General features: G+C 28.6%; 110 protein-coding genes and 1 other RNA gene (1 of these 111 running past the window's edge). 77 read left to right on the plus strand and 34 right to left on the minus strand.

Going from position 1 to position 115343, the window contains the following annotated elements:
- Positions 1 to 137, plus strand: a 137-nt coding sequence (locus CRV03_RS06565) for a sodium ion-translocating decarboxylase subunit beta (RefSeq protein WP_164968626.1), incomplete at its 5' end; no start/stop codon positions are given.
- 146 nt (positions 138 to 283) lie between these two features.
- Positions 284 to 712: a CoA-binding protein gene (locus CRV03_RS06570; protein WP_129084356.1), complete on the plus strand. Its 429-nt coding sequence runs from the start codon at positions 284 to 286 to the stop codon at positions 710 to 712.
- On the opposite strand, the gene CRV03_RS06575 is transcribed toward CRV03_RS06570, so the two are convergent.
- Together CRV03_RS06575 and hsrA are read right to left on the minus strand one after the other, a co-directional pair.
- Positions 713 to 2008 (minus strand): HAMP domain-containing sensor histidine kinase, encoded by a 1296-nt coding sequence (locus CRV03_RS06575; RefSeq protein WP_129084357.1) that lies wholly within the window; start codon positions 2006 to 2008, stop codon positions 713 to 715. It lies immediately after the preceding gene.
- 30 nt (positions 2009 to 2038) lie between these two features.
- Positions 2039 to 2719, minus strand: a complete 681-nt coding sequence (gene hsrA, locus CRV03_RS06580; protein ID WP_114839892.1) for a homeostatic response regulator transcription factor HsrA — start codon at positions 2717 to 2719, stop codon at positions 2039 to 2041.
- 191 nt (positions 2720 to 2910) lie between these two features.
- Here hsrA and CRV03_RS06585 point away from each other — a divergent pair, with 191 nt between their 5' ends.
- Complete coding sequence (locus tag CRV03_RS06585) at positions 2911 to 3738, plus strand: peptidyl-prolyl cis-trans isomerase (RefSeq protein ID WP_129084358.1); 828 nt, start codon at positions 2911 to 2913, stop codon at positions 3736 to 3738.
- Positions 3739 to 3749: 11 nt separating this feature from the next.
- On the plus strand, positions 3750 to 4817 hold the full coding sequence (gene fbaA / locus CRV03_RS06590) for a class II fructose-bisphosphate aldolase (RefSeq protein ID WP_129084359.1): 1068 nt from the start codon (positions 3750 to 3752) through the stop codon (positions 4815 to 4817).
- 37 nt (positions 4818 to 4854) lie between these two features.
- Here the strand turns inward: fbaA and CRV03_RS06595 are convergent, their stop codons facing one another.
- Both CRV03_RS06595 and CRV03_RS06600 read right to left on the minus strand, forming a co-directional pair.
- The gene (locus CRV03_RS06595; protein WP_129084360.1) at positions 4855 to 5514 is read right to left on the minus strand and encodes a response regulator transcription factor; all 660 of its coding nucleotides are present in this window, start codon (positions 5512 to 5514) and stop codon (positions 4855 to 4857) included.
- Positions 5495 to 7423, minus strand: a complete 1929-nt coding sequence (locus tag CRV03_RS06600; RefSeq protein ID WP_129084361.1) for an FIST N-terminal domain-containing protein — start codon at positions 7421 to 7423, stop codon at positions 5495 to 5497. Before CRV03_RS06600 ends, CRV03_RS06595 begins: the two co-directional genes overlap by 20 nt.
- Positions 7424 to 7698: 275 nt before the next feature.
- On the opposite strand from CRV03_RS06600, the gene CRV03_RS06605 reads away from it, so the two are divergent.
- Both CRV03_RS06605 and CRV03_RS06610 read left to right on the plus strand, forming a co-directional pair.
- Entirely contained in the window at positions 7699 to 9150 is a 1452-nt protein-coding gene (locus CRV03_RS06605; RefSeq protein WP_258239034.1) for an aldehyde dehydrogenase family protein, read from the plus strand.
- Between the two features lie 42 nt (positions 9151 to 9192).
- Positions 9193 to 9561 carry a DUF779 domain-containing protein gene (locus tag CRV03_RS06610; protein WP_129084362.1) on the plus strand — a complete coding sequence of 123 codons (369 nt, stop codon included), beginning with the start codon at positions 9193 to 9195 and terminating at the stop codon, positions 9559 to 9561.
- On the opposite strand, the gene CRV03_RS06615 is transcribed toward CRV03_RS06610, so the two are convergent.
- On the minus strand, positions 9558 to 9956 hold the full coding sequence (locus CRV03_RS06615) for a biopolymer transporter ExbD (RefSeq protein ID WP_129084363.1): 399 nt from the start codon (positions 9954 to 9956) through the stop codon (positions 9558 to 9560). The genes CRV03_RS06610 and CRV03_RS06615 overlap by 4 nt on opposite strands.
- Positions 9953 to 10432, minus strand: coding sequence for a MotA/TolQ/ExbB proton channel family protein (locus CRV03_RS06620; RefSeq protein WP_129084364.1), 480 nt, complete (start codon positions 10430 to 10432; stop codon positions 9953 to 9955). The genes CRV03_RS06615 and CRV03_RS06620 overlap by 4 nt, the downstream gene beginning before the upstream one ends.
- A 48-nt stretch (positions 10433 to 10480) precedes the next feature.
- On the opposite strand from CRV03_RS06620, the gene CRV03_RS06625 reads away from it, so the two are divergent.
- The 9 genes from CRV03_RS06625 to CRV03_RS06665 all read left to right on the plus strand — a co-directional run bounded on the left by CRV03_RS06625 (position 10481) and on the right by CRV03_RS06665 (position 19723).
- Positions 10481 to 11353 carry a 1-aminocyclopropane-1-carboxylate deaminase/D-cysteine desulfhydrase gene (locus CRV03_RS06625; RefSeq protein WP_129084365.1) on the plus strand — a complete coding sequence of 291 codons (873 nt, stop codon included), beginning with the start codon at positions 10481 to 10483 and terminating at the stop codon, positions 11351 to 11353.
- 129 nt (positions 11354 to 11482) lie between these two features.
- Positions 11483 to 11971, plus strand: coding sequence for a shikimate kinase (locus CRV03_RS06630; protein WP_375137087.1), 489 nt, complete (start codon positions 11483 to 11485; stop codon positions 11969 to 11971).
- On the plus strand, positions 11958 to 13253 hold the full coding sequence (gene hisD / locus CRV03_RS06635) for a histidinol dehydrogenase (RefSeq protein ID WP_129084367.1): 1296 nt from the start codon (positions 11958 to 11960) through the stop codon (positions 13251 to 13253). Before CRV03_RS06630 ends, hisD begins: the two co-directional genes overlap by 14 nt.
- Before the next feature lie 2 nt (positions 13254 to 13255).
- Positions 13256 to 13552 (plus strand): DUF2018 family protein, encoded by a 297-nt coding sequence (locus CRV03_RS06640; protein ID WP_228712676.1) that lies wholly within the window; start codon positions 13256 to 13258, stop codon positions 13550 to 13552.
- Positions 13553 to 13560: 8 nt separating this feature from the next.
- Positions 13561 to 14499 carry a polyprenyl synthetase family protein gene (locus CRV03_RS06645; protein ID WP_129084368.1) on the plus strand — a complete coding sequence of 313 codons (939 nt, stop codon included), beginning with the start codon at positions 13561 to 13563 and terminating at the stop codon, positions 14497 to 14499.
- A 3-nt stretch (positions 14500 to 14502) separates the two neighbouring features.
- On the plus strand, positions 14503 to 15795 hold the full coding sequence (gene hemA / locus CRV03_RS06650) for a glutamyl-tRNA reductase (protein ID WP_129084369.1): 1293 nt from the start codon (positions 14503 to 14505) through the stop codon (positions 15793 to 15795).
- Between the two features lie 10 nt (positions 15796 to 15805).
- Positions 15806 to 17527, plus strand: a complete 1722-nt coding sequence (locus tag CRV03_RS06655; RefSeq protein WP_129084370.1) for a proline--tRNA ligase — start codon at positions 15806 to 15808, stop codon at positions 17525 to 17527.
- Between the two features lie 11 nt (positions 17528 to 17538).
- Entirely contained in the window at positions 17539 to 18354 is an 816-nt protein-coding gene (locus CRV03_RS06660) for a mechanosensitive ion channel family protein (RefSeq protein ID WP_129084371.1), read from the plus strand.
- Positions 18332 to 19723 carry a CCA tRNA nucleotidyltransferase gene (locus tag CRV03_RS06665; protein ID WP_258239025.1) on the plus strand — a complete coding sequence of 464 codons (1392 nt, stop codon included), beginning with the start codon at positions 18332 to 18334 and terminating at the stop codon, positions 19721 to 19723. The genes CRV03_RS06660 and CRV03_RS06665 overlap by 23 nt, the downstream gene beginning before the upstream one ends.
- On the opposite strand, the gene CRV03_RS06670 is transcribed toward CRV03_RS06665, so the two are convergent.
- On the minus strand, positions 19713 to 20894 hold the full coding sequence (locus CRV03_RS06670) for an apolipoprotein N-acyltransferase (protein ID WP_258239026.1): 1182 nt from the start codon (positions 20892 to 20894) through the stop codon (positions 19713 to 19715). The two genes, CRV03_RS06665 and CRV03_RS06670, sit on opposite strands and share 11 nt — an antisense overlap.
- 79 nt (positions 20895 to 20973) lie before the next feature.
- Between CRV03_RS06670 and yajC the strand changes: the two genes are divergently transcribed.
- From yajC to CRV03_RS06735, 13 genes are all read left to right on the plus strand, one after another.
- Positions 20974 to 21246, plus strand: a complete 273-nt coding sequence (yajC, locus tag CRV03_RS06675; RefSeq protein ID WP_129084374.1) for a preprotein translocase subunit YajC — start codon at positions 20974 to 20976, stop codon at positions 21244 to 21246.
- A gap of 69 nt (positions 21247 to 21315) precedes the next feature.
- A complete protein-coding gene (gene secD / locus CRV03_RS06680; RefSeq protein ID WP_129084375.1) occupies positions 21316 to 22884 on the plus strand; it encodes a protein translocase subunit SecD in 1569 nt (522 codons plus the stop codon).
- The gene (gene secF, locus CRV03_RS06685) at positions 22884 to 23852 is read left to right on the plus strand and encodes a protein translocase subunit SecF (RefSeq protein ID WP_129084376.1); all 969 of its coding nucleotides are present in this window, start codon (positions 22884 to 22886) and stop codon (positions 23850 to 23852) included. The genes secD and secF overlap by 1 nt, the downstream gene beginning before the upstream one ends.
- A gap of 412 nt (positions 23853 to 24264) precedes the next feature.
- Entirely contained in the window at positions 24265 to 26109 is a 1845-nt protein-coding gene (locus tag CRV03_RS06690) for a pentapeptide repeat-containing protein (protein ID WP_129084377.1), read from the plus strand.
- An 84-nt stretch (positions 26110 to 26193) separates the two neighbouring features.
- Entirely contained in the window at positions 26194 to 26688 is a 495-nt protein-coding gene (locus CRV03_RS06695) for a hypothetical protein (RefSeq protein WP_129084378.1), read from the plus strand.
- A gap of 76 nt (positions 26689 to 26764) precedes the next feature.
- Entirely contained in the window at positions 26765 to 27109 is a 345-nt protein-coding gene (locus CRV03_RS06700) for a DUF6394 family protein (protein ID WP_129084379.1), read from the plus strand.
- Entirely contained in the window at positions 27109 to 29574 is a 2466-nt protein-coding gene (gene leuS / locus CRV03_RS06705; RefSeq protein WP_129084380.1) for a leucine--tRNA ligase, read from the plus strand. The genes CRV03_RS06700 and leuS overlap by 1 nt, the downstream gene beginning before the upstream one ends.
- Before the next feature lies 1 nt (position 29575).
- A complete protein-coding gene (gene lptE, locus CRV03_RS06710; protein WP_129084381.1) occupies positions 29576 to 30085 on the plus strand; it encodes an LPS assembly lipoprotein LptE in 510 nt (169 codons plus the stop codon).
- On the plus strand, positions 30086 to 31255 hold the full coding sequence (locus CRV03_RS06715; protein WP_129084382.1) for a folylpolyglutamate synthase/dihydrofolate synthase family protein: 1170 nt from the start codon (positions 30086 to 30088) through the stop codon (positions 31253 to 31255).
- The gene (locus CRV03_RS06720) at positions 31245 to 32186 is read left to right on the plus strand and encodes a M23 family metallopeptidase (RefSeq protein ID WP_129084383.1); all 942 of its coding nucleotides are present in this window, start codon (positions 31245 to 31247) and stop codon (positions 32184 to 32186) included. The genes CRV03_RS06715 and CRV03_RS06720 overlap by 11 nt, the downstream gene beginning before the upstream one ends.
- Positions 32132 to 32569: a polymer-forming cytoskeletal protein gene (locus CRV03_RS06725; RefSeq protein WP_129084384.1), complete on the plus strand. Its 438-nt coding sequence runs from the start codon at positions 32132 to 32134 to the stop codon at positions 32567 to 32569. The genes CRV03_RS06720 and CRV03_RS06725 overlap by 55 nt, the downstream gene beginning before the upstream one ends.
- Positions 32559 to 34673: a DEAD/DEAH box helicase gene (locus tag CRV03_RS06730; protein WP_129084385.1), complete on the plus strand. Its 2115-nt coding sequence runs from the start codon at positions 32559 to 32561 to the stop codon at positions 34671 to 34673. Before CRV03_RS06725 ends, CRV03_RS06730 begins: the two co-directional genes overlap by 11 nt.
- 12 nt (positions 34674 to 34685) lie before the next feature.
- Entirely contained in the window at positions 34686 to 36323 is a 1638-nt protein-coding gene (locus tag CRV03_RS06735) for a cation:proton antiporter (protein ID WP_129084386.1), read from the plus strand.
- A gap of 16 nt (positions 36324 to 36339) precedes the next feature.
- Here CRV03_RS06735 and CRV03_RS06740 read toward each other — a convergent pair whose 3' ends face one another.
- The 5 genes from CRV03_RS06740 to CRV03_RS06760 form a co-directional block, all read right to left on the minus strand.
- Positions 36340 to 37152, minus strand: a complete 813-nt coding sequence (locus CRV03_RS06740; protein WP_129084387.1) for a DUF4198 domain-containing protein — start codon at positions 37150 to 37152, stop codon at positions 36340 to 36342.
- Positions 37153 to 37163: 11 nt separating this feature from the next.
- Positions 37164 to 37484, minus strand: coding sequence for a DUF3325 domain-containing protein (locus CRV03_RS06745; RefSeq protein ID WP_129084388.1), 321 nt, complete (start codon positions 37482 to 37484; stop codon positions 37164 to 37166).
- Positions 37484 to 39205 carry a PepSY domain-containing protein gene (locus CRV03_RS06750; protein WP_129084389.1) on the minus strand — a complete coding sequence of 574 codons (1722 nt, stop codon included), beginning with the start codon at positions 39203 to 39205 and terminating at the stop codon, positions 37484 to 37486. The genes CRV03_RS06745 and CRV03_RS06750 overlap by 1 nt, the downstream gene beginning before the upstream one ends.
- 2 nt (positions 39206 to 39207) lie before the next feature.
- Positions 39208 to 39471, minus strand: coding sequence for a hypothetical protein (locus CRV03_RS06755; protein WP_129084390.1), 264 nt, complete (start codon positions 39469 to 39471; stop codon positions 39208 to 39210).
- Positions 39472 to 39549: 78 nt separating this feature from the next.
- Positions 39550 to 41748, minus strand: coding sequence for a TonB-dependent receptor domain-containing protein (locus tag CRV03_RS06760; protein ID WP_129084391.1), 2199 nt, complete (start codon positions 41746 to 41748; stop codon positions 39550 to 39552).
- Between the two features lie 168 nt (positions 41749 to 41916).
- Between CRV03_RS06760 and CRV03_RS06765 the strand changes: the two genes are divergently transcribed.
- Entirely contained in the window at positions 41917 to 42651 is a 735-nt protein-coding gene (locus tag CRV03_RS06765; RefSeq protein WP_129084392.1) for a response regulator, read from the plus strand.
- Positions 42635 to 44434 (plus strand): sensor histidine kinase, encoded by a 1800-nt coding sequence (locus CRV03_RS06770; RefSeq protein WP_258239027.1) that lies wholly within the window; start codon positions 42635 to 42637, stop codon positions 44432 to 44434. Before CRV03_RS06765 ends, CRV03_RS06770 begins: the two co-directional genes overlap by 17 nt.
- A 3-nt stretch (positions 44435 to 44437) precedes the next feature.
- On the opposite strand, the gene CRV03_RS06775 is transcribed toward CRV03_RS06770, so the two are convergent.
- Positions 44438 to 46144: a lysophospholipid acyltransferase family protein gene (locus CRV03_RS06775; RefSeq protein ID WP_129084394.1), complete on the minus strand. Its 1707-nt coding sequence runs from the start codon at positions 46142 to 46144 to the stop codon at positions 44438 to 44440.
- Between the two features lie 151 nt (positions 46145 to 46295).
- Between CRV03_RS06775 and CRV03_RS06780 the strand changes: the two genes are divergently transcribed.
- Together CRV03_RS06780 and CRV03_RS06785 are read left to right on the plus strand one after the other, a co-directional pair.
- Complete coding sequence (locus CRV03_RS06780) at positions 46296 to 47003, plus strand: DUF445 family protein (RefSeq protein WP_129084395.1); 708 nt, start codon at positions 46296 to 46298, stop codon at positions 47001 to 47003.
- Positions 47004 to 47084: 81 nt separating this feature from the next.
- Positions 47085 to 47399 (plus strand): hypothetical protein, encoded by a 315-nt coding sequence (locus CRV03_RS06785; protein ID WP_129084396.1) that lies wholly within the window; start codon positions 47085 to 47087, stop codon positions 47397 to 47399.
- A 51-nt stretch (positions 47400 to 47450) separates the two neighbouring features.
- On the opposite strand, the gene CRV03_RS06790 is transcribed toward CRV03_RS06785, so the two are convergent.
- Positions 47451 to 47657 carry an SHOCT domain-containing protein gene (locus tag CRV03_RS06790; RefSeq protein ID WP_129084397.1) on the minus strand — a complete coding sequence of 69 codons (207 nt, stop codon included), beginning with the start codon at positions 47655 to 47657 and terminating at the stop codon, positions 47451 to 47453.
- A 136-nt stretch (positions 47658 to 47793) separates the two neighbouring features.
- On the opposite strand from CRV03_RS06790, the gene CRV03_RS06795 reads away from it, so the two are divergent.
- Both CRV03_RS06795 and mfd read left to right on the plus strand, forming a co-directional pair.
- Complete coding sequence (locus CRV03_RS06795; RefSeq protein WP_129084398.1) at positions 47794 to 48099, plus strand: hypothetical protein; 306 nt, start codon at positions 47794 to 47796, stop codon at positions 48097 to 48099.
- The gene (gene mfd, locus CRV03_RS06800; RefSeq protein ID WP_129084399.1) at positions 48099 to 51092 is read left to right on the plus strand and encodes a transcription-repair coupling factor; all 2994 of its coding nucleotides are present in this window, start codon (positions 48099 to 48101) and stop codon (positions 51090 to 51092) included. The genes CRV03_RS06795 and mfd overlap by 1 nt, the downstream gene beginning before the upstream one ends.
- Before the next feature lie 8 nt (positions 51093 to 51100).
- On the opposite strand, the gene CRV03_RS06805 is transcribed toward mfd, so the two are convergent.
- The 3 genes from CRV03_RS06805 to CRV03_RS06815 form a co-directional block, all read right to left on the minus strand.
- Complete coding sequence (locus tag CRV03_RS06805) at positions 51101 to 51400, minus strand: hypothetical protein (protein WP_129084400.1); 300 nt, start codon at positions 51398 to 51400, stop codon at positions 51101 to 51103.
- Positions 51401 to 51453: 53 nt separating this feature from the next.
- Complete coding sequence (locus CRV03_RS06810; protein ID WP_164968627.1) at positions 51454 to 54114, minus strand: diguanylate cyclase domain-containing protein; 2661 nt, start codon at positions 54112 to 54114, stop codon at positions 51454 to 51456.
- Positions 54115 to 54191: 77 nt separating this feature from the next.
- Positions 54192 to 54608 (minus strand): hypothetical protein, encoded by a 417-nt coding sequence (locus CRV03_RS06815; RefSeq protein ID WP_164968628.1) that lies wholly within the window; start codon positions 54606 to 54608, stop codon positions 54192 to 54194.
- Positions 54609 to 54813: 205 nt separating this feature from the next.
- On the opposite strand from CRV03_RS06815, the gene CRV03_RS06820 reads away from it, so the two are divergent.
- The 6 genes from CRV03_RS06820 to CRV03_RS06845 are packed head-to-tail and all read left to right on the plus strand — an operon-like array spanning position 54814 to position 61867.
- Complete coding sequence (locus tag CRV03_RS06820) at positions 54814 to 55620, plus strand: mannosyl-3-phosphoglycerate phosphatase (protein WP_129084403.1); 807 nt, start codon at positions 54814 to 54816, stop codon at positions 55618 to 55620.
- A complete protein-coding gene (locus tag CRV03_RS06825) occupies positions 55602 to 56762 on the plus strand; it encodes a glycerate kinase (RefSeq protein ID WP_129084404.1) in 1161 nt (386 codons plus the stop codon). Before CRV03_RS06820 ends, CRV03_RS06825 begins: the two co-directional genes overlap by 19 nt.
- On the plus strand, positions 56762 to 57973 hold the full coding sequence (locus tag CRV03_RS06830; RefSeq protein WP_129084405.1) for a glycosyl transferase: 1212 nt from the start codon (positions 56762 to 56764) through the stop codon (positions 57971 to 57973). Before CRV03_RS06825 ends, CRV03_RS06830 begins: the two co-directional genes overlap by 1 nt.
- A complete protein-coding gene (locus tag CRV03_RS06835; RefSeq protein ID WP_129084406.1) occupies positions 57973 to 59697 on the plus strand; it encodes an alpha-amylase family glycosyl hydrolase in 1725 nt (574 codons plus the stop codon). The genes CRV03_RS06830 and CRV03_RS06835 overlap by 1 nt, the downstream gene beginning before the upstream one ends.
- A gap of 15 nt (positions 59698 to 59712) precedes the next feature.
- Entirely contained in the window at positions 59713 to 60546 is an 834-nt protein-coding gene (galU, locus tag CRV03_RS06840) for a UTP--glucose-1-phosphate uridylyltransferase GalU (protein WP_129084407.1), read from the plus strand.
- Positions 60547 to 60595: 49 nt separating this feature from the next.
- On the plus strand, positions 60596 to 61867 hold the full coding sequence (locus tag CRV03_RS06845) for a glucose-6-phosphate isomerase (protein ID WP_129084408.1): 1272 nt from the start codon (positions 60596 to 60598) through the stop codon (positions 61865 to 61867).
- Here the strand turns inward: CRV03_RS06845 and CRV03_RS06850 are convergent.
- The 3 genes from CRV03_RS06850 to CRV03_RS06860 form a co-directional block, all read right to left on the minus strand.
- Positions 61864 to 62763 (minus strand): DMT family transporter, encoded by a 900-nt coding sequence (locus CRV03_RS06850; protein ID WP_258239028.1) that lies wholly within the window; start codon positions 62761 to 62763, stop codon positions 61864 to 61866. The genes CRV03_RS06845 and CRV03_RS06850 overlap by 4 nt on opposite strands.
- The gene (locus tag CRV03_RS06855; protein WP_258239029.1) at positions 62756 to 63652 is read right to left on the minus strand and encodes a uroporphyrinogen-III synthase; all 897 of its coding nucleotides are present in this window, start codon (positions 63650 to 63652) and stop codon (positions 62756 to 62758) included. Before CRV03_RS06855 ends, CRV03_RS06850 begins: the two co-directional genes overlap by 8 nt.
- 74 nt (positions 63653 to 63726) lie before the next feature.
- Entirely contained in the window at positions 63727 to 64152 is a 426-nt protein-coding gene (locus tag CRV03_RS06860; RefSeq protein WP_129084409.1) for a MarR family winged helix-turn-helix transcriptional regulator, read from the minus strand.
- 65 nt (positions 64153 to 64217) lie between these two features.
- On the opposite strand from CRV03_RS06860, the gene CRV03_RS06865 reads away from it, so the two are divergent.
- Positions 64218 to 64526, plus strand: coding sequence for a monooxygenase (locus tag CRV03_RS06865; protein ID WP_129084410.1), 309 nt, complete (start codon positions 64218 to 64220; stop codon positions 64524 to 64526).
- Positions 64527 to 64554: 28 nt separating this feature from the next.
- On the opposite strand, the gene CRV03_RS14100 is transcribed toward CRV03_RS06865, so the two are convergent.
- Entirely contained in the window at positions 64555 to 64731 is a 177-nt protein-coding gene (locus CRV03_RS14100; protein ID WP_164968629.1) for a hypothetical protein, read from the minus strand.
- A 212-nt stretch (positions 64732 to 64943) separates the two neighbouring features.
- Between CRV03_RS14100 and CRV03_RS06870 the strand changes: the two genes are divergently transcribed.
- Positions 64944 to 65252 carry a hypothetical protein gene (locus tag CRV03_RS06870; protein ID WP_129084411.1) on the plus strand — a complete coding sequence of 103 codons (309 nt, stop codon included), beginning with the start codon at positions 64944 to 64946 and terminating at the stop codon, positions 65250 to 65252.
- Positions 65253 to 65270: 18 nt separating this feature from the next.
- Here CRV03_RS06870 and CRV03_RS06875 read toward each other — a convergent pair whose 3' ends face one another.
- Positions 65271 to 65525, minus strand: coding sequence for a helix-turn-helix domain-containing protein (locus CRV03_RS06875; RefSeq protein WP_129084412.1), 255 nt, complete (start codon positions 65523 to 65525; stop codon positions 65271 to 65273).
- Positions 65526 to 65620: 95 nt separating this feature from the next.
- Between CRV03_RS06875 and CRV03_RS06880 the strand changes: the two genes are divergently transcribed.
- From CRV03_RS06880 to CRV03_RS06900, 5 genes are all read left to right on the plus strand, one after another.
- The gene (locus CRV03_RS06880; protein ID WP_129084413.1) at positions 65621 to 65926 is read left to right on the plus strand and encodes a hypothetical protein; all 306 of its coding nucleotides are present in this window, start codon (positions 65621 to 65623) and stop codon (positions 65924 to 65926) included.
- 141 nt (positions 65927 to 66067) lie between these two features.
- Complete coding sequence (locus CRV03_RS06885) at positions 66068 to 66655, plus strand: site-specific integrase (protein ID WP_129084414.1); 588 nt, start codon at positions 66068 to 66070, stop codon at positions 66653 to 66655.
- Between the two features lie 96 nt (positions 66656 to 66751).
- Entirely contained in the window at positions 66752 to 70012 is a 3261-nt protein-coding gene (locus tag CRV03_RS06890) for a DEAD/DEAH box helicase (protein WP_129084415.1), read from the plus strand.
- Between the two features lie 5 nt (positions 70013 to 70017).
- A complete protein-coding gene (locus tag CRV03_RS06895; RefSeq protein WP_129084416.1) occupies positions 70018 to 70398 on the plus strand; it encodes a hypothetical protein in 381 nt (126 codons plus the stop codon).
- Complete coding sequence (locus CRV03_RS06900) at positions 70399 to 70893, plus strand: hypothetical protein (protein WP_129084417.1); 495 nt, start codon at positions 70399 to 70401, stop codon at positions 70891 to 70893.
- A gap of 279 nt (positions 70894 to 71172) precedes the next feature.
- Here CRV03_RS06900 and CRV03_RS06905 read toward each other — a convergent pair whose 3' ends face one another.
- The gene (locus CRV03_RS06905; RefSeq protein WP_129084418.1) at positions 71173 to 71943 is read right to left on the minus strand and encodes a hypothetical protein; all 771 of its coding nucleotides are present in this window, start codon (positions 71941 to 71943) and stop codon (positions 71173 to 71175) included.
- A 213-nt stretch (positions 71944 to 72156) separates the two neighbouring features.
- Here CRV03_RS06905 and CRV03_RS06910 point away from each other — a divergent pair, with 213 nt between their 5' ends.
- From CRV03_RS06910 to CRV03_RS06950, 9 genes are all read left to right on the plus strand, one after another.
- Positions 72157 to 72372, plus strand: coding sequence for an AlpA family transcriptional regulator (locus tag CRV03_RS06910; RefSeq protein WP_129084419.1), 216 nt, complete (start codon positions 72157 to 72159; stop codon positions 72370 to 72372).
- 135 nt (positions 72373 to 72507) lie between these two features.
- Entirely contained in the window at positions 72508 to 72843 is a 336-nt protein-coding gene (locus tag CRV03_RS06915) for a hypothetical protein (protein WP_129084420.1), read from the plus strand.
- 132 nt (positions 72844 to 72975) lie between these two features.
- Complete coding sequence (locus CRV03_RS06920; protein ID WP_129084421.1) at positions 72976 to 73323, plus strand: hypothetical protein; 348 nt, start codon at positions 72976 to 72978, stop codon at positions 73321 to 73323.
- A gap of 44 nt (positions 73324 to 73367) precedes the next feature.
- Positions 73368 to 73595: a hypothetical protein gene (locus tag CRV03_RS06925; protein ID WP_129084422.1), complete on the plus strand. Its 228-nt coding sequence runs from the start codon at positions 73368 to 73370 to the stop codon at positions 73593 to 73595.
- Positions 73588 to 73782, plus strand: coding sequence for a hypothetical protein (locus CRV03_RS06930; RefSeq protein WP_129084423.1), 195 nt, complete (start codon positions 73588 to 73590; stop codon positions 73780 to 73782). Before CRV03_RS06925 ends, CRV03_RS06930 begins: the two co-directional genes overlap by 8 nt.
- 11 nt (positions 73783 to 73793) lie before the next feature.
- On the plus strand, positions 73794 to 77579 hold the full coding sequence (locus CRV03_RS06935) for a conjugal transfer protein TraG N-terminal domain-containing protein (RefSeq protein ID WP_129084424.1): 3786 nt from the start codon (positions 73794 to 73796) through the stop codon (positions 77577 to 77579).
- A gap of 280 nt (positions 77580 to 77859) precedes the next feature.
- Positions 77860 to 78522 carry a hypothetical protein gene (locus tag CRV03_RS06940; protein WP_129084425.1) on the plus strand — a complete coding sequence of 221 codons (663 nt, stop codon included), beginning with the start codon at positions 77860 to 77862 and terminating at the stop codon, positions 78520 to 78522.
- 116 nt (positions 78523 to 78638) lie between these two features.
- Positions 78639 to 79886: an AAA family ATPase gene (locus tag CRV03_RS06945; protein WP_129084426.1), complete on the plus strand. Its 1248-nt coding sequence runs from the start codon at positions 78639 to 78641 to the stop codon at positions 79884 to 79886.
- Positions 79879 to 80460 (plus strand): HNH endonuclease, encoded by a 582-nt coding sequence (locus tag CRV03_RS06950; RefSeq protein WP_129084427.1) that lies wholly within the window; start codon positions 79879 to 79881, stop codon positions 80458 to 80460. The genes CRV03_RS06945 and CRV03_RS06950 overlap by 8 nt, the downstream gene beginning before the upstream one ends.
- A gap of 460 nt (positions 80461 to 80920) precedes the next feature.
- On the opposite strand, the gene CRV03_RS06955 is transcribed toward CRV03_RS06950, so the two are convergent.
- Entirely contained in the window at positions 80921 to 81559 is a 639-nt protein-coding gene (locus tag CRV03_RS06955) for a hypothetical protein (protein WP_129084428.1), read from the minus strand.
- Between the two features lie 380 nt (positions 81560 to 81939).
- On the opposite strand from CRV03_RS06955, the gene CRV03_RS06960 reads away from it, so the two are divergent.
- On the plus strand, positions 81940 to 82557 hold the full coding sequence (locus tag CRV03_RS06960; RefSeq protein WP_129084429.1) for a LysE family translocator: 618 nt from the start codon (positions 81940 to 81942) through the stop codon (positions 82555 to 82557).
- Between the two features lie 65 nt (positions 82558 to 82622).
- Here CRV03_RS06960 and CRV03_RS06965 read toward each other — a convergent pair whose 3' ends face one another.
- The 3 genes from CRV03_RS06965 to CRV03_RS14235 all read right to left on the minus strand — a co-directional run bounded on the left by CRV03_RS06965 (position 82623) and on the right by CRV03_RS14235 (position 85175).
- Positions 82623 to 83186, minus strand: a complete 564-nt coding sequence (locus tag CRV03_RS06965) for a recombinase family protein (protein WP_129084430.1) — start codon at positions 83184 to 83186, stop codon at positions 82623 to 82625.
- A 301-nt stretch (positions 83187 to 83487) separates the two neighbouring features.
- Positions 83488 to 84120 carry a hypothetical protein gene (locus CRV03_RS06970; protein WP_164968630.1) on the minus strand — a complete coding sequence of 211 codons (633 nt, stop codon included), beginning with the start codon at positions 84118 to 84120 and terminating at the stop codon, positions 83488 to 83490.
- Between the two features lie 17 nt (positions 84121 to 84137).
- Entirely contained in the window at positions 84138 to 85175 is a 1038-nt protein-coding gene (locus tag CRV03_RS14235) for a DUF262 domain-containing protein (protein ID WP_258239030.1), read from the minus strand.
- Between the two features lie 435 nt (positions 85176 to 85610).
- Between CRV03_RS14235 and CRV03_RS06985 the strand changes: the two genes are divergently transcribed.
- The 4 genes from CRV03_RS06985 to CRV03_RS07000 all read left to right on the plus strand — a co-directional run bounded on the left by CRV03_RS06985 (position 85611) and on the right by CRV03_RS07000 (position 88771).
- On the plus strand, positions 85611 to 86090 hold the full coding sequence (locus CRV03_RS06985; protein ID WP_129084433.1) for a GIY-YIG nuclease family protein: 480 nt from the start codon (positions 85611 to 85613) through the stop codon (positions 86088 to 86090).
- A gap of 69 nt (positions 86091 to 86159) precedes the next feature.
- Complete coding sequence (locus tag CRV03_RS06990) at positions 86160 to 87350, plus strand: hypothetical protein (RefSeq protein WP_129084434.1); 1191 nt, start codon at positions 86160 to 86162, stop codon at positions 87348 to 87350.
- 85 nt (positions 87351 to 87435) lie between these two features.
- Positions 87436 to 88356, plus strand: a complete 921-nt coding sequence (locus tag CRV03_RS06995) for a hypothetical protein (RefSeq protein WP_129084435.1) — start codon at positions 87436 to 87438, stop codon at positions 88354 to 88356.
- Complete coding sequence (locus CRV03_RS07000) at positions 88331 to 88771, plus strand: hypothetical protein (RefSeq protein ID WP_129084436.1); 441 nt, start codon at positions 88331 to 88333, stop codon at positions 88769 to 88771. Before CRV03_RS06995 ends, CRV03_RS07000 begins: the two co-directional genes overlap by 26 nt.
- 960 nt (positions 88772 to 89731) lie before the next feature.
- Here CRV03_RS07000 and CRV03_RS07005 read toward each other — a convergent pair.
- On the minus strand, positions 89732 to 90334 hold the full coding sequence (locus CRV03_RS07005; protein WP_129084437.1) for a site-specific integrase: 603 nt from the start codon (positions 90332 to 90334) through the stop codon (positions 89732 to 89734).
- 358 nt (positions 90335 to 90692) lie between these two features.
- Between CRV03_RS07005 and CRV03_RS07010 the strand changes: the two genes are divergently transcribed.
- Both CRV03_RS07010 and CRV03_RS07015 read left to right on the plus strand, forming a co-directional pair.
- Positions 90693 to 91289: a ParA family protein gene (locus tag CRV03_RS07010; protein WP_129084438.1), complete on the plus strand. Its 597-nt coding sequence runs from the start codon at positions 90693 to 90695 to the stop codon at positions 91287 to 91289.
- Position 91290: 1 nt separating this feature from the next.
- The gene (locus CRV03_RS07015; protein ID WP_129084439.1) at positions 91291 to 91569 is read left to right on the plus strand and encodes a hypothetical protein; all 279 of its coding nucleotides are present in this window, start codon (positions 91291 to 91293) and stop codon (positions 91567 to 91569) included.
- Between the two features lie 797 nt (positions 91570 to 92366).
- Here the strand turns inward: CRV03_RS07015 and CRV03_RS14240 are convergent.
- The 5 genes from CRV03_RS14240 to ssrA form a co-directional block, all read right to left on the minus strand.
- On the minus strand, positions 92367 to 92492 hold the full coding sequence (locus tag CRV03_RS14240) for a hypothetical protein (RefSeq protein WP_258239031.1): 126 nt from the start codon (positions 92490 to 92492) through the stop codon (positions 92367 to 92369).
- Positions 92493 to 94025: 1533 nt separating this feature from the next.
- The gene (locus CRV03_RS07020; protein ID WP_129084440.1) at positions 94026 to 95102 is read right to left on the minus strand and encodes a hypothetical protein; all 1077 of its coding nucleotides are present in this window, start codon (positions 95100 to 95102) and stop codon (positions 94026 to 94028) included.
- A 151-nt stretch (positions 95103 to 95253) separates the two neighbouring features.
- Entirely contained in the window at positions 95254 to 96444 is a 1191-nt protein-coding gene (locus CRV03_RS07025) for a Fic family protein (RefSeq protein ID WP_129084441.1), read from the minus strand.
- A gap of 181 nt (positions 96445 to 96625) precedes the next feature.
- On the minus strand, positions 96626 to 97852 hold the full coding sequence (locus CRV03_RS07030) for an integrase arm-type DNA-binding domain-containing protein (protein WP_129084442.1): 1227 nt from the start codon (positions 97850 to 97852) through the stop codon (positions 96626 to 96628).
- 164 nt (positions 97853 to 98016) lie between these two features.
- Positions 98017 to 98416: a transfer-messenger RNA gene (gene ssrA, locus CRV03_RS07035) on the minus strand.
- A 46-nt stretch (positions 98417 to 98462) separates the two neighbouring features.
- On the opposite strand from ssrA, the gene bioA reads away from it, so the two are divergent.
- The 5 genes from bioA (at position 98463) to ppk2 (CRV03_RS07060) (ending at position 104277) form a co-directional block, all read left to right on the plus strand.
- Positions 98463 to 99713: an adenosylmethionine--8-amino-7-oxononanoate transaminase gene (gene bioA / locus CRV03_RS07040; RefSeq protein ID WP_129084443.1), complete on the plus strand. Its 1251-nt coding sequence runs from the start codon at positions 98463 to 98465 to the stop codon at positions 99711 to 99713.
- A complete protein-coding gene (locus CRV03_RS07045; protein ID WP_129084444.1) occupies positions 99714 to 100907 on the plus strand; it encodes a saccharopine dehydrogenase family protein in 1194 nt (397 codons plus the stop codon).
- A 167-nt stretch (positions 100908 to 101074) separates the two neighbouring features.
- A complete protein-coding gene (gene nspC, locus CRV03_RS07050) occupies positions 101075 to 102214 on the plus strand; it encodes a carboxynorspermidine decarboxylase (protein WP_129084445.1) in 1140 nt (379 codons plus the stop codon).
- Positions 102215 to 102232: 18 nt separating this feature from the next.
- On the plus strand, positions 102233 to 103156 hold the full coding sequence (gene ppk2 / locus CRV03_RS07055) for a polyphosphate kinase 2 (protein ID WP_129084446.1): 924 nt from the start codon (positions 102233 to 102235) through the stop codon (positions 103154 to 103156).
- A gap of 5 nt (positions 103157 to 103161) precedes the next feature.
- A complete protein-coding gene (gene ppk2, locus CRV03_RS07060; RefSeq protein ID WP_129084447.1) occupies positions 103162 to 104277 on the plus strand; it encodes a polyphosphate kinase 2 in 1116 nt (371 codons plus the stop codon).
- A 21-nt stretch (positions 104278 to 104298) separates the two neighbouring features.
- Here ppk2 (CRV03_RS07060) and CRV03_RS07065 read toward each other — a convergent pair whose 3' ends face one another.
- Positions 104299 to 106032: a VWA domain-containing protein gene (locus CRV03_RS07065; RefSeq protein WP_129084448.1), complete on the minus strand. Its 1734-nt coding sequence runs from the start codon at positions 106030 to 106032 to the stop codon at positions 104299 to 104301.
- A gap of 100 nt (positions 106033 to 106132) precedes the next feature.
- Between CRV03_RS07065 and tig the strand changes: the two genes are divergently transcribed.
- The 9 genes from tig to CRV03_RS07110 form a co-directional block, all read left to right on the plus strand.
- Positions 106133 to 107434, plus strand: coding sequence for a trigger factor (gene tig / locus CRV03_RS07070; RefSeq protein WP_129084449.1), 1302 nt, complete (start codon positions 106133 to 106135; stop codon positions 107432 to 107434).
- A gap of 20 nt (positions 107435 to 107454) precedes the next feature.
- Positions 107455 to 108039 (plus strand): ATP-dependent Clp endopeptidase proteolytic subunit ClpP, encoded by a 585-nt coding sequence (gene clpP / locus CRV03_RS07075; protein ID WP_129084450.1) that lies wholly within the window; start codon positions 107455 to 107457, stop codon positions 108037 to 108039.
- Between the two features lie 5 nt (positions 108040 to 108044).
- Complete coding sequence (def, locus tag CRV03_RS07080; RefSeq protein WP_129084451.1) at positions 108045 to 108560, plus strand: peptide deformylase; 516 nt, start codon at positions 108045 to 108047, stop codon at positions 108558 to 108560.
- A gap of 46 nt (positions 108561 to 108606) precedes the next feature.
- The gene (locus CRV03_RS07085) at positions 108607 to 109110 is read left to right on the plus strand and encodes a PAS domain-containing protein (RefSeq protein WP_129084452.1); all 504 of its coding nucleotides are present in this window, start codon (positions 108607 to 108609) and stop codon (positions 109108 to 109110) included.
- A 63-nt stretch (positions 109111 to 109173) separates the two neighbouring features.
- Entirely contained in the window at positions 109174 to 110280 is a 1107-nt protein-coding gene (locus CRV03_RS07090; protein WP_129084453.1) for an ATP-binding protein, read from the plus strand.
- 109 nt (positions 110281 to 110389) lie between these two features.
- The gene (locus tag CRV03_RS07095) at positions 110390 to 110785 is read left to right on the plus strand and encodes a hypothetical protein (RefSeq protein ID WP_129084454.1); all 396 of its coding nucleotides are present in this window, start codon (positions 110390 to 110392) and stop codon (positions 110783 to 110785) included.
- 49 nt (positions 110786 to 110834) lie between these two features.
- Positions 110835 to 111605: a Hachiman antiphage defense system protein HamA gene (locus CRV03_RS07100; protein ID WP_129084455.1), complete on the plus strand. Its 771-nt coding sequence runs from the start codon at positions 110835 to 110837 to the stop codon at positions 111603 to 111605.
- The gene (locus CRV03_RS07105; protein WP_129084456.1) at positions 111592 to 115092 is read left to right on the plus strand and encodes a DEAD/DEAH box helicase; all 3501 of its coding nucleotides are present in this window, start codon (positions 111592 to 111594) and stop codon (positions 115090 to 115092) included. The genes CRV03_RS07100 and CRV03_RS07105 overlap by 14 nt, the downstream gene beginning before the upstream one ends.
- Before the next feature lie 219 nt (positions 115093 to 115311).
- Positions 115312 to 115343 carry the 5' portion of a hypothetical protein gene (locus tag CRV03_RS07110; protein WP_129084457.1) on the plus strand. 1735 nt of this gene lie beyond the right edge of the window, so 32 of the gene's 1767 nt are visible here — the first part of the coding sequence; its start codon is at positions 115312 to 115314; the stop codon falls past the right edge of the window.

The raw sequence follows: 115343 nt of genomic DNA on the forward strand, positions 1-115343 counted from the left end.
TGGCTGCTAGGGTTGTATCAAAAGTTGGACAAGAATATGACAAATCGAATGTATTATTAATGCATGCGATGGGTCCAAATGTTGCTGGTGTTATCGGTTCTGCCGTAGCTGCTGGTGTACTTTTATCGATTTTTTAATACAAACACTTAATAATCTAAAAGCTCAAAGTCTTCTATGGCTTTGGGCTTTTTTTATGTCTATAAATCTATTTTTTAATTCTATTTTATATTAGTTTTTTTAATATGTTTTTGGTACTATTTAAAGAAAAGTAAAAGGATATAAAATGGAGTGTGAATTCCCAACAGTTAATAGTAATACAGAAGAATTAAAAGAGATTTTTGAAAATACAAAAACTATTGCAGTAATAGGCTGTTCTCCAAATGAAGAAAAAGCAAGTAATAGAGTTGCAAACTATTTAAAGAATGCAGGTTTTAAAATGGTTCCTGTATATCCTAAAGAAGATGAAATTTTAGGAGAGAAAGTATATAGAAGTTTAAAAGAGATTCCTTTTAAAGTAGATATGGTTGATATCTTTAGAAAACCAGATGTAATTGCTCAAGTTGTTGATGAGTGTATTGAAAGAGGAGATATTGATACTGTATGGACTCAGCTAGGTTTAGTAAACAATGAAGCTGCAGCTAAAGCAAAAGAAAAAGGAATGAAAGTAGTACAAAATAAATGTACTAAGATTGAGCACAATAATATTTTTTAATTATTGTTTTTTTTGGGGTGTTTTGTTCTTTAAAACTAAAGTAGCAATACATCCTGATTTACCATCAGTTCTATTTTTTAAACTAATAGTAGCACCAAGTGCATCAGCAGCGTTTTTTGCTAAGAATAATCCAAGACCAGCTCCACTTTCTTCACCCATTCTTTTAAATGGTGCAAAAAGGTCAATAGCTTCATCAATACCACTTCCATCATCTGTAATAGAGATAGTTGTATTCTCTTTTGTCTTTTCAAGTCTTATGGCAATTGCTTTATTATCAGGAGTAAATTTAATTGCATTTTGTACAAAGTTTTGAATAATTTGGTTTAATAAAGTAGGTTGAAGTGTTACTTTATGGTGATTTACATTTGCAAAGAATGTAAGGATAATCTTCTTTTTAGAGCTTAACATTCTATAATCATTTGTTTTTCTTTGCATATATTGAACTAAATCAATCTCTTCTGGTTTTTCAAACTGTGCACCTTCTGCTCGTCCAATATCTAAAATAGAAGAAATCATTTTATTCATATCATTAATTTGTTCAACTGTTAATTTTAAAGTATCTTTGTACTTTTGAGCTTCTCTATCTTTCATTAATGTAACTTCATTTTTAAGTTTCATTACTGCTAATGGAGTCTTTAATTCATGGGCAACACCAATAAATAACTCTTTTTTAAACTTAATATTTGTTTCAATTCTTGTAGTTAAAGAGTTGATAGAATCAGCCAAAGGATGAAATTCAATAGGAAGATTAGCTTTATTAATCTGCGTTAAATAGTTTTCATCCATATTAGATAGTTTTTTTGTGATTTGAATAATTGGTCTTAAAAGTGTTTTTGAAACAGTAAAGGCATAAAGAACAACCATAATTAAACCACCAAAAGAGATTAATAAAATATTATTAAAAATCTTTGTAAGCATTTTAATTGATGAGTTAATATTTTTTACTATTTTTATGTATTGGTTTTTTTGATCATTAAATGGATATAAAATCTGCATAAAATGATTATTATTTAGTTCATATGTAGAGTAAGGAACTTCAGGTATATGTTTTAAAGTTACTAAATCTACATTGATTCCATTATGAGTAATAATATTAAAATTGTTTGAGCTTGTATCTGCGTTTTGACTAATTTTAAAAATTAGTTCAGCGTCAGAAAGAAGAGACTCTTTAAGCTCTTCATAGATAGTTGATTTCGTATAACCGTAAAAAATAAAAGATAGTATAATAATAAAAAGCGAAGTAGCAAGTATAAGTTTTTGATAAAACTGTTTATAAATGCTCTTCGCTTGTGTCATACGTTATTAACCTTTTAGGTGTGTAATTTCTTATGCTTCTTCGTCAGTATCAGGGTAACAGAATCTGTAACCTCTTCTTCTGATTGTTTCAATAGTAGAAATATTTAATGGTTTATCCATTTTTTGTCTAATTTGGTTAATTGCAACTTCAATTACGTTTGGAGTAACTAATTCTGGCTCTTCCCAGATAGCATCCAGTAATTGCTCTTTAGATACAATTTGATCTCTGTGTCTAGCAAGGTGAGTTAATACTTCAAAAGGTTTACCTTTTAATTCAATCTCTTCACCGTTGTATTCAATTTTCTCTTCATCAGGGTTAATTGAAAGGTCTTCAATTTCGATTACATTTGTTCCACCAAATCTTAATCTAGCTTCAATTCTTGCTAATAAGATATCGAAATCAAATGGTTTTTTGATATAGTCGTCAGCACCAGATTTTAAAGCTTCAATCTCAGAATCTTTGTCATCTCTTGCAGATAAAATAACAACTGCTGTTCTTGAACTTCTATTTTTTACAATTTTACACAGTTCAATACCGTCACCATCTGGTAACATCCAGTCAGTTAATACTAAATCATAATTTCTAATATCAATGAAGTACTCTGCATCTTTATAATTTTCTGCTGCATCTACTTGGTATCCAAAGTCTGTAAGACCTTCTTGCAGAGTTCTATTTAATGTAATTTCATCTTCAATAATTAATATTCTCATATAGATTTTCCTTAGTACGTTTGTAACTTAAATTTAAGTTAAGTTTAAATTTTGGCGTATTATATCATAAATATAGTAAAAATTAAAGGTTTTTTAAGGAAAATTTTGAAATTTATAAATAAGGTGCTAATTAACTTCATGTTAATATAATGTAGATAAAATATTCAAAACTAAAGTTATTAAGGAAAATAATGATTAAAATTACAAGTAAAAAATTAGTGACAAGCCTTATTGCAACAATAACATTAGCAACTAGTAGTGTAAGTGCTTCTGATGTTTTAGCAACAGTAAATGGTGATAAAATTACTAAGCAAGATGTAGCAATTTTATTAGGAAACCCAAATATTGATTTTAATTCTTTACCAAAAAAGAACAAAAATCAAATTTTAGACCAAATTATCAATAACAAACTTCTAACAGACAAAGCTGTAAGTAGTGGAGTTCAAAAAGATAAAGAGTATAAAGAGAGTTTAGAAAAATTAAAAAGAGATTTAGCTCTTAGAGTTTGGCTAAAAAAAGAGTCTGAAAATGTAAAAGTATCTGAAAAAGATATGAAAGATTACTACAATAAAAACAAGGCTCAATTTAAAGTACCAGCTACTTTAGAAGCTAGACATATTTTAACAAAAACAGAAAATGAAGCAAAAGATTTAATTAAAGCATTAGATAAATCTTCAAATAAAAAAGAAAAGTTTGTTGAATTAGCAAAAACAAAATCAGTTGGTCCAAGTGGTCCACAAGGTGGATATTTAGGTAAGTTCCCAGAAACTAAAATGGTTCCTGAATTCTCTAAAGCAGCAAAAGCTTTAAAGGTTGGAAGCTACTCTAAAAGCCCAGTTAAAACTCAATTTGGGTATCATGTGATTTATTTAGAAGACAAACAAGCTGAGAAACCTCTTGAGTTTGATAAAATCAAAAACAGAATTAAGCAAGTTTTATTACAAGAGAAATTTAAAAACTTCCTTGAGTCTGAAGCTAACAAGTTAAGAGACAAAGCAAAAATAGTTATAAAATTATAAGGAGAAAATTAGTGGCTGTATTAGATGTTGTTAAACCTGGTGTATTAAGTGGAAGTGAGGCAAAAAAACTTTTTGCCTATGCAAAGGAAAATAAATTTGCTATTCCTGCTGTAAATGTAGTAGGAACGGATTCTGTAAATGCGGTATTAGAAGCTGCAGCAAAAGTTAATTCACCAGTAATTATACAATTTTCAAATGGTGGAGCACAATATTTTGCAGGGAAAGGTCTTAAAACTGCTGACGCAGCAGTTTTAGGAGGAGTAAGTGGAGCTATTCATGTTCATACAATGGCAGAAGCTTATGGTATCCCTGTTATTTTACATACTGACCACGCTGCAAGAAAACTTTTACCATGGATTGATGGTTTACTTGAAGCTGGTAAAAAACACTTTGAAAAAACTGGTAAACCTTTATATACTTCTCATATGTTAGACCTTTCAGAAGAGTCTTTAGAAGATAATATTGGAACATGTGTTGAGTACTTCAAAACAATGAATGAACTTGATATGATGATTGAGATTGAGCTTGGAATTACTGGTGGGGAAGAAGATGGTGTAGACAACACAGATGTTGACAATGCATTACTTTATACTCAACCAGAAGAAGTATGTTATGCATATGAAGAGTTATCAAAAGTTTCTGAAAACTTCACAATTGCGGCATCATTCGGTAACGTTCATGGTGTTTATAAACCAGGGAATGTTGTATTAAGCCCAAAAATCTTAGAAAATTCTCAAAAATTTATTGAAGAAAAACACAGTACAGCTACTAAACCAGTTGACTTTGTTTTCCATGGTGGTTCAGGTTCTGAGCTTCATGAAATTAGAGAAGCTATTGAGTATGGTGTTATTAAAATGAATATTGATACTGATACACAATGGTCATTCTGGGATGGTGTAAGAGCTTACGAAGCTAAAAACCATGACTATTTACAAGGTCAAATTGGTAACCCTGATGGTGAAGATAAGCCAAATAAGTCTTACTATGACCCAAGAAAATGGTTAAGAGCAGGACAAGAGTCTATGATTTCTAGACTTGAAACAGCTTACTCTGACCTTTGTTCTATTAACAAAAACTAGTCTTTATAGAGTGATAGCCTAAAAGTAGGCTATCATTTTATTGTGGTATTTTTATCATATAACCACTACCTCTGATATTTATAATAAAATCCTCTTTTAAAACTTTTTTCACTCTATTTATTTCAGACCTAATTGTTGAAATATCAACTTCATCTCCAGCATATGCATACTCTTTAAACATATCATAATCAACTATCAGACTTCTATTTTTTGCTAATACTTCAATAATTTTTATTTGTCTTCTTGGTAAAATGTGTGGTTCATTGTTAAAGTATAAAGTTAAATTCTCACAATCAAAACTATATGATTTTGACAATCTTTTATGTTGAGTAGGTGTGATTTGATTTTTTAGTAATCTATTTATTCTAATAGTTAATTCTTTTAGGTGAAAAGGTTTTTTTAGATAATCATAACAGCCAATATCAAAAGCCCTTGAAATATCTTCTATATCAATAAGTGCAGAAATATAAATCGTAGGAATATCTCTTTTTTGATTATGAAGAGTTTCTAAAATAGTAAAGCCATTAATATCAGGAACATTAATATCCAATATTAATAAATCAAACTCTTGGTCTTCTAACAGCTTTAAACACTCATTTCCTGTGCTTGTACTTTTTATTAAGTGTCCTGTTGATGTTAAATATTCATCTATCATCTCATTAAGCATAAAATCATCTTCAAGTAGAAGTATTTTCATTTTTTGTATCCTTAAAAGTATAGATAAAAGATGCAAAATCTTTATTAGATTCAAGCTCAATTTTTACATCTTCTTCTTCACAAATTCTTTTTACTAAGTTTAATCCTAATCCAAAGCCATTTTGAGTGGTTTGTTCTCTATAATATTCTTCAAATATCTTTCTTTTATCTAGTATCTGTTTTGAGATACTAGTTATTTTTAAAACTGTTTTAGAATCAATTTTTTCTATTGAAATATCAATCTTATTTTTAGGTAAAGTATATTTAATTGCATTTGTTAAATTATTGTCAACTATTCTTTGAAGTTTTGTTTCATCAAAGAAAACATAAATCTCTTTTAAAGAAGTTTGAAAGTTAAAATCAAGTTTTGCTTTTCTTGCAATAAGAGAAAAAAACTCAATTCTACTTCTTAGAAAATCTACAAGATTTATTTGATGTTTTACTCTATGCACATGGTCTTTTTTTATTAAATAGCTTAAGTCATCATAGATATTATAAAGGGTTTTCATTGCTATTTCTATATTTGAAATATATTTATTTTTACCATGTTCCATCTTGTACATATCAATATTTCCCATGATAACAGATAAAGGAGTATTTGTTTCATGTACTGAGTGTTTTAAAAACTGTTTTTGTAAGTTTAAAAGTTGTTCTGAGTATAAAGTTTTCTCTTCAAGTTTTTTTGATTGCTCATTATAATCTTTTGTTGATTGTTGAATTAAGTGGGTTAATGCTTGTAAACTTCTTGCATGTTCACTTATTTGATTCTCTTCTTTAGGAGGGAAGGTTTTTGTTTTAACTGAGTCTTCTTTTTCACTTAAAGCTACAACTGTAAGTGTTTGATTTAAAAACTGATTTGAGTTTTTCTCTTTATTGTGATAAAACTCTCCATAGGTAAAAAAACCAGAAGTTGGGGCAATTTTTGAAAAAGGTTCAATCTCTAAATCAATAATATTGGGCATATATCTTCGTCTAGCCATACAAGAATAGATAAAAAAGCTTTGGGTATTATTTATATTATCTGTTTTAAATAATGACTTAAGTGGGTTGTTCATAATAAGCTCTATATTTCCAAACCCAAGTTTTACTTTATCACCTTTTAAAAGATTTCCTGCAAAACTCAAACTTCCATCATCATGTTTTTTTATTACAGCTCTTGCTAATGAAACACCATTTCTTTTCACTATTAATGGAAACTCAATTCCTGTTGCAGGCAAAGATTTTGCAACATATTCTCCTAGGTATTTTTCATAAAAATCTAAAGATTTAAGTCCTGATATTTTATAAACACGGTTATCTTTTACTTCATCTATTCTATGGGAAATCCCTATAGCAGACCAATTGAAGTTAAAAGCTGTTTTTACATCTAAGTTTTTAGAGTTAAGGGAAACTGCAACTGCTCCACTTGTATAGATTTGATTGTTTATTGCAATAAATGTTTGAGTAAAACTAGCATTATCTGCTGCCATTCCTCCACAAATAGGAACTTTATTATTAACTGTTTCAATACCTTTTAAAAACTCTTCTCCATTTGTTTTTTCTCCATCAGTAAAACAAATAAGAAGTTTAGTCTCTTCTTTAATTAAGCTTTTCGCTATTTTTGTGCCATTTTCAAAACTTGTTTTTTCATCAAAATAAGTAGCTTCAAAAGTAGTGTTTTCAAAAGTAGATATGCTAATTACGGTGTTTAAAGTAGAAACACTGTTTTCATAAATCTCTCCATCAGTTGATGAGGCTATGCATACACTTTGGGGTAATTCTTTTTTTAAAGTATTTAAAATCTCTTGTAAGTTTTTTCTATTTTGTCCACAAAAGACTTGAATAAGTATGTTTTCTTGGGTTTTAAATTTATTATAGTTGATTGAGTTATAAAGTTGATTATTTTTAATAATAAAATTAGATGTTTTCATAAATAAAATTGTAGCATAAAAAGAAGCTTCTTTTCACAAAATTTAATAATATTTTTCTCTTTGAAAAGTGCCATTTTATGGCTACTTAATTAAATAAATTGATAATGCTATTTCTATGCTATGTTTTTGCTAAATAAGGGCTATATTTCTTTTCTAAAATTTTCCCAAAGAAAATTTAATTTTTCATAAAAACAAAAAAGGATTAAAAGATGTCAACAGAAGAAAAAGTATTAGCATTTGCAAAGCCAGAGTTTAAAGCATAATATGAAAATTTCATAGGTGGGCAGTGGATTGCTCCAAAAAGTGGAGAGTACTTTGAAAATATTTCACCTGTAGATGGAGAAGTTCTTACAAAGATTCCAAGATCAAATGAGCAAGATGTTGAAGCTGCTGTTCAAGCTGCAAAAACTGCTTTTGAAACATTTAAGCACTCAACAGTAGTTGAAAGAAGTACTATGTTAAATAAAGTTGCAGATGCTATTGAAGCAAATCTTGAGAGATTAGCAATTGCTGAAACTTTAGATAATGGAAAAACTGTTAGAGAAACTTTAGCAGCTGATATTCCTCTTGTGGTTGATCACTTTAGATATTTTGCTTCAGTTATTAGAAGTGAATCAGGAAGTGTAGCTGATTTAGATGGAACAACAGTTTCTCAAGAGATTTATGAGCCATTTGGTGTTGTTGCACAGATTATTCCTTGGAACTTCCCACTTCTAATGGCTGCTTGGAAACTTGCACCTGCTTTAGCTGCTGGAAATTGTATTGTATTAAAACCAGCAAGTGCTACACCTATGTCAATTATTTTAATGATGGAAATTATTGCTGATGTATTACCAGCTGGAACTGTAAATGTAATCAATGGAGCAGGGGGAAGAATTGGTAAATACCTTTCAACTCATCCAGATGTTAAAAAAGTTGGGTTTACAGGTGAGACTACAACTGGTCAGTTAATCATGCAATATGCAACTGAAAATATCATTCCTTCAACATTAGAGCTTGGTGGAAAATCACCAAATGTATTCTTTGAGTCAATTATGGATGCGGATGATGAGTTTTTTGATAAAGCAATTGAAGGACTAGTTTTATTCGCATTTAATAGTGGTGAAGTTTGTACTTGTCCATCAAGAGCACTTATTCAAGAATCAATTTATGAACCGTTTATGAAAAGAGTATTAGAAAGAATTGAAGCTATTACTTTAGGTGACCCATTACATCCAAATAATATGATGGGAGCACAATGTTCACAAAATCAAAAAGAGAAGATTTTAGAGTATATTAAAATTGGTAAAGAAGAAGGTGCTGAGTGTCTAATTGGTGGTGAAGCTTTAGAGAATAGTAAATATCCAAATGGTTTTTATATCAAGCCAACAGTATTTAAGGGTAACAATAAAATGAGAATCTTCCAAGAAGAGATTTTTGGGCCAGTACTTGCTGTAACTACATTTAAAGATGAGCAAGAAGCAATAGAGATTGCAAATGATACTATGTATGGACTTGGTGCTGGTGTTTGGTCTAGAGATGCACACCAGTTACACAATATGAGTAGAGCAATTCAAGCAGGTAGAGTTTGGGTGAATTGTTACCACTTATATCCTTCTCATGCATCATTTGGTGGATATAAAAAATCTGGTATCGGAAGAGAGACTCATATGATGATGTTAAACTCTTATAGACATACAAAAAATATCTTAACTTCATATAGCAAAAATGCTTTAGGATTTTTCTAAAAATAAAAAAGAGGTGAAAACCTCTTTTTATAAAGGCTTAAAATGAGTGTAAAAAGAGTTGAGGCAACACAAGAAGCAAAAGAAGTAATAGAAATGCTTAAAAAAGAGTATGGGGAGCTTGTTTTTAATCAAAGTGGTGGTTGTTGCGATGGAACTGCACCTATGTGTTATGAAAAAAGTGATTTTTATGTTCCAAGTAGAAATGTAAAGCTTGGGGAGATTTGTGGTTGTGAATTTTTTATTGATAGTGAACAGTTTGAGTATTTTAGGCACTCTCAAATTATAGTTGATGTAAAAAAGGAGCAAGGAGCTTTTGGAAACTCTTTTTCTTTGGAGATAGACCACGGCTATCAGTTTATTACAAAATCAAGAATCTTTACAGATGAAGAGTACAAAAGCTTAGAAGATTAATCCTCTTTACTTTTATTCTCTTTTGTTACTAGAGCTAAGTTATTTAAATTGTACTTTTGAAGTAAGTCAAGAACTTTTACAACTCTTTCATACTCAACTTTTTTATCTATTTTTACTATTATTGGTTTTTTCTTATTTTTAATCTCTTTTAAATTGTCTTCTAAAGACTCAAAAGATACTTCAATACCTTTTATTGCTAACTTTGTTTTATTTAGTTCAATGAAGACTTGGTCTTCATCTATTTCCACTGCTTTTGCATCAGCTTCTGGTAAATCAAGCATAAGTGCTAGTTCATCTTTTTTGAAAACAGATGTAACAATAAAAAAGATTAAAAGAATAAATACAACATCAATAACAGGTGTTAAATCTATTCCTAAAGTTTCTCTTCTTTTCATAGCTTACCAATAATCTCTTTTTTTGCTTTAAGCTCAATTGAGTCTAAAAGTGAAATAAAATGGTTATATGCTATATGGTGAGGAATAGCAACAATAAGTCCAGTAATAGTTGTAATAAGAGCAACTGAAATTCCACTTGAAAAAACAGTAGGGTCACCTAAACCTTTTTGTGTAATTGCTTCAAAGGCTTTATATACTCCATAAACAGTTCCTAAAAGACCTAAAAGAGGAGCAACAGAAGCTATGTTTTTAATATAAGTTAAACCACTTTCTAATCTTTTTACTTCATACTCTATTTGAACTTCAATAGTTTTAAAATTTTCTTCATTTACTTTTCTTTTAATTTTTTCAACCATTGCTTTTTTTCTAGGTATTGTTAAAAATTTCCAAATAATAATAGTAAAACCAATAATATTTAAAAAGATAAGTATATAAACAATAATACCACCTTTGTCAATATATTCCATAATATTCATTTATATTTCCTATTTTTCTTTTTGTGTAATTCTAGTATAATATTCTTAATGAATTATATAAACTCTCCCATAGAAAAAATTAAATTTAGAAATAGACAAATCTATTTAAAAAGAGATGACCTTTTAGATAAGCATTTTAGTGGAAATAAAGCAAGAAAATTTTACTACTATTTGATAAATGACTTAAAAAATATAGATAAAATAATTAGTTTTGGTTCAGCTCAAGCAAACTCTTTATACTCACTTTCCGTATTAGGAAAGATAAGAAATACTAATATTGACTTTTATGTAAATCATATAAGTTCATATCTAAAAGAGAATCCTCATGGAAATTATAAAGCAGCTTTAGAAAATGGTGTAAATATAATTGAAGATGAAAATTTTGATTTTGAAAAATATAAAGTAAAGAAAAATGAAATCTTAATAGAAGAGGGTGCAAGGGTAAAAGAAGCCGAGTTTGGTATAAAAATCTTAGCCCATGAAATCAACTCTTGGGCAGAAGAGAATAAAATAAAAAATTTAAAAATATTTTTGCCAAGTGGTACAGGAACAACAGCACTTTTTTTACAAAAGCATTTAGAGTTTGAAGTTTTAACAGTAGCTTGTGTTGGTGGAAGTGAATATTTAAAAAAGCAGTTTTTTCATCTTGAAAGTAATGAAAAATTTCATCCAAAAATAATAGAAATGCCAAGAAAATATCACTTTGGAAAATTGTATAAAGAGTTTTATGAAGTTTATGAAGAGCTTTTAGAAACTACAAAGATTGAGTTTGATTTACTTTATGACCCTTTAGGATTTTTAAGTATGCAAAAGTACTTAAATGAAAATGAAAACAGTGATGAAATTTTGTATATTCATCAAGGTGGAATCTTAGGAAATGAGAGTATGAAACCAAGATATGAGAGAAAATTTAACAAGTAAAAAAGAATTTAACTTGAGTCATTTATTTTTTTACTTTATTTTGGGTATAATCTTTAGATTTTATAAAAAGTAAATGTTTATCAGGAAGAAGTGTTGAGTAAAAAAAATAATATTATTCTTATTGGTTTTATGGGAGTTGGTAAAGGAACGGTTGCAAGAGCCTTAGTTAAATCAAGTGACTATTTTGCAATTGATACTGATGACTTAATTGAGAGTGTTGAGAATAGAAGAGTAAAGAAAATATTTAAAGATGAAGGTGAGCCTTACTTTAGAAGCTTAGAAAAGAAGTGTGCTCTTTGGCTTGAAAAAAATGTTGATAATACGATTATCTCAACTGGTGGAGGTTTCTTTAAACAAGAAAATATCCATAAGATAGGAACAATAATCTATTTAGAATCAAGCTTTGATGGGATTTTAAATAGAATACATTCTGCCCCCAATGCAAAATCAAAACTTAAAAAAAGACCACTTTTAAGTAATCTGGATGAAGCTAAAAAGCTTTATAATCAAAGAGTTGAAGATTACAAAAGAGTTTCTGATATAACAGTAAATGTTGAAAATAAAGATTTGAACTTAATAGTAGAAGAAATTTTAGGAAAAGTAAATGAAAATAATTAATACTAATAATGCAGATTTTAAACAAGAGTTTGAAAATATTTTAGCAAGAGCTAAAACTGATATTAAAGAGGTGTCATCAATTGTAACTGGAATTATTGATGAAATCGTAGAAGATGGAAATAAAGCTTTAAAAAACCACATTGAAAAGTTTGATAAGTGGGAAGTTAAAAGTGACGAAGAGCTTCAAATTTCAAAAGATGATATGAAAAAAGCTTATGAAAACATTGATGAAAAACTAAAAGAAGCTTTACATATTGCATACGATAGAATCAAAACTTATCACGAAAAACAACTACCAAAATCTTGGATTGACTTTGAAAAAAATGGAACTATCTTAGGGCAAAAAGTAACTCCTGTTGATAGAGCTGGACTTTATATTCCTGGTGGAAAAGCTGCTTACCCAAGTAGTTTACTTATGAATGCAATTCCTGCAATCGTTGCTGGTGTTGAAGAGATTGTAGTATGTACTCCAACTCCAAATAATGAAGTAAATGAACTATTACTTGCAGCATGTCATATTTGTGGTATTGAAAAAGCTTTCAAAGTAGGTGGAGCATCTGCTGTTGCTGCTATGGCTTATGGAACTGAAACTATTCCAAAGGTTGATGTAATTACAGGGCCTGGAAATATCTTCGTTGCAACTGCTAAAAAGCTTGTATTTGGAGAAGTTCATATTGATATGATTGCAGGGCCTTCAGAAATTGGAATTTTAGCTGACAGTACAGCTAAACCAAAATACTTAGCAATTGACCTTTTATCTCAAGCAGAGCATGATGAAATGGCAAGTTCTATTATGATTACTATTGATGAAGAAGTTGCAAAACAAACAAGTATTGAAGTAGAAAACTACTTACAAACTCTAAGTAGAGAAGAGATTGCTAGAAAATCAATTGAAGATAGAGGAGCTATTATTGTTGCTTCTTCTATGGATGAAGCAATTGAACTTATGAATGAGATTGCACCAGAGCACTTAGAAGTTATGACTGCAAACTCTTTTGAGCTTTTACCAAAGATTAAACACGCAGGTGCAATTTTCTTAGGTGAAAATACTCCTGAACCAATTGGTGATTATATTGCTGGACCAAACCACACACTTCCTACTGGAAGTACAGCTAAGTTTTACAGTCCTTTAAATGTAGAAAACTTCTTAAAGAAAAGTTCAATTATCAACTTCTCTAAACAAGCAATTGATGAGTTAGGTGAAGCTTGTGCCTTACTAGCTGATACAGAAGGTTTAACAGCTCACGCAAAATCTGTTAGAGTAAGACTGGAAGATAAATAGTCATGGAAAAAAACTGGCTTTTAGAAGATGAAGATGATATCTTTACAGGAACACCAAAGTCTAAATATTTTGATGTAACAAGACAAGCAAGTAAAGAGGTTGTTGAAGATGAGTTTGACAAGCTTCTGGAAAAAGTTGCTGTTATGGAAAAGCTTTTAACAGAAGTTAAAGGTGAAGATTTCGATATTAACAATGAAGTTAGAACACAAGTTTTAACAAACAGCGAAGAGATTGAAAGAATGAAAAAAGGTCTGTACTTAGAGCTTACAGGCGATATTATTTGTAGATTAGATTCATAAGGTTAAAAGTGGAAGAGTTACAAGAAGTTAAAAACAAAATAAAAAGTTTCATTGAAGAGTGTAACGATGAAAAGAGTTTAGAGTTATTAGATAAATTAGCAACTGGAAAGATGTTAAGGTCTAAACTTATTTTGAAAATTGCAGGTGTAAATGAAGAATCAATCAAACTTTGTGCAGTAGTTGAGATGATTCATGCAGCATCACTTTTACATGATGATGTTATTGATGAAGCAGATACTAGAAGAGGTAAACCTTCAATCAACGCTTTATATGATAATAAGACTTCGATTATGTTTGGAGATGTTTTATATTCAAAAGCCTTTACTGAACTTTCTCAAATGAATAGAGATGTGGCATACAATGTTTCAAATGCGGTTACTCTTTTAAGTATTGGAGAGATGTTAGATGTAAATTTAACAAATGAGTTTAACTCTTCATATGATAAGTATCTTGATATGATTTATAAAAAGACAGCATCATTAATAGAAGCAAGTGCAAAATCTGCTGCTATTTTAGCTGGATTAGATAAAGAGAAATATGCACTTTATGGCAAAAACCTTGGTCTTGCTTTTCAAATGATTGATGATATTTTAGATATCACTCAAGATAGTGCTACTTTAGGAAAACCTGCAATGCTTGATTTTGTTGAAGGGAAAGTAACTATTCCTTACTTACTACTTCATGAAAGATTAGAAGATAAAACAAAATTAGAAAGCTTATACAAAAAAGAGTTATCTCAAGATGAAAGCTCTTGGATAAAAGAACAAATGATAAGTACAAATGCACTTGCTGATTCTATTGCAAAAGCAAAAGAGCTTGGAGTTGAAGCAATCGAAGCAGTTAAAGAAGAGATGGAATCTTCTGACTCAATGTCAGAAGAAGGTTCATCGAATAGGAATGAATCTTTAGTTCAAATTATGAGTGCAATGATTGAAAGAGAGTTTTAATTTATGAGTTATTTATGTATTAGTTTTTCACATAAAAATACTGATATTCAAACTAGAGAAAAACTAGCATTTCCCCATGAAGAAAGTAAAGATAGGTTTTTAAAACAAGTATTATCTGATACAAATATTGAAGAAGCTATCTTACTTTCTACATGTAATAGAGTAGAGATTATCTCTGCTGCAAACAACTCTAAACTTGCAGCAAAATCTATTATTGAAAGACTTGCTAACTATTCTGGAATTGAGTTTGAAAACCTTTTTGATAGAGCAGATATTTATGAAAATGATGGAGCAATTCATCATCTGTTTTCAGTAGCTTCTGCTTTAGATTCTTTAGTAATTGGTGAAACACAAATTGTAGGACAGCTAAAAGATGCTTTTAGATTCTCTTTGGCTAAAAAATATTGTGAACAAAATCTTCCAAGAGCACTTCACTACTCTTTTAAATGTGCAGCAGCAGTAAGAAATGCTACAAGCTTAGGAACAGGTTCTGTTTCTGTTGCTTCAACAGCAGTTGCAAAAGCAAAAGAGATTATTGGTGATACAAGTGGTGTAAAAGCACTTGTTATTGGAGCAGGGGAAATGAGTGAACTTACTATTAAGCACTTAATCTCTTCTGGATTTGATGTTATTTTAACAAGTAGAGATACTAAAAAAGCTCAAATGCTAGCAGATAGCTTTGAACAACATGTTCAAGTTGAAGAGTATTCTACTTTAGAAAAGATGTTAAATCATATTCCTATTATGATAACAGCAACAGCAGCACCATACCCCATTATCAAGCAAGAGATGGTAAATGAGTGTGCTTTTGATAGATTTTGGTTTGATATAGCAGTACCAAGAGATATTGATGATATAGAATCACCAAACTTAGATATATATTCTGTTGATGATTTACAAGATATTGTTGATGAAAATATGACTCTAAGAGCTAAGCAAGCAAAAACAGCATACTCAATCGTAAACAAAATGTCGATGGAGTTTTTTGAATGGCTTAAATCACTTGAAGTAGAACCTGTAATAAAACACATGTATCTAAAAGGTGATGAAGTAATAGATAAAAAACTTCAATACGCTATAAAAAAAGGTTTTATAAAAGAAGAAGACCAAGAAAATATTAAAAAACTTTGTCAAACAGTTTTAACAGAGTATTTACACGAACCTTCAACAAGATTAAAAAGCATCTCAAAAGATAGTCAATGTGATGTTGTTGTAGGAACAGTTCAATCAATTTTTGGACTAAAAGATACAAACTTTTTAAATAAATGCGAACACGCAACAAAAAATAATGAATAGGATTTATTAAATGAAATTTTCTCAAATGTTTATACCAACTACAAAAGAAACACCAAGTGATGCAACACTACCATCACACCAATATCTAATTAGAGGTGGATTTGTTTGTCAAACTGGAGCTGGTATTTATGATTATATGCCATTAGGAAAAATTGTTCTTGACAAAATTAGAGCAGTTGTAAAAGAAGAGATGGATAAAAGTGGAGCAAATGAAGTACAATTTGGTTTTGTAACTCCTTTATCACTTTGGGAACAATCTGGTCGAGCTACAACTATGGGACATGAGCTTCTAAGATTTAAAGATAGAAAAAATGCTGATTTTGTTTTAAGTCCTACAAATGAAGAAGCTGTAGTAAATATGGTAAAAAATAGAATTACTTCTTATAAAGACTTACCAATTAATCTTTATCAAATCTATACAAAATTTAGAGATGAAGCTAGACCAAGATTTGGACTTATGAGAGGGAGAGAATTTTTAATGAAAGATGCTTACTCTTTCCATAGTAGTGCAGAAGACTTAAAAAGAGAGTTTGACTTAATGGAGCAAACTTATAAGAATGTTTATACTAGATTAGGACTTGATTTTAGAGTTGTTGATGCAGACTCAGGAGCTATTGGTGGAAGTGGTTCTAAAGAGTTTATGGTACTTGCTGATAGTGGTGAAGATACAATTGTTGTATGTCCTGATTGTGAGTATGGTGCAAATATTGAAGCAGCAACTAGAGCTAAAAGAGTTGTTCCAAATTGGCAAGAAACAACAAATACTCCAATCTCACAAGAGAAAGTTTTAACAGAAGGTATGAAAACTATTGAAGAGGTTTCAAACTTCTTAAGTACATCTCAATCTCAATCAATTAAAGCAGTTATGAAAAAGGCTGTTTATGAAGAAAGCACTGAGATTGTTGTTTTCTTTGTAAGAGGAAATGATGAGTTAGAAGAGACAAAAGCTTGTAATGCTGTAAATGCTTTAGAGTTAGTAGATGCATCAGAAGAAGAAATCAAAGAAGCTGGTTTAGTAGCTGGTTATTGTGGACCATTTGGATTACCAGAAAATATCAACTTCGTTGTAGATGAAGAGATAAAAGATGAAGTTGGATTAGTTTGTGGTGCAAATGAAGAAAACTATCACTTTACAGGAACTGATCTTTCATCTTTAAAAGATGTAAAGTATTTTGACCTTGTAGCTGTTCAAGAAGGTGATACTTGTTCTTGTTGTGGTGGAAAACTACAATATACAAAAGGTATTGAAGCAGGTCACATCTTCCAATTAGGTTCAAAATATTCTGAAGCTATGGAAGCTACATTCTTAGATGAAAATGGAAAAGCAAAACCATTTGAAATGGGATGTTATGGTATTGGAGTTTCAAGACTTGTTGCAGCAGTAATTGAGCAAAACCATGATGAAAAAGGTGCAATCTGGACAAAAGAGACTGCACCATTCTTAGTAGATGTAATTGTTTCAAATGCTAAAAAAGATGAAGAGTTAGAAGCGGGTCTTAAAATCTATGAAGATTTAAAAGCTTTAGGAGTTGAGACAATTATTGATGATAGAAAAAAAGAGAGATTCGGTTTCAAAATGTCTGATTTTGAACTTATTGGTTTCCCTTATGCAGTAGTTGTTGGTAAAAAACTAAAAGATGGTTTTGTTGAAATTATTGATAGAAAAACATTAGAAAAAGAAGAAGTTGAAGTAGCAAGAGTTTCTCAAGTTCTTTTTGAAAAAATCAAATAAAAGGATAAATAATGGAAGAGAGTGTACAAGCTGTTTCTGATATGGTTGGATTATATGCATTAAATATTGCAACTGCAATAGTTATTTTTGTTATTGGTAAGTTTCTTGCTAGAAAACTTACTGACTTTTTAGTAAAAATGATGAACAAAAAAAAGAATGTAGATGAAACACTTCTTTCTTTTTTAGATGATATTGTTTATTATGTTTTAATGGTTGTTGTAATTCTGACTTCTTTAAAACAGTTAGGAATTGATACAACTTCATTCTTCGCAATCTTAGGTGCTGCTGGTCTTGCTATTGGTTTAGCCCTAAAAGACTCTTTAGGAAACTTTGCATCTGGTGTAATGATTATCTTCTTCAAACCTTTCAAAGTAGGAGACTTTGTAGAAGCTGGTGGAACTGCTGGTACTATTGTTGAAGTTGGTATTTTTAATACTGAATTTAAAACTCCTGATAACCAAAAAATCATTGTACCAAATGGAGCAATTACAGGTGGAAACATCAAAAATGTAAATGCTCACGATACAAGAAGAGTAGATTTACTTGTTGGTATTGGTTATGATGATGATATTAAAAAAGCAAAAGAGACTTTAACAAAAATTGTTGAAGCTGATGAAAGAGTTTTACAAGACAAAGGTGTTACTGTTGCGGTATCTGAATTAGCAGACTCTTCAGTTAACTTTGTAGTTAGAGCTTGGGTTAATACTCCTGATTACTGGGCTGTAAAATTTGACTTAACAGAAAATGTAAAACTTACATTTGATAAAGAGGGTATCTCTATTCCTTATCCTCAAACAGATGTACATGTATTCAAACATAAAAACTAATTTACCATCAATATTAATTGATATACTAAAAAACTTACAAGAAGTAGGTGTTAAACCTATTCTTGTAGGTGGCTGCGTAAGAGACTCCCTTTTAAATATTCCCAATAAAGATTTCGACATTGAACTGTTTAATATTGATACTTTAGATGAAGTTCAAACTGTCTTAGAAAAATATGGAACAGTAAAACAAGTTGGAAAATCTTTTGGTGTACTTATCTTAAATGTAGACGGCTATGACTTTGATTTTGCCCTTGCAAGATTGGAGAAAAAAGTAGGGCATGGACATAGAGATTTTGAAGTAACTACAAATGGAAACTTAAGCTTTCAAGAGGCAAGTCTAAGAAGAGACTTTACTATTAATTCTATTGGTTATGATTACTTTGAAGATGAATATTTAGACCCAAATGGTGGACTAAAAGATTTAGAAGAAAAAACCTTACGTCATATTAAAGATGAAACCTTTGTTGAAGACCCTTTAAGAGTTTATAGAGCGATACAATTTATAGCTAGATACGAGCTACAAATAGATGAGAAAACTTTTTCTTTATGTAAAGATATGGTAGAAGATGATGAGTTAAAGTATTTACCTAAAGAAAGAGTATATGAAGAGTTTAAAAAGCTATTTTTAAAAGCAGAAAAGCCATCACTTGGCTTTAATCTTTTAAAAGATTTAGGTATTTTAAAACACTTTCCTGAGCTTGAGGCTTTAGATGGCTGCATTCAAGACAAAGAGTATCATCCTGAAGGTGATGTTTGGGTTCATACTTTAATGACACTTGATGAGATGGCAAAGTATAAAACTGGTGATGAATATAGAGACCTATATCTATTTTATGCACTTCTTTGCCATGATTTAGGAAAACCCTTTTGTACTGAAACTACAGATGAAGGAAGAGTAACTTCTCATAAACATGAAGCTTTAGGAGTTGAACCTACTATTAGTTTTTTAAGTAGATTAACTGATGAAAAAAAGTTTATAGAAAAAGTAGTTCCCCTTGTGAAAAATCACCTTGCACCATTTCAGTTATACAAAGCAGAGTCTAGTTTAAAAGCAGTAAAAAGGCTATCTTTAAAATGTTCTATTGAAGACCTTTGTATAGTTTGTCTTGCAGATTGCAAAGGAAGAACAATCCCAGATAAAGACAAGTGTGATAAGGCTATTTCTTGGGTGCTAGAACAAGCAAGACAGATGAATATCTCCCAAGAAGGATTAAAGCCATTAGTTCAAGGAAGAGACTTAATCTCTCTTGGAATGAAACCAAGTAAAGAGTTTAAAGAGATTTTAGAGTTTGCATTAAATCTTCAAATAGATGAATCATTAGAAAAAGAAGAGATTTTAAAGGCCATAAAAGAAAAGTTTATGGCCTAAGAATATAGTTTTTACTTCCATTTATAGAGTGAAAAATTGTAATACCATACTTTTTAGCATAATATTTTAAAAGTATTTTTTGAAGTGTTGGTTCTATTGATGGAGTAAACCAAGCATTATTTGAAGTAACAATCATATATTTTGTATCACCTAAATTTTGATATAGCTTTTCGTTTGTTGCTTCATAACAAATAGCATTCCTAAAACTTATTCCATGGATATTAAAATCAGTTGGTTTAGAAGCTGTTTTATAGTCTTGTGCTCCATTGTATAACTTATCATTTATAAAATCAACTAAAAATTTTGGAAGGGGAATCTCTTCTCCAAAAGGAACTAAAACAACTTTTTTAGCAATATCAAGATTTCCTTTTTTGAAATGATATGTAGCATTGTAGTAGTTGTTATCTTCTAAATATATAGCCCCAGCAATAATATCTATTTGTTCTGATTTTTTTAGAAGACTATCCATTAAAAACTCTTCTGTATTTAAAACAACAGGAAAAACTGTTTCAGGAAGAATTATTAAATCACTCTCTTCTTTTATTGCATTATCAATTAAACTCAAGTTTTTATCAATAGTTTTAGCTAGATTTTCTTGTTGCCATTTTTGATTTTGTGAAGTCATTAGTTGAGGCATAGAAATTTTTAGCCCCGTTGAATCAATATAAATACCACTTGAATAAGTAATAAATAGTAATGGTACAACTGCAATAGCTTTTTTAAAGCCACCGAGTTTAACAAACATATAAACTAAAGCTAAAATTAGAGCAAAATAAGCCTTAGAAAAAGGAAGATAACTATCTACTAAAGCAAGTTCTGGCATAAACCAATTAAATCCCATAGGATGGACAAATGAAACTAAAAATATAGCTAAAGCTCTAAACCAAGTTTTGTTAAGAATAGTCATTAAATAGAATAATAAAGCATAGCCCAATCCAATACCTAAAATAACTGGATATTTTAAAAAGGCTAAATCATAATATTGAAAACTATTTCCTATCCAATAAAACCATAAAATTCCAGTAAAAAAACCTGCTATTACAAAACTTTTTCGATTTATTGTAAGTAGCAAATAAAAAGATAAAAGTGCTAAAAAAGTGTTTAAAAGTTTTGAGAATATTTCATAGTGTTCTAAGTAGATAAAAGAGCTCAAAGAAATGGCAGTTATCAAGCCTATTATTATATTAGTTTTGTTAGAATAAGCCCGTTTTATTAAAAACATAGAAAAATACTTTTTAAAAGGAAATTTGATGGAAGGTCAAAGTGCAGACTTAATAAGCTCATTGTTACCCCTAGTTGCATTATTTGCAATTTTTTACTTCTTAATTATTAGACCACAACAAAAACAAGCTAAACAGCATAAGGAAATGATTGCGGCTCTAAAGAAAGGCGATAAAATTGTAACAAATGGTGGCTTAATGGTAGAAATTACAAAAGTAGAAGAAGACTTCTTAATTGTAAAAAACCATGATGATAGTCAAATGAAATTAGCAAAAGAATTCGTTGCAAAACTTTCAGAATAATTATTTTAAAACATGTAATCTCTTACATGTTTTAAATTCTATGTTTACTTCTTATTTTAAGGGATTGATTTGAAAATCTTTAATTACAGACTCGTTATATTTATATTAAGTATAATTTTTGGAGTTGTATTCTCTGTACCATCTTTTTTACAAACTGAAACTGGTAAAAAAATCTCTTTAGGGCTTGACCTACAAGGTGGATTACATATGCTTCTTGGTGTTCAAACTGATGAAGCAGTTACTTCAAAAATAAAATCAATAGCTACAGCAGTTAAATACTTCGCAAATGATGAAGATATCTTAATTGACGGCTTAAGTATCAGAGACAATGATAGAATTGTTTTTACAGTATTAGACTCAGATGAGTTACCAAAAGTAGATAAAATGCTTGAACAAATTAGTGGTTTACAAATCACTAAAGATGAGCTTGATTACTCTTTAATTTTAACAGCAGATGAAGAAGTTAAAACTAAAGACCAAGCAGTAGCACAAGCAGTTGAAACTATTAGAAATAGACTTGACCAATTTGGTCTTGCTGAACCAAATGTTGTAAGACAAGGTGAAACTGATATTGTGGTTCAACTTCCAGGTATCAAAACAGCAGCAGATGAAAAAGCAGCAAGAGAGCTTATCTCAAAACCTGCTAACTTAGAGCTTATGGCTGTTGATGAAGAGAGAGCTGACCAAGTTTATACTATGTCAAAAGCACAAGCAGCTCAATATGGAAATATCATTTTAGAAGCTACAGATAACCCAAATGTTAAGTATCTTGTAAAAGAGATTCCTATTTTAAATGGTTCTCAAGTAGTAGATGCACAAGTTGCATTTGACCAATCAAACCAACCAATTATCAACTTTACTTTAAATAGTGCAGGTGCTAGAATCTTTGGTGACTTCACTGCTAAAAATGTAGGTAAAAGACTTGCCGTTGTTCTTGATGGTAAAGTTTACTCTGCACCAAATATTAGAGAAAGAATCGGTGGAGGAAGTGGTCAGATTTCTGGTGGTTTCACAGTTGTTGAAGCAGGAAATGTTGCAATTGCTTTAAGATCTGGGGCTTTACCAGCTTCTGTTAAACTATTAGAAAAAAGAAGTGTAGGACCAAGTTTAGGTGCTGATTCTATTAAAGCTTCTACAATAGCACTTATCTCTGGTTTCTTAATCGTATTTATTTTTATGATTGTTTACTACAGACGAGCAGGTATTATTGCAAATGTTGCACTTGTAACTAATATCTTTATTATCATTTCTGTAATGGCAATGTTTGGAGCAACTCTAACACTTCCAGGTATGGCAGGTATCGTACTAACAGTTGGTATGGCAGTTGATGCGAATGTTATTATTGGGGAAAGAATTAGAGAACTTCTAAGACAAGGTGTATCTATACCAAAAGCTATTGAAGATGGTTATTCAAATGCAATGAGAGCAATTCTTGATGCAAATATTACAACACTACTTGTTGCTGTAATTTTATATGCATATGGAACAGGACCAATCAAAGGTTTCGCAGTAACAATCTCTATTGGTATTTTAGCTTCAATGTTAACGGCAATTTTAGGAACTCATGGTATTTATGAAGCATTATTACCAAAGATTGCAAAAGACAAAAACTTAAATAAATGGTTTGGGATTAAATAATGGAAATTTTTAAAGGTACAAAAGTTCATGACTTTATGGGTAAAAGAATCCCATTTTTAGGTTTATCGGCTGTTTTAGTTATTGTTTCACTTGTTTTACTTTTTACAAGAGGATTAAACTTTGGTATTGACTTTGCAGGTGGTACTTTAGTTCAAGTTCAATATGAACACAAAGCACCAATTGACAAAATTAGAACTGTATTAAACTCAACAGAATATAAAGGTTCTTCTATTACAAAATTTGGTAGTGATGAAGAAGTGGTTATTAGAATCTCAGGGGTATCATCTAACTTAGCAAATGATATTGGTGATGAGATGCATAAACTACTTGATTCAACTGGTAAGTTTGAAATCAGAAGAGTTGATATGGTTGGACCAAAGGTTGGTGGAGAGCTTAGAGAAAAAGGTATTATGGCTTTATCTTTATCTCTTATTGTGATACTTGTTTATGTATCATATAGATTTGAGTGGAGATTTGCCATTGCTTCTATTTTAGCCTTAGCACATGATGTTATTATTGCTCTTGGAGCTATTTCACTTGTGGGTGTAGAAGTTAACCTTGATATCTTAGCTGCAATTCTTACGATACTTGGGTATTCTCTAAACGATACAATTATTGTATTTGATAGGATTAGAGAAGGTGTGCAAACATCTAAAGAGTCAGTTCTTAATAGTGTAGTTAATAGTTCTGTATCAAGAACATTATCAAGAACAACTCTTACTTCACTGACAACATTCTTTGTTGTTGCAACTTTATATTTCTTTGGTGGAGAGATTATTAATGGATTTGCCTTTACATTACTTGTAGGTATTATCGTTGGTACTTATTCATCTATCTTTATTGCTGCTTCATTCTTAGTACAGCTTAGATTCTCTATTGAGAGTTTTAGAGCTAAAGAGGCTGAGAAAGTGAAAAGACAGAAAGAAAAAGAGAAACTACGTGCGATGTATGAGAAGGGAACAGTTTAGGAGCGATAGCTTCTAAACAGTCCTTTTCATAAATTATTCTGCTTCATAACAAAAAAATCACTCAGTCATTTACTACAGTAAACTCCTTCATAATTTTTTCATTCTTCATTGACTAATTTTAAAAATTCCAATTTATAAGCTATCTCTCAAGATTTTGGGAAAATAGAAAAGCCGAAATCATCAAAATATGAGCATTTGAATATAGCGTTAAGTAAAAATAAAAAAATATGTTAATAAATCAAAACTGTTTGAGACGAAGTCGAGTTTTTTGATTTTAATATTTTTGAAATTTTTATAGCGTAATTTTCATCCTGCTCATGCTTTTTTGTTTTACTTTTTATAAAAAAAGTAATAAAAGACTCCAAAGGGCAATTACAATATAATAAATCCAATAATTTATTTTAGGAATAAAATGGCTGAAGACAAACTAATTAATTTAAATGATAAGAATGAAGTACATGAATTTTTTAATCAGATATTTAATCAATTTTCAGAAAAAGAGTTATTAGATACTTTATTAAATGAACTAAATACAGAGTTTAATAGTGATTATAAAGAACAAATAAACAACTGGTTTTCTATTTGTATTGACGAAAACAAAATAGAGGATAATACCTTTTGTCTTGGTCAGGCTATTACAGGAATTACTAAAATACAAAAAAGTTTAAATCCAACTAGAGATGAGATTAATACTTATATTAAAGATTTTAGAATTGATATATTAGATGGTATTAAAAAAACATTTAATAGTTTTGAATCTGATAAGATGAAAAATGAATATTTTTTAAGCTTATTTAAAAGTAAAAAAATTGATATAAAAAATATTAAAGAATTTTCAAAAACTACTGATGAAAAAGTTTTCTTCTTATTAAGAAAATTAAAGTTAGTCTCCTTTTATAATTGTTATTTTGAGAATGATAATTTAGATATGTTACAGGATGCAATAGTTCACTTTGATTTTTGTATATTTGGAAGTAATGTAAACATTTTAAACTACAAAACTTTTAAAAACAAGAGCTTATTTTTTGACTGTGAATTTAAGAATAAAGTTATATTAAATAATAAAGTTTTTAATAATGAATTGTTTCAAAATTGTAGAATTAATAACTTACAAGCAACAAGTTGTAAATTTGAAAAACAAATTTTTAATGATGTTTTAAAAGAAAATCATGGAATAAGATACAATAAAATAAAAATTATTGAATGTCAGTTTAATGATTTTTTTTGTCTTCCTAATGTTAAAGGAATAAAAATCAATAAATTGGAAATAGTTAACTCAACATTTGAAAGGAGCTTTTATTGTCAACTAGCTGAGAATACAGATTCCATATTTATCGGTATGTCTACTTTTAACTCTGATGCAATAATTAGTTCAAAAAACTTGAAAAAACTAGTAATTCAACAATCAAACTTTAATGCCAATACAAGCTTTGAGAATATGAAAGTAAACATTATTAACTTAAAAGACTCTATTTTTAATAATAATTGTAATTTTTTTAAAATTGAAATTTCTAATCACAATAGTTTTCAAAATACAACATTCAATGGAAGTGTTAATTTTAGTAAAGCAAAGTTTGAATCAATAAATTTTTCAAATACTAATTTTTTAAGTAGTGTGGATTTTTCAGAAATAAAAGATGTAAATGAAAAAGAAATTGACTCATCCATAGTTAAGGATAGAAAAACTGCAAGATTAATTAAAAGTAAGTTAGATGAATCGGATAATATAATTGAGTCTAATCATTTTTATGCTATTGAAATGAAAAAAAGAGAAAAAGAACTAAAAAAAGATATAGAAAAAGGAAAAAACTTTTTTGAATATCTAGTATTTTTATTTCATGGATTATCATCAAATCATTCACAAAATTGGTTACTCTCATTGTTTTGGATTCTTTTTATTTCTTTTGAGTATACATTTATTGTACAGTTAGATATTAAGAATGCTTTTTTTTCAATATCACTTGTAGTTTTATTTATGATTGTAAGTTTTATAGTGGGAATAGTTTTAAAAAATTATATAGATAATAAACCTATTCATACTGGACTTATGTGTTTCTTTCTAACTACACTATATCTTATGTATGGACTTGCTACAGCTGATTTTAATTTAAACTGCTTATCAAATAATATAAACCCATTTTCTATTATGACAGAGTTTTCAGAACTTACATTTTTAACACTAGTTTATAAAGTAACAATCGCCTATTTAATCTACCAACTTATAGTTTCAATCCGTCAAAACACAAGACGGAAATAAACTCCTAACAAAAAGGTTTATTAATAATATATGTTTAATTCTTTTTAATATAAAATTATTATTTAAACCTTTATGGAGAAAAACATGGAAAACACAATGAGTGCACCTCAAAAGGGTTTGTTATATTATTTTAATAGAATCACATCAAACGATGGAAAAGATTGGTTCTTAACTTTAACATGGATTTTTGTTTTTGAAATCATCTCATCTATTATTGAATACTATAATTTAAGTATTGCTAGAACATATGTTATTGATATTCAAGATGGAGTATTCAAAGAGTTTTTAATAGCAATATTCGTGACATTTTTTATTTGGCACTTTGTTTACAGTATTGTAAATATGCATAGAAATCAGTTCTATTTTCTTATCATGTATGGACTTTTAGGTTTATATTTTTATATCACAAAAGATATGACTTTTAATCTATTATTTCACAATATCATCAATCCTTTTGAGTTTGAATTCAATGGCTTTGGGATTTATACAATTGTTCAATTTACAATTAAACTAATCATCATATATCTGATTTTTAAAATGTTTCAAGGTTTCAAGTACAGTAAGCTAAAAAATAGCTAGAAAGCCATTTTTTATCCTTTTTTAGATATTATATTTGCTTAGATTTTAAAAGTAAAAATCTATAAAAGGATAATTCATGGATTGGGGTAAAGTAACCTATATATTCTTTTCACTAATGTCATTAACAACAACAGCAGGCTTCCTCTACGAGCCAAATGCAGTGGCGCTATTTTTAGCAGCAGGTGTTAATGTTATCTCAACAATTTTAAAAATAGGTGTTAAAAACCTTTTAGCAGCAGAGTTATTAGCAAGTTCTTTAGTTGCTGATTTACACCTTATTCCAGCGTTCATGGTATTAACTTTTGTGGGTGATGAATCAATGGCAATAGCCTTAGCAATCGGAGCTGTTGTAGCAAATCTTTTCTCAATAGCTTTAGCTTTAATTGAGAGTGCAAAAAGTCAAGATAAGGAAGATTATTAATGGAATATAGTCCAAAGAGTATTGAAAGTAAGTGGCAAAATTACTGGGTTGAAAATAAATCTTTTGAGCCAAGTGATGATTATAAAAAAGATAAAAAATATATTTTAAGTATGTTCCCATATCCAAGTGGTAGAATCCACATGGGACACGTTAGAAACTACTGTTTAGGTGATGCAATCGCAAGATTCTTTAGAAAAGCAGACTTTAATGTTTTACATCCAATTGGATGGGATAGTTTTGGTATGCCAGCGGAAAATGCAGCTATCAAACATAAGCTTCACCCTAAAAAATGGACTTATGAAAACATCGATTATATGAGAGACGAATTAAGAGCTTTAGGTCTTTCTTTTTCTGAAGAAAGAGAGTTCGCTACTTCTGATGAACTATACACAAAGTGGGAACAAGAGTTCATTATCAAGATGTTTGAAGAAGGACTTCTTTATAGAAAATCTACAACTGTTAACTGGTGTCCACATGATTTAACTGTATTAGCAAATGAGCAGTTAGAAGAGGGATGCTGTTGGAGATGTGGAACAACTGTAGTTCAAAAAGAAATGCCAGGATATTATTTAGGAATTACTAAATATGCTCAAGAGTTACTTGACGATTTAAAAACACTTGAAGGTCAATGGCCATCACAAGTTTTAACTATGCAAGAGAACTGGATTGGTAGAAGTGAAGGTTTAGAGTTTAATCTTCTTTTATCAAAACAAGCAAAATATAAATTAGATAACCAATTCTCATCTTATCAAGTATTTACTACTAGACCAGATACAATTTATGGAATCTCTTATTCAGCTTTAGCACCAGAGCATCCAATTGTAAAATATATCGTTGATAATAAACTTCTTCCTGATAGTAAAATCAATGCAATTAAAGCTATGCAAAAAGTAAGTGAAAGAGATAGAGCAACTATGCCTAAAGAAGGTGTTTCTTTAGAGATTGATGTTATTCATCCACTTACTGGTGAGTCTATTCCTGTATGGGTTGCTAACTTCGTACTTGCTTCTTATGGTGGTGGGGCTGTTATGGCAGTTCCAGCTCATGACCAAAGAGACTTTGAGTTTGCTAGACAATATGATTTACCAATCAAACAAGTTATTGTTGGGAAAGATGGAATCTTATCTAACCAAACAGAAGCTTATACAGATGAAGGTGAATTAATCGATTCAGAAAGCTTTACTGGACTTAAAAACAACAAAGCTAAAAAAGCTATAATTTATCACTTCGAGCAAAACTCTCTTGGTAAAAAACAAATCAATTTCAAACTAAGAGATTGGGGAGTTTCTAGACAAAGATATTGGGGCGCACCAATTCCATTTATTCACTGTGATGATTGTGGTTTAGTTCCTGAAAAACAAGAAAATCTTCCTGTTGCACTTCCAGAAGATGTAGAAATTACAGGTGAGGGTAACCCACTTGATACTCATCCTACTTGGAAGCATACTACTTGTCCTTGCTGTGGTAAACCAGCAGTTAGAGAAACAGATACTTTAGATACTTTTGTTCAGTCTTCTTGGTATTTCTTAAGATATGCTACAAACAACGCAAAATGGGAAAAAGAAGGAATCTCTAAAAAAGATAGTGATTATTGGATGGATGTTGACCAATACATTGGTGGTATTGAGCACGCTATCTTACACTTACTTTACGCAAGATTCTTTACTAAAGTATTAAATGATTTAGGATATACAAACTCAAAAGAGCCATTTAAAAACCTACTTACTCAAGGTATGGTACTTAAAGATGGTGCTAAAATGTCTAAATCAAAAGGAAATGTAGTAGACCCTGATTCTATTGTAGAAAAGTATGGAGCTGATACAGCTAGAATGTTTATTCTATTTGCTGCACCTCCAACAAAAGAGTTAGAGTGGAATGATTCAGCAGTAGAAGGTTCATTTAAATTTATTAAAAAGTTCTATGAAAGATCAGTAAATGTTACAGAAGATGCAGTTGCAAACTTTGAAAACATAGACCACTCTTCTTTATCAAAAGAAGAAAAAGAAGCTAGAAGAAAAGTATATGAAGCAGTTCAAAAAGCTGATGATGTATTCAATAAAACATATACATTTAATACTTTAATTGCTGCATCTATGGAAGCAATGAATGCACTTCAAGCACAAAACAATGAACTTGTATGGGCAGAAGGTTACTATATCTTAACAAACATTTTAGAGCCAATTATTCCTCATGCTTGTTGGGACTTAGCAGATAAACTATTTGCTAAAAAGAACTTCTCTTCAAAAATTGAAGTTAAAGAAGAAGTATTTACTTTAGATTCAATTGTTTTAGCTGTTACTATTAATGGTAAAAAAAGAGCAGAAGTAGAAGTAGCTCCAAGTGCTTCAAAAGAAGAGATTTTAGCTGCAGCAAAAGAGATTGCAGCAAAATGGATTGATGGTAAAGAGTTAATCAAAGAGATTGTTGTACCAAATAAATTAGTTAACTTAGTTGTTAAGGGATAAGATGAAAAATAGTCTATTAGTATTATTAATAGTTTTTGTATTTACAGCTTGTGGTTACAAACCATCAAGTCACTATGCAAAAAGACAATTAGATGGTACTATCTATGTTAATTTAATTATTAACTTAGAAGACCCAAGAAATGCAGTAATTATCAAAGATGCAATGCATGAGCTAATAGTACATAGACTAGATTCAAAACTTGTATTTGATAAAAACTTAGCTGATACGATTTTAGATGTAAAACTAAACTCAGTATCAATGCAAGAACTGCAAGATGATGAAGATGGTTATAATAACCTTTATAGAGCTATTGTAAAAATTACAGTTGCATATGAAAAAGATGGAAGAAAAAAATCTTTTGCAGTTAGTGGAGATTATGAATTCTCTATTAACAAAGGTGCAACTATTACAGACTCAAAAAGATTTGAAGCTATTAGAAATGCAGCTAATAAAGCTTTAGAAGAGGTTATTTCTAAATTAGCAGTGCAATCTTTTGAAAAAAAGAAGTAGATGCTTATTGATTTTAAGAAAGCTTCTTTAGAAGAAGTATTACAGCACAAAACAATGTACTATGAGAAGATAGACTTCTCTATAGTACAAAACTCTTGGAAAATACTTTCAGAGCACCTTGAGCTTCCTTTTATTATTCATATTGTTGGAACAAATGGAAAAGGAAGTACGGGAAGATTTTTATCTCATTACTTACATAAAAAAGGCTTTAGAACCTTACATTACTCTTCTCCTCATATTATGAAATTCAATGAAAGAATATGGATAAATGGAAGAGATAGTAGTGATATAGAACTACAAATGGCTAGTTCAAAACTTCAAGAGATATTGCCTTTAAATCTTTTAGAAAAACTAACTTATTTTGAATACACAACTCTTTTAGCCTTTGTTTTAAGTTCAAGTTTTGATTATCTAGTTTTAGAAGCAGGACTTGGTGGTGAGTTTGATGCAACAAATATTGCAAAAAATGACTTATCTCTTATTACTACAATTGGACTTGACCACCAAAGCTTTTTAGGTAACACAATAGAAGAAATTGCAAGAACTAAAATGCGTTCAGTGGATACTAAAATGCTAATTGGTTACCAAACTTCAAACAAAGTTTATGAAACTGCTTTAAAAGTTAAAGATGAACTAAAAGATGAGTTTGGACGAGATATAGTTATACAAATTGTTAAAGAGTTTGATAAGTATAGCTTAGATGAAAGATTTGCTTCATATTTAAAGCTTAATTTACATTTAGTAATAGAAGCATTAAAAGAGTTAAATATAGATATTGACCTTGATATTTTTAATGAAGTAAAACTATCAGGAAGATGTGAAAAAATTAAAAAAAATATAACTATAGATGTGGGTCATAATCCCCTAGCAGCTACATTTTTAGCCAAAGAATTCAATAATAAAAAAGTACATTTAATATATAATTCTTATGCAGACAAAGATTATAAAGAGGTTTTAACTATTTTAAAACCTATTGTTACAAAGATAACAATAATCGACTTAGATGACAAAAGAATCGTAGATAAAAATAATTTATTGGAAATTTGCCATAATTTAAATATAATGGTAACTTCTTTAGAAAATATAGAACCAGATGAAGAGTATTTAGTTTTTGGTTCTTTTTTAGTTGTAGAAAAATTTTTAGAAAATATGAGATTAAATGAAGAATAGATTAATTATTACTGTTTCTGATGTACATGGAACAAAAGCCTTTAATGTACATCAAATTGCAAAAAAACTTATTGTCTTTATTGTTCTTTTTGTTTTGCTTGTTATTGGTGGAGGTTCTTGGTTTATCAACAATTTAAGTGATAAAATGGAGACTTTAAAAGAGCAAAAACAAAGAGAACTTGCGAAAAAAGAAGTAGAAATAGATAAAAAAGAGAAAGAGATTACAGCTCTAAATGAAAAAGAACAAAAGCTACAGGCTCAAAATAAGTTCTATTCATTACAAATTAAAAGTAAAGTAGAAGATATTGATGCTTTAAGTTCAAAACTTGATGAAATAGAGTCAATGATTGGTCTTAAAGATGAAAAAATAGAACAGCTTACTAAAGAGACTTTAGACTCAATTAGTGATAACACAAAGTATTTCACACTTTTAACTATACCCAATGGTAGTCCATTAAAAAATACAAGGGTAACTTCTCAATATGGTTATAGAATACACCCAATTACAAAAAGAAAAAAGTTTCATAGGGGTATTGATTTAAGAGCAAGAATGAGAACACCAGTTAAAGCAACTGCAAATGGTGTTGTTGTTTATGTAAGGTCAAGGGACAGAGGAGACTTTGGTAGAGTTGTAAAACTACAACATAGTTTTGGTTTTATGACTATTTATGCACACTTAAATAAAACAGAAGTAAAGCTTGGTGATGTAATTAGAAAAGGTCAAGTTATTGGTTTAAGTGGAAATAGTGGACGAAGTAGTGCTGCACATTTACACTATGAAGTAAGATATGGTGGAAAAATATTAAATCCAAAAGACTTTATAACATGGAATTTTAAAAATTATGATAAAATCTTTACTAAACAAAGGAGAGTTAAGTGGGAATCTTTGGTAAGGCTAATAAGCGAACAACACAAAATGGTGCTACAGTAATTGCCCACGGGACTTGTATAATCGGTGGAATTACTACTGAGGGTACAGTTCATATTGATGGAAAATTTGAAGGTGTTATATTAGAAGCCGATGTTATTTCAATTGGTAAAACAGGTGAAGTAATAGGTGATATAAAAGCTAATAACTTAATAGTTAGTGGACTTTTAGATGGTAAAATTGATTGTAATGAAGTACAAATTCTTTCAACTGGTAAAGTCATTGGAAATATGAAATACAATGAACTTAGTATTGAAGAAGATGGAAAATTTGAAGGTCAAGGTGTTAGAAAAGGTTCTAAACTGAAAAGTAGATATGATGAAATAGAAAATAAACTAAATAATATCATTATCACACCGTCTCACCAGATTGAGCATGAATCATAAAAAAATAGAAGAAAGATTAAAAGAACTTTATGAACAAAAAACTACTATAGAAAAAGAGATTGAAACTCTTGAAGCTATAGTAAATCAAAAAGAAAAAAAGAGTCTATCAAAAGATGAAAAGATAGAACTTTTTAAATCTCTATTTTTTGCTAGAACAGATATTTTTGCAAAAAAATGGACTAGTAAAGATGGCTCTAAACAAGCCTTTTATCCCTTAACTCAAACATTTAGAGGAAGTGACTACTTACCTCTAACAAACAATGAAGTTGAACTTCACTTAAGAGGAAAAGTTCAGCTAGCTTCATACTTAATAAATCAAACAAACAAAAGTAAATATATAGTTTTAGAGGTTTTAGAAAAAGATATCTCTAAGATATTAAAAACCTTTGCAAGTATAGATATTGAAGCACTTTTTGAATACAGCTCTTATAACTCAATTTTAGTATGGGTATTTTTTGAAAAAGAGTTAGAAACAAAGTCTGCTAAAACTTTTGCTCAATATATTTTAAAAAAATCAAATATCTCTGCAAAGATTTTTCCCACAAAAGAGTTTGTAACAAATGGAAGTTTTGATGAACCAATAGAGTTACCACTTCATTTAAAATTTAGAGACTCAAATAAAACAGTATTTTTTGAGCCAAATTCTAAAGAAGTATATAAAGACCAATGGAAACTTTTACAAAATATCTCTAAAGTATCTGAAAAAACAGTTTTAAAATATAATGATTTTGAAAAGATTGATAAAACTGATTTAATGTTTGATGATATAGAGTTTCCTTTATTTAAACTAGAGATTAAGTTATATGACTATTTATATGTTCCAACACAAAATTTATCAAGAAGTTTTATAAATAAACTAAAAGCCTTCGCATCTTTTGATAACCCACAAGTAAAAGTGCTGTTGAGTCTTAGAAAACCACTTTATAATACTCCAAGGGTAATAAAAAACTTTGAAGAAGATGAAAACTACTTAAAACTTCCAAGGGGACTTATTTATCAAATCTCAAAATATTTAGATGTAAATAAAGTTGATTTTAAAATTGATGATAAAACATATTGTGAAGAGATAGAAACAAAAAAGGTTTTATTTGAACTAAGAACTGAACAGCAAGAAGCTATAGATAGAATGCTTAAAAAAAGGTTCTCTATTTGTGTAGCTCCTCCTGGTTTTGGTAAAACATTACTTGGTGCAAAAATGTTTGAACAAAGAGCTTGTTCTACTTTGATTATAGTAAATAAAAATATGCTTCTTGATCAGTGGCGAGATAGATTTGTTGAGTATTTTGATTATAAAAGAGCGGATATTGGCTTTTTAGGAAAGAGTAAAAATAAATTAAATGGAAAAATTGATGTTGCAACTATGCAAAGTCTTAAAAACTCTCCTGAGATTATAAATAACTACTCTTTTGTGATAGTAGATGAATGTCACCATATCCCCGCTGTTACCTTTGAGCAGATAGTTAAACAGTTCTATGGAAAGTATATTTTAGGTCTTAGTGCAACACCTAAAAGAAAAGATGGATTAGACCCGATTTTATTCCAACAGCTTGGTGATATCTCCTATGAATATAAAAAGAAAAAAACTTTTAATAATAAATTAGAGATAATACGAACAGACTTTATAAGTGAAGCAGATAATTATGCTACATTGATTAATGAATTATGTGTAGATGAAACAAGAAATGGGCTAATTATCGAGCAAATAAAGCTTCATCAAGACAGAAAGATTTTAATCTTAACAGATAGAATTGAACATATTAATGCTTTAGAAAAACTGCTTAAAAATGAACAAATAGATTATGTTTCTATTCATGGAAGTATGAGTAAAAAAGAGCAGAGTGAAAAGATTAAACTTGTTGAGTCTAAAAGTCTAATTTTAGCAACGACTTCATATTTTGGTGAAGGGATTGATTTCCCTCATTTAAATACGATTATATTTGCTACACCGATTTCTTATTATGGAAGATTGATTCAATATTTAGGAAGAATAGGTAGAGGAAATCAAGAGTGTTTAGCTATTGATTTTCTTGATAACAAAAATGCTATGCTTAATTCAGCTTATAAAAAAAGGCTTGAAGGATACAAGCAAATGCATTATTTATAAAAGAAGGAAGAGATGTTAGGAATTATCGTTTGGACACTATTGATTGCAATAGTAGTTAATCTTATTTTAAAAAGATTCCATTTACCAACAATTATTGGTTATATTTTAACAGGTACAATCATTGCATATGTCTTTAATTTACATGCGGCTGTGAATAATCATGACTTAAAAGAGATTGCAGAGTTTGGTGTTGTATTTTTAATGTTTACAATTGGTTTAGAGTTCTCTTTAGAACATCTAAAAAGAATGAGAAAAGAGGTATTCTTTACTGGAACCTTACAAATAGTAGTTACAACAGCATTTGTTATATCTATTTGTATGTTGATTTTTGGTTTTGATTTTAGAACATCACTTATTATAGGTGCTGCTTTATCTCTATCTTCTACGGCAATTGTTTTAAAAACATATAATGAAAATAATGAAATTAAGAAAAGACATGGACAAAGAGTTCTTGGAATTTTAATTATGCAAGATATTGCAGTTATTCCAATCTTACTTATGATTTCATTGTTTGCTGCAGGTGATGATAAAAGTATCACATCTTTAGTATTTGAGACAGTTGTTGCAGCTGGTATTTTACTTGCACTATTATATATAAGTGGTAAGTTTTTATTAGAACCATTTTTTGAACACGTTTCAAAATCAAAATCTGATGAACTATTTGTAGGTTCTGTTTTACTTGTAGCAATTGGAGCTTCATATTTAGCTCACTACTTTGGGTTTACTTACTCTTTAGGAGCATTTGTTGCAGGTATGATGATTAGTGAGACTAAGTTTAAACATCAAGTTGAGGCTGACCTTACTCCATTTAGAAACTTATTATTAGGTGTTTTCTTTATTACTGTTGGTATGCAAATCAACTTTCAAATAATTGCAGACAATATTGTAATTATTTTAATTTTATTACCTATTTTAGTATCTTTAAAATATTTAATTATCTACTTACTTGTAAGAATTGATGATACAAAAAGAGTTGCTTTTAAAACAGCTTTATCTTTAGTTCAAATTGGTGAGTTCTCATTGGCTATTTTAGAGCTTGCTAGAAGTAGAAGTTTAATTGATCCAACATACTCACAGATACTTATAGTTACTATTGTTATCTCGATGATTTTAACTCCAATTATCTTAAAAAATATGTCATCAATTGCAGCGAAACTTTTAACAGAAGATACGTTAAAACTTCCAGAAACACACAATGTAGATAAAGATACAAAAGGTCATATTGTTGTATTAGGTTTCGGACACTTAGGTCAAGAGATTGCTCACAATCTAAGAGAAGATGGACATAATTATGTAATTATTGAGCATAACCTAAAATACTTTGAGATGGGATATAAAGATAATGAACCTATCATCTTTGGAAATGCAGCTCATAAACATATCTTAGAGTCTGTAAATATTAAAGATGCTTGTGCGGTTATTGTAGCTATTGATAACCCAGAGAAGTTGCATCTTATTTGTGAAGTTATTGATGATTTAACTCACAACACAAAAACAATTGTTAAAGTAACTAGATTTAGTGAAAAGCAAGAGTTAGAGTCTTTACACTTAGAGCATATTATTGTTGAAGATGATGTTGTTGCACGTGCACTTGTTGATGAAACAAAAGAGTGTAGAGTTAATTTTATAAAAGAGCAAAAAGAAGATTAATAAAGTAGGAGAAATCCTACTTTATATTTATTGTTGCACTTGCTGTATCAGAAACCGTGATTCCCTCAACTTCTTTTTTATTTTTAACAGTAAACATCCACTGACCAAAGTTAGTTAATACAAACTTTGCTTTCCCTTTTCTAACATTTGCAAATAGGGCATTATCATTTTTTGCTAAGGCACTTTTAGCAGTAACATATCCACTTTCTAAAGCTTTACCTTTATATAAAACATCAAAAGTTATAGTATCTCCAATATGAAGTTTAGAAATATCATTTGTAGGAATTAGTTCTAACTCATGTCCCACTGCTTTTGGTTCAGACCAAGATTTATTTACAAAATATGTTTTAGCATATGTTGTATTTTGAATTGTTTCTAATACCTCTTTTAGATTTCTAATTTTATCTTTTGATTTTGTAGTAAATCTTTTATTGTCATTTTTATCAAGATATCTAATTAGTGTTTTTGTTTTAGTAGCTAAACTAGCACTGTATGTACCTTCTTTTGACTCTTTTTTGAAAGATATTTTTTGCATAGCAAGGTTACTATCTACTATATTTAGATTATCTTTATTATAAATCTCTTCTAAACCTCTTTGTGGTTTTTTTAAAGCAATTGCTTTTCCAGAAGGTGTAATTAAATCAAAAGATTTTAGTTCCACTCTATCTGAAATAGAGTCTTCAATTGTTGGATTATGTCCTGTTCCTAATCCTACTGTTACAAGTTTAGCTCCATGAGATGATGCCTCAAATGAGTTAAGCCAAAGTCCATGGGCAAAAACAGTTGAAGTTGTTATTGCCCCTGCTAGTAATAGTTTTGAAAGTTTCATTTTTTTTCCTTTTATAAAAAATTTAATATCAATGTTAAAACAAAAAGTAAAACAGATATTTTGATGATTAGATAAGGTTTATATGTGTACATAAAGGCAATAAAAATTGCAACAATAGTTAATAAACCTATAAAATAAGTTATTCCTAGTGAAATACCAATTGTTTTAATAAAAACAATAAAAGAGATAATCAAAAAGATACAGCCTAGTATTTTCATGAAAAGTTTTGTGTTTTTATTTACTGCTTTTTTTATTACTTGTTTATAATGCTTTTCTAAAGAAAAAGAGAACAGTAACATTCCAAGATAAGTTAAAAATGAAGCAAGAAACATTATGCCGTTCTCCTTTCTTTTCTAATTAAAATAAATCTTATTAATAGACAAACTAAAGCCATAAAGATAAAGAAAATATCAAAATATATAAAGATAGAATCTCTAGTGAAAATTTCTAGAAAGGAGTCTAAAACTGTGATTGCATTTATAACTGGTAAAGATAAAAATAAAACAGCAGTTAATAAAAGCTGTTCTTTCCAAGCTTTGCTTGTATCTCTTAAAAAAGCATAAATATAAGAGAAAAGCCAAGCTAAGAAGAAGGCATTTATTTCTAGGTCTCTTCTATTTACTTCATCAATAGACATAACTCTATTTGCTATAAAATAAACAGCAAGACCAAGCATTATTCCAACTATAGTTCCAAGGTTCAATTTCTCAACAAGCCAAAAGCCAAAACTTTTTTTAATAGCATTTTTCTTTTTTCTTTTTTGTGTCCATAATATAAGACCAGTTCCAACAAGAACAACTCCTAATATTCCAGAAACAAAGAAAACAAATCTAAGTGTAGAATCTGCAAATTTTGCTTCATGTAAAGCTCTTAATGCAGTACTTGTATTTAGAACATTACTTTCTAAAGAGGGTAAGATAGAACTATCAAGTAAAGTCAAACTCTTAGCATCATAAGTAGCTACTTCTCTTTGCATCTTGTAGTTAAATAGTGTTGTTGCAACCCTTGGGCTAACTTCAACAATAGGGTTTTTATTTTTCTCTTTTATAATTGTAAAAGAGCCAATATTATTAGGCCAGATTTCATTAGCTTTTTTTATGATTGAGTTTAAAGTCTCTTTTGTAATAATATTTTTAGTCTCTATATATTCATACTTATGAAGCTGTCTATTTGCATTTGTTAAAGCAAGTCTTTTAGCGCTATTATTTGTGTTCTTAGCTTGTCTTAGTGCGTTAGAGTTTATAGCACTATAGATATTTACTTTATTTTCCACTTCCTTGTTTTGAAGAATAACTCTTTTAGTTTCAATCTCTTTATTATCTACACTATAAAGTTTGATGTATTCTTGTTTATAAGCTCTGTAGTTGTCTCCAAAGTATGCTTTTATTCCCCATGGCATTATTGTTCCAGTTAAAAGAATCAATCCTGAGTAAGTAATCATAATCAAAAATGGTAAAGCAGCAACAGCAGGAAGAATATGAGCATCCATCCAACCTCTTGTATTGTTTTTAGGTCTAAATGTAAAGATATCTTTGAAGATTCTTTTATGAATTAGGATTCCTGTGATAATTGCAACAAACATTGACATAGTTGCAATGGCTACAATCCATCTACCTACACTTCTAGGAACTTCATAAAGTTCAAAGTGGAATCTATATAAAAAATTACCACCTGCTGTTTTAGTAGTCTCTTCTATTTTTTCACCACTACTTGCATCATAATAAGTAGGTGGAACTCTTCTTTTTCTTTTGTTTGTTTGTTCTTTTTTGTCTGAGTTTTCAACTCTTACTGCTAATAAGTTACTTCTACTATTTGGTAGAGTTATACTTACTTTATCATTTCTTTCAATCTTTTCTATCGCTTTGTTAATTGCAATATCTAAAGTCTTATCACTTTGTTTTGATTTGTGAAACTCTGGTTGCATCCATAATGTGATTTCATTTTTATAGTATGCACTTGTTCCTGTTACAAAAATAGCAAATAAAAGCCAACCTACAATTAAACCACTGTAAGTATGAAGCCATCTCATTGTTTCATTAAAGTTCTCTTTCATGGCTATCCTTTTATTCCAGCAAGACAAATATTTATTAAATAAAGATTTGCACTAATTAGGCTAAGTTGTATAATTAAACTTTTTAATTTGATATTGCTATATGAGTAGATAATAAATCCTAACCAAACAAGAAAGGAAATCATTGTTGCAAAAGAGATTGCTTCAATTTTATTTGAAAAAGGTAGTGTAAGGCTTAAAGTCACAGTAAGCAAGGAGGCTAATAAAAATCCCCCAGCACATGCAGTTATTAATCTAAGTATATTCATTTTGATTCCATTATTTTAATGATAGTATTAATGCCCAAGTCAAAAATTCGCAAAAGACTTGAGCATTAAAAATTTGTTTTAGAATTTAATATTTAGACTTAACCAAAGCTCTCTTCTTTTTTGAGCAAGGTTATAAGAATAAGTTTCTTCTTGAAGACCAGATGTTGAATCTTCATAGCTAACAGTTTCGGTAAAATCTTTGTCAAGCAAGTTATTAATTCTTGCATTAAAAGTAACGTCTTTTGAAACCTTATAAGAAGTTCCTAAATCAAGTACATGGTAATCTTTATAGTAATCAAAATCTTCTTCATTTACAGGACTAAATCCTCTTGAACCAGCACCACCTCTCCATCTATCTTTTTCTCCAGACATAGTTAAGTAGTTATTCCATTTAGGCGTTGTTTGCCAATCTAAAGTTAAGCTATAAAGATGTTTTGCACTTGATGTTAGTGGATCCCCAGTATCTTCTCTTTCTGAATCAGTATAAGTATAGTTTGCTTTAATTGCTAAATTATCTAAAAGTTGATATTTACCAGCAATTTCAATACCTTTAATCTCTGCATTATCGATATTTTGCATTTGACCTGAAACTACTCTAAAACCACTCCATTCAGCTGGAACATCTACTTCTTCTGTACTTCTTTCAATTTTATCTTTGAAATCATTTTTAAAGAATGTAATATTAAAGTTATGACCTCTTTCATGCTCAAAGTACGCTGCAATTTCTGTATTGATACTTTCTTCAGGTTTTAAATCAGGGTTTCCAAACCAAGGTCTAGTACCTTGTCCTCCAAACCCAGTAACACCTTCATAAAGGTCAGTAGTCTTAGGCGTTTTATATCCTGTCGCAACTCCACCTTTGAATGTCCATCTTGGAAGAGGGTTATATACTAAATATGCCCTTGGACTAACATGGCTTCCAAATGTTTCATGGTCGTCATATCTAATTCCAGTAGTAAGAGTTAAATCGTTAAGAATTGACCAACTATCTTCTGCAAATAACGCCCATTGATCATATGAACTAATTACTCCTGAATCAGTTGTAGAAGAGCTTGTCATTCCAAATACTCCATCTTCAACTTCTGCTTGAACATATTGTGCTCCAACTACAACAAAGTGATTGTCAAAAGGCATTTCAAGTTTTGCATCATAAGTTGTTGTTTCAGATTTTAATGTTCTTTCTGGTCTTGGCATGAAGCTTGCAAAAACAGGATCAGCTAATGCTGCATCTAAGTCTGCCCATCCTCCTTTATTGTCTTCAATATATCTTCTTTCTGAAGCATTTAGAGGAAGACTTCTACCAAGATTTTCAGATTTAATATGATGAATTCCTACTGTACTTTTACCAATATCCCAAAATGCTTCATAAGTTAGAGCATACTGTTCTCTTTCCATTCTTTGAATCTCGTCATACCCAACTCTTTGGTCGTTATATAAAGTTTCATAAGTATCAATAGTTCCTACTTGACCCTCACTATTATCATATTTTTGTCTCATAATGTCATAATCAAGTCTAATAGTATGTTTATCATTTGGTGTAAAAACTAAACCAGTCCCAAGTGACCAATTTTGGTTATCCATAGTTTTTCCAGCACCACCAAAAGTAGACCCTGAACTTGTTTCTGGATTAGACTCTTCTTTATCGTAATAACTACCTCTTAAACTAAGACCTAATTTGTCTTTGATTAATGGTCCCATTATAGAGAAATCAGTTGTTTTATCATTTCCAAATTGACTATCACTTTGTAATGTTTGACTTTGTGTGAAAGAACCAACCCATTTGTCAGTAACTTTTTTTGTAATAATATTAACAACACCACCCATTGCATCAGCACCATAAAGTGTACTCATTGGTCCTCTTACCACTTCAATTCTTTCAATAGCTTCTAGTGGTGGTAAATTTGCATTTTGGAAACCACCAAAGTTATTTGGGTAGATATCTCCATTATTATTTTGTTTTTTACCATCAATTAATATTAAAGTGTAGTCTCCACCCATTCCTCTAATACTAATACTTCCTTGACCTGATTTATCTCTTGTTTCTCCAATGTCAACACCTTCGATATCTTTCATTGCATCTAAAAGATTAGTGTATGGTTTCTTATGTAAATCTTCTTGTGAGATTACAGAGATACTTGCAGGAGCTGTTACAAGCTTTTGTTCAAATCCACTAGCACTAGTTACAGTGATGTCCCCAAGGTTTGACTCATTTGCATATAGATTACTCAATGTTGTAATTGCTACTAATGAAAGTAAACTTTTTCTTTTTATATTCATTTTAATCCTTGTGTAAAAAATTAGTAAACGTATTGTATTGATTAAAAATGATGTAAAAATGATATTTTGATAATTGCTATCAAAATCATTTGTAAAAGTAAGATTTAATTAATTTTTCAATACAATACTGAGTCTAATTATCATAATAAGTATTAGAAAGGCTTAAAAGTGTCAAGTAATTTATTAGCAAATAGAAATTTTGATGTTCTTGTGGTTGAAGATGAACCAATCTTAGCTATGGCAATGGAGTTAAAATTAAAGAAGTTAGGATTAAATGTAAGTGGAATTGCTACTTCTCCTGACCACGCAATATTGCATGCTCAAAACAATTTTCCAGATATAGCAATTATTGATATAAATCTAAATGCTAAAAAAACAGGAATAGATGTTGCAAACTATTTATGGAAAAATTTTAATATACCAATAATATTTTTAACTTCATACTACAATGATAATATTTTAAATCAGGCTATGGAGTCTGAACCGTACGCATATTTAATAAAACCTTGTAGAAATGAAGAACTAAAAGTTGCAATAAATACTGCAATGCATAAACATCAATTCTTTTTTAAAAATAAAAAAAATTTTAAGCAGATAAAAGATGATTTTTTATATCTAGAAAATAGTGTTAAATATAATAGAAGTACTTCTGAATTATATGTAAATGATGAGGTTTTTAAATTAACAAGAAATGAGAAAAAACTATTTGAGATATTAACAAAAGAAGCTGGTAAGGTAGTTAGTTTTGATACTATTTTTAACTTTATTTGGCGAGAAGATGTATATGACTTATCAAAGCTGAGGTCTTTGATTTATAGACTTAAAACAAAACTAGGATTTAATCCTTTTGAGAATTTATATGAAGAAGGTTATAGGGTAAAAATAGTTGGCGAGGATATTTAAACTAAAAAACTACTCCTTTACTACAAAGGTAATTTTCTCATTTTTTCTTATGCTTATATTTATATATGGAATAAGAACTGCATTAACAATTCCTAAAATTCATAGTGAAAATGAAAAAGATGTAATAGAACATATTACTAGAACTTTGATGATTATAAAAAACCAATTTATGATTATTGGTAAATCTATTGGTATGCAAGCAAACCTTGAAAGAGAGCTTACTCAAAATAAGATTGCAAATGAGTTTTTACAAAATGAAAAGCTCTTAAACTCTTTTTCTAAAGAAGAACTTCTATCATATCTTAGTAAAAATGAGTATATAAAAGGCTGTTCCTTTCAAATAGAAAACTTTGATGAATCAAAAACTTATAAAGAATGGACGGTAAGAGTAAAAAATAATCCTTCAAAAGCATATAGAAAACAAAAAACTTATCACTATAATTTTCCTTTAGATAATAAAAACAATATAGTTCTTGCTTGTAGTCATAGTAGCTTAAACCCTGGACACTCTCCTTTTGAAAAAGAGTTAAAAAAACATTTCCATGAAAAACTTGTATTTGGAACAAGTTTAAGTGAAGCAAAGACAGCACTTTTTTGGCTTAATACAGAGTTTAAAGAGTATGATACTCCTTTATATTCAAATGATATAAATATAAGAAAAAGTAGATATACCCTAAGTAATTTGTCCAATGTTAAAAATCTTCCAATAGGAGATTTAAGTTTAAAAGAGCTTTTAGAAGCAGATGAAAAAAAACCAATATCTCATAAAATAGATGGAAAAGAGGTTTTAACTTGGGTTATAAACCTAAGTCCTAATGCAAAGAACAATAGATATTTTATTTTAATCCATAGTATAAATAAAGAAGAGATAATAAATAAAAATAGTGAAGATATTATTGTTTTACTAAATGAAACTCTACTTACTATTGCAATTAGTTTTTTATTGATTCTATTTTTATTTAGAAGGATATTAAAAAATATTGACAAAATTACAAGAGCTGCAATAGAGGTAAATCAAGGTAAAAAAAATATAAGAAGTAGGGTTAATGGTGATGATGATATTGGTATCTTAGGTCATGCTTTTGATTCTATGTTAGAGCTTTTTGAAAATAATATTAAAACCTTAGATAAAAAAGTTGAAGAGAAAACAAAAGAGATAACAAGATCACTAGAAGAAAAAGAGTTACTTTTAAAAGAGATTCACCATAGAGTTAAAAACAATCTTGCTTTAACAATTGGTTTGATTGAACTTCAAGAAGAAGATGTACAAGATGAAAAAACAAGAAAAGTTCTAAAAGATATTCAAGAAAGAATTTTTACAATGGAACTTTTACATAGAAAACTTTATGAATCTGAAAATATAAATGATATACCTTTTAAAACCTATGTAAAAGATTTAGTATCAACAATAGCTCACTCTTATGATATGAACAATAAAGTAGCTGTTTCAATTAAAATGGAAGAGATAAAATTAAATATAGAAAAAGCTATGCCTTGTGGTTTGATTTTAAATGAGTTAATAACAAACTCTTTCAAATATGCATTTTGTAAAAATGAAGAGGCAAAGTTAGATATAGAGATTACAAAAGATAAAGAGACTTTAATTATGAGTGTAAAAGATAATGGTAAAGGTTTAGAAGGTGAATTTGATGAACTTCATACTAAAACATTAGGATTAAAACTTATAAATACTATTGTTAGATTTCAGCTTTTTGGTTTTATTGATTATATTTATGATGAAGGTGCAAAGTTTATTATAAAAGCAAAAGTAGAAGATATATAGACCTTAGCCTATATATCTTTTTCTTGCACTATCTTTGATTTTTTCTACATCAACTAAAATAAAACCATCTAAACAATCTGAGAAATCAGGGTCAACATTAAATCCTAAAAATTTAACACCACCTTCTTCACAAATATCTGAGTACTGTTTAAATAGTGTAGGAACCGCAACTCCAATACTATTTAGACTTGATTTTAAAATTTTAAAGTCCTCTTTTCTACTTTTATATTCAAAGATTGACCTTAAATCTAAACTATGAGAAGAGTATTGATATGGTATTTTTGCTTCAACCATCTCTTCATCATTTGCATAGTAGTATGAGTAGTGAAATACCATTAAGTCTTTTGCTGCACTCGGGAAATTTCCTGAGATTGATACTGGACCAAACATATATTTTATTTCAGGATGATTTTTTAAATATGCTCCAATTCCATACCAAAGATAGTCTAAGGCTCTTGTTCCCCAATATTTTGGTTGTACAAAACTTCTTCCAAGCTCTATTGAGTCTTTTAAATATGGAATAAATCTATTGTTATATTTAAACAAAGTATTAGAGTAAAAACCTTTTACCCCAAGGTTTTCATTGATAAATTTACCATTTCCTATTCTATATGAGCCAACTATCTCTAAGTCATTTTCATCCCAAAGAATGATGTGTTGATAATAAATATCATACTTATCTGTATCTCTTTTTTTGTTTATACCTTCACCAACTTTTCTAAAAGATAGTTCCCTTAGTCTTCCTAACTCTTTTAAAACTACAGAATCCTCTTCATAATCATAAAGGTAGATTTTTTTGCCATCTTTTGTTTCACCTATTAGCTTTGACTTTTTAAGCTCTTTTATAATGTCCTCTTTTTTCTGAGGATGAGCAATAGCTTTTTGTGTTTCAAAGAATGACTTTTTGCCTTTTTTTAGAGCATATAGATGCTTTTTATAAATATTTACAAGATACTTCTTATCTAAACCTTTTGGTTTGATATTCTCATTTGGAATAATCTGTCCTATCTTTATATTTATATTTGTTGATTTCTTTTTAAACATCTCATGGGAAAGTAGAAGTGTTGAGAATGTCTTATTTAAAACCGACATAGTATAAAAAGTTTTAGAGTTTTTGCCACCAATAAAAATAGGTAAAATTGGAGCATTTGTATTTATTGCAAAATTTAAAAAACCTTTGTTCCAAGAAGGATCTTTTACTCCTTTTGCACTAGCACGGCTAACTTCTCCTGCTGGGAATATAATCACAGCTTCATCATTATTTAAAGCATTGTAAACTGATTGGATATCTTTTTTTGATTGTCTCATTTTATAGTTATCAATTGGAATGAAAAGTGATTTTAAAGCATCAATTCCAACTAAAAAATCATTTGCAACAATCTTTACATCAGTTCTAATTGTTCCAACAAGTTTTAATAAAGATAGTGCATCTAATCCTCCAAGTGGGTGGTTAGCAATAATTACTACTTTTCCAGTACTTGGAATGTTTTGTAAATCATTACTTGAAACTGTATAGTCAAAGTTAAAATAGTCTAATACAGCATCAACAAACTCAAAACCTTTTAGGTGTGAGTGTTTTTCTAAAAATTCATTTATTGAGTTTTCATGTACAACTTTTTTTGCAATGTTAATTAAAGATTTTTTCAAGAAGTTTGGGTTTTTATTTATATTTGGAAACTTCTTTGCTATCTCTTTTTGAACATCTATCATTTTTACTCCTTAGTTTGGAAATTTTAAAATAAATGCATTACAAATGAGTTACATGGTTTTATTTAAGTGGTTACTTTTTTTAAGAGGAATAGGGTAATAAATAAATTACGTAAATTATGATAAAATCCCAAAATAAAATAAGGAGGCGTTTATGAGTAGAAGTGATATTACAAATTTAGTGACTTTACTTATTATGGCATTTGGTTATTCAAATGATAACCATACTATTTTTATGGTTGGACTGTTTGCCTTAAGTGGTGCTATTACAAATACTTTGGCTATTCATATGCTTTTTGAAAAGGTGCCATTTTTATATGGAAGTGGTGTTATTGAAAAAAAGTTTGAAGCTTTTAAACATGCAATCCATAACTTACTTATGAATGAGTTTTTTACAAAAGAGAACTTAACAAACTTCTTTAAAGATGAAGTATCAAGTGCAAAAAGTACAATTGATTTTGAAAAACTATTAAATAAAACGGACTTTACACCTGCTTATGACTCTTTAAAAGAATCAGTTATAGAGTCACCTTTTGGTGGTATGTTAGGAATGTTTGGTGGAGAAGCAGCATTAGAACCACTAAAAGAGCCTTTTGTAGAAAAACTAAAAGCTTCAATAGTTAAAATTTCTCAAACAGACTCTTTTCAAGCTGTTGTAAATGAAGCCTTAACATCTGAAGATTTAAGTGAAGATGTATATGAAAAGTTAAGCAAAATAGTAAATGCAAGATTAGATGAACTAACACCCAAAATGGTAAAAGAATTAGTTCAAAATATGATAAAAGAGCACTTAGGATGGCTTGTTATTTGGGGTGCAGTATTTGGTGGAATAATAGGATTGGTTTCAACATTAGTAATATAAAAATATTTTTTATATTATGAATTTACACACTTTTTCCTCATTAGAGTTTTACAATAGTTCTAAAAAGAAAAAGGATTTGTAATGAGAAGACTATTATTAACAGCAGTTGGGGTAGGAGTGTTCGCTTCCATAGCATTAGCTCATGGAATGAATCAAGGTAGCAGTAATCAGATGATGAACCAAAAACAGCAGGTTCAAAAAAACCATATGAATAATTCAGGAAACCACATGAATGATTCACAAATGGGAAATCATGGGAACCAAGGAAACCATATGAATAATTCAGGAAATCACATGAATGATTCACAAATGGGAAATCATGGGAACCAAGGAAACCATATGAATAACTCAGGAAACCACATGAATGATTCACAAATGATGAATCACGGAAACTAGATAGTTGGTATAAAGTTTAATTTTTTAATTAAACTTTATACTCATAGCCCTTTACTCCAAGGTTTTCTTTATCTCTTCGTACTCTTCTTTTGTTATCTCACCTTTAGCAAGACGTTTTTTTAGTATATCAATTGCAGAATCTTTATCTTTCTTATCCTTTTTTAATAAAGATATTAATACATAAAATATAAAAAGCCAAAAGATAAACATCCAAAATCCGTGGAACATTGTCATGTTCATATGCATATAATCAAACATCTTTTCTCCTTTAATTTTTTATAGTCTATTTATATAGTGAGGATAAAGTGTGTAAAAAATGCTTTAAACCCCAAATTAAACCTTATTTAAATAAAATACATTTTTAATAATTACTGCAAAAATAAATAGGATAAAAATGGAAGAATTAGACGTTTTAGTATTACTTGATGTAGCAGGGCTAGAAGACAAAGAAAAATTTGAAAAACATGTAAAAAGAGAAGGTTTTTCTCCTGTAGAAGGTGAAAATTTTGTTTATACTGCAAAATCTACAACAACAACATTTTCTACAAAAGCATATATTTTAGAAGTGTTTAAAAAGGGACTTCAAAAAAACAGTTTCACTGATGCAAATTTAATTTTCTTGCTTAATGAAACACCTTACCCAGCATATTATTATGATAAGCAAACAAATGATTTTGAAGAAGCAAAAGAAGAAGAATAGTGAAAAATATATATGAATATTTAAAGAACTTAAAGGATGAAAAAAGATTAAAAGAGTGTCAACTCTTAATCGTAAATGATGATAAACAAGCTCAAGTAGCAAGTGATATTGTCTCTTTTTTAGGATTTAAACCTTTTTGCTTAGCTGATTTTAGAGCAAATTATGGGGATGATTTATTATCTTTTTCTACTGAACTTCAAGATATAACAAAAGTTTTAAACGAATACTACTCATATAAAAAACAAGACAAAATATTAATTGCTCCAATTAGAACAGCTTCATTCCCTTTACCAAAAGATAAGTGCTTTGACTCATTTGAGATAAGTTTTGCAGATACTTTAAACTTAGAAGAGTTAAAAACAAAACTTTATAACTGGGGATACTATTTTGTAGATATTGTAACAAGTGAAGCGGAAGTTTCTATTAGAGGAGATATTTTAGATATTTGTCCTTTAGGAAGTGAAACAGGATATAGAGTATCACTTTTTGATGATGAAGTAGAGAGTATCAGAGAGTTTGATATTGAAGATCAAAAATCATCAAAAGATGAGATTGAAAACTTTAAAATCACTCCTGCTTTTTTAGCCCTTGATGAAAGTTCCCTTGATGAAATAAATGAGCAAATAGAGAGTGTAGAAAGTGATGCATTTATTAAAGATATACACTCTTTAGGTTTTTGGTATTTAGGTGAACTAGGTGAATATTTGCCACAAAAGTTAAACTCTTATGTAACTTTAGAAGCCTTAGATGAGTTAGAAGAGGTTTATGTATTTGAAGATAAAAGAATAAATAAAGACAAATTTTTAACTCTACCTCAAGTATTTAACTCAAAATCCTATCAAGAAATAGCACCAGCAAATATAAAAGAGTTTTTAACTTTCCATGAAGATAAGAAAGTGACTATTATCTCTTCTTCTGAAGCTAAGGTAAAATCTTTTGATTTAGAACTTTCTAATTCTAATATAAATTATGTTTTTGAAAACTATATTATCAATCTTATTGGAAGTGATGAGATAATCATTTCACTTAATAAAGAGATTAAAAAAAGAAGAAAAAAGAAAGTAAAACTTGTACTTGATGAGCTTCAAGTCGGAGATTTTGTAGTACATGAAACCCATGGTATTGGTCAATACAAAGGAATAGACCCAGTTGTAGTTATGGGAGCAAAAAGAGATTTTGTTGTTGTAACTTATGCAGGGGATGACAAGCTTTTAATTCCTGTAGAAAATATTGATTTAATTGATAGATATGTTAGTGACGGAAGCTCTTACGCTGTAGTTGATAAGCTAGGTAAGGGAAGTTTTGCAAAACTAAAAGAGAAAGTAAAAGATAAGCTATTTGCTATTGCAAATGATATTATTAAAATTGCAGCTGCTAGAGAACTAATCAATGGAATAAAAATAAATACTGATAAACAAGTATTAAAAGATTTCCAAAATAGTGCAGGCTTTGAATATACAAAAGATCAAGCAAGAAGTGTAAGAGAAATCTTTGAGGACTTAAGTTCTGGAAGAGTTATGGATAGACTTCTTTCTGGTGATGTTGGTTTTGGTAAAACAGAAGTTGCTATGAATGCAATTTTAGCAACTGTTTTAGATGGTCATCAAGCTATTTTTGTATGTCCAACAACTTTACTTGCAACACAACACTTCCATGGGATGCAAAAAAGATTTGAAGAGTTTGGTATCAGAATGGCTAAACTTGATGGAAAATCAACAGCTAAAGAGAAAAACCAAGTTAAAAAGTCACTTGAAGATGGAAGTTTAGACCTTGTAGTTGGAACTCACTCATTACTTAGTGTAAAAACAAATGACTTAGCCCTTGTTGTTATTGATGAAGAACACAAGTTTGGAGTAAAACAAAAAGAGAAACTAAAAAGTCTAAGAGAAGATGTTCATATTTTCTCTATGAGTGCTACTCCAATTCCTAGAACACTAAATTTAGCCCTTTCTAAACTAAAAGGTATGAGTTCACTTCTTACTCCTCCAAGCGAGAGACTAGGTGTTAGAACTTATGTAAAAGAGTATAGTGATAAGCTTATTAAAGAGATTGTTTTAAGGGAAAAAAGACGTGGAGGACAACTTTTCTATGTTCATAACAACATTGCTTCAATAGAAGCTAAAAAAGCTGATATAGAAGAGATTGTTCCAAATATTAAAATAGAAATAATTCACTCTAAAATTAAACCAAAAGAAGCAGAAGAGATAATCGAGAAGTTTGATAATAAAGAGTTTGATATCTTACTTGCTACTTCAATTGTAGAATCAGGACTTCACTTACCAAACGCAAACTCAATTATCATTGATGGGGCAGATAGATTTGGTATTGCTGATTTACACCAACTAAGAGGAAGAGTTGGAAGAAGTGATAAAGAAGGATTCTGTTACTACGTTGTTGAAGATAAAAAACAAATCACTAATGATGCTATTAAAAGATTAGTAGCCCTAGAATCAAACTCTTATTTAGGTTCAGGAACTGCTTTAGCTCATCAAGATTTAGAAATCAGAGGTGGTGGAAATATCATTGGTGAAGCACAAAGTGGTCATATCAAACAAATTGGTTATGGACTATATTTAAAGATGTTAGAAGATGCACTTGCAAGTTTAAGTGGAGATACAAAAGAGGAAGCTAAAACTGTTGATATTAAATTAGCTATTTCTGCATTTATCTCAAGTGATTATATAGTTGAAGATAGAGTAAGACTTGAACTATATAGAAGACTTTCTAAATGTCACAGTAAACAAGAAGTTTATGAAATAGAAGAAGAGATGGAAGATAGATTTGGTAAGCCAGATATTCCAACAAAACAGTTCTTAGAGTTAATCATTATAAAAATACTTGCATTAGGTCAAGGAATTAAAACTATCTCGTCTTATGAGATGAATATAACATTTACAAAATTAGATGATACAAAAGAAACAATAAAGAGTTCAAGCAAAGATGATGACGATATCATCGATGCTACACTAAAGTTTTTAAATAAGAAAAAGTAAGGGAAACCTTACTTTTTTCTATTTGGAAGATAGCTAAACAGCATAAAAATCACAAACACCATTACAAATACAATTGCAATAGAGTTGAAACTTAACTCAACTTCTGGACCCGCACCTCTTTGGTAGTTTTTAGGCATAAATAAAAACATTGTAGAAAGTAACATGAATGAAGAAGTTACGATAGCAATTAAGTGTGCAAAAATCATATGAAAACGTTGTTTATAGAAATCCTTGATTATTTTCCAAGTTATAAACGAAGCTGTAAATACAATGATTAGTACAATGATCTTATCATAGTTTGGTTCCATAAAAGTCCTTAAAATAATTTATGGAATATTGTATGTATATATTACTTAAACCCTTATGATATAACTATTTTATTTCTCCCAGTTTTCTTAGCTGTGTATAGATTTATATCAGCTCTTTTGATTGTATCTTTTATATTTTCATCTTTTTTATAGATTGTTGCTCCAAAACTACAAGTTAAGTTTCCAATTATCTCAAACTCATGTTTTATAACTACACTTTTAATGTGCTCTAACGAAGTTTGAAGAGTTTCCTCTGTAACATTTTTCATAAGTAAAATAAACTCTTCTCCACCCCATCTAACTAAAATATCTTCTTTTCTAATAGAAGAGTTAATAACTTTTACTAAATCTATTAAAGTAATATCCCCAACATCATGCCCAAAGGTATCATTTACTTTTTTGAAAAAGTCTATATCTACAAGACATAAGGCAAAACTTGTAGTTGGGTTTTGGTCTGCTTCATAGATAAACTTTTTATTAATAAGCTCAAAATACTCTCTATTGTAAGCATTTGTTAGTTTATCATGGATAGTTTTTTGCTGTAACTCTTGATTCATTAAAATTGTTTCTGTAATATCTGTAAAGCTAACTATAAATAGTGAGTTTTCAAAACTATTAATAGTTACAGAAAAAGATTTTTTTCTTCCATTATTATCATTGATAGCTACAATTCTACTTGTTTGAGGAAGCTTTTGTAGTTCTTGAACCCAATCATTATGGTTTTCTATTTTCGTTAGATTAAAGTAATTATTATCATCTAAGAATAGTTCACAAATACAATTATAGTCTTGTAAAAAGTGAGATAGATTTCTATAGTTAAAAAACTCAAAGAAACTTTTATTTGCAAATTGAAGTTTTTCTCCATCTGTAAGGATTACAATATTTTGTTGTAAATCGATAAATTTATATAGCTTGTCATAGGCATTTTTTTGTGAGTTAATATCACTAATAATCCCTTCAAGATACTTTTTATTATCTTTTCTCATGATTTTAAATCTATCACTTATCCAAATAGAGTTTCCAGATTTTTGTTTTAGTCTATACTTTAATGTAATAGCTTTAGTAATATCACTTTTAGCTAGATTCTCTAAAGAGTATTCCACTTGTCTTAAGTCATCTTCATGGATTATTTGGCTGAATGAAATTCTACTATTAAAAAGTAAATCTTCATTTTCATAGCCTAAAATATTTTTTAAACTATCATTTAAATATGTTACTGTTTGGGCTTTATCAATTTCTCTTTTATACACAATATCAGGAATATTTGAAACTAAAAGCTCAAACTCTTTTTTTGAATATTCCGCTTCAATTTGGAAATTTTTTATTTCAGTTACATCTCTTAATGTACCAATTGAACGTATTGCTTTACCTTCTTCATCAAGTATGTGATGGGCTTCTTGTTCTACAAACTTCACTTTTCCAGAAGCAGTTATAATTCTAAACTCAGCTTTATAATCAAGAAGATTTTTGAAGAACTTTTTATAGATTGTATTTATTCTTTTGAAATCCTCTTTATGAATAAACTTCATAAAGTTTTTATATGAAGGAGTAATTTCATCCTCTTTTACTTCAAGAATTTTAAATAACTCTTCACTCCAAGTTAGTTTTTTATTTATATTGTTTCTTTCCCAATAGCCAATGTGTCCCATAACTTGTAGTTCATCAAGTATCTCATCTTTGTGTTTTAATTGTATTTTTCTCTTTTCAGATTTAAATAAAAAGTAGAAAAATAAAGAGTTTAAGATAATAAAAAACATCAATGAAGTTTGAAATTTATTTATTGCATTTTGTAAGTGAGGGTGTTCTCTTGTTATTATTAAGTATGCAACTTTTTCTTTTGAAATGGCATTTTTAATAGGTAAGTATGTAGTTATATATCTTTTGTCTTCATATGTTGAAGTAAAGTTAAATATCTTATTGCTATCTTTTTTTGCTAAAAACTCTTCTTTATTTGTATCTATATAGTTTTCAGTGATATCTTCTATAACGATATTTTTCTTTTTACTAATTGATTTTTCATGGTAGTAAGCATTGTTTGTTTCGCAAAGTCTATAGTTAGATATTTCTGAGTCAAATACTTTTGCATCTACAACCTCTTTTTTTATTATGAAATCAATATCTGCTTTTAACTCTTTATTTAAAGATTTAATAATAGCATTCATAGAAACTGAAACTTCTACACTTCCTAGATATTTCATTTTGTAACTAAGAGGATAAACAAATCTATAGCCGTTGAAAACTCTTCCCTCTTCAAAACCTTGAATAGCTTGTCTGTTTTTATTTGTGTACATAACAGTTGCTCTGATATTTGAAAGGTTATCTCCAAACTTTTCTGGACGGTGAAATCTTAAAAAGCTTTCATTGTCTTTTAGATGAAAGTGAAGTTGTTTGATTTTAAAACTATGCATGTTTTCATACATATATAAAAGTTCTTCGTGTAGATTTTTTCTTATTCTGTTTTTTTGAGCTTCATTTGCTTCATAGGCATTAAATATTATTTCTTTAACTTCTTTTGTATCAAGTTTATTAAAGTAGATGATATTTGAATTAGTTTTATAAGAATCAATAATTGTTTTATATGTCACATCTAGAATCTCTTTTTCTGATTCTAATTGCTGTTCAATTTTGTTATTTATCAAATAAAGGATAATCGTCACAAAAGTGACTGTTGTCAAAATAAAGGCTGTAAAAAGTATCTTCAAATTATTATTCATGTTTAATAACATTTCTTTTTATTTAATTATAACAAAAAGATACTTTTTATTTGTTGAAGAAATATAATAAAAACTTATTAGAAAGTTTTCCCTAAAGAGTAACCTTTATTTGAATGATTTACAATAATTCCATAATAAGTTAAATCTCTAATTCTCTTTACAATATTTCTCATAGTAAATATTGACATTTTTTTATTTTTCCAAACTTCTTTATGGATTGTTTCAAAGTCTATAATTTCACTCTTGTTTTGTAGAAGTAAGTTAAATAGACCATGTTGAAGTTTTGTAAACTGAATTGCTTTACCATTTTTATCAAAAAGGCAGTTTTTTAGTTTGTCGTAATAAAAACCTTCTTCAAACATAACTTTACTGTTTATTTGTTCATTAATTAATTGCTCAATAGTCTCTTCAAGTGGAAGTTCAATTTCTTGTGATTTTTCAGTTAGGAACTCTTCCATCTCTTTAGATAACTTGATAGTTATATCTTTACTCATTTGTTTCCTCATACTACAATTAAAATATAATTATTATTGTAACATAAATCAATTTTTAAAAGTTTAAAATTACAGTAAATTTTGAAATTTTGTCACAAAAATCACAAAAATGATAAAATTGTTTTGAAAATTATTTTTGTCACTGGATAGTAATTATTCATTTGTACAATAAATATTGAAAAAAAAGATGTTAGAATAAACTATTATGAAGAAAATTGTATTTACAGATTTAGATGGCACATTTTTAAATCACCATAATTATTCTTATGAAGAGTCATTAAGCTCTTTATCTAGATTAATTAAAAGTGATATCCCAATAATCTTTACAACTAGTAAAACTAGAAGTGAAGTTGAAGAGTTGCATAAACAATTAGGAATAAACGAACCTTTTATTGTAGAAAATGGAGCTTCAATATTTATACCTAAAGGGTATAAAAACAAAGATTTTTCTTTTCTAGAAAGTTTCGATGAAAAATATTATTATTGTAAAATTGGTGAAGATTATACTCTTATATTAGAGTTTTATAATAAATACAAAGATGAGTTTAATCTCACTGGATTTTCTTCAATGTCTATAAAGCAAATTCAAGAGCTAACTTCTTTATCATATGAAAAAGCAAAACTTGCTTCAAAAAGAGATTTTACAGAACCTTTTATTCTAAAAGATGAAAATCAAATTGAAGCTTTAAAACAAAAGGCTTTAGCATATGGTTTAACTCTTACAAAAGGTGGCAGGTTTTATCATATAATAGGAGCTAAACAAGATAAAGGTAAAGCTGTAAAAAAAGCAATAGAGATTTTTGAAGAACTCTATAATGAAAAGTTTTTTTCTATAGCGTTAGGTGATGGAGAAAATGACCTACCTATGCTTGAAGTTGTTGATTTACCAATTGCAATTAAAAATCACAAAGCTTTATTTGTAGAAACAAAAAACAAAGAGATTTTAAAATCAACATACAAAGGCGCAAAAGGGTTTAAGGAGATGATTACAAAATGTCTAGAAAACTACTAAAAGAGCTTTATTTTACAAGTGTAAATGAAGTAAAAGCAAAAGCCTTGATAAATCAAAATATTAAACTATTTGATGAGAGTATTAAAATAGTTGATAAAAGTTATAGTTTTGAAAGGTATAAAAATATATATGTCTTTTCTGTTGGAAAAGCCTCTTATCTTATGGCAAAAGAGTGTGAAAAGATTTTAAAAGATAAAATATCAGGTGGTTTAGCAATTTGCCTAGAAGATAAAAAATTAAACTACATAGAAACCTTCCAATCTACCCACCCAATAGTTTCAAGAAAAAGTTTTAAAGCTGCTCAAAAGATGATTGAAAAAATGCAATCCTTACAAAAAGATGATTTGGTGATTTTTTTACTTTCAGGTGGTGCTTCAGCAATGATAGAAAAACCAATTGATGGTTTAAACTTCCAAGAGTTTGAAAAGGTTTCAACTGCTGTTTTAAAAAGTGGAGTTGATATCAAGGCTTTAAACTCTGTTAGAAAATCTATTTCTCAAATAAAAGGTGGAAAACTAGCAAACTACACAAAGGCTAAGTGTGTGAATCTTGTGCTTAGTGATGTTGTTGGAAATGACTTATCAGCTATTGGCTCAGGTCTTATGTACAATGAAAAAGTAGCTAACTATATTATTGGAAGTAATAAAATAGCTTTACAAAAAGCTAAAAAAAGTATTGAGTCTAAAGTTAAAAAAGCAAAAATAGTAACTACCGTTTTAAATAAAGACACAAGCGAAGCTGCAAAGTTTATAAAAGAGACAATAGAAAAGTATGATAAGAAGTTTGATTCTTATGCTTTATTTTTTGGTGGAGAAACTACTACAGAAGTAAAAGCAAATGGAGTAGGTGGAAGAAATCAAGAACTAGCCTTAAAACTTTTAATAAATGATGCAATAAAAGATAAAACAACTATTCTTTGTGCAGGAAGCGATGGAATAGATGGAAATAGTAATTCTACAGGGGCTTTTTTAGATAATAAAATCTATAAAAAAATCCAAAAACTAGAATTAAATGCACAAGAGTATTTAGAAAATTGTGATAGTAATAGTTTTTTTAAGAAACTAAAATATGATTTTACTATAGGAAAGACTGGAACAAATGTGATGGATTTTATCTTTGTACTAAAAAATGGAGGTGCATAATGGCAGATTTTTTTCAAAATGGGGCAATAACAACTTTACAAAACTTAGGAAATAGAAGTTTAGAAAGTATCGAAAATGAACTTGAAGAGTTTAGCAAAAGAAGAAGAATGGTATTGCTTTTACCTGCACTTTACTCTGAGTTTGAAACTCCTGCGATGGCAAAGATTATTGAAGAATTAAAAAGTGTCAAATATCTTTATAAAATTATTTTAGGTTTAGACAAAGCTACAAAAGAGCAGTTTGAAGAGGTAAAAGAACTTATGTCAGTTCTTCCTTGTAAGGTTGATGTTTTATGGAATGATGGACCAAATATTCAAAAACTATATAAACAACTAGAAGAAGAGGGCTTCCCTGGACTTCAAGACCCAGGAAAAGGAAGAAATGTTTGGACTATGATGGGATATGGACTTACAGACAAAGACGCATATGCCTTTGCTTTACATGATTGTGATATTGTAAATTATAGTAAAGAGATACCTGCACGACTTTTTTATCCTATTGTTCATCCTGCTTTAGACTTTGAGTTTAATAAAGGTTTTTACTCAAGGGTTACAACAAAACTTCATGGAAGAGCTACAAGACTTCTTTTTACTCCTTTAGTAAACTCCCTTGTAAAAGTTTTTGGAAGTAACAAGTATTTAGAATATATGGAAAGCTTTAGATACTCACTTTCAGGAGAGTTTTCATTTATAAGGTCACTTGGTAGAGGTATTGGTATTTCTCCAACTTGGGGATTAGAAGTTTCTACTTTAAGTGAGGTTTATAAAAACACTTCAAATAAAAGAATATGTCAAACAGAGATTATGGAAACCTATGAACATAAGCATCAAGATTTAGGAAGTCAAGCAAGTGGTGGTGGAATATATAAAATGGCAAATGATATAGCAAAAACAATATTTAGAGTTTTAGCCCAAGAGGGAGTTATCTTTTCAGAAGCTTCATTTAAAACCTTACTTGCTACATATTTTCAAGAATCAAGATTTGAAATCTCAAAATACAATGCCCTAAGTAAAATAAATGGCCTTCAATACAATAGAGAAAAAGAGATAAAAGCAGTTGAAGCTTTCCAAGATGCTATTAAACAAGCCTCTTTAGAGTTTTATGAAGACCCAATGGGAGTGCCGTCTTTACCACCGTGGATTACTGTTAGGTCTGTATTGCCAGACTTCTCTGATAAATTTTATTTCTCAGTACAAGAAGACAATAAGTAATGCATATTTCAAATCCAGAACATACTATAAATAAAAGGTTAAATAGACTTTATCCTCCTGAGATTGCCCAAAAAGCAGTAAATAGTATTATAGATTTAATATTCAAATATAAATCAAGGGTTGACTCAAAAGAGTATAAGCTAAGCCAAAAAGATGTTATCTTGATAAGCTATGGAAACCAAGTTACAAGGGAGAGTGAACCTTCACTTCAAACTTTAAAAGAGTTTATGGATAAACATTTAAAAGGCATAATAAACTCAATACATATTTTGCCCTTTTATCCATACTCTTCTGATGATGGCTTTTCAGTTGTAAACTATAATACCGTCGACCCTCATATGGGTTCATGGAGAGAGATTGAGCAAATAAGTGCTGACTATAGACTTATGGTTGATGGAGTTATAAATCATGTGTCACAGTTTTCTGATTGGTTTAAAGCCTATTTGGAAAATGATGAGTATTTCAAAGACTTTTTTATCGAAGTTGACCCAAGTGCTGATTTAAGAAAAGTAGTTAGACCAAGGTCAACACCCTTACTTAGTGAATTTCTTGATGCAAACGGAAGAGTAAAAAATATTTGGACTACGTTTAGTAAAGACCAAGTTGATTTAAACTATAAAAGCCATAGAGTACTTAGAAATGTTCTTGATTCTCTTTTTTACTATATAGAAAAAGGTGCAAGAATTATAAGACTTGATGCCATCGCATTTATCTGGAAAGAGCTTGGAACATCTTGCGTACATCTTCCTCAAACCCATGAGTTAATACAATTAATAAGAGAAGTCTTACATGAAGTAGCCCCTGAGGTTATAATAATCACAGAAACAAATGTACCCCACGATGAAAATGTCTCATACTTTGGAAGTGGAGATGATGAAGCACAGATGGTATATAACTTTGCACTACCACCTTTACTAATTCACTCAATTTTAAATCAAGATACTAAAAAACTTACCTCTTGGGCTAGGACTTTAACATTGCCTAGTGATAAGGTTTGCTTTTTTAACTTTACAGCAAGTCATGATGGAATAGGCTTACGACCTGTACATGATATCTTAAGTAAAGAAGAGCTTGAGAACTTAGTATCAACTGTAAAAGAGCATAAAGGACTAGTTTCCTATAGAATGGATGAAAATGGTGTAGAGAGTCCATATGAGTTAAACTGCTCATATATAGATGCCCTAACTCACCCAGATGAAGATAGTAACATAAGATTAAAAAGAATGTTAGTCGCCCAAGCCACAGCTTTAGTTATGCCAGGTGTTCCTGGGATTTATTTTCATTCACTTGTGGGTTCACGAAATTATCATGATGGAGTAAAACATAGTGGTCAAAATAGAACTATAAATAGAGAAAAATTAAATATTGATTGGCTTGAAACAAAGTTAGCTAAACAAGGAAGTTCTGTAAAGACTATGTTTGATAGTTATAAAAGGTTGATTTCTATTAGAATTAGTGAAAAAGCTTTTGACCCTTTTGGTTCATTTAGATTTTTGGATTTAGGTTCAAAGCTTTTTGCCCTAGAGCAAACTTGTAAAGAGTGTGAGCAAAGAGTCTTGGCTATTCATAACTTTTCAAATGAAAGGGTTAAGTGTACTATTCCTGAAGATATATCATTGCCTTTATATGATATACTTTCATCAAATTTTACAGTCACAATAAAAGATAATAGAGAAATATATATTGAGCCTTATCAAATAGTATGGCTTAAAGGAAATGTATAAAAGGAGAAAAGAAAAGTGATAAAAAAATGTTTATTTCCAGCAGCAGGATATGGAACTAGGTTTTTACCAGCAACAAAAGCAATGCCAAAAGAGATGTTACCAATTTTAACTAAACCATTAATCCAATATGGTGTAGAAGAGGCAATGGACGCTGGATGTGATGTTATGGCTATTATTACAGGCCGAGGTAAAAGAGCTATTACTGACCACTTTGATATTTCATATGAGTTAGAACATCAGATTCAAGGTTCATCAAAAGAGAAAATGCTTGCAGATATTAGACATATCATTGACAAGTGTACTTTTACATACACAAGACAAAATGAGATGAAAGGTCTAGGTGATGCAATCTACAAAGGAAATGCACTTTTAGGTGAGCAAGACCCATTTGCAGTAATCTTAGCAGATGACCTTTGTGTAAATCCAGATGGTGATGGAATCTTAGCACAAATGGTAAAACTATATGAAAAATACAAGTGTTGTATCGTAGCTTGTATGGAAGTTCCTCAAGATGAGGTTCATAAGTATGGAGTTATCGAAGGAAATGAGATTGAAGATGGTGTATTTATGGTTTCAAATATGGTTGAAAAACCAGACAACGATAAAGCTCCTTCAAATCTAGCTGTTATTGGAAGATATGTTTTAACTCCTGATATCTTTGATATTATCAAAAATACAAAGCCTGGTAAAAATGGTGAGCTGCAAATCACTGATGCCCTTTGTACGCAAGCTAAAAATGGCATGGTAATGGCATATAAATTTAAGGGAAAAAGATTTGATTGTGGTAGTGTAGATGGTTTTGTTGAGGCTACTAACTATTTTTATGATTTAGAGAAAAAGCAAAAATAGTTTAACTCTCAAAACCTTTATTTACTAAATTATAAATAAAGGTAAAAAGATGGTAAGTTTTGAGCAGAATTTTTATCCAAAGATTTCTAAAGCAGGAAAAGAGACTTTAAAAAAAAGTTTTGAGGCCTTAAAAGAAGAGAAAGAGTCTAAGAAAGTAGGCTACTATGAGCTTCCTAAAAATGGTTTAAAAACTATAAAAGAGCTCAAAACTTACCAAAAAGAGAATCCTTATTTAAAAAAGGATTCTATAAAAAATATCATTGTAGTTGGAATTGGTGGTTCTAGTTTAGGAACAAAAGCTGTTTATGAGTTTTTGAAATACAAAACTAAAAGCAAAAGAAAACTACACTTTCTTGAAAATGTTGACCCAATAATTATTGGTGAAACTCTACAAAAAATCAAAAAAGAGAATACTCTGTTTTTAATCATCTCAAAATCTGGAACCACTATTGAGACAACTTCTATTTTCAAGTTTATTATTGAGAAGTACAAGTTTGATTTATCACTAAAAAAAGATGCAAATAGATTTGCTTTTATTACCGATAAAAACTCTTCTTTATCTAAACTTGCAAGTGATTATTCTATAAAGCAATTTAATATTCCTAAAAACGTAGGTGGAAGATTTTCTGTTTTATCTGCTGTTGGAATTGTGCCTTTATCTTTAGTAGGAATTGATGTAAAAGAGCTTTTAGATGGAGCAAAAGGTTTAATAGACTCATTCTTTGAATTTAAAGAGAAGAAAATACTAAAAAAAGCCTACTTTTATTCAAAACTTGCAAAGAAGTATCCTATCAATGTACTGTTTTCTTACTCCTCTTTATTTACTTATTTTAATCAATGGTATGTGCAACTTTGGGGTGAGTCTTTAGGTAAACATGATATGCTAGGAAATAGTGTAGGGCTAACGCCTGTACATCTTGTAGGGTCAGTCGACCAACACTCTTTTTTACAGCTTATTTTAGAAGGTCCAAAAGATAAAACAGTAACAGTTATAAAAGTAGAGGACTTTAAAAAAAGAGCCAAAATCCCAGATATCAAACTAAAGTACCTAGAAAAAACAGACTACATAAACAATCACTCTTTTAATGAACTGCTAAATGAAGAGTGTAATGCAACCTATGAGACAATCTTAGAAAATGAGATTCCAGCTGATATGATAGTTTTAGATAGAATTTCAGCTCAAAATATAGGAATACTTATAGCTTACTATGAACTTCTAACTTCAAGTGTTGGGCAAATGCTTATGATAAATGTTTATAACCAACCAGGAGTAGAGTTTGGAAAACAAAAGTTAGTTCAAAAGTTTGAAGAGGAAGCTTAGATTTTCTTCTCTTTGTGAAGTATATATTGAAGTAGCACAGTTACCATACAAGAGATTACAATAAAAAACCAAACTTTAAACCCAAGATTTACATCACTTAAAACTGATACTAAAATAGCAACTACTGCAGGGTTGATATAAGTATATGACATGATAATTTTAGGGTTTAAAACTGTTGTTGCTTTTTGGTAAAGGTATAGAGTAAATAGTGTTGTCATAACTATTAGGTAAGCAATATTTACAGCAAACTCTCCTTTTACTAAGTGCCAGTTTAAAGGTATGTCAAATATCAGTAAAATAATAGCCATCCAAAATGAACCACCAAGTAAAATAGAAAATACCATTACTATAGGTTTTTCATCCCTTTGAAGTGTCTTTAAAAAGATTGAATAAAATGCCATCAAAAACATACTTGCAAAAAATACTAGGTCACCATTGTTTAAAGAAAAAGATAGAAGTAAATCTAAACTACCTTTAAAAATAACACCACAAGTACTAATAGCAGCTACAAAGAAAATAAGATATTGTCTTAGACTAATTTTGTCTTTAAAGAAAAAGATACTAAGAAGTGCTGTTAACAAAGGTGTTAGGGTGTATAAAGCCCCTGTATTTAAAGCTGTTGTCGTCTCTAGTGCTATAAGTTGCAAGACAAAGAACCCTGCATAAAAAGAGCTTAAGATAGCTCCTCTTCCTAAACTAGGTATTATCATAGCTCTATTTTTTTTGCTTACTAAAACAAAAGGAGCTAAGATAATAGCTGACACTAAAAACCTAAGTAAAATAAGTGAAAAAGGGTCGATAAGTCCTGCTAAGTTTTCAACAGCTATAAAAGAGCCACCAATTAAAATGGTGGCTAAAAGTATATAGAAGTGACCTTGTAGAACTGGATTATTCAACTTCGATGGCTTTTTGCACACAAGCTTCTATTGAAGTATCATCTGCAATAAGTGGTTTTATATTTTTTGGAAAGTGTTTTGCAGTTGTCTGTCCAATAGAAATAGCATAAAAACTATTATCCCATTCAAAGTTTTTGAAAAAGTATTCAATAGTCGAAGGTGAAGAGAAGATTATCTTTGAACCTTTTGGAAAGTTTACTTTCTTATCTATCTTTTTAAAATTGTTTTCATAAATAGACTCTTCATCACAGTTGATACCTTGTTCTCTTAAAATATCAACAAGTCTTGAAACAGTTTTTTCACCTCTTAGGTATAAAACCTTTTTATCTTTTAAATCTTCTGCTATCTCTTCGGCAAATTTATCACCGTGTTTTTCTTTTCCTACAAACTCTAATCTACCATTTAGATTTCTAACAAGTTTTGCACTTTGTGGTGAAATCACATATGCAGGAATCTTTTTCCATGATTTGTTAAATGAGTTTATAGACTCAATTGCATTTTTAGAAGTGAAGATTAAAGCATCATACTTTTCTAAGTCTATATCTTTTTTAATAAATTTGATTTCAAATAGAGGGATGTTTTTAGCCCACTTTACTTTTTTGTTGCTAAGTACGAAAATGTTTTTTCTACTATTTTTAATATCTTCAGCGATAGAGTTATATGCTCTTTTTATTCTTGACATGATTGAATTTTTCCCGTTTACTATGATAGCTTTATCAGGTAAAACATCAAATTGAATGTGTTTTTTTGATAAATAAAATGTGATTTTTGTAAATTCTCTTTGGGTGTGTTGATTGCAGTATTTATTGTCTGGTTTGATTATATTTGTTTTTGGATCATATTCATAATATATTAAGTCTAATGAATCAATTAGCTTTTTAATTTTCATAATCAATTTTACTCCTACACACTAAATGTAATATATGTTTTTTCAGATTAAGATACTCTTAAACACATGGTGTTTTAGTCTAACTTTGAATTTAAATAATCAAAAATAATATTCTGATTTTCAATAAATTGCTCTAACTCTTTTTTCCCAACTATTTTTGTCAGCTGCGATTGTAGTTTTTCTATAAAACTATTTGCTTCTTCTAATAAAGCATTTCCTTTTTTTGTCAAAGAGATATTTATCTCTTTTTTGTTTTTCTCTTGTACTAGTTTTATGTAGTCTAACTCTTCAAGCTTTTTTATACTTTTGTGAGTAGCCTGTCTTGATTGGTTAAGCTCCTTTGCAAGAGTTGATATTGACTGTTTATCACTTTTTTGTAAGTACGGAAAGATAAGTAAACTTGACATAGAAATACTCTCATATCCTACTTCTTCTATATGTTTTAGAATAAGTTGATTAAAGACTTTACTTGTTTCAAGTGATAAAAAGCATATTGACATTGTAAACCTAGTTGACAAAATTTATTATTTTTGGTTATTATATCGAAAAAGTTTAGGAATTACAAATGAAATATTTATTACAAATCGATTTTCCTCATAATGGACCTTTTGGCAAAGAAATGAGCGAAGCCATGGCTGACCTAGCAAAAGATATTGCTACTGAAGAGAGCTTAGAGTTTAAAATCTGGACTGAAAATGAAGAGACTAAAGAAGCAGGTGGAATCTATGTATTTAATAATCTTGAAGATGCAAATAGATATTTAGACAAACATACAAAGAGACTACAATCTTTTGGATATGATAATATCAACTCAAAAATATTTAATATAAATGAAGAGTTAAGTGTACTTTCTAAGGCTGGGTTTTTGAAATAGATATCTCTATTTCAAATCCATTTTTGTATTATTTACTATCTTTAATCTCTTTTATTTTTTTTAAATACAATTCTGTTTCTTTAATATTATCTTCTGTTGCAAGCCCTAAATAAATAAGCTTTAATAACTCTGGTTTAGAAGTTTCCCAGTTTTTTAGTGTTTTGGGATCAACATTTATTCTTTCTGCAAGATCTTTTTTTGTCATTTTAAGAATTCCCTATTTAATATCTTGACAAAATAGAAAATATTTACTATAATTATAAAAATAAAAGGAATAATTTCTGTTTGTCGATAAAATATATTGATTTATTGGAAAAGATAGTTATTGAAAATTACCATTTTAATGTATCTATTTCCATAAAATAATTAACTTATTATCGCAGAAAATGATTAAGATACTACTAAAGGATATAAGTTTTGCTTGAACTTTTAAGTATTACAGTAAATTTACTTGTTCTGCTAGTTGTTTTAAAACAAACTTTTTCTTTAACCTATAGACTAAACAGCTTTGATAGACAAAAGGAAGAAGTTGTAAAAGAATTAATCAAGGAGTCTAAGAATAATCTGTATCTTACATCAACTATAAGTAGTGGAATTGAAACAAACTTGGAGTATAAAAAGTTAAATGAAGAAATGTTAGTCAAATCACTAAATAATATAGTTAAAACTAATAGTGAGTTTGAAAAAAAGATAAAAACTTTTGAAAGGAAGTTAGTTAATAAATAGTATTATTTAAATTAGAAACTAAATATCTTTAAAAAACTCATTTATATCTACTTCTAAAACATAAGCAATTTTTGCAAGATGCTCAATATTAAAGTGATAATTTTTGTGACAAATTTCACAACATGAAATAACAGTTACTGATTTATGACCAATAGCATGAGCAAGGCTTAGTTGAGAAACTTTTTTTTCTTTTCTTATTCTTTTAACATTTTGACCAATTTTGATATATAAATTTTGAATATAATCTTCATCTAAATTTTTTATTTCTTTCATTTTGCCTCTACATAAGAAGTTTTTAAATTATATATCGTTAGGATTTTAGTAGCAACTTTGTATATAAAGTTAAATACTTTTTAAAAGGTATACATATGTTAGAAATTGTAATTATGCTGATAGCCTTAATTCTTATAGTAGAACTTTTTAGACAGATAAGATATTTAAGACAAAAAGTTTATGAGATAAGTTCTCATAAAGAAGAGTTGACAAAAAACTTAATAAAAGAGTTAAGAAGTGAACTTTGTATTATCTCTACTATTAGTAGTGGCATAGAAGTAAACTTAGAAGATGAGAAGATAAATAAAGATAGTCTAATGAACTCATTAAATGATATGTCAACAAGTATAAAAAACTTTGAAGATAAAGTAAACTGGTTTGAAAGAAAATTGTTAAGTTAAAGGGATTTTATATTAGTCAACCTATTAAAATTAAGCATATAATTTGGGGTATATTATTCGCTTTAAACCCTTAAACTCAGTCATATGTGATTTTAAAGCACATAAAATATCCTCATAAGAGATTTATTATGAGGGTGTATTATGAAAAAGAAAAAAACTACTAAAATTAGAGAAAATATTACAGAGGTTGAGTATCTAAAACTGCTTATATACCTTAATGGTAAAGAAAATCTAACTGCTAACACTAAAAACAATTTAAAGAGAACTTTCATTTTACTTTTTTATACTGGTATGAGAATTAATGAGGTAAAGCAGTTAAGAGTAAAAGATATTGATACAATAATAAAAAAAGAAGAATTAATTATTGTTACTCATAAAACTAGAAAAGAGAGAAAGCTCTTTTTTTCAAAGGAAGCAACCAAACAGATAAAGAAGCACTTTGTATTTAATGATGATGCTAAAAACAATGATTACATTATTACAGTAAAAGGTAATCCATTAAAAATTCCAAGTAGCGCAACTTATATTTCAAGTGTAAATAGTTTTATAGAAGAAGTATTAGGGCACAGGTATTCAAGTCATTCTTTTAGAAGTGGTATTATTACTGATATGAGTAAATCTATAAACCCTAAATTTATAAAGGAGTTTATTGGGCATAGTGATATAAAAACTACTATGAGACATATTAGACCTACAGATGAAGATTTAAAGGCTTGTTTAGTTAGATAATAAAACTTTAAAATTAAGGAGATTTTATTAATTTAGTGACGCAAATTGTGACAACAAAAAGATATAATAATATAATTTATAAAATCAAGGAATGATATGCAAAGTATAGTTTTGCCAGAATTAATTATTGATGTGTTTAAAGAAGTAGGTAATAAGAATAAAATTCAACATTTTTTAGATAAAGAAATAAGTATCAATTTTGAGGCTTTTGAAAATTTTAGGAACTACATAATAATTGCATGTAATGGAAAAAAATATTGTTTAACAAAAACTAATGAGGACTTTGATAATGAATGTGAATATATTATTAAAGTCAATAAAAAGCCAACTGAACAAAATCTTCAAACAATAAGATTTCAAAGATGGATAAAACATCCAAAGCTTTTAGAGTTTAGTCCAGATGAGATTTTAGATTCTTGGAAGAATAACTTTTATTTTAAAGAAGAAGCACCACATGATTTAGGATTAAGAGAACCTCAAATAGGAGCAATTTATTCAATTTTAGGGCACTTGAAATCATCAAATGAAATTGCAACAATTGTTATGCCAACAGGTACAGGAAAAACAGAAACAATGATATCTGTTTTAGTTGCAAATAAGTGTGAAAAGTTGTTGATTGCAGTTCCTTCTGATTCATTGAGAACACAACTATATAATAAGTTTCTTACTTTAGGTATTCTAAAAGACTCTAGATTTGAAGTTATTAATGAAAATGCTATTAATCCAAAAGTAGGAATATTAAAACAGGGGATAGAAACTATAGAAGAATTAGAAGAATTCTTTGATAAGTCTAATGTTATTGTAACAACTATGGATTTAATTAATAGTTATGATAATATTTTTCAAAATAAAATTGCAGAACTATGTAGTCATTTTTTTATTGATGAGGCTCATCATGCACAAGCAACTTCATGGAATAGATTCAGAAAAAAATTTGAAAATAAATCAATAGTCCAATTTACAGCAACACCATTTAGGAATGATAATAAAAGATTAGAGGGAAAGATTATTTTTAATTTTACTCTTAAAAAAGCTCAAGAACAAGGTTATTTTAAAAAAATCAACTTTTTGCCTGTACGTGAATATGATGCAATGAGTGCTGATGAAAAAATTGCAAATCTAGCTGTTGAAACATTAAGAAAAAGCATTGATGATGGTTATAATCAAATTTTAATGGCAAGATGTAAAAATAAAATAAAAGCTGAAAAAGTATTTGAATACTATGCTCAATTTAAAGATCTAAATCCTGTGTTAATCCATTCTGATGTCTCTGAAAAAAGTTTAAAGCTAGAACGAATTAAAAGTAAAGAACATAAAATTATTGTATGTGTAGATATGTTAGGTGAAGGGTTTGATTTACCTGAACTAAAAATTGCCGCATTTCATGATATTAGAAAAAGTTTACCTATTACATTACAGTTCGCAGGTAGATTTACAAGAACTAGTTATGATGAAGAGTTAGGAGAAGCAAGTTTTATTGTAAATATTGCGGATATCGATGTAGGTAAAGAACTAAATGAACTTTATGCACAAGATGCTAACTGGAATTTATTATTATCTTCTATAAGTAATTCTGAGGTAACTGAAAAGTTAGATTTTGAAAAATTGATAGAAGGATTCCAGAACTTAGATAATTCCTCAATACCTTTCCAGAATATTAATATCCCAATGAGTACTGTTGCTTATAAAAATAATTCTCAAAGACAGTGGACTCCTGAGGAGTTTGCAAAAGGGATTAATAACTATGAAGATTATGATTATAAGTTTTATGATATTAACGAATCAGAAAAATTATTAGTAATTGTCAATGCAAAAAAACATTTGATTGAATGGGGTAATGTAAAGGAATTTTATAATTTAGAATGGAATATTATTGTTGTTTTTTATGATGAATCTAACAAAGTATTACATATACATGGATCTGATAAATCAGGGTTATATAAAAGTCTTGCACAAGAGATTATAGGTGATTCTTTAGAACTTATTTCAGGTATAGATGTTTTCAAAGCCTTTCATAACATAAAAAGAGTTTCTTTACAAAATGTTGGATTAAAAGAGTATCTGGGTAAACATATTAGATTTAGAATGAGTGTAGGAAGTGATGTTGAAGAAGCTTTAAGTATTGCTGAAAGACAAAAAGGTGAGAAAGCTTTTGTTTTTGGAACAGGTTATGAGGATGGAGTTAAAACTTCTTTAGGATGTTCTTATAAAGGAAGGATATGGAGTTATTTAAAAGGTGATTTAAATCAGTTTAAAAAATGGTGTATAGAAATATCCAAAAAGTTAATAAATCCAGGTATTGATGGGAATCAAATTTTAAAAGAAACACTTATCCCTAAATTAGTTAATGAATTCCCACTTGATATTAAACCTATTTTAATTGATTGGAATGAATCTATTTATAAACATAAAGAGACAAAATTTATATTTAAAGTTGAAGGGGAAAGTTATAATTTATCAAATTGTGATTTAAGACTAAATAGTATTGATCGTAATAATTTAATTTTTGAATTATTGCTAAATGATTCAGTTTATAGTATAAAATATACTTTATTTGAGAATACTGAAGGAGATACCTCTTTCCCTGATTTTAAATTTGAAAATATGTCAGGACATAGAATTGATATTGAATGTTCATCAGTTAAAACATTATCTATTGAAGAGTTTTTTATTGAGTATATCCCAACGATTTGGTTTTCAGATAATTCTTCTATTACAGGTAATCAATATATTAAAATGGACAATGAAGTTATACATTATCCAAAAGATAAATTAATTGATGATTGGGATTGGAATGGGGTAGATTTATCAAAAGAAGCACAAGGTGTATCTCCTAAGAAAACAGATTCCATTCAATATAAAGTTTTAGAGAGATTGAAGTCTGAAGACTATGATATTATTTATGATGATGATGGTTCAGGTGAAATTGCAGATATTGTTACTATAAAACGTTTTGATGAAAAGATAAAAATTGATATGTATCATTTAAAATATGCTCAAGAGGGTGAGGTGAGTTCTCGAATTGCCAACTTCTATGAAGTTTGTGGACAAGCGCAGAAATCTATTCATTGGAAGCATAAAGATGAAAAAGAGTTTTTTGAACATTTATTAAGAAGAAAAACAAAAAAATATTCAGGAAACACTTGTTCTAGGTTAGAAAAGGGTACAGAACAAGACCTTGAAAAGCTTTTACTAATTGTAAAAAATCAGATACCAGTTGAATTTGAAATTTATATAGTTCAACCAGGAACGAATAAAACCAAAATTACTGATGATATATTAACATTATTGTCTGTAACAGAAAAGTACATAATGGATATGTCAAAAATTAAATTAAATATTGTTATAAATGGTTAGATATAATGAATAAATATGAAGAAGCAGTTTTCTGCTATGCAAAAAAACTTCAAAGAAAATATAAAGAAAGTAAGGATCCATTAAGAGATTATCCTGCTACTATTGTATGTGCATATTTAAAAAAGAAATATGTTGTAGATGAATCAGGAAAAATATCTCCTAATATGGCTATACAATTAAAACGAAAACTATCTACCATAGGAACAATAGGGAAAAAAACTCATTGTGGAAATATTTTAGGATGGTGTGCTGAAGTGAATTCTTCAAATAAAATATTAATGTATAGACCTTATTTATGCCTTTCAAGAGTTAATTTTACAACTGCTCGTAGACCAAGAACTATGCAAAAAATTAATACTTGCGATAATTGTAAAAGGACATTTTAAATGGAATATTCGTTGAATTATCAATTAACAAAAGACATTGATTTCTTTTTAATAGATAGAGATTTTAATTTGTTTCATTTTGCTTCTGCTGGTTCTTTATTACCAGATAATGTTATTAATAATTATGAAGAAAATAAGTTAGTTAAATCTTCAATTCTTCAAATGGATGAATTATTTGATATTGAAATAAACCCTGAATTGGAAGAGTTTGTAGAATTTGAAAATGAGAATATGAGAGAACAATATTTAAGGGATTTTATTTATTATGCTAAGCGAGGTTTTCATTCATATGATAACACTAATATTAATAACTATGAAAACCAAAACTATCATTTAGTTGCTAAACCAGTTTATCCTAAATATAGAATACCATATATTTTAATTAACTGTTTTTTTCGGAAAAAACTATTTTCCCAAAGTTATTCAAATATATACAATAAGTTAAAGATTGATGCTACTTTAAATAAAAGTATGATTAATTTCAATAACATATAATTACTGTTTTAACCATATGAATTAATATATTTTATGTGGTTAGTAAGTTTTAGATTGAAGATAAATCTTTTCCTATTTAATTTTAGTAGCTTATTATTTTTAAGTAAAGAGATAATGTATATAAAGTTTAATTTAAAGCTTTTATTTGGTGGAGATGTCCTATACTTAAAGTTATTCTAAAAAGCCTAAAATAGGCTTTTAAAATTTATATTTTAAATATGATACCGTAAAGATTACCGTAATAAAATTAAGTATCAATTTGATTCCACTTTATGAAATTTAACTTATGTTGTTTTGTTGTTTGATATGATGATATATATCATCCATTGTGATTTTTTTATTAGTTTTACTTTTATCTTCTAATATATTTGAAATAATAATATCTTTAATTTCATCATTATATTCATCTTTTAAATTATAATAGACATTAAAACCAACAGCATGAAAAATTAATTCTTCATTATCTGAATCTAAAAAAATTTGTAAATTATCTTTTAAGAGATACTCAAGATAGAAAAACATATCTTCACCCCAGATATTAAAACACATAGTATTTTTTTGAATATTCCTTAAATCCCTATTGTTTTCATAATTTAAGTTTTCAATAGTTTCTTTTTGTAGTTTTTTATCGGAAGATAAGGACATCAAGGATTTGGAATATCTTTTTATTAAAAAATTATTAACAGAAGACGTTAATACATCATATAATTGAAATGATGCTTGATTTTTATTTTCAAATAATTCTTTTAGTTCTACAAGGAATGAAAAATAAAATTGAATAAATATATCATAAGCACTAGCAAGTCCTTCATATCTGAACTTTTCAGTAAAAGATCTTAAGTATATTTTTTGATTCTTTTCAATAATTGATCTTTGAATTGTATTAAAATATTCAAATTTCTGGATTTTTCCCGTTTCTAAAAATTCATCAATATTTTCATCTGTAAAGTATTTTTCGACAAAAATAACTATTGGACGTTTTTCTTTTTTCCATTTTCCTATCCCTTGGGAGGTCATTTTAAATAATCTTGCAATATTTGTATTTGTCATGAATAATCCTTCTAGCAAAAATCTCTGGATATATAATTATAGTGAAATTATATTTCAAATTTAATAATAAACTCTAATTTCTTCTATATAGTTCCAAAATAATAAAGAATTAAGTTTTAATTAATATAAACAATATTACAATTTTTTTATTTATTCTATATAAATAGAAATAATATTTCATGATTAAATAAAATAAATTATAAAGGATACGAAATGAATGAAAGACTATTACGCCGAAAAGATGTGCAAGAGATTATTCCTATATCTACTGCAGCAATATACGCAAAGATGAAAGATCTAAAATTTCCACAGGTGCATAAGTACGGTGGTACAGCATTCTGGAAATTAAGTGAAATACAGGAATATATTGAAAAAGGAGAAGAGTATGTATATAAAAAACTGTTAGAAAAAAAAGAAAAAGTAAGTTAATAGACTCCCTCTTTTAAGACTTTGCGAGTTCAAAGAGAGAGTTGTTAAAACGACTTAAGGCTTTAACTAAGTGAATACTACAACATAGAAGCTTAGTTTTTAACTTACTAAAAAATAAAGTAAGGGTACTTTTAAATGAATGAAAAAAAGAAAAAAACTGAATTAGCAGATTTTACAACAATTAAACATCATCCTAGAGTAATGCATGACTTATCCAATAATGATTATTGCATTGCAAGTGCTATTTTTACATTATCTCATAATCCACAATCTACCTTCCCCGGTTGGTACTATGGGAGAATTGAAACATTAGGTAAAAAATTTAATCTTGGACGAGCAACAACTTATAGGTCAATTGAAAAACTAATTGATAAAGAATTAGTTGAAAAGAATAATGACACTGGTTTCCTTAGAACAACACAATTATGGTGGAATGAATTTGAGTCACTAAGATTAATAAAAAAAGGATAATTGTCTCAAAATGAGACAAGAGTCTCAAAGTAAGATTTTTTAGTCTCAAAATGAGACAAAAACCGTCTCAAAATGAGACACATATAACTATATAGATAACTATATCCAATAAAGAAGAAGAGGAAGAAGAAAATGATTATTGATGAAAATCAAAAAATTAGACTCTTTGATAGATTTTATACATGGTTAAAAGATGATGGATTAAAACCTAAAAGAAGTGAAAGACTTCATAGGAAAAAAATCTTTGCTTCATTATTAGCTAACGATAAAATGACAATAGAGAACTTCAATGATTTCTTAAAAGATGAAAAAAGAAATAAAGTTAAAGAATTAATAGGTAACACAATTTTTTATAAAAACAAGTCCTTTACTATTAGTAATACAGAGATTAATGAGAATGAATTTTTCATTGTGGCACAAGATTTAAGAATGAAATGTACCTATGAACAACTAGATGAAATCAAGAAATTGATTATTTAGTAATTTGTAAATAATTATAAAAATAATATGAAAAAAGGAAAGAAGTGAATAAGAAAATATCAAAATGGGGAATTAAAATAGGTAATTTTTTAATTAATTTAATTAATTTCAATATAGGAGTTATGTTCGGAGCATATTTGATTTATAACTCTAGAGTAGAAGAGGGGTATGCAGTTGTTTCTGTATCTCTTATAATCTTTTTATTTAGTATTTTTAATAACGCAAAAATGGAAAAAGAAGCATTTGAAAAAAAGGGGATAACTAATGTCTGAAAGAAGCAAAACATTTAAAGCGATAAAGAGAGATCCTATAGCAACTATTAAGGCAGTTTATCTACTATTGTCTTCGATTAATTATCTGGTAGAGGCAAATGGAGCACCTGAAAACTCAGGAGAAACTATTAATATAATTGATTCAATTTTCTATGATGCAATTGCTGAAATTGAAAAAGATAAATAAGAAGTAAATAAATGGATGAATTTTCTATATATGTACTAGGTGATGCTGATAGTTATTTCTTTGTATTTAACTCAATTGCTGCACTTATACAGTCAAATTATATTGAATTTGCAATTGCAATGGCTCTTATGGTTGCTACTATAAGATCAGGACTAGCCTTTTCAAAAGCGGACCCTAAAACAGGTGTTTATTCAATTATGCTTATGATTGGATTATTTTCTGCTGCACTATATCCTACTACAACTGCTCATATTATAGATGTAAGGCAACAAGGACAAAATAAAACCTATACAAAAATAGATAATCTTCCTTTTGCACTTACTTTTCTAGCAAGTAGTGTATCTACTGTTCTAGTACCTGTTGCTGAAATAACTGAGGTTGCTTTTAGTAATACTGAAAATAGTGCTACAAAAGTTGGTCTAGGTAAACAGCCTGAAATGATTAGTAACTTCATGAAAGTTTCAAATTTCATTAATCAAGAAAGTGCTAATTATCCACTATCTTTTTTTAAAAATGCATTTAAAATTTATACAAAAGAATGTGCAATGTCAACATCACATATTCCAGATGTAGGGCTTGATTATTTCATAAAACCAAGTCAAGATATTGTTGATCATATTAACCCAATTACTTTAGGTATTCCAAGTTCTGCATACACAAATACTACTTTTAGTGATGGAACAGTTACTATACAAAAATGTAACGATTTATACAATTACATTGTAGATAAAAGAACTTCAATTGAAAATTTGATAGAGAAGAAATTTAGTGAGATTAATAGTGATATAGACTATGAAACTCATAAAGAAGAAATAGCAAAAGGTTTATATGAATCAGGTATTAGAGTTGGAGATATCACTTCTACTTTAGGAACATATTCTGAAAACCTTAAAATTAGTATGCTTAACTATGCACTTTCACAAACATTAGAAGAAACAATTACTGATTATAAATATGACCTTCCAGGAATAAGTGGAGATTTAATTGATTACTCAGTTAATAAGAGTAGTTACCAAATGCAAACAGATGGGTTAGGTTCTTGGGCTTGGACTAATAAAATGGCTCCTTTAGTAATTCATTATATGTTGATTTTTTCTTATGCTCTATTTTTATTTGTAATACCAGTTGCAATGGGAATGGGTTTTGAAAACTCTAAAAAAATGCTTATCAATTATTCAATGGGTATTATTGCAATTCATTTAGGATATCTTTCAAGTACAGTTGCTAATTCAATTGCACTTTATTATATGGAAAAAAGTGCAACAAACCTTATCTTTGAACTTGGTAATAACTTAATGGCAATGAATTCTATTCCTGCTTTTAATGCTAATGCAAGTGAAATGGCAGCTATCTCTGGAATTCTTTTAATATCTTCATATTTCCTTGGAACAGGTATTATTTTAAAGGGTGAAACTGCTGCAATGCAAGGTATCATGAATACAATTGGTAGTAGATTTAAAAATGATATGCTAAATGCAGCACAAGATATGTCAAGTAAAAATGCATATGATGAAGTAGACCAAAAAGCTAAAACTGATGCAAGAAGATTTCTTGATCAAAATGGATTTAAGTCACCAATTGGAGTAGATGAAGTTGCATATGCTAATGAAATAAAAAGAGGACTAGAAACTATGGGTGGAGGCTATGGTTTTGCAAGTGCTTCACAAGGAAATTCATCTTTTGAATCTGATTATATGTCAGGTGTTGCGAATAAAAGTGCAGCTGCTGCAGTAGGAACTGCAACAGTAGGTTCAAGGGTTTCTACCACTGAAGCAATTGATAGTGGTATAGCAACAGGTAATTTAGAGGCAGGTAAAATGTCTGGTTTAGCAAGTTCTTTAAAACAAATTGGTGGCAATGCCCTTTTTGATGCATCAAGAACTGGAACAATTGCTCAAAACAAAGATCAAGTAGCTAATGCTAGTGCTTTATCAAGTAAATTTGGTAAAGACTTAGATGGTACTTTAAATGGGTTATCATATGATGAAATGGCAAGTGCTGAAAGTAATAGTAAATTAGCAGGAAGAGTTGGTGGATCTAAAGGTTATTTAAATCTTGGAAAAGATGCTTTTGATAAAACTGCTGAAAATGCAGAATATATGACAGAAAGTAAAACAAGAAGTACTCAAGCAACAATTTCTGGAAAAGGTGGATTAAGAAATGCAGTAGCATTGGATGAAACTGGTGCAGAGATTAAAGCTGGAACTGATAAAGGTTCAATTGAACAAAAAGCTCAAATGTTAGAAGAAGCAATGGGTAATGGTGTTGCAAAAGGAGCTAAGTCTTTAGCTGAAGCAATGGCTTCTATTGCAGGTGTATCTAGTGCAACACAATTTGGTAAAGAAATAGGTTTTGCAAATAAATTAACAAGTGAAAATGCACAAAGCCTTTATAACCAATTACTAGATACAAAAGATGCAAATGGTAATAACTTATTTAATAAGTCTGATTTAGCAGATATGTACAATAGTAAAGGTGATTTAAAAAGTGGGGCAGAATTAGCATCTTGGATTTCAGGAAAACAAGCAGGACATTTAAGTGGGATGCATGGACTTGCAATTGGAGATAAAACTGTAGGACTTGCTCTTGGAGAACATGATGTAAGAGTAGCTTCAACAGATGCATCTACAAAAGTAGATACTTCATCTACTAAAAAAGCAGGAACTAGTTCTTCTATTGACAACTCAGAAAGCTATAAGGAAGGCTTATTTGGTCAATTTGGTTCTGCAGGAGCACTTGCAATGGAATTAGCAGGAGGTAATAAAGATTTAGCAACCAAAATAATGCAAGATGGAGAAATGGCAAATTTTTTAGCTAGTAAACAAGGTGTATTAATGGGAACAAGTGGTGCATTAAATAGATTAAGACATGAATTTAATGAAAAATTTGGAACTGATTTTGGTGAAGAGCACTCAGCAATAGGAACTATAATGGATGCTGCTGCAATAGGAGGTACTTTTTATGCAGGAAGAAAATTAACTCAACCTTTTTTAGGAGGGAAAACAAAATTAGATAATGCTCCTAATACAAATAATGCAACAAGTATTCCAACTGATAATATTAATCCTGAATCCACGAATGACTCCTTAAGAAATTATGGTAATGCCGAAGCACATAATGAAAGTATAACAAAAAATAATATTGATGGCAATAGTTCACTAATGGGTAAAGGTGGTTTATATGGATTTGCAGCAGCAATGGGTCATCAATTGGCTATGAATAATGGCGATTTTGGAGCAACTATGACTGCTATAGGTCAAGAAGTAGGTTCCACTTGGAATCAGTTTAAAAATGATGTTAGTAGTCATGGTATTTTTCAAGCAACAGGTAATCAAATTGGTGATGCAATAATAGGTGAAAGTGCAAGGATGCAAGTTACAAATGCATTTTCTCAAGGAAATACGGCTCAAGCTTTTGGAATTACAGCAGGAGGTATTGCTGATAATGTAACTGGGCTTGTTGGTGGAGTTGCAAATATGGGAGTTAGTGGTTTTCAAGCAATTACTTCAAATGCATCTTACGCACAATCATTTAATCAAAATGCACAAAGTTGGGCAGGAGGAACAGATCTAGCAGGAACAATTGCATCCAGTAATATTTCATCACCAACTGCAAATGCATTATTTAGTAATGGAAATACAACAATTGACAACCCAGTTGTATCAAATATCGAAAGAGGTATTTCACAAGATGCACAGTATGCACAATCAAGTAAAGAAGCAAATATTGAGCTTATTGATCAAATGACAGTATTAGCTGACGCACTTAAAGATAATACAAATAAGGAAAGGAGTTAACTAAATATTTAAAAGGAGACTATCTAGGATTTTGTGTCAAAGTTTAATAGTACTAAAATTCTGGGACTATTAAACTTACTTATTTTAATTTGTACCAAAAAGTACAGGTTGTTGAACTTGTTTTTATAACTCATCTTTAGAACAAGTTTTACATTTACCTTATTTAAAGTGCTTGTTACTATTTTAATATATAATATTTTTGTGTATGTTATTTGTTGATTTTCAGGTTATCTTGCATATAATGTATGTTCAATAAATGGTTAGGCAGGCAAGGATTAAAATGACTTTAGAGCATATTAAATTGCAATACGATAGATTAGAAAGACATCATAAACAAGCTTTAAATACTCAAGACCTTATTTCTTTTTTAGACCTTTCTCACTCATTAAGAATATGGGTAGATATGAAAAATAAAATAGATGAACTTGTAGAAGAACAAGAAATTAAACTCAAATTAAATAATATCGTAAAAAATAAAGCACTAAAAAAAATTCTTAAAGGTGCAACACATCAATATCTTCCAATTGGAAATGGTGTTGATAGCCCAAATGTTCAAATTAAAGGTATTCAAATTATAAATAGAGCTTTAAATTCAGATGAAGTTAAGAAGTTGTATAAAGCAGGTCCTCCAAAAATGCAAAATTCAAACTTAACTTTTGGGAAATGGCTTAATTCATCAATTTATGAAGTACCTTCTAATGAAGAAGTTCATCCTCATATTACTATTTCAAGAGAGATAATGATAAAAAGAGTTGCTAATATTCTTGGAGCAAGTCATCCTCAAGGTACCGAATTTTCTGAAGATACTGAAAATAGATTTGATTCATACATTAAAGAATTACATCAATTGAAAATTGCAGATGGCTATCCAGCCACATATTATCAATTATTAGAAATTTCACAAGAAATATTAGAAAAAGTTAAAATAATTTTTGAAAAATAAACTGATAATGTCTAACAAGTAGGATGAACGTAATAATTTACTCTACGGGAAAATTATCGCTCACGACAAATGTTATGCTATATTAGTCTTAGGCATTATCATACAAGAAGGAAATCATGTATTTTAAAAAATTAGAAATGAAAGAGTGGCAACAGTTTGATACTGTCGAAATCGATCTACACGATAGATTGACAATAATTACGGGAGCAAATGGAAGTGGCAAGACTACAATTCTTAATCTATTTGCAAGGCATTTTGGTTGGAATATTCCTTCGCTCGCAACCCCTAAAGAGGAAAGAAACACAGGAATAGTTAAGTTCTTTACTCGATTTTTTAAAGGTGAAGACAATAGTCATACAACTAATTTTGGGACAATACAGTATTCAAATAATGTCAATGGCATATTATCAATACAAAACCCAAATACGGCACAATATCAAGTCCATATTGCAAATCTGCAACCAGTAAAGTGTTTTTATATTCCTTCACACAGAGCAATTTTCAGGTATCAGCCACTTGGGAATATCCCAACTACAAAAAAGAATAAGCAAACCGCATTCAATGAAGTTTCTCAATTAAATAAACAAAGATATTTTGGCAATAATAATCAGCAATCAACAAGTTTCGTAATGAAAAATACGTTGATCGGTTGGGCTATCAATGGTTACGGAGTAACCAATAACAACAAGACTATTATGCCTCAAGATACAGAGCAAATTGGTTACTTTGAAGGCTTCCAAGAAGCACTTAGAAAAATACTTCCTGATACATTAGGCTTCAAGGAGCTAGAAATTAGAAAGATGGAAATTGTGTTTGTCTGTAACGATGGTGAAGATGAGTTCTTATTAGAAACTGCATCAGGTGGAATTAGTGCTCTTATTGATATGGCATGGCAAATATTTATGTATTCAACCAATGAAAATAATGATTTTACTGTCATTATTGATGAAATAGAAAATCACCTGCATCCAATAATGCAAAGATCAATTCTGCAAAACTTGTTAAATGCTTTCCCAAAAGCAAGGTTTATAGTCTCCACTCATAGTCCTCTTGTTGTTGGTTCGGTCAAAGATTCAAATATATATGCTCTCATATACAACAATGTAAAGAAAATTCAGTCCAAAAAGTTAGATCTTTTAGGTGAAGCCAAATCTGCAACGGAAATTTTAGATGAAGTATTGGGTGTTTCTTTCACTATGCCCGTATGGGTTGAAGATAATCTGATGAGAATTATTGACAATTATAGCCGTTCCCCAATAACACAAGAGAGTATTTCCGAGTTAAGAAAAGAATTATCAGAAACGGGGCTAGAGAAGTTATTGCCTTATGCTATTCAGGGGATAGCGGAGAAATCATATGATTAAGATAAGTCGTCAACCTTGTCCGTATCCTGATGCTCTTATAAATGGCAATTACAAGCATCATAGAAATAAATTAGCCTTGAAAGAATCAAGCTTTGATAAATGCATGTATTGTGAAAGTAAAATCTCCCATATTGATTTCGCACATGTAGAGCATATCAAGCCTAAAGCTGAGGGGAAATATCCTGAATTAGAGTTTGAATGGTCAAACTTGGGATACGCTTGTCCTAAGTGTAATAATGAAAAGTCTGATAAATATCATGATGACTTGCCGTATATTAATCCGTATGAAGACGATCCTAAAGAGCACCTGTTTGCAGCTGGCACATTTCTATTTGTAAAAAATGGGTCTGAGCGTGGAGAAATGACAATTAGAGATATCAACCTTAACAGGCCAGAGATTATTGAAAAAAGGCTAGAAAGAATCAATGAAATACAGAAAGCCCTTAATGCCTGTTTCCGTACTAACAGTGAATCTCTAAAAGACGTTCTCTTGCAGGAGCTTAGAAGAGAAGCCAATGATGATAAAGAGTATTCACTTTTTATTACTGCCTTACTTGATGCTCATGCAGTATAAAAGCATAACAAAACAGTGGAGCCAATCAAAAATGCGCAAGTGGCTTTTTGATTGTTCACTTCAAACATTCCCTAACCTCTTACTTTTAGAGCAGTTTTTACTAACAATAAACTTTGTTCCAAAAAGAGTTGAATTTTGAAGCATGTTCAACAAGTACAGTTTCTGGAAATTTTAAAGTTTTATTAATAGTTAAATAAATAAAAAACTGACCTGAAGTATCTCTTGTATTTCCTATTTAAGATTTTTTATCTGTTATGCGAATACTTTTGTGTGTATTTAGAGAATTCACAGTTTCATGATTTAAATTTTGACTTTCTTTTTTATTCTTAATATTTATACTTTTATTGGTTTCTTGTTCTATTGAATAATATTTTAACTCAGTATTTTAATTAGAAATATTTCCATTTATAAAAAAGACTACAGATATTCCAATAAAAAGTGCTAATTGTATAATGTATTTTTAAACATTAATATTAACTTTTTGTGCTTCTAATTTTTCAGTATATGTATTATAAATACGTTCATATCTCTCAAATGCAGTTTTATAATCATCATAAACGGGACTTCCTTTGGACTCTTCCATTCTTTGTTTTGCAAGATTAAACATGGTAGATATATAATCCGTAGCTTCTGAAGAACTAAATTTAGTTTCATTATAATTAATTCCTCTTTGTCCACTTTCATAAAGTGCTTTATCTGCTGCATTTATAAATATTCCTAATTCTCTTGGGTTTGCTATACCAGAGCCAATTGCATCCCAAAATTCAGGACTTACTCTCAGCACATTATTTATTGTTGGTGTACCCAATGAAAAATTCTGAGTTTCTAATGCGAGTTCAATTGAAAATTGCTGTCTATCTTTCAAACTTAATTTTGTTTTTGCTTCTTCAAAAATTGCTTCATTAGCAATATTATCTTCACTAAAATTATTTGAGATGTTTATTGAAAATTTAATTTGACTTCTCTCTTCTTCACTTTTTGAAGAAAAATATTTATCAACATCTTCATTACTCATACCTTTTGTATTTTCATAGGTATACACATTATGAAGTCTCTCTTTAGGTACTTCATTTTCCACAATATAAGTATTCTTTTCCAAACTTTTTTCTTTTTGTGTTAAAAATTCGTCTGCAAAACTTGTTGAATCTACTTTCTTTTCTATTGATTTAGTAACTGAATATTGTTCTAAAAATGTTGTATTTGTATTTACTTGAATAATTTATCCTTTTTTTAATACATAATTTTATTATATATAATACTATAAAGAGGCTTGATCTGTCAACGTTAAAGCAGACACAAAAATTCTGAACAATTTTTTCCTCAACCTCTTACTTTTTGAGCAGTTTTTACTAATGGAAAGATTGTTCCAAAAAGAGTTGAAATGTTGAGCATACTCTATAAGTACTGTTAATGAATCAAAAAGAGACTATATTAATATCCTAATATGGTATACTTATACAATTATTTTAAGGAACTAATATGTCAATAGAATCGATGATCACGTTTTATTTAGCAATATTTATTTTTAGTATTACACCAGGACCTGGTGTATTTGCGCTTATATCAAATTCATTGAATAACAATATTAAAACATCTTATGCTTTAGCATTTGGTATGTCTATTTCTGATGTTGTTTACTTGGTACTTGCTTTTTTTGGTCTAGTTGCTCTAACACAAAATTATGCAACCGTATTTGAATTTATTAGAATTGCTGGTGGAATTTATTTAATCTATTTAGGTTATAAAATTTGGACATCTCCCATAGAAACAGAAATCAAAAATGAAAAGGTGACAAAGGCTTCATATACAGGTAACTTTTTAAAAGGCTTTTTAATCTCAGCATCTAATCCTAAAGTTATTATATTTTATATTGCATTTTTACCTACATTTATGGATTTAAGTGTATTAGGTGTTAGTGATTTGATTGTAATTAGCACAATAACTTTATTCGCATTAATGAATGGTCTTTTATTTATTTCATATAGTGCATATAGTGCAAGAAGAGTATTAACAACAAATAAATCTGTAAGTATATTAAATAGAACAGCTGGTTCTATTATGGGATTAGCTGGAGCATATCTAATAAATAAAGATTGAATCATTATTTATTAACAAGTTTAACAACCTTTGAATTTCTAAACATCTTGAAGTAGTCAAATTGACTACTTCTTTTTAGCTACATCTTTAATTGCTCTATAGATAGTATTACGTGCTACATGAAATAACTTGGATAACAAGGCAACAGACTTTCCTTTTTCATGTTGTTTGTATATTACATTCTTCTCTTTAGTACTTAGTATAGCTTTTCTACCAAACTGAACACCTTTTTTCTTTGCAGCTTCAATTCCTTCTCTAACACGTTCATTTATTAAATCACGTTCAAATTCTGCAATTGCACCTAACATTGTAAATAATAGTCTTCCTGCAGGAGATGTTGTATCAATATTTTGATGTAAGACTTTGAGATCTACATCCTTATCCTGTAAAAACTTTGCAATATTATGAAGATCTATTACAGACCTTGCTAATCTATCAAGTTTTGTAATGTAAAGGACATCACCTTCTCTTATAAAATCCATCATGATTTTAAACTGTTCACGATTTGATTCATTCTTTCCTGATCTCTTTTCTGAGAAAATCTTTTCACATCCAGAACTCTTGAGTTGATCAATTTGATTCTGAAGATTTTGACTAGAAGTTGAAACTCTTGCATAACCTACATTCATAATAAATCCTTTGTATTGAACTTACTATTTATCTCATATATTGGAAGAATTGTAAAGTAGTGATTATTTCTCTAAAAGAACAGGTTGTTGAACTTAGTTTTTAGTAGTAGAAACTTTATCATTTCTGTATCCTAAAAGTGTAACCAGACCAAGTTATTATATTTCTAGTAAAAAATCTGAATTCTTAATATAAAATAAAAAGTTGAATTGAATTTGAATTAAAAAGAGGGCAAAATAGGAAAAATAAATTTCATCCTACTTGAAAAGAAGACTTAGTTCCTTGTTAAATCCTCAAATATAGTTAACTTGTAGCATTATCTGCAATGAGTTGGCAGTAAAAAATCCAACATAGGATTGCAAATTCACCTGTATCATTGTGTGTTGACCATATGATATCGGTAGGAGATTTAACATTTGTAAGATTATATGATAATAAAAATCCTCTACAATTTGTAAGGGTATCTTTATTTTTATGTGCAGAGAAATTTCTCGTTAATTGGATATCATTGATTATTGCTGTTGAACCAAAAGCCGTTATTAAAGTATTATGATTGTGTGGAGATAGGAAGTTTATGGCATCAATTAATTTACTTGTATCTCCCCATGTTATATCATAAGCACTTTTGTAGCTCAAATGTCCATTTGCAGTAGGGTTTCTATGACTTTTATTAGCAGAGACTTCATATGATAATCTAAGTGTTGATAAATCAGGACTTGATAATTTAGGTATTTGTAAATTATTCCTATCTTTGGTACCTTGGCAAGACAGAATTAAAATTTTTTTACAAAATAGGCACCAAGCTTGCCATAAATCTGATAACAAGTTTTCTGATAAATAGTTAAATTCCCATTCTTGGATAGAATGTTTATTCACTAATATTTTATTTGCACGATTTGTTAATTTTTCACATTTCTTTTCAAAGTCTAAATACAATTTATTCAAATACACGATTATAAATTACCAGTTAATGCTCTTATTAAATATTCAGTCCTTATAGTTCTTTGTGGTGCATTTGTAGTCCTTGCAGAACAAGAGCTTACATAATCTCTGTATCGACCATCTTCATCATGTAATTCATGTGCATCTGCAAGAATTGATAAGTTTCGCACAATTTCATCATCAGAAATATGATGATTTGTAATATTAAAGTTAGAATCTTTTAATTCATCCCTAATGTATAAAAATGCACAAAATAAAGAATGAATTACATATGATTTTACAATAGTTGTTTCTCTTAAATGTATCAAAATACTATTAATAAAATCAAAAAATTCCATTAGAATTCTTTCATAATTTCTGCTCTCCTCAAACACTTCATTATATTTTTTATATAATGATTCAATAGCAGGTTGACTTTTTGAAGTAATTCCTTTATCTATAGCAATTACCAATTCTGCGATGAATTCAGAATCATGCATTCTTGCTAATTGTTTAGGCGTAAATATTTTAAAGTTTTCTAATATAGGTGATATTTTATCTGCTAAATCAACTATAAACCATTTAAATAAACCTTGATAAGTAGAATGTCTAAGTTCAGCTTTTGATAAAGGTGTTGTATAAGCATTCATTCTTCTAAACATTTCAAATAATTCAGGTCTATTTGCATTTAAAACAATTGATGCTTCAATTTGATATGTATTTAAACTTCTTTGTTTTTCTAGAGGTAAATCTTCATATTTAAGACCACTAAAATTCGCAGATGTTGAATCTAATGCAAATCGGTTATTTATAAAGTCTTGTATTGTAGTAATTCTTTGCTGTCCATCAATGATCTCTTTTATAGGTCGATTAGTTTTTTCATTAATTGTCTGATATAAGTATATTTTTGGGAAAGGATACTCTTCAAGAATTGTATCTATGAAATAACTTCGTGCAGAATTTGGCCAAATACCTCCTGCTCTTTGATAGTCTCTATTTATTACCATTTCTTTTCTCTCTAGCATAGCCATAATGTCATAAAGACTAAATTGTGATATATTTACTGTCATTCCAAGTCCTCTTTTATTGATGTAAATAATATACACTAAAATCAATTTATAATGAATAAAATATTATGTGTTTATTTTATATATTATTGTAATCCATCATAAATATTAGACATTTCTGTCTACATTACTGCTCATAATATATTAGACATTTTGCAGGTTTATTACAATATCACCTTAATATACATACAAAATGTACTATTGTCATCTAAATATCCACATTAAACATATATAAAAAGCATATCATAAACTTAAAATTTATTTAATAAACATCTCAGTTTTCAATATTTTTTATAGTAATATCTACAAAAATACTTTATTTAAGGTGTTTGTAGGCATTTTAATATAAGACATTTCTTGTGCATGTTATTTGTTGGTTTTTAGGGTGTTTTATATATAATGTATATTTAATAAATAGTTAGGTACTTAAGGTAAACTATGAAAAATGAACAAGTATGTCTATGTGGAGAAGAAGCTAAAGAGTTCAAAGAAATACTTAAAAAGGAAGTTAAATTTAATATCACTCCTATTAAATTATTTCATGAAAATATTGGTTGGTTTTGTGAGTTAGATGACCTAAAAATCAATAAATGGCCAATCTCTAAAAATGATGGAGTGTATTTACTTTGGGAGAAAATTGATTATTGTCCTCAACATAAACTATTCATTTCTGAAGCACTTTATGTCGGAAAGGGGAATATCAAAAAAAGAATCTATGATCATGCAAAAAATAAAGGGTTTACCGAAGAAAACTTGGTTTATTTTTCATTCCTAGATATTCCTAATAGGTCAGCCAAATATATCGAACAATTATTATTGGATTTGTATAAATTCCCTTTGAACAAAGCAGAAAATAATGGGCAAGCAGTTCTTTATTCATACCTAACTCAAACTGAAGTCGATTTTGGCACGTTATAAAACACCTCATAATATATTCAATTCGGCTCAGCTAGTTGGCTTAAATGTTAGGATAAAGGACATATACAATTGAAAAGAACAATATTTTATTCATGGCAATCTGATTTACCAAATAAGACAAATTGGGGTTTTATTGAAGATTGTATTGTTTCATCAACAAAAGAACTCAAGAAAATCAAACCTATCCCTATCAATATAAATATTGATAGAGCAACAAGAGAAGAGACAGGTAGCCCCGATATTACAGAATCTATATTTAGTAAAATTAGTAATAGCAGTGTATTTATTGCAGATATATCTATTGTTAATAATTTCTGGCTTAATAAAAAAGGTAGAAAAACTCCTAATCCCAATGTCTTAATAGAGCTTGGCTATGCCGCTAGAACAATTGGTTGGGAAAAAATTATTTGTATTTTTAATACTGATTACGGAAACTTGAATGATTTACCCTTTGATTTAAGAAATCGAAGGATAATGCCTTACAACTTAAAAAATAAGATAAAGCCTGATGTAAAAAAAGCTCTATCAAATCAAATTAAAAAATCAATTCTGGAAATGCAATCTAAAGGAATTTTGACAGATAAAATTTTAGATTTTCTAAAAAAAGAAATTGACCAAGAAATGCTAATGCTGATTTCCCATTTGGTACGTTTTATTAATAAATCTGAAAGTGATAATTTTTTTGATAATACAACTGCATTTATTAATTTAGACAAACTGGGAATAATAGAAATATTAAGAGACAAAAAAATTCTTGGCTTTGATATTTTAAAAAGTTTTCATGAACACGAAAAAAAGTTTTATTCATTTGTAAATCAAGCAATGGGTTCTCAATACTATAATCGTGAAATATTGAATTCATTAATTGATATATATGAGTGGTTTTCTGAGTATAATAAAGTGAGAACAAATTATTTTTCCAATTTATTAATTAAACTTGATGAAACGAAAATAGGTTTTTATGTTGTACATAGCTCTACAGTTACAGAGGATAATAATTTTAATAAAAGATACTTGTTAATGAAAAGAATAGATGATACACATGGACAAGTTGCTAATCTAGGTGATTTTTATTCTGGAAATGTTGAACACTTAACTAATTTCTATAAATTAGATGAAAAGTATCTAGATAAATATGCAGGTATTATTAGTTTACTTATAAAAAGTTTTAACAAATGGCTACAATTAACTAATAATGAAATCATCATGGACTTTGCTAAAACTTTTAGGGTTAAAAAAAGTGATGGTGAATGGCTATAAATCCTAACAAATCAATGGAGCCTATAAATTACCCTGCGGGCAATTTATAGGCTCATTTTCAACGTTATAAGAAAAGGTTCATGTATTGAAAAATAAAAATAATTTTATTAAAAAATTGTCCTATTTGTATAAAAACATACAAACGGAACTTAGTAGTGAAAATGATGTAGTTTTTTTACCAAAAAACCCTTATCTAATAGAGAATGCACATATTCTAATTTCATCCTATAAAAGAATTAACCTTATTCTATATTTAACAAAAAAAGAAGTGTCTGACTTTGAATATTTATTATATAGAATTTACTTGCTTAGATTAGCCTACCCTATTGAATCTAACATAGTCATTTACTCTAACAATATTGATAATCCTTATATCAATCAAATTGAAAGAATGGCACAAATAAAACTTTTTGAATCAGAAAATGAGTTATTGAGTTTTTTGCGTACAAATTATCGAGAACTTATTATTGACAATGATCTAGAACACAATATAAAAAGAATAAAACATGAAAATTTTTATAGATCAAATCTTATTTTTATGTCTACATATAATAAACTTGATGCTGATAAACAGACAAAAAGCTATGAAGAACTGGCAGAGAAATATAAAGATAGTGAATATATATACTTAAAAAACAGAAGAATTCAAAAATTCAAATATTATGAAAAAGAATCTCTCATAACAGTAGAAGACTTTAAATCCAACAAGAATCACCTTGAAAATTTAAAAATATTGTCTTTTTATTCATTTATGAATAACTTTGATCTTGATATAGATTATATACAGTTCACAGACAGAATACTACCAAATTGTATTTTATTTGATGATTTACACGTGACTAATAGTATGCAATTATTTAATTCTCTTAGCTTCAATAATATATATATGACAAGTGTTGGTTACAATGAAAATTTTGATTCAACATATTATAGATTTGGAAGTCATTATAATGAAAGGCTATATAAATATAGGAGATATAATGAAACAAAAAATAAAAAATATTAAAGCATTAATAAGAGCAAAAATAAGCCCTGCAAATACACAGTTAAATATAGTATTAAATGAATTGGAGGATGTTCTAAATAGCAATAAAGTTAAGCCAATAAATAAAGCAAATATTTTAAAAATTGTTCATTTGCTTAGAAGCCTTGAAAGTACACTCAAGCTTTTTCTTGATGAAAATCACATTCCATATAATGGGCATTCTAGTATGGGAAAATTTTTTCACATTTATGCAAAACATAATTATGCAGTCATTGGCAATATTGATTCTTCTGAATTGAATAGATACATTAAAAATTTGTCGGATTATAGAAATGAGTTCATGCATAATGCTGGCAAATATCCAGCGAATGAAAATGTTATTAAAAACTTACTCAATGAAATTGAGATTTGTTTAGTTCGTATATTAAACTTATGACAAAACCTAGAAGTGAACACAAAGTGTCACTGAAATCAAACGTTATGTATAGGAAATTATATGTGTGAAGATGTGATTCTATTATCAATAAACTCTAAATTTTGGAATAAAACTAAAAAGTCTCCCTTATTGACTTTATACTTCTATTTAAAGACATAATTTGTTCCAAAAAATGTTCAAGAAGTAGAAGTTAGAGATTCTCTCAAACTCTAAGGACTTTTTGAACAACAAAATCACTCTTTAAGTGATAAGTTTAAAGATTCATCTAATCTACTTTTAAATAATATTGCTAACTGTAAAATAGTTAAAGACTAATTCCAAATTGGCATTTCATTTTTTAGAAAACTTCTGAATAGATATATATAATATAGAAGCCTGAGTAAACTTATTTTCTTTTGTAAAAGCACTTTTGGTTTTAATAAGCTTTCTAACTTGTCTATGAATCGGCTCAATAATAGTTAGTATATTGACTATCTAACTAATGCATCTTTAGTTTATTCATCTGTAGGTTTTTTATAACTAAGTGTTGTCTTAACATTTTTATTTATGGTTATGTGAGTGTTTTTGAGATTTTTTATTTAAATCTTTAATTAAGAAAATAACTAATATAGCTACAGAAAACATTGTAATAGCTAATATATACTCAGTCATTTGTAACCTCCAGTTTTTTTAATAGTTGTTTCACTTTTAAATGTAAGTAAATTATACCTATAATTAAAACAAAAAATCAAAAAAAAACTGTTGCTACTTGCAATAATAAACTTTCTATTATTAGTGTTCCCTTGATTATCCAACCAACTATATTTACAATAATTGCAACATAATCAACACCAAATTTCTACAAACATTGCCTGATGTTTCATTACCTTCACAAGCATCTATAATGAAAAACTCTTACTAAAACCCATGAAAATTTTTAGATAATAGCTTTCTTAGAGATTAAATTTTTTTGCAGTAATTTTATCTAACCAAAGAATTTTTAATTTGATCATCAGTTGGTTTTATATATCCAAGTGTTGTGCTAACATTTTTATGACCAATAAAATTCGAGATAATCTTTATATTAATAGATTTACTTCCCATTTCAGTAATTAAGCCTTGCCTAAATGAATGTGAAGTGAATCCTTCTCCAAGTATTTCTTTCATTTTAGAGTTTACCTGTTGTATAAAAACAATATTATTAATACCTGTTTTTTTACTTGTACTTTTATGTATGATTTTATTTGAATCATCTTCTATAGTAAAGTCAAATAACTTATTAATCTCTTTTTTAAAAGTAGGAGTTAAATATACCTTTCTTTCACTTGATGTTTTTGAAATGTATATTTTAATCATTTCATTTTTTAATAGGTTTTTTACATCAATTATTTTTAACTCTTGAACTTCATTAAGTCTTAGTCCACAATAGTATAAAAATATAAATGTTCTTAGAAGATTTATTCTTGTATTTTCTCTGATTGAATCATCACCTCTAACATAAGACATTAATTTTTTAAATTCTTTTTCAGTTATACTTTCTTTTATTCTTTTTACTTTTATTTTCTTCACTTCTTTTAAGTTCATTTTAAAAACCTTATAATTTATTTTAGTTATTTACATTTTATAGTGTTTTGAATTTTTGCAATTTATAAAAAGCTCTAAAAATAGCTAAAAATGGTAAAACCTTATAAAATACTGGAATTTATAAGGTTATTGACTTTAGATATTTTAATTTTAAAGCATTTTATATCTTCTTTTAAAACTAATACTTTGATATGTATTTAATCTATCTAGAATTGTATGATTCAATTCATTTATATTCACATTAAAGTAGAATATATAAAATATAATAGTTGTATAATACTATATATGTTATTATATTAAATATAATATTAATATAAAATATATATTTTTATATAGAAAAAATATAAAAGGTCTTATTATGTCGATTGTAGTTTATAGTATTAAAGGTGGAGTTGGTAAAACTACACTATCAGTTCAATTAGCACAAATGTTAAAATATACTTATGTAACAAATGATTCACACTCATCTGCTCATAATTTAATGCCTGAAGAAAAAGGCTTCTTAGTTTCAAAAGAAGATTATGATGAAATACCTTTTGATAAAAATATTGTATATGATTTTGGTGGATTTAAAGACTCTAGAATAAACGATATAATAAAACAATCAAAAGTAATAGTAATTCCTACACTAACTTCAATTGTTGATGTACAAGCAACATTAGCTACTATTAAAGATGTAGTAAAACTTAATACAAATATTTTAATAGTAATAAATAGAACAAGAAGCAATAATAAAGCTATTGAATTAAAGGAATATCTCTCTGAAGAGGTATCAAATATCAATCATAACATTAATTCTAAAATAGTTTTTGTGAGGGATTCATCTGTATTAGAAGATAGTTTATTTGATTGTGAATATATTGAAGATAAAGCAGGTACAAATAGATTTAAACGTCATATTTATAGAAATGCAATAGAAGATATGAAGTTATTAAATAAGTCATTGGAGTTGTAAAATGGGTTATGGTGATAAGTTAAAACAAAATTCTGCAAAAATACAAACTAATGAAAATGTATTAGATAATAAAAAAATCAAAACTAAAAAGCCATCAGGAAGACCTAAAAAAGCAAATGATGAGGTTAGAAATGTTGCAATACCAATTGCTCTTAACCAAAAAGAAAAAGAGTGGATAGAAAAACAAGCTTTAAATATGTCAAAAGAGATAGGTATAAAAATTACTACATCAGCTTGGATGAGAATGGTACTATTAAAAGATATGGATAAAAATAGTTAATTACTAAGGAATAGATAGAAAAGAGGAAGGTTTAGTAAAACAGTTCGCCTAAAAATATCTATCCTTAGATGTTCAATGTAATTTTAGCGAATTATTAAAGACTTGTAAAGTATATGTATTGGACTGATAAAGTAATTTGATTTTTTAATTAATGTGAATGTTTTTAAGTAAGAATGGGTTTATTTATTTAGTTTTTTTATGAAACCAATCATTAAACCAATGATTCCAAGCATCATTATAATTGCTACAGTTTCATTTGTCATTTTAATCTCCATTTTATTAAAAAATTTGTATATCTTTATATCTATCTTGATTATAGCAAAAATTTTTTTGTATATTATTTTGTAAAATTGTATAATCTATTAAGTTAATTTAGAAAATAAGCTAGTATTATAATATTAATTTTGAAATATTTAGTGAAAAATAAGTATAAAAAGATTAATAGTAAAAAAGGTTTGATTATGGACTCGTTTATTACATTTATTCCAATGTTAATTCTTGTATTTATTGGTATAACATACACTTTAGGCCACAATGAATATTTAAAACAAAATAAGAAAGGTAATAGAAAATAAATTGAAATACTTAAATAAATATACTATTATCTTTGCACTTTTGATAGTCCCCTCAGCAATTCTTTTTAATATTGATGATAAAAATGCGTTTTTTATGGGATTGCTTTTATTTATTAGTGGACTTTTCTTTGCTTTTTTACTTCCAAATGAAAAAAGAAATAGCAAAATCCTAAATTTTTTAAATAAACTATTTTAATACTCTTTCATCTTTTCTATATATATCTAAGTAGATATCTTATCACTATTTAATTTATCTCTTTTTTCAGATTCTTTTTTTCCTATTACAAGTAATATTCCAAAAAGTGCAACAATTCCTATAACTATATTAAACTGTGTATTAGGATCCATATTTTTCCTTTTTATAATTTTAACATAGAATATTTAATAAAAAGAGTATTTTCTTAGTTATTTAAGTGTTTTTTGCATGAGATATAAAACTTGAGTTTTTTAGTCCTAACTCTAACGCTAAATCTAATTGTAATAAGTTTTTTTCTTTTCGTAGTTCTCTAAGTTTCAAAGAAAATTTATTATGAAATTCATCTTCTAAAAACTAGGTAATTTGTATTAAAATATGACAAATTCGTTAATAATATTTTAAACTTATTTTATATTACTAATTTTTGCAAAAAATTGTATTTTTAAATATATATGGTACTGAGAATTAGCATTTAAAAAAACTTGAAAAAACATATATACTTGTTTTTCTTCTCATTATTTGAACGTAAATACAAATCCAAAAATCAATAAAATTATTCTCATTGAAAAAAAAGTAAGGATGAAAAAAAGTAAAAGAATAAACCTAATAATGTAATTATATAAGTACTTAATTTTATTTTGTTTTTTCTGTATTTTAATCCTTTAAATGATTCATTTTACTGTAAAATAGAATATAAAAATTAAGTATTTTTAATAAGGTTATATTGTATACTTTAATAAATATAAATAAGGATAATTCAAATGGCTATTATAGAGATATTTACACTTATTTTACTTTTTATTGGAATTTTTTTAGCAATTGGAAAATATGATTATAATACAGATAAAATGAAAAAAATCTAATAACAATTACATAAGAAAGATTACTATTTTTGAGTAAAAAAAAATGTTCAATAGTCAAAAAAAATTAGAAAAATATCTTACAATTTTAATCGGAACGTGTGTTAAAAATGTATTATTATTTGAAGACTTTTTTTGCAGAACTTTTTAGTAAATAATTAATTCAAAATGTATATACAATTAATACAAAATTTAATCTAAAACAGAATTAAATATCTACATGTATTTTCTATTATTTAGAGTTAAAAGAACAATAAAACTATTACGAATCTAAAATATTGCACTATTATATAGTATATTATAGTATAGAGTTAGAAAACACTAGTAATGTGCGTACAGTATAGTATACTATATATAGTATATTATGGTTTGCTTAAGTAAATTAATATTAATCACACGAAAGTAATTTACTATAACTAAAATAAAAACTTATAAATTAAGTTAAATATTGCTTTTAAAATCACATAGAGTACTCTAAAAACGATTTTAAATGATTTTTAGTACCCTATGCTAACTTTGAACAAAAAAAGCTTTATTTTCAAAGTATATTTAGAAAATTGAAATACTATTTGATATTCTAATTTTTCTCCTATATTATAGTATATATAGTATATGTTTAGAAAACATTAGTAATGTGCGTATATATTAAACTATATATACAGTCCAACTTTTTTTTTCGATCTTAATATTGATTATACAGGTGCTAAAAAATATCTTTTATCAAATATTTATAGTTGAGAATCTAAAAGTTTGAGATAAAAATGAAAAAATGCAGGGTAGATAAAACCCTACATTTATTTAAATTTTAAGTTGAAATTTGAGTTATTATTTTTTATGCTTAAATCTATGTTCTACTAAATTACTTGAAACATAATTGTTTGAATAATTTATATTATATAGATTAAATAAATTATTACTGTAGTCTTTTTTAATATAAGTATTCATATAGCTATTATGTTCCTTGTTTTTTTCAATAATTTTTACTTTATTCATTGTATATACTATGTTGTTTTCAGGTTTTAAAATATCATCCTTAATGTCACCTAAAAAGCTTAATGTTGAAATCACATTAAATGTTAAAGCTGCAGCATCTAAAACATCCACTCCTGTTCTTCCCTGAATAAGTCCTCCACCATAAGAAGAACTTTTTCTTTTTTCATATATAATTAAGTCACTATACTCTTTTTTTGTAGTGTTATTATTTCCAAAAGCTAAGTGTTCCATTTCTATAATAATATTTGCTTCATTTTTGTTGTTTGTAACTTTATAATTGTTCTTTTTTAGCATACTTTCTAAATAAGGTCTAATATTCAATTTTGATAAGTATTTATCATTCATAATAAGTTTTTTTTCTTTAAAAGTTTTTTCATCTAAATAAAAAGGAATAGGGATATTATATTTAGATGCAAAAGTCAAGTTTTTTTCTAATTCATAGTTATTTAAAAATATTATAAAATTTACATATAAAGATAAAATTTCATTATCAGATAATGTCTCATTAAAAATTATCTCTTTCTCTTCTATAGTAAAATTTTTAGTACTTATATTAATAGGTTTTTCTAGTTTTTTACAATTTCCTATGCTGTAGTTTCCTGGAATAACAGAGTATATATTATTAAAATTTGAATGATCAATTTTTTCTTTATTTAAAATCATACATGAGTATTCAGATAAGATTGTACCTTTTTTAATAATCTCTTTAAGATCATTATACATATTATTGTTTCTAATAATATCTTTTGAATTATCAATATAAAATACTGCCTCTTCTTTGGGTGTCTCAAGATTTATATATTTGAATGTTTTATTAAATGTTTCTTTTTGTACTGTTGATTTTCTTGTACATCCAGTAAATATTAAACTTACTGCAATTGCAACTAAAATTAAATTTTTTATTGCCATTTATTTCCTTTTTTGTTATAAATTTATAAAGTAATTATATTATAGATTTATAAAATAATTACTTATTATATAGTGAAACTAAAAGGAATCATTTTTTGAATAATAATGAATATTCAATTATGACGTATATTTTAAGAATGGGTCTATTTATTTAATTTTCAAATAAATCAGGTATAAGATAGTTAGATAATTTACTATTTAATTTAAATCTTAATTTTCCTCTAGGACTATCTGTTTGTAAGTAATCTTCTTCTAGTAACTCTTTTACAATAGATATGGCTTTAGGTGCACTTACTCCTAAAATTTCTTGAGCATCACCTCTAGTTACTTCTCCATGAACCAATAAATACTCTAACAGTTTATTTGAGTTTTTTGGTAGAGGTTTGACATTATGAATTAATTTTTTTTGTGATAGTTCAACATAAGCTTTTATTTTTGTTGCCATAGAATCTAACTTTAAATATTCACTCATAAATAATACTTGATCTAATGCAATATCTAACATAAATTCTAAAAAGTTTTCAAGTCCTTTTAATGTTAATGGTCCTCTTCCATCATTATATCCACTAAACTTTTCATCTGCTAATGATAAAAATTTTCTATACTCTTTTTGATTTCTAGCAAGTCCTCTTGATATATTCCATAATCCATAACCTTGAATATCAGAGTGATACAATAAGTAATCTAAATAAAGTCTAGACACTCTTCCGTTTCCATCATAAAATGGATGTATATATGTTAATCTATGATGAGAACATAAAGCATAGATTAGTTTCATTGTGTGTGTCGAGTTCCTAGATTGATTATATAACATCTCAAATTCATTGAAGCAAGCTATTAATTCATCACTTTGAGGTGGGATATGTTCTCCAACTCGTACATAACCTTCTCTTAGTTCCCCAGGTATCATTTCTATTTCTAACTCACCATTTTTAATATTTAGTGCATATTTCATTTCTTTTTTATAGTAAAATTCTTTATGAATCTCTAGTATTTTTTCTAATGAATATGCTTTAGATGAGATATCTAGTGTTGTTTCTAAATATTTTTGTACCTCAATATGTACTAATGACAATTGTTGCATACTTTTCTTTTTATCATCTTGTGAAAATTCATTTTTCATTGCACGTTCAATATCAATAGGATGAGTACCTTCTGATTCAATTTTATTTGAGTAATAAGAGTTTATAGTCCGCAAATTTTCTTTTATTGCATTAATTATATGAATATTTAAATTTCCTGTTAACTTAGCACTCTCAATTATAATACGTTCCGCTTTATTAAGTATCTCTTGCTTTAAAGGATGCTGTTCAGATTGTGGTATAACTGGAGTTGTGTACATTCGTAACCTTTTTATATAAAAAAAGCATATATTATCTATACTCTTTTTAAATTATTTTTTAAATCTTTTACTAAATTAATATACCATAAAATAGATGTTTATAAGACTAATTCATTAAATTATATTGTAAATTTTTTAAATTCTTTTTTAAATAAAGGAAATTGATACTTATTTATCAGTTTTAAACTAATTTAATATTATCCAACCAATCAGCCCACCACTGCATTAGTTCTTTCTTCTCTTCAAAATATTTCATTTTTGAAGCTCTATTATAGGCAGCTTTAATTTTATTTTTTTCTTCATGAGCTAAACATGATTCAATAATATCACTATTAAATCCATGTTCTTTTATTTTTTCATGTGCTATTGTTGAGAATGTACTTCTAAATCCATGCGTAGTATGTCTATTCTGATATCCTAGTTTTTTTAATGCATGTCCTAGTGTTGCATCACTTAAACATTTTAAGTTAGAAACAGGTGATGGGAATACATATTTACTTTTGTGAGCTGAAAAAGGCTCAATCATCTTTAATATTTCAATTGCTTGTTTTGACAAAGGTAAAATAAAATCTTTTTTAGTTTTCATTTTTTCACCTTGTATATCTATAACTTTTTTTTCAAAATTTATTTCATTCCATTCTAAGGCTCTTAAGTTATAAGGTCTTAAAGCTACATAAGGAGCCAGTTTTAATGCTACTATTGTTGTAATACTAGCTTTATACAAGTTTTCAAAGTTATTGATATCTTCAAGTAATTCTTTTATTTCATTTTCTTTTATAATTGCACTCATATGATTATTACTTGTTGAAACGATTATATTTTTTTTGTCAATATCAGCAATTATATTATGCTCTACATAATTATAAGTTACTGCATATTTATAAATTCTATTGAAATTGCTCATCATCTTCTCAGCAGAACCATGAAGTTCTTTGGTATTCATTCTATCTATAATATTTAATATATCTGTTCTTGTAATATCTTCAATAAGTTTGTTACCAATATATGGATAAGCATGATTTCTAATAACATTCTCAACTTTAATGTATGTTTTATCAACCCATTCATTTTTCATTTTAGAAAGCCATTTTTCTGATATGTTTTTAAAAGTGTTAGTACTATCTTCTAAAGATATATTTTTTTCTAATATAGGATTGATATTTTGTTTTAAAAGTTCTTTTGTATTATCTTTTAATTTTCTTGCTTCACTAAGTGAAACATCTGGATAAACTCCAAAGCTCATAGATTTTCTTTTATTTTCAAATTTAAAATCAAATCTAAAAAATTTAGTTCCATTAGGTTTAATAATTAAATATAAACTTTGTCCATCACTTAATTTATATTGTTTTTCTTTAGGTTTAGCAGCTTTAATTTCTTTATCTGTTAGAGGTTTTACAATTTTCGGCATTTATACGGTATCCATTTTTGAACTTTTGCTATTACCGTAAAGATTACCGTAATAAATCTTAGAAATTATTAAAAACTAAAAGAATGGGATAGAATGATTAAGAATGTTAAAGTTCGATTATATCGAACCTTTTAGAATAAAATAGAAAGTATAATTATTAATATTGGTGGAGATGTCCGGAATTGAACCGGAGTCTTAAAACAGCTACTACCAGCGTCTACATGCTTAGAAGGGTTGAAAAATTTCACTTCACAACAGCTCAACCCGCAAAACAATTGCGAAGCTAAGATTTAAAAGTGTCTCAAATTAGCCAAATCAACTCTAAGATGATAATCTATCTTGGGTGAACCCACTAAATCTACTTAGATAGAATCAGTAGTGTGAGCCTCCGAGGTCTCAAGCCCTAAGGCGAGTCCTATAAGTTTGTTAAAACTTACGCAGCTTTTGCGTAAGCTGGAGCGTAATCAGTATTGTTTGCGTCTAAAAAAAATGAACCGCGTAACGGCATGTTCAGGCCGACATGCAACTGATCCTCACTGCTCTAATCGATACCAAGTCATCCCCAGTAAATAAAGTGGAATCATAGCACTTTTTATATATAATATTACTTATGAATTATATAGAATTAGATAAAAAGCACGCTTGGCACCCTTACAACTCATTGCCAACGAAAACAAAAATCCTACCAGTAAAGAGAACTTTTGGACAAACTATTGTCTTAGAAGATGATACTGAACTTATAGATGCTATGAGCTCATGGTGGAGTGCAATCCACGGATACAACCATCCAAAGCTAGTAGAGGCTTTACAAAAACAAGCAAATATTATGCCTCATGTTATGTTTGGTGGACTTACACACGAACCTGCATCTCTTCTTTGTGAAAAGTTAGCAAAGCTTACAGGTCTACCTAGTGTATTTTTAGCAGATAGTGGAAGTGTTAGTATTGAAGTAGCACTAAAAACAGCTATTTTATACCAAAAAGCAAAAGGGAAAAATGTAGATAAATTTATTTCCCTAGAAAATGCTTACCATGGAGATACTTTAGGTTGTATGGGAGTTTGTGACCCAAACAATAGTATGCACTCATTGTATGGAAACTACTTACCAAACAATATCTTTACAAGTATAGAAGATATAGAAAAAACAATAGAAGAACATCACCATGAAGTAGCAGGTATAGTACTAGAACCAGTAGTTCAAGGTGCAGGTGGTATGAGGATTCATAAGCCTGATTATCTAAAAAAGTTGCGTGAATTATGTACAAAATATGATATAATTTTCATTGCTGATGAGATAGCAACAGGCTTTGGTCACACAGGTAAGATGTGGGCTTGTGAACATGCAGATGTAGTACCAGATATCATTACAATAGGAAAGTGCCTAACAGGTGGTATGATGACACTTGCTGCAATGTGTACAACAAAACATATAAGCGATACTATTTCAAACTCTGAAATAGGTGTACTTATGCACGGTCCAACATTTATGGGAAATCCTTTAGCTTGTAGTGTGGCAAATGCCAGTATTGATTTATTATTAGAGTCAAACTGGCAAGAAAAAGTTTCAAATATCAATAAAATATTTACTCAAAAACTAAATACTTTAGAAGAAGTAGAAATCGTAAAAGATATTAGAACAATTGGTGCAATTGGTGTTGTAGAACTTCATAGCCCTGATTTCGCTCAGTTTATACAAGATGAGTGCCAAAATCAAGGTGTATGGATAAGACCATTTGGAAAACTAATTTATTCAATCGTTGCTTATACAATTACTAATGAAGAATTAAATAAGATTTGTGATGCAATGATAAACGCAATTAAAAAAACAGATATTCAATTTAAAAATATGGAGCAAAAATAGATGAAAAAAGGTATTTTAATCATTGGTGCAGGTGGAGTAAGTAGAGTTGCTACAGTTAAGTGTGCTATGAATATTGATACATTTGAAAAAATTACACTAGCGTCAAGAACGGTTAAAAAGTGTGATTCAATCGCAATGGATATTAAAGATAAACTTGGAGTTGAAATTCAAACTGCACAAGTTGATGCTGATGATATTCCTCAATTAGTAAGTCTAATTAAAGAGGTTAATCCAAAGGTTGTTTTAAATGTAGCATTACCTTATCAAGATTTAACAATCATGGATGCTTGTACTGAATGTGGTGTTGACTATGTAGATACAGCAAATTATGAACATCCAGACGAAGCTAAGTTTGAGTACAAAGAACAATGGGCTAGACATGAACAGTTTGAAAAAGCAGGTGTAAAAGCTTTACTTGGAAGTGGTTTTGACCCAGGTGTTACAGGTGTATTTTGTGCATACGCTCAACAAAACTTATTTGATGAGATTCACTATATTGACATCATGGATTGTAATGCAGGTGACCATGGATATCCTTTTGCTACAAACTTTAACCCAGAAATCAACTTAAGAGAAGTATCTGCAAACGGAAGATACTGGGAAGATGGAAAGTGGATTGAAACAAAGCCATTAGAAATCAGAGTTGACCATGATTATCCAGAAGTTGGAGTTAAACCTTCATATCTTTTATACCATGAAGAGTTAGAGTCGTTATCTAAAAATATTAAAGGTTTAAAAAGAATTAGATTCTTTATGACATTTGGTGATTCTTATATCCAACATATGAACTGCTTACAAAATGTAGGTATGTTAGGTATTGAACCAGTAATGCACAAAGGTGTAGAAATCACTCCAATAGAGTTTTTAACTACATTATTACCTGACCCAGCTAGTTTAGGACCAAGAACAGTTGGTAAAACAAATATTGGTTGTATCATTGAAGGTATTAAAGATGGGAAGAAAAAGAAAGTTTACATCTATAATGTTTGTGACCATCAAGAGTGTTACAAAGAGACAGGAGCACAAGCAGTTTCATATACAACAGGAGTTCCAGCTATGATTGGAACTAAGATGATATACAAAGGTATCTGGGATGGTAAAGGTGTGTTCAATATTGAAGAGTTTGATGCGAAGCCATTTATGGATGAACTAATGACGCAAGGTCTTCCTTGGAAAATATTAGAACTAGATTAATTCTTTTTTCCAAAAACTTCGTTTACAAAAAGATATAAAGAGAGTCATTTACTAAGAGTAAATTCCTCCCTTTATACTTTTCAAGCCTTGTTTTTGAATAAAATATCTTAATCTTCAGAATCAAGAAAAATCAAAATAAAACTTACTATTTCATAGGAAACAATCAAATGGAAAATCAAACTTTTAACTCACTAGAAGAGTTACCAAGTCCAGCATTTATATGTGAAGAAGAGCTTCTAGAAAACAATTTAAAGTTACTAAAAAAAGTTCAAGATGAAGCAGATGTAAAAATTTTACTTGCCCTTAAAGGTTTTGCATTAAAGTCTAGTTTTGAGCTTTGTAGAAAGTATCTTCACGGTTGTTGTGCAAGTGGATTACATGAGGCACTTTTAGCAAAAGAAGAGTTTCAAAAAGAAGTTCATACTTATAGCCCAGCTTTTAAAGATGAAGAGATAGATGAGATTATAGATATTTCTAATCACTTAGTATTTAACTCATTTACACAACTTGAAAGGTATGGTAAAAAAGCACATGGAAAAACTTCTATTGGTCTTAGGGTAAACCCTGAGTACTCTTCTGTAGAAGTTGATTTATATAATCCTTGTGGTGCATATTCAAGACTTGGAATTACAAAGAAAAACTTCCAAGGTGATAAGCTAGATTTAGTAGAAGGTCTACATTTTCATGCTCTTTGTGAGCAAAATGTAGATGCACTACAAGGTGCTTTAGCTAACTTTGAAGAAAACTTTGGTGAATATTTAGCACAAATGAAATGGGTAAACTTTGGTGGAGGACATCATATCACAAGAGCTGACTATGATGTTGAAGGTTTAATAAAACTATTAAAAGAGTTCAAAGAAAGATACCCTCATTTAGAAGTTTACTTAGAGCCAGGTGAAGCTGTAGGTTGGCAAACAGGTTACCTTATGGCAACTGTTTTAGATATTGTAGAAAATCAAATGCAAATAGCCATCTTAGATACTTCAGCTGAAGCTCATATGCCTGATACTTTAGCTATGCCATACCGAGCAGATATTAGAAATTCAGGTCTTGCCAATGAAAAAAAACACACATATCATCTTGGAGGAAATACTTGCTTAGCAGGTGATATTATCGGAGATTATTCCTTTGATGAGCTCCTAAAAGTAGGCGATAAAATTATTTTAGAAGATATGATTCACTACACTATGGTAAAGACTACAACGTTCAATGGAATTAAGTTACCATCTTTAGTAATAAAAAATAAAAAGGGTTGTTACCAAATTGTAAATAATTTTGGATATAATGCATATAAATCAAGATTATAATTATAAGTTGGAAGAACAATGGGGCAAGATAGAAATATCATAAATGAAGAATTTAAAGACGAAGAAGAGATTGATACTCAAAAGAGTGACAAACATTTACCAAACAACTATTCAAGAAAAAGAGAAGAGTTAAAAACAAAAGGTAAAAAAGTTCAAATCTGGGTTAAAAAAGAGACTTTAGAATATGAAAAGGAGTTAACAAAACTTCAAATTGAACTTCTAAAATTTCAAAACCATGTAAAAGAAAAGGGACTAAAAGTTCTTATGATTTTTGAAGGTAGAGATGCTGCTGGAAAAGGTGGTACTATCAAAAGAATCACAGAACACCTAAATCCAAGGGGTGCAAGAGTAGTTGCCTTAGAAAAACCAAGTGATGTTGAAAAAACACAATGGTATTTCCAAAGATATACTAAACATTTACCTAGTGCAGGTGAGATTGTACTTTTTGATAGGTCTTGGTACAACAGAGCTGGTGTTGAGCCAGTTATGGGATTTTGTACTTCTGAAGAACACCATGAGTTTTTAAGAGAGGTTCCTGAGTTTGAGCAAATGCTTGTAAAATCTGGAATTATTCTTCTTAAATTTTACTTTTCAGTATCTAAAAAAGAACAAGCAAGAAGATTCAAAAAAAGGGAAGTTGACCCTTTAAAACAGTATAAACTTTCTCCTGTAGATAAAGAGTCTCAAAAACTTTGGGATAAATACACAGTTGCTAAGTTCTCGATGCTTATGTCATCAAATTCTGATTTTGCACCATGGACAATTATAAAAAGTGATAATAAGAAAAAAGCAAGAATCAACTGTATCAAACATATTTTAACACAAGTTGATTATCCAAATAAGATTGATTTAAAAGAGATAAAAATCGATAAAGATACTTTAGTTTCTGGAACAAAAGAGTTAGAGTATATGGAAAAACAAAATAAATTTGCAAAGGCGTAGTTGTAATGAATTTAAGTGATTTTGATAAAACAGAATATAGTGGTTTATATATTTCAAAAGCTGCACACCCAACTTTTGGAAAAAAATATATAGCAAGATTTCAATATAATAAAAAAAGATATGTAAAAGTATTAGGTTATACAAAAAAAGATAACCTTACTAAAAAAACTGCACTTACTTTAATGCAGAAGTTTAAAGACTCAATTGTAGTTGAAAAAGAAGAAGAGACTGTAAAAACACCAATTACAGAAAAAAACTTTGATAAAAAATATCAAGAGTTATATGAAGAAAATAAAAATTTAAAAACTATTTTAGGTGACTTCAAAGATTTAGACCCAGAGACTTTAAGAGATGGGATTCAAAAAATCTATGACTTAGAAGAGTTAAAAAAATATCAAATTGAGCTAATCAAACTACAAAACTATCTTGAATCTGAAAACAAAAGAATGATTATTCTTTTTGAAGGAAGAGATGCTTCTGGTAAGGGTGGGGCGATTAGACGAATCACTAGATATATGAACAACAAACACTATAGAGTTGTTGCATTAGGTAAACCAACTGAAACACAAAGAAATCAATGGTTCTTACAAAGGTATATCCAACATTTCCCAACTGGTGGAGAGATGGTACTATTTGATAGGTCTTGGTATAACAGAGCTATGGTTGAGCCTATCTTTGGATTTTGTACAAAAGAAGAGTATGAAATTTTCATGGAAGACGTTGTAAATTTTGAGCAAGATTTAGTAAGACAAGGAATGATTTTAATCAAGCTTTATTTCTCTGTTTCTAAAGATGAACAAAAAAGAAGATTTGATAGAAGAATCAATGACCCTCTTAGACAATGGAAATTCTCAGAAGTAGATATGCAAGCACAAGATTTATGGTCAGAATTCTCTGAGAAAAAGTACGAGATGCTTAGACGAACATCTTCAAGAGCAGCTCCATGGCATATTGTTAGAAGTGATGATAAACACAAAGCAAGACTTGAAGCTATGAAAATCATCTTAAACTCTGTTGATTATGATGGAAGAAACTATGCACTAAACTTTGATGCTGATGAAAATATTAATATCTCAGTACAAAAAGAGTTAATGCAAATGAGAAAAACTGCAGACTACTAATTTTTATTAGTCTTTTATATCTTACCAAGGAGTTGAAGTGTCATCACTTTGCTCTTTGGAATCAAACTTTTTAAGCATAACTGGAACTTCTTTTGCTTGTTCTAGTTTTTTCAGCCACTTTTTTTCTTCTGCGTCACTTAATTGATTTTGTTTTATTTGTTGATTTTTTTGCTCTTTTTGTGAGCTATTTTCTTCACTATTTTTATTATCTTGTTTTTCTTTTTCTTCTTTAGAATCTTTATTCTTTTCTTTATTTTTTTGACTTTTGTCTTGTTCTTGTTTTTTATTATCTTGATTTTTTTTGTCACCATCTTTAGACTGGTTTTGGTTATTTTTATTTTGCTGATTTTGTTTGTCTTTATTCTTATCTTTAAGGGCTTTTAATACTGCTTCTAGGTTCTCTTTTGTTTGCTTATCATCTTTTATTTTTAAAGCTTTTTCATAAACTCTTTTTGCATTTTGTAAGTCATTTAATTTTACATAAGAGTTTCCCATATTATGAAGCTTTTTATACTCTAACTCTTGATTTGAAGAGACTACATTTTTATAGTGCATTAAAGCTTTTTTGTATTCACCTTGTTTATATAGTGCATTTCCCAAGTTGTAGTGTGACTCAGGAGTTTTAGCTACTTTTCTAAACTCTTTAGAGGCTTTTTCATACTCTTGTTTTTCATAGTGTTCATTTGCTTTATTTATTGTTTTAAAGTCAAACTCAAAAGCTTTTAGAGAACTATTTGAGAAGAACAGAACTAAAGCTAAAAGAGCAAGGTTTTTATTCTTTTTAAATATCTCAGATAACTTTGGTCTAGATGAAAAAGCAATAAGTAAAATAAAAAGAGCTAAAGCTAAAGGATAATAAAAAAGCTCTGTGTAGGTTTTGAAATTTCTTGATTCTTGTTTTTGTTTTTTTGAAGTTATATTTATATCATCTATAACTTGCTTTATATCATCACTTGAGTTTGAGTATTTTATATATGCAGCATCTGTATTCAATGAAAGTTGCTTAATATCTTCATTTAGTTTAACAGTTACAATTGAACCATCATCTTTAGTTAAAAAGTTTCCATCTTGAAGTTTGATAGGAGTAGGTTTATTTGTAGCTAATCCTAAAGTATAGATTCTAATATTGTTCTTTTTAGCATATTCAATCTCTTTTTTATAGTCTGATTTATTTGCACCATCAGTTATTAAAATAAGGTTTTTATCTTTTACATTTCTTAGAAGCTTTTTACTAACTTCTAATGTTGAGAAAATATTTGAGCCATTGTCAAAGTTAAGTCCAGTATCAAGTCTATTTACAAGTATTTTTAAAGAGTTGAAGTCTTGAGTTATAGGAGAAAGTATAAAAGAGGATTTAGCAAATAAAACCACTGCTATAGAGTTTTGTTTCGCATAATCTATGATGTCTAAAATCTTCTTTTTTCCAAGACTTAATCTATTTGGATAAATATCAGTTGCAAGCATCGATTTTGAAACATCTAAAGCTATTACAAAAGATACTGTTTCTTGGTCTATTTTATGCTCTTTTTCATTTATTACAGGTCTTGCAAGAGAAATAGTCATTAGTATTAGTACTAGAAAAAAAAGTATGTTTCTAGTTGTTTTTGTCATGTATCTGTTTTTAACAGATAGTTTTGCCAATGCTTCTTTGTCAAAAAACCTTTGAAACTTATCTTTGTTTGTAGTAATTAGAAACATTAAAATAATAATAGGAATTAACATAAAAAATAGTACATTTGGATAAAGAAATTGCAATTATAAGCCCTCATAAAATCTTAGTTTTTGTATTTTATATTATCCCAAGTAACTTTTAGATAAAATCACGACTAAAATTAAAATAATCGGAGTAGATTTAATGGAATTTAACGCACAAAGAGTTGACGAAGCTAATGCAGTTATCACTTCAACAATCTCTAAAGAAACAATTGAAAAAAACGTAGACAAGGTAGCTAAACAAGCTGCTAAGACTATGGATATTCAAGGTTTTAGAAAAGGTAAAGTACCAGTTGCTGTTGTAAAACAAAGATATGCTGATAAATTAACAGAAGATGCAGAGGGTGAAGCAGTAAGAGCTGTATTAACTGATGCTTTAGTTGAGTTAAAAATCGAAAATGCAGACTTAATTGGTGAGCCAACATTTGGTAAATATGACAAAAAAGAAGATGGTTCTATTGAAGTAGAAATCAAAGTTGCTTGCAAACCAGCAGTAGAATTAGGTGATTATAAATCATTAATTCCAGCAGTTGATAAAAAAGAAGCAGACGCAAAAGAAGTTGAAGCAAGATTAGAAGAGATTGCTAAACAATCTGCACCATTAGAAAAAATCAAAAGAAAAAGAATGGTTAGAGAAGGTGACTTCGCAGTTATCGACTTTGAAGGTTTCGTAGACGGTGTTGCATTTGAAGGTGGAAAAGCTGAGAAGTATCCATTAGAAATTGGTTCTGGTGCATTTATCCCAGGATTTGAAGAGCAAGTTATCGGTATGAAATATGAAGAAGAAAAAGATGTTGTTGTAACTTTCCCAGAATCTTACCAACAAAAAGATTTAGCTGGTAAAGAAGCTACATTTAAAGTAACTTTACATGAAATTCAAGAGAAAGTTGCTCCTGAATTAAATGACGAATTAGCTAAGAAAATGTTACCAGGTGAAGAAGATGCAACAATTGATTCTTTAAAAGAAAAAATTGCTGAGCAAATCACTGGTGAAGCAAAAGCTATTTACTATAGAGATGAGTTAAAACCTGCATTCTTAGATAAATTAGTTGAAAAAATTGATTTCGCATTACCTTCTTCTGTTATTGACCAAGAGATTAACTACTCTTTAAATAACAAAGTAAGAACTATGTCTGAAGATGAAATCAAAGAATTACAAGAAGATGCATCTAAAGTTGAAGCTATCAGAGATGAATTAAAAGCAGATGCTGAAAAATCAGTAAAAGCTACTTTCATTGTAGATGCTTTAGCAAAAGCTGAAGAGATTGATGTAACTGATCAAGAAGTTACTCAAGTAATTTACTATGAAGCGATGCAAACTGGTCAAAACCCTCAAGAAGTATTAAAGCAATACCAAGATGCAGGTTATTTACCAGCAATTAAAATGTCTATGATTGAAGAAAAAGTAATTACTAAATTATTAGACGAAAAAGCAGGAAACTAAAACCTAAAATAGGATAAAAAATGAGTTATATACCATATGTAGTTGAGAAAAGTGGAAGAGGCGAAAGAAGTTATGATATTTATTCAAGACTTCTAAAAGATAGAATTATTATGTTAAGTGGTGAGATTAATGACCAAGTAGCATCAACAGTTGTTGCTCAGCTTTTATTCTTAGAAGCTGAGGATCCAGATAAAGATATCTATTTATATATCAACTCTCCAGGTGGAGTAATTACAAGTGGTATGTCTATTTATGATACTATGAACTATATTAAACCTGATGTTTGTACTATTTGTGTAGGTCAAGCAGCTTCTATGGGTGCATTTTTATTATCTTCTGGAGTAAAAGGTAAGAGATACTCTTTACCTAACTCTAGAATTATGATTCATCAACCATTAGGTGGAGCTCAAGGTCAAGCTACTGATATTCAGATTCAAGCTAAAGAGATTCAAAGAATGAAAGATGATTTAAATAGAATGATTTCAGAACAAACTGGACAGCCTATTGAAGTAATTGAAAAAGATACAGATAGAGATAACTTTATGTCTGCAACAGAAGCTTGCAAATATGGTTTAGTTGATGAAGTGATTTCAAGTCATAAGTAAATAATATGATTAGAGAAGTTTTAACATATCCAAATAAACTACTTAGAACAAAATCTAGTGATGTTGTGAAGTTCGATGAAGAACTTCAAACATTGCTTGATGACATGTATGACACTATGATTGCAGAAAATGGTGTAGGTCTTGCTGCAATTCAAGTAGGTATTCCATTAAATGTTTTAATTATTAATCTTCCAAATGAAGAAGATATTCAAGAAAAAGAAGATTTAATTGAAGCAATTAATCCTGTGATTACTCATAAAGATGGTGAACAAGTTTTTGTTGAAGGTTGTTTAAGTGTACCTGGGTTTAATGAAGAAGTTAAAAGAGCACAACATATTATTGTAGAGTACTACAATAGAGATGGTGAAAAACAAACTATGGAGTGTGAAGATTTCTTAGCTGTAGCATGGCAACATGAAATGGAACATTTAGCTGGGCATTTATTTATTGAAAACCTATCAATTACAAAACGAAAAAAATTTGAGAAAGAGTGGAAGAAGAAACTCAAATCAAAAAAATAAGAATCTTATGTATTTCATAATATAATACTCCTTTAAGGAGTATATTATGAGCCCTGACAATCAACAAACTCAAATTCTACAACTGCAAGAACAAATACAAAACTTAACAAAAGAGAATGAATCTTTAAAAGTACAACTTTTTAGACTTGATTATGTATATAGTTTTTTCAACAATTATGCAATTACCTCTGAGACAGATATAAATGGTGATATTATCTATGTTAGTGAGCCATTTATGGATATTTCTGGATATACGCAAAGAGAATTAATAGGTCAAAATCATAGAATAGTAAGACATCCTGATATGGAAGAAAAAGTATTTAAAGAGATGTGGGAAACAATTACATCTAAACAAGTTTGGCGTGGAGAAGTTAAGAATTTGAAGAAAGATGGTGGCTATTATTGGGTTGATAGTATTATTTTCCCTATTTTAAATAAATATGATGAAATAGAAGGTTATAAGTCTATTAGATTTGATATAACTGATAAAATAAAAGCAAAAGAAGCTTTCTCTGATATATTAGGAGAAGAGGATAGTTTAATTTTATAATAATATTTAATCTTATTTTATACTACTTTTTATATAATGAATTAAATTATTTAAAGAGTGTATATGAAGATAATAAAATCTGCAACCTTAGCAAATATAGATGCAAGTGAAGTAAGTGTTGAATCAACCTTTACAAAAGGCTTACCAAGTTTTACAATAGTTGGTTTACCGTCTGATCAAATAAAAGAGTCAAAAGATAGAGTAAAGTCAGCACTTCTTACAAATGACTATAAGTTCCCTCCTAAAAAAATTACTATAAATCTCTCTCCTAGCGAAATCAAAAAAACTGGAACACACTTTGACTTACCTATTGCTCTTTTGATTTCATTATATGAAGAAAAGAAAATAGATTTTAAAGATATCCATGTCTTTGGAGAACTATCTTTAAATGGCGAGACAAAAGATAGTAATAATATCTTCCCTATAATCTTGTCCCTTGCAAAACAAAATAAGATAGCAAATGTTTTAGTTTGTAGTAATAGTGCAAAAAAGATTAGTAAAATTCCAAATATAAATATCTATTGTGTTAAAAATCTTTTAGAAGCAATTGAGTTTTTTCATCAAGAAGATAAGAGTAAATACCTTTATAAAAAGGATATGCTTGAGTATGAGAAGATAAATATAAATGGAAAAGAGTTTTATTATGAAAACTGTTATGAAAATGATTTTTTTGATATAAAAGGACAAGAAAATGCAAAGAAAGCAGCACTTATAGCAGCAGCAGGGAACCATAATATTCTTTTAGAAGGAAGTCCAGGTTGCGGAAAATCAATGATTGCAAAGAGGTTACCATATATAATGGCTCCAATGAGTTTAGATGAGATTCTTGAAATAGCAAAATTGCAAGCACTAGATTTAAAAGAGCCAAACTTTAAACCTGTACGTGTATCAAGATCTCCCCACTGTTCCTCAACAAAGGCATCAATTGTAGGAAGTAGTAATAGTCTAGGAGAAATAGCATTAGCAAACGCTGGAGCACTTTTTTTTGACGAGTTACCACATTTTCCAAGTTCTATTTTAGAGTCATTAAGAGAACCCCTTGAAGACAACTGTTTATTGATAAGTCGTGCAAACTCAAAAGTAAAGTATAACACAAAGTTTTTATTTATAGGGGCTATGAATCCTTGTCCATGTGGAAATTTACTGTCTACAAATAAATCATGCAGATGATATTTCCAATAAACTTTACTAAATTCCATTTAACTATGCTACAAATTTTTATATAAATCACATTTGTTTTGAATTATGTTATGATATAAAAAATCATATGAGTACTATAATGAGTAAAAGTAAAGTGAGAATAACTCCATCATTGAAATACAAAATAAAGAGAAGAGCTAATAAAGTTGGTATAGATTTACAGAATTTATATAAAGTAACCCACATAGATAAAAAAGATGTTATAAGACTTTTAAATTCAAATTTTACTTCAAAAGATTCAATTGAAAAGACGACTCAAATATTAGGTCTTAACTTTTATGGAAAAGAGATTAAATCTGTCAAACGATTAAGAAAAGATAGAGCTAGATCTAAAGCAATTACAGTTGTCTCAATGGTACAAGATACTTCATCTTTAGAAGAGCAAGGCTTAGAATCTATGGCAATTAAAAGAATGATTGTTAGAACGGAAAAAGAATTTTTAAAAGGTCCATATAGTTCAAGGTTATGGAAATAGTTTAAATAATGAAGTATTCAAGAAAATAAAAGTTTTAAGGAATAAAATAATGCTAGATATTTTAAGTAAATCAAATATAAATACAATATTAAAAGATGAACATAGCTTTACTATTTTAGAATTAAAAGATGAACATTTTCAAGAAATTGTTCAAGGTCTTATAGATTTAGTACCTGAATACTATATTGCTCCAGAGTCTGTAGCAGATGTACTTACAAGGTTGGGGAAAAGTGCTGCTGCTAAAAAGATTTTGGATAAAACTCCTACTGTGAAAAAAATACGTTCAGGAGATATTGGAGAAATAATTACTAGTGATTATATTGATGAATCAACAAACTACAATGTTCCTATTAAGAAATTAAGATGGAAAGATCATAGAAATATGGCAATGAGAGGAGATGACATTCTTGGTATATATATTAATCCATCTGATCAATGTGTAAAGTTTCTTAAAGCAGAAGCTAAATCTTATCAGTCATTATCTCAATCAGTACTTGATAGTGCAAGGTCAGAATTAGATAATGATAATGGATTACCATCACCACATGCTTTATCTTTTGTAATAGATAGACTAAGAGAAACAGGAAGTATTGATTTAGCAAATAAACTAGAAAAAGTACAACTTGTTGACGGAATTAATCAAGACCATGTTGAACATTTACTTTTTACTTTTACTAAAACTAACTCAGGAACATTGCAAAAAAATGCATTGGAGACGTATAGTGATAATATAAAACAAACATCTATATCATTAAGAACTAATAAACATCAAGAACTTATTAATCAAGTTTATGAAGGAATTATAAATGCCAATAGTTAATGATATAGAACAATTAATAGAAGAATCACTTTCTAGTGGTTTTAGAGGAAGACTATTAGATAGAGGATTAGCTCGTTCCATGATATGGAAAAATGGTATATTACCTGATGGTGCACCCCATTTTGCTGATAGTTTGAGCTACGATCTTTTATCTTATGGCTATTCACTCCTATCTTTGGGCATTCGTTTAAAAGAATTAGGAGGAGATGAAGTTTTATATAATGAGGCTTTTAAAAACTCTGCTAATGCCATAATGGATGTGGTTCATAATGGAGAATTTAATAGTCATAGGAGTTTTCATAAAATATTAGCTTCTTCTGCATTTCATATAGGTCAATATTCGGCAAAGGCATATTCTCTTGTAAGTAATTTAGATTATGATAGTTTAACTCCAATAGAAAATATTCTTAGACTCTTAATATTAAGAAAATTTAAAGGTATTGAAAAAGAAATTTTATTATGGAAATATTCAGGACAAGCCAATGATATAAATTTAGCAGAAAGTCTTAATTCAAAAATTGATGAAATAGTTAATAGTTCACTAGATCTATCAGAAAAAGAAAAACTTATAAAATCTCTTGAGTTATCTACTATTGATTTAGCATTAACAGATAATTATTTTTCTGCAATGTATGAATATCTTTTTGCATTGGAAGTTTCCAGAGAAGATTTATATAATAATTCAATTGAGATTATTAATAATGCACTTAATATATGTAATGAACTAAAGTTAGTACCGCAATGGTGGGTTTTTAGAGTGACCAAGTTTTTACTAATTGATTTATGGAATAGAAGTTTCCATAAGTTACTACCTTTAACTCCATCAGATCCTAATAGTAAAGAGTGGGAGATATTAAGATGGAAATATATAGCTTCTTTATATAAAAGAAATAAGTCAGAAGTTGAATTGTGGCCTTCTCAAATAAGTGCTGCAAGAAGAGCTGTTAGTGATACTGATGACCTAGTAGTTTCTCTTCCAACAAGTGCAGGAAAAACAAGAGTTGCTGAATTATGTATTCTTAGATGTTTATCAATAAAAAAGAGAGTTCTATTTATAACTCCATTAAGAGCATTATCGGCTCAAACTGAAACATCACTGAGAAAAACATTTTTACCATTAGGAAAAACGGTTTCTTCTTTATATGGAAGTATTGGTATAAGTAATTTTGAAGAAGATGTTTTGAAAACTCAAGATATTGTAGTCGGTACACCTGAAAAATTAGATTTTGCATTAAGAAATGATTCTACAATCTTAGATGATATAGGATTGATAGTTTTAGATGAAGGACATATGATAGGATTAAGTGAAAGAGAAATAAACTATGAGGTACAAATTCAACGTTTATTAAATCGGACTGACTCTAACACAAGAAGAATAGTATGTTTATCGGCAATATTACCTAGTGGAGAAGAATTTGATAATTTTGTAAATTGGTTAAGAAAAGATAAGCCAGGCGATGCCGTTAAAACTGATTGGAGACCAACAGATTTAAGATTTGCTGAAGTTATTTGGCAAGAAAACACTGCTAGGTTAAACTTTTTAATTGGAGAAGAAAATCCTTTTATTCCAAGTTTCTTAAGACCAATGATTCCTTCAAATCCTAATCCTGGAAGAAGACAAATACCTTTTCCTAAGAATCAACAAGAATTGACCTTAGCAACAGCTTGGAAACTTATTGAGGATGAACATACTGTACTAATATATTGTCCACAAAAAAAGTCAGTAAATTCTTTTGCTGAGATTATAGTAGATTTACATATTAGAGGAGCATTACCTTCTTTATTTGAATCAATCCCCGAACGTTTAGAATTGGCAAAAACTTTGGGAAAAGAATGGTTAGGAGAACATAATTTTATAGTAAAATGTTTAGATATTGGAGTAGGTGTGCATCATGGTTCTCTACCTACACCATTTCGAAAAGAAATGGAAAATTTGTTAAGAGATGGAGTATTAAAAGTTACAGTTTCGTCTCCTACTCTTGCACAAGGACTTAACTTATCAGCAACAGCTGTAGTATTTCATTCTTTACATAGAAATGGTGATATTATTGATGTATCAGAGTTTAAAAATGTTATAGGTAGAGCAGGTAGAGCCTTTATTGATACTCAGGGACTTATAATACGACCAATATTTGATAGTTATACAAAAAAAATTCGACAATGGCATACTTTAATAAATGATGTAAATGCTAGAAGTATGAAAAGTGGTTTAATGTTACTTATTGAGAAAATAATCACTCTTCTAATATCTAATTATAATCCAAAAGATGAAAGAGAATTAGAGCAGCTTTTAAATGATAAACTAGTGATGATTGAAAATACTTCTCAAGATGAAATTATTGAAGAATGGAATAATCTTATTAAGTTTTTAGATTCAGCCTTGATTAGTATGCTAGGCGAAGTAGATATAGTGATTGATAAGATTGGAGAAACTCTTCTTAATGTCTTAGATGCTTCACTATGGAAAAGAACAATAGAATCATATTCTGAAGTAAAGCAAAAGATATATAGTTTAGTTTTAAAAAAAAGAGCAGAATATATATGGCAAAATAGCTCCTATTTACAACGCAAAGGTTATTTTCTTGCAGGACTTGGATTAGATAGTGGGCAAAAGCTTGATATGATTTCTCTTGAGGCAAATAGGTTATTAGTCTTTGCTAATAGATATATTGAAATTGGAGATATCTTTCAAGCAATTGTTACAATACAAAAATTAGCAGAATTAATTTTTAATATTTCGCCATTTATCCCTAGTACATTACCAAGTAATTGGAAAGATATATTAGAAAGCTGGCTAAAAGGAGAAACTTTAACTGAAAAAGGATTTGTTAATATAGAAGAAGTGTTAGAATTTGTCGAAGATGGTTTAGTTTATCGTTTAATATGGGGATTAGAAGCTATAAAGGTACGTGCAAAAGCTAATGAAGATATTATTGATGGTTATATTATTGATGATTTTGAAACTAATTTATTAGTACCATCTATTGAAAATGGAACATTAAATCGAAGTGTAGCATTATTGATGCAAGCAGGTTTTAATTCAAGAAAAGCAGCAATTCAAGCAGTTACTTCAACAAATGCAAGCTTTACAAATAGTTTACAGTTAAATTCATGGTTATCTTCTATAGAAGTTAGAATATTAACTGAGTCAAATACTTGGCCAACTAAAGAAACATCTTCTTTATGGAAAAAGTTTCTTTTTGAATTCAAACCAGAAAGTAATATGGTTTGGAACTCAGATAAAATTACTTTAAGTGTTAAATGGAATAATGAATATACGCCACTAGAAGGAACATTAGTTAAGTTATCTAATTATTTAGATGGTAATACACAAGTTTTAAGTACAACAGGTAATAGAATAGGAATATTAAATAATAGACTTAATTTAATTGAAAAAGGAATCTATTATTCAATTGTAACAGAAGATATTAATATAATAGATGTATTATATTGGGGTATTGAACAACCATTTAATATAGTTTCTTAAAAAGAAAAAGTTAAATACAAATTATTTTTATAATTAGCTTGATTTATTACATAGTAAAATTAAGTATTTAAAAATGGTAAGGTAATAATTAATTATAGTGATGAAGTGTTATATTAGATTTACTTAAATATGTGGAAAATTAAAAAAATGATAGTATTTTAAATTAAATAATAATTATAAATATAAAAAGTATATCAATAAACTATGCTACAATAAATAATGCAAAATAAAATTAAGATAGATGAAAGAGT

The sequence above is a fragment of the Arcobacter sp. F155 genome, assembly GCF_004116455.1.
GTDB lineage: Bacteria > Campylobacterota > Campylobacteria > Campylobacterales > Arcobacteraceae > Halarcobacter.

Excerpts from the sequence above, each read along its gene's own strand:
- CRV03_RS06570 (WP_129084356.1), top strand. The coding sequence starts at position 284 with ATGGAGTGTGAATTCCCAACAGTTAATAGTAATACAGAAGAATTAAAA.
- CRV03_RS06575 (WP_129084357.1), bottom strand. The coding sequence starts at position 2,008 with ATGACACAAGCGAAGAGCATTTATAAACAGTTTTATCAAAAACTTATA.
- hsrA (WP_114839892.1), bottom strand. The coding sequence starts at position 2,719 with ATGAGAATATTAATTATTGAAGATGAAATTACATTAAATAGAACTCTG.
- CRV03_RS06585 (WP_129084358.1), top strand. The coding sequence starts at position 2,911 with ATGATTAAAATTACAAGTAAAAAATTAGTGACAAGCCTTATTGCAACA.
- CRV03_RS06595 (WP_129084360.1), bottom strand. The coding sequence starts at position 5,514 with ATGAAAATACTTCTACTTGAAGATGATTTTATGCTTAATGAGATGATA.
- CRV03_RS06600 (WP_129084361.1), bottom strand. The coding sequence starts at position 7,423 with ATGAAAACATCTAATTTTATTATTAAAAATAATCAACTTTATAACTCA.
- CRV03_RS06610 (WP_129084362.1), top strand. The coding sequence starts at position 9,193 with ATGAGTGTAAAAAGAGTTGAGGCAACACAAGAAGCAAAAGAAGTAATA.
- CRV03_RS06615 (WP_129084363.1), bottom strand. The coding sequence starts at position 9,956 with ATGAAAAGAAGAGAAACTTTAGGAATAGATTTAACACCTGTTATTGAT.
- CRV03_RS06620 (WP_129084364.1), bottom strand. The coding sequence starts at position 10,432 with ATGAATATTATGGAATATATTGACAAAGGTGGTATTATTGTTTATATA.
- CRV03_RS06625 (WP_129084365.1), top strand. The coding sequence starts at position 10,481 with ATGAATTATATAAACTCTCCCATAGAAAAAATTAAATTTAGAAATAGA.
- CRV03_RS06630 (WP_375137087.1), top strand. The coding sequence starts at position 11,483 with ATGGGAGTTGGTAAAGGAACGGTTGCAAGAGCCTTAGTTAAATCAAGT.
- hisD (WP_129084367.1), top strand. The coding sequence starts at position 11,958 with ATGAAAATAATTAATACTAATAATGCAGATTTTAAACAAGAGTTTGAA.
- CRV03_RS06640 (WP_228712676.1), top strand. The coding sequence starts at position 13,256 with ATGGAAAAAAACTGGCTTTTAGAAGATGAAGATGATATCTTTACAGGA.
- hemA (WP_129084369.1), top strand. The coding sequence starts at position 14,503 with ATGAGTTATTTATGTATTAGTTTTTCACATAAAAATACTGATATTCAA.
- CRV03_RS06655 (WP_129084370.1), top strand. The coding sequence starts at position 15,806 with ATGAAATTTTCTCAAATGTTTATACCAACTACAAAAGAAACACCAAGT.
- CRV03_RS06660 (WP_129084371.1), top strand. The coding sequence starts at position 17,539 with ATGGAAGAGAGTGTACAAGCTGTTTCTGATATGGTTGGATTATATGCA.
- CRV03_RS06665 (WP_258239025.1), top strand. The coding sequence starts at position 18,332 with ATGTATTCAAACATAAAAACTAATTTACCATCAATATTAATTGATATA.
- yajC (WP_129084374.1), top strand. The coding sequence starts at position 20,974 with ATGGAAGGTCAAAGTGCAGACTTAATAAGCTCATTGTTACCCCTAGTT.
- secF (WP_129084376.1), top strand. The coding sequence starts at position 22,884 with ATGGAAATTTTTAAAGGTACAAAAGTTCATGACTTTATGGGTAAAAGA.
- CRV03_RS06690 (WP_129084377.1), top strand. The coding sequence starts at position 24,265 with ATGGCTGAAGACAAACTAATTAATTTAAATGATAAGAATGAAGTACAT.
- CRV03_RS06695 (WP_129084378.1), top strand. The coding sequence starts at position 26,194 with ATGGAAAACACAATGAGTGCACCTCAAAAGGGTTTGTTATATTATTTT.
- CRV03_RS06700 (WP_129084379.1), top strand. The coding sequence starts at position 26,765 with ATGGATTGGGGTAAAGTAACCTATATATTCTTTTCACTAATGTCATTA.
- leuS (WP_129084380.1), top strand. The coding sequence starts at position 27,109 with ATGGAATATAGTCCAAAGAGTATTGAAAGTAAGTGGCAAAATTACTGG.
- lptE (WP_129084381.1), top strand. The coding sequence starts at position 29,576 with ATGAAAAATAGTCTATTAGTATTATTAATAGTTTTTGTATTTACAGCT.
- CRV03_RS06715 (WP_129084382.1), top strand. The coding sequence starts at position 30,086 with ATGCTTATTGATTTTAAGAAAGCTTCTTTAGAAGAAGTATTACAGCAC.
- CRV03_RS06720 (WP_129084383.1), top strand. The coding sequence starts at position 31,245 with ATGAAGAATAGATTAATTATTACTGTTTCTGATGTACATGGAACAAAA.
- CRV03_RS06730 (WP_129084385.1), top strand. The coding sequence starts at position 32,559 with ATGAATCATAAAAAAATAGAAGAAAGATTAAAAGAACTTTATGAACAA.
- CRV03_RS06735 (WP_129084386.1), top strand. The coding sequence starts at position 34,686 with ATGTTAGGAATTATCGTTTGGACACTATTGATTGCAATAGTAGTTAAT.
- CRV03_RS06740 (WP_129084387.1), bottom strand. The coding sequence starts at position 37,152 with ATGAAACTTTCAAAACTATTACTAGCAGGGGCAATAACAACTTCAACT.
- CRV03_RS06745 (WP_129084388.1), bottom strand. The coding sequence starts at position 37,484 with ATGTTTCTTGCTTCATTTTTAACTTATCTTGGAATGTTACTGTTCTCT.
- CRV03_RS06750 (WP_129084389.1), bottom strand. The coding sequence starts at position 39,205 with ATGAAAGAGAACTTTAATGAAACAATGAGATGGCTTCATACTTACAGT.
- CRV03_RS06755 (WP_129084390.1), bottom strand. The coding sequence starts at position 39,471 with ATGAATATACTTAGATTAATAACTGCATGTGCTGGGGGATTTTTATTA.
- CRV03_RS06760 (WP_129084391.1), bottom strand. The coding sequence starts at position 41,748 with ATGAATATAAAAAGAAAAAGTTTACTTTCATTAGTAGCAATTACAACA.
- CRV03_RS06775 (WP_129084394.1), bottom strand. The coding sequence starts at position 46,144 with ATGATAGATGTTCAAAAAGAGATAGCAAAGAAGTTTCCAAATATAAAT.
- CRV03_RS06780 (WP_129084395.1), top strand. The coding sequence starts at position 46,296 with ATGAGTAGAAGTGATATTACAAATTTAGTGACTTTACTTATTATGGCA.
- CRV03_RS06785 (WP_129084396.1), top strand. The coding sequence starts at position 47,085 with ATGAGAAGACTATTATTAACAGCAGTTGGGGTAGGAGTGTTCGCTTCC.
- CRV03_RS06790 (WP_129084397.1), bottom strand. The coding sequence starts at position 47,657 with ATGTTTGATTATATGCATATGAACATGACAATGTTCCACGGATTTTGG.
- CRV03_RS06795 (WP_129084398.1), top strand. The coding sequence starts at position 47,794 with ATGGAAGAATTAGACGTTTTAGTATTACTTGATGTAGCAGGGCTAGAA.
- CRV03_RS06805 (WP_129084400.1), bottom strand. The coding sequence starts at position 51,400 with ATGGAACCAAACTATGATAAGATCATTGTACTAATCATTGTATTTACA.
- CRV03_RS06810 (WP_164968627.1), bottom strand. The coding sequence starts at position 54,114 with ATGAATAATAATTTGAAGATACTTTTTACAGCCTTTATTTTGACAACA.
- CRV03_RS06815 (WP_164968628.1), bottom strand. The coding sequence starts at position 54,608 with ATGAGTAAAGATATAACTATCAAGTTATCTAAAGAGATGGAAGAGTTC.
- CRV03_RS06820 (WP_129084403.1), top strand. The coding sequence starts at position 54,814 with ATGAAGAAAATTGTATTTACAGATTTAGATGGCACATTTTTAAATCAC.
- CRV03_RS06825 (WP_129084404.1), top strand. The coding sequence starts at position 55,602 with ATGTCTAGAAAACTACTAAAAGAGCTTTATTTTACAAGTGTAAATGAA.
- CRV03_RS06830 (WP_129084405.1), top strand. The coding sequence starts at position 56,762 with ATGGCAGATTTTTTTCAAAATGGGGCAATAACAACTTTACAAAACTTA.
- CRV03_RS06835 (WP_129084406.1), top strand. The coding sequence starts at position 57,973 with ATGCATATTTCAAATCCAGAACATACTATAAATAAAAGGTTAAATAGA.
- CRV03_RS06845 (WP_129084408.1), top strand. The coding sequence starts at position 60,596 with ATGGTAAGTTTTGAGCAGAATTTTTATCCAAAGATTTCTAAAGCAGGA.
- CRV03_RS06855 (WP_258239029.1), bottom strand. The coding sequence starts at position 63,652 with ATGAAAATTAAAAAGCTAATTGATTCATTAGACTTAATATATTATGAA.
- CRV03_RS06860 (WP_129084409.1), bottom strand. The coding sequence starts at position 64,152 with ATGTCAATATGCTTTTTATCACTTGAAACAAGTAAAGTCTTTAATCAA.
- CRV03_RS06865 (WP_129084410.1), top strand. The coding sequence starts at position 64,218 with ATGAAATATTTATTACAAATCGATTTTCCTCATAATGGACCTTTTGGC.
- CRV03_RS14100 (WP_164968629.1), bottom strand. The coding sequence starts at position 64,731 with ATGACAAAAAAAGATCTTGCAGAAAGAATAAATGTTGATCCCAAAACA.
- CRV03_RS06875 (WP_129084412.1), bottom strand. The coding sequence starts at position 65,525 with ATGAAAGAAATAAAAAATTTAGATGAAGATTATATTCAAAATTTATAT.
- CRV03_RS06880 (WP_129084413.1), top strand. The coding sequence starts at position 65,621 with ATGTTAGAAATTGTAATTATGCTGATAGCCTTAATTCTTATAGTAGAA.
- CRV03_RS06885 (WP_129084414.1), top strand. The coding sequence starts at position 66,068 with ATGAAAAAGAAAAAAACTACTAAAATTAGAGAAAATATTACAGAGGTT.
- CRV03_RS06890 (WP_129084415.1), top strand. The coding sequence starts at position 66,752 with ATGCAAAGTATAGTTTTGCCAGAATTAATTATTGATGTGTTTAAAGAA.
- CRV03_RS06895 (WP_129084416.1), top strand. The coding sequence starts at position 70,018 with ATGAATAAATATGAAGAAGCAGTTTTCTGCTATGCAAAAAAACTTCAA.
- CRV03_RS06900 (WP_129084417.1), top strand. The coding sequence starts at position 70,399 with ATGGAATATTCGTTGAATTATCAATTAACAAAAGACATTGATTTCTTT.
- CRV03_RS06905 (WP_129084418.1), bottom strand. The coding sequence starts at position 71,943 with ATGACAAATACAAATATTGCAAGATTATTTAAAATGACCTCCCAAGGG.
- CRV03_RS06910 (WP_129084419.1), top strand. The coding sequence starts at position 72,157 with ATGAATGAAAGACTATTACGCCGAAAAGATGTGCAAGAGATTATTCCT.
- CRV03_RS06915 (WP_129084420.1), top strand. The coding sequence starts at position 72,508 with ATGAATGAAAAAAAGAAAAAAACTGAATTAGCAGATTTTACAACAATT.
- CRV03_RS06920 (WP_129084421.1), top strand. The coding sequence starts at position 72,976 with ATGATTATTGATGAAAATCAAAAAATTAGACTCTTTGATAGATTTTAT.
- CRV03_RS06930 (WP_129084423.1), top strand. The coding sequence starts at position 73,588 with ATGTCTGAAAGAAGCAAAACATTTAAAGCGATAAAGAGAGATCCTATA.
- CRV03_RS06935 (WP_129084424.1), top strand. The coding sequence starts at position 73,794 with ATGGATGAATTTTCTATATATGTACTAGGTGATGCTGATAGTTATTTC.
- CRV03_RS06940 (WP_129084425.1), top strand. The coding sequence starts at position 77,860 with ATGACTTTAGAGCATATTAAATTGCAATACGATAGATTAGAAAGACAT.
- CRV03_RS06945 (WP_129084426.1), top strand. The coding sequence starts at position 78,639 with ATGTATTTTAAAAAATTAGAAATGAAAGAGTGGCAACAGTTTGATACT.
- CRV03_RS06950 (WP_129084427.1), top strand. The coding sequence starts at position 79,879 with ATGATTAAGATAAGTCGTCAACCTTGTCCGTATCCTGATGCTCTTATA.
- CRV03_RS06960 (WP_129084429.1), top strand. The coding sequence starts at position 81,940 with ATGTCAATAGAATCGATGATCACGTTTTATTTAGCAATATTTATTTTT.
- CRV03_RS06965 (WP_129084430.1), bottom strand. The coding sequence starts at position 83,186 with ATGAATGTAGGTTATGCAAGAGTTTCAACTTCTAGTCAAAATCTTCAG.
- CRV03_RS14235 (WP_258239030.1), bottom strand. The coding sequence starts at position 85,175 with ATGACAGTAAATATATCACAATTTAGTCTTTATGACATTATGGCTATG.
- CRV03_RS06985 (WP_129084433.1), top strand. The coding sequence starts at position 85,611 with ATGAAAAATGAACAAGTATGTCTATGTGGAGAAGAAGCTAAAGAGTTC.
- CRV03_RS07000 (WP_129084436.1), top strand. The coding sequence starts at position 88,331 with ATGAAACAAAAAATAAAAAATATTAAAGCATTAATAAGAGCAAAAATA.
- CRV03_RS07005 (WP_129084437.1), bottom strand. The coding sequence starts at position 90,334 with ATGAACTTAAAAGAAGTGAAGAAAATAAAAGTAAAAAGAATAAAAGAA.
- CRV03_RS07010 (WP_129084438.1), top strand. The coding sequence starts at position 90,693 with ATGTCGATTGTAGTTTATAGTATTAAAGGTGGAGTTGGTAAAACTACA.
- CRV03_RS07015 (WP_129084439.1), top strand. The coding sequence starts at position 91,291 with ATGGGTTATGGTGATAAGTTAAAACAAAATTCTGCAAAAATACAAACT.
- CRV03_RS14240 (WP_258239031.1), bottom strand. The coding sequence starts at position 92,492 with ATGGATCCTAATACACAGTTTAATATAGTTATAGGAATTGTTGCACTT.
- CRV03_RS07020 (WP_129084440.1), bottom strand. The coding sequence starts at position 95,102 with ATGGCAATAAAAAATTTAATTTTAGTTGCAATTGCAGTAAGTTTAATA.
- CRV03_RS07025 (WP_129084441.1), bottom strand. The coding sequence starts at position 96,444 with ATGTACACAACTCCAGTTATACCACAATCTGAACAGCATCCTTTAAAG.
- CRV03_RS07030 (WP_129084442.1), bottom strand. The coding sequence starts at position 97,852 with ATGCCGAAAATTGTAAAACCTCTAACAGATAAAGAAATTAAAGCTGCT.
- bioA (WP_129084443.1), top strand. The coding sequence starts at position 98,463 with ATGAATTATATAGAATTAGATAAAAAGCACGCTTGGCACCCTTACAAC.
- CRV03_RS07045 (WP_129084444.1), top strand. The coding sequence starts at position 99,714 with ATGAAAAAAGGTATTTTAATCATTGGTGCAGGTGGAGTAAGTAGAGTT.
- nspC (WP_129084445.1), top strand. The coding sequence starts at position 101,075 with ATGGAAAATCAAACTTTTAACTCACTAGAAGAGTTACCAAGTCCAGCA.
- ppk2 (WP_129084446.1), top strand. The coding sequence starts at position 102,233 with ATGGGGCAAGATAGAAATATCATAAATGAAGAATTTAAAGACGAAGAA.
- ppk2 (WP_129084447.1), top strand. The coding sequence starts at position 103,162 with ATGAATTTAAGTGATTTTGATAAAACAGAATATAGTGGTTTATATATT.
- tig (WP_129084449.1), top strand. The coding sequence starts at position 106,133 with ATGGAATTTAACGCACAAAGAGTTGACGAAGCTAATGCAGTTATCACT.
- clpP (WP_129084450.1), top strand. The coding sequence starts at position 107,455 with ATGAGTTATATACCATATGTAGTTGAGAAAAGTGGAAGAGGCGAAAGA.
- def (WP_129084451.1), top strand. The coding sequence starts at position 108,045 with ATGATTAGAGAAGTTTTAACATATCCAAATAAACTACTTAGAACAAAA.
- CRV03_RS07085 (WP_129084452.1), top strand. The coding sequence starts at position 108,607 with ATGAGCCCTGACAATCAACAAACTCAAATTCTACAACTGCAAGAACAA.
- CRV03_RS07090 (WP_129084453.1), top strand. The coding sequence starts at position 109,174 with ATGAAGATAATAAAATCTGCAACCTTAGCAAATATAGATGCAAGTGAA.
- CRV03_RS07095 (WP_129084454.1), top strand. The coding sequence starts at position 110,390 with ATGAGTAAAAGTAAAGTGAGAATAACTCCATCATTGAAATACAAAATA.
- CRV03_RS07100 (WP_129084455.1), top strand. The coding sequence starts at position 110,835 with ATGCTAGATATTTTAAGTAAATCAAATATAAATACAATATTAAAAGAT.
- CRV03_RS07105 (WP_129084456.1), top strand. The coding sequence starts at position 111,592 with ATGCCAATAGTTAATGATATAGAACAATTAATAGAAGAATCACTTTCT.